Consider the following 115,343-nt stretch of genomic DNA (forward strand, 5'->3'; position numbering starts at 1 on the left):
GTCGCCGACCTTGACCAGCAGTTCGATGACTTCCCCTTCGCCGCTGCCGATGTCGGGTACGCGAATCAACTCACTCATCGTGCCTCTCCTCAGCAGTCCAGCGGGTTGCGTTTTTCAGGATCGATGCCGAGCTTGACGATGGCCTCGGCCACCACCTTCGGCTCGATCTCGCCACGGTCGGCCAGCGCTTCCAGCGCGGCCAGCACCACCCAGTTGCGGTCCACCTCGAAGAAGTGACGCAGCTTGCGGCGGGTGTCGCTGCGGCCGAAGCCGTCGGTGCCGAGGACCTTGTACTCCTTGCCCGGGACCCACTGGCGGATCTGCTCGGCGTACAGCTTCATGTAGTCGGTGGAGGCGATCACCGGGCCCTTGCGGCCGCTGAGGCACTGCTCGACGTAGCTCTGCTTCGGCTTCTGCTCCGGATGCAGGCGGTTCCAGCGCTCGATGGCCAGGCCGTCGCGGCGCAGTTCGTTGAAGCTCGGCACGCTCCACACGTCGGCGCCGATGCCGAACTGCTCGCGGAGGATCTTCGCGGCTTCCTCGACTTCGCGCAGGATGGTGCCGGAGCCCAGCAGCTGCACGTGGTGTGCGGCTTCCTTGCCGTTTTCCCTGAGCAGGTACATGCCCTTGATGATGCCTTCCTCGACGCCCTGCGGCAGGGCCGGCTGCGGGTAGGCTTCATTCATCACGGTGAGGTAGTAGAAGACGTCCTTCTGCTCCTCGATCATCTCGCGGATGCCCTCGCGGACGATCACGGCCAGCTCGTAGCCATAGGTCGGATCGTAGGTGCGGCAGTTCGGGATGGTGCTGGCCAGCAGGTGGCTGTGTCCGTCCTCGTGTTGCAGGCCTTCGCCGTTCAGCGTGGTGCGGCCGGAGGTGCCGCCGACCAGGAAGCCGTGCGCGCGGCTGTCGCCGGCCGCCCAGGCGAGGTCGCCGATACGCTGGAAGCCGAACATCGAATAGAAGATGTAGAACGGCAGCATCGGCTGGTTGTGCGTGGAGTACGAAGTACCCGCGGCGATCCAGCTGGACATGGCGCCGGCTTCGTTGATGCCTTCCTCGAGGATCTGGCCCTTCTTGTCCTCGCGGTAGAACATCACCTGGTCCTTGTCGACGGGCTCGTAGAGCTGGCCGACCGAGGAATAGATGCCGAGCTGGCGGAACATGCCTTCCATGCCGAAGGTACGCGCCTCGTCGGGCACGATCGGCACGATGCGCGGGCCGAGCTCCTTGTCCTTGACCAGCTGCGAGAGGATGCGCACGAAGGCCATGGTGGTGGAAATCTCGCGGTCGCCGGTGCCGTCGAGGATCGCCTTGAGGGTTTCCAGCGGCGGAGTCGGCACGCTGAAGCTCTTGGCGCGGCGAACCGGCATCACGCCACCGAGGGCGGCGCGGCGCTCGGCCAGGTACTTGGCCTCGGCGCTGCCTTCTTCCGGACGGTAGAACGGCAGTTTCTCGAGGTCGGCGTCCTTGACCGGGATGTCGAAGTTGTCGCGGAACTTGCGCAGGCTGTCGACATCGACCTTCTTCACGTTGTGCGCGATGTTCTTCGCTTCGCCGGAACCCGTGCCATAACCCTTGATGGTCTTGGCCAGGATGACGGTCGGCTGGCCCTTGTGGTTGACCGCCTGGTGGTAGGCCGCATAGACCTTGTACGGGTCGTGGCCGCCACGGTTGAGCTTCCAGATTTCCTCGTCGGAGAGGTCCTTGACCATCTCCAGCAGTTCCGGACGCGAGCCGAAGAAGTGCTCACGCACGTAGGCACCGTCCTTCGCCTTGTAGTTCTGGTATTCGCCGTCGATGACCTCGTCCATGCGCTGCTGCAGCAGGCCGGCGTGGTCCTTGGCGAACAGCGGGTCCCAGAAGCGGCCCCAGATGACCTTGTTGACGTTCCACTCGGCGCCGCGGAACACGCCTTCCAGTTCCTGGATGATCTTGCCGTTGCCGCGTACCGGGCCGTCCAGGCGCTGCAGGTTGCAGTTGATCACGAAGATCAGGTTGTCCAGCTTCTCGCGGCCGGCCAGGGAAATGGCGCCGAGGGATTCCGGCTCGTCGCACTCGCCGTCGCCCATGAAGCACCAGACCTTCTGCTTGCCGGCGGGGATGAAGCCGCGGCTTTCCAGGTACTTCATAAAGCGCGCCTGGTAGATGGCCTGGATCGGGCCGAGGCCCATGGACACGGTGGGGAACTGCCAGAAGTCCGGCATCAGCCAGGGGTGCGGGTAGGAGGACAGGCCGTTGCCATCGACTTCCTGGCGGAAGTTCAGCATCTGTTCTTCAGTGATGCGGCCTTCGAGGAAGGCGCGGGCATAGACGCCGGGGGAGGCGTGGCCCTGGAAGAACACCAGGTCGCCGCCGTGTTCGTCGGTCGGGGCCTGGAAGAAGTAGTTGAAGCCGATGTCGTAGAGGGTCGCCGAGGAAGCGAAGGTGGAGATGTGACCGCCAAGGTCCGGGTCCTGCTGGTTGGCGCGCATCACCATGGCCAGTGCGTTCCAGCGCACCAGCGAGCGGATGCGCCGCTCCATGAACAGGTCGCCCGGCATGCGAGCCTCGTGGGTCACCGGAATGGTGTTGCGGTAGGGCGTGGTGATCGCATAGGGCAGCTGGGTACCGGTACGGGTGGCCAGCTCGCCCATGCGGGTCATCAGATAGTGGGCGCGCTCCTCACCTTCGCGGTCGAGGACGGACTCGAGGGCGTCCAGCCATTCCTGGGTTTCGACGGGATCGAGGTCTTGCATGGCTTGCTCCATGGCGGAAAGGCTTCCAGAATCGAAAGCCAGTAGATCGTTGCCGATAGCAGCACCGGCCTCGTGGGCGGCGCCGCGAATTCTTGGAATTGCTCCGGGGGTGGCTCCCGGCGGGTTGTAGTTTTACTACAAATCGCGTTTTTAAACAGCCCTCGACTACAAAAAAATAGTAGTAAAACTACATCGGGCGACGAACGCGGTTTCCGAGGCCGACGACGACCCTTCAGGATAGACCATGACCCTGCCGTCCCTGGCCGCGCTGCCGGCCACTCTCAAGCCTCTCGCCGAGCGCGCCGGGCAGAATTTCCAGGCCGCCGTCGCCGATCTTCCGGAGGATCTCCGGGCCGGATTCGAAAGCTGGCCCGACGAACGGCATGCCCACTTCGCTCGCGTCGCCGCCGGCAGCGACTTCGTCGCCGAGCAGGTCGCGCGCGATCCGCAGATGCTTCTCGAACTGGCCGCCAGCGGTGAACTGGAGCGCGACCTGCGGCGCGGCGAATTGCGCGCCCAGCTGGAAGGGCTGCTGGCCGACTGCGCCGACGAGGACGAATTGGGCCGCCGCCTGCGGCGCTTCCGCCGGCGCCAGCAGGTGCGCATCATCTGGCGCGACCTGACCCGCCAGACCGACCTGGCCGGCACCTGCCGCGACCTGTCCGACCTCGCCGACACCTGCATCGACCTTGCCTATCAATGGCTGTACCTGCGCCATTGCCAGCAGTTCGGCACGCCGATGGGGCGCCGTTCGAACCTGCCGCAGCATCTTGTAGTCCTCGGCATGGGCAAGCTCGGCGCCGGCGAACTGAACCTGTCCTCGGACATCGACCTGATCTTCAGCTACCCCGAGGGCGGCGAAACCGAGGGCGCCAAGCGCTCGCTGGACAACCAGGAGTTCTTCACCCGCCTGGGGCAGAAGCTGATCAAGGCGCTCGACGCCATCACCGTCGACGGCTTCGTCTTCCGCGTCGACATGCGCCTGCGCCCCTATGGTTCCAGCGGCCCGCTGGTGCACAGCTTCGCCGCGCTGGAGCAGTACTACCAGGACCAGGGCCGCGACTGGGAACGCTACGCGATGATCAAGGCGCGGGTGGTCGGCGGCGACCAGGACGCCGGCCAGCGCCTGCTGGAGATGCTGCGGCCCTTCGTCTACCGGCGCTACCTGGACTTCTCCGCCATCGAGGCGCTGCGCAACATGAAGCAGCTGATCCAGCAGGAAGTCCGGCGCAAGGGCATGGCCGAGAACATCAAGCTGGGCGCCGGCGGCATCCGCGAGGTGGAGTTCATCGCCCAGGCCTTCCAGCTGATCCACGGCGGGCGCGACCTCAGCCTGCAGCAGCGGCCGCTGCTGCGCGTGCTGGCGATCCTCGAAGGGCAGGGCTACCTGCCGCCGGCGGTGGTCGCCGAGCTGGGCCAGGGCTATGCCTTCCTTCGTTATGTGGAGCATGCGCTGCAGGCCATCGCCGACCGGCAGACGCAGATGCTGCCGCTGGACGAGGTGGAGCGGGTGCGCGTCGCCTTCATCATGGGCTTCCCCAACTGGTCGGCCTGCCACGAGCGGATCAATCACTGGCGCGAGCGCGTCGACTGGCACTTCCGCCAGGTCATCGCCGACCCGGACGAAGAGGAAGGGGCCGAGGACGAGGGCTGCGTCGGTGGCGAATGGCTGCCGCTGTGGGAGGAGGCGGTGGACGAGGAGTCCGCCTGCCGCCAGCTCGCCGAAGCCGGTTTCGCCGATGCCGCGCTGGCGCGCAAGCGCCTGACCGACCTGCGCAACGGCAGCCAGGTGCGCGCCATGCAGCGCATCGGCCGCGAACGCCTGGACGCCTTCGTGCCGCGGCTGCTGGCGATGATGGTCGAGCGTGGCCAGCCGGACCTGTTGCTGGAGCGCGTGCTGCCGCTGGTCGGGGCGGTAGCGCGGCGCTCCGCCTACCTGGTGCTGCTGACCGAGAATCCCGGTGCGCTGGAGCGCCTGCTGACCCTCTGCGCGGCCAGCCCGATGGTGGCCGAGCAGATCGCCCGCTTCCCCATCCTGCTCGACGAACTATTGAATGAGGGACGGCTGTTCCGCCCGCCGCAGGCCGCCGAACTGGCCGCCGAGCTGCGCGAGCGGCTGATGCGGATTCCCGAGGACGACCTCGAGCAGCAGATGGAGACGCTACGCCACTTCAAGCTGGCCCACGGCCTGCGCGTGGCCGCCTCGGAAATCGCCGGGACCCTGCCGCTGATGAAGGTCAGCGACTACCTGACCTGGCTGGCCGAGGCGATCCTCAGCGAGGTCCTCGAACTGGCCTGGCACCAATTGGTGCAGCGCCACGGCCGTCCGTTGCGCGCCGATGGCACGCCGTGCGACCCGGACTTCATCGTGGTCGGCTACGGCAAGGTCGGCGGGCTGGAGTTCGGCCACGGCTCGGACCTCGACCTGGTGTTCGTCCACGATGGCGATCCGCAGAGCGAGACCGACGGCGCCAAGTCCATCGACGGCGCGCAGTTCTTCACCCGCCTGGGGCAGAAGATCATCCATTTCCTTACCGCGCAGACGCCCTCCGGCACTCTTTATGAGGTGGACATGCGCCTGCGCCCGAGCGGCGCTTCCGGGCTGCTGGTGAGTTCCCTGGGCGCCTTCCTCGCCTACCAGCAGAACGAGGCCTGGACCTGGGAACACCAGGCCCTGGTGCGCGCCCGCGTGCTCGCCGGCTGCCCGCGGGTGGCGAAGGCGTTCGAGGAAATTCGCGCCCAGGTGCTGGGCAGGCAGCGCGATCTCGACGAACTGCGCCGCGAAGTCAGCGAGATGCGCGCGAAGATGCGCGACAACCTCGGCACCGCGATCACCGCCGCCGGAACCGCGCCGAACGCCTTCGAAGCCGCGTCGCCCTTCGATCTCAAGCAGGACGCCGGTGGTATCGTCGATATCGAATTTATGGTGCAATATGCGGCCCTGGCGTGGTCATGGCAGTACCCCGAGTTGCTGCATTTCACCGACAACATCCGCATTCTGGAAGGACTGGAGCGGGCGGGTCTGCTCTCTGGCGAGGACGTCAGTTTCCTGCAGGAAGCCTACAAGGCTTATCGCGCGGCCGCGCACCGCCTGGCGCTGCAAAAGCAGCCGGGTGTGGTGGGGGGTGACCATTTCCACGACGAGCGACGCGGAGTGATGCGGATCTGGCGTGAGCTCAAGCTCGCCTGATCCTGTTTCGAACTAGTTTGAGGAGCTGGCAAGTATGTCGATGGCCGATCGTGATGGCGTGATCTGGTATGACGGCGAACTGGTGCAGTGGCGCGAAGCTACCACCCACGTGCTGACCCACACCCTGCACTACGGCATGGGTGTATTCGAGGGCGTGCGCGCCTACAACACTCCCCAGGGCACGGCGATCTTCCGTCTGCAGGCGCACACCGACCGCCTGTTCGATTCCGCACACATCATGAACATGAAGATCCCGTACACCAAGGGCGAGATCAACGAAGCGACCCGCGCCGCGGTCCGCGAGAACAACCTGGAAAGCGCCTACATCCGCCCGATGGTGTTCTACGGAAGCGAAGGCATGGGCCTGCGCGCCACCGGCCTGAAGGTCCACGTGATCGTCGCCGCCTGGAACTGGGGCGCATACATGGGCGAGGAAGCGCTGCAGCAGGGCATCAAGGTGCGCACCAGCTCCTTCACCCGCCACCACGTGAACATCTCGATGACCCGCGCCAAGTCCAACGGCGCCTACATCAACTCGATGCTGGCCCTGCAGGAAGCCATTTCCGGCGGCGCCGACGAGGCCATGATGCTCGACCCGGAAGGCTACGTGGCCGAAGGTTCCGGCGAGAACATCTTCATCATCAAGGACGGCGTGATCTACACCCCGGAAGTCACCGCCTGCCTCAACGGCATCACCCGCGCCAGCGTGCTGGTGCTGGCCAACGAGCTGGGCATCAAGGTGGTCGAGAAGCGCATCACCCGTGACGAGGTGTACATCGCCGACGAAGCCTTCTTCACCGGCACCGCCGCCGAAGTCACTCCGATCCGCGAAGTCGACGGCCGCCTGATCGGCGCCGGCCGCCGCGGCCCGGTGACCGAGAAGCTGCAGAAAGCCTACTTCGATCTGGTCAGCGGCAAGACCAGCACCCATCCGGAATGGCGCACGCTGGTCAAATAAGCGGCCCAGGGCGGCAGGCTTCAGGCTGCAGGCGTTCTGCCTTGTACCTGCAGCCCGCTGCCTATAGCCTGCAGCCCATATGAACATTCTGATCGTAGGTCCCTCCTGGGTCGGCGACATGGTGATGGCGCAGACGCTCTTCGAGTGCCTGAAGCGCCAGCATCCCGACTGCCAGATCGACGTGCTGGCGCCCGAATGGAGCCGGCCGATCCTCGAACGCATGCCTGAAGTCCGCCAGGCGCTGAGCTTCCCGCTCGGCCATGGCGTGCTCGACCTCGCCAGCCGCCGGCGCATCGGCAGGTCGCTGGCCGGGCAGTACGACCAGGCGATCCTCCTGCCCAACTCGCTGAAGTCGGCGCTGGTGCCGTATTTCGCGCGGATTCCCCGGCGCACCGGCTGGAAGGGCGAGATGCGCTACGGCCTGCTCAACGACATCCGCACGCTGGACAAGCAGCGCTATCCGCTGATGATCGAGCGTTTCATGGCGCTGGCCTATGCCCCGGGCAGCGAACTGCCGAAACCCTATCCGCAGCCGCGCCTGCGCATCGACCCGCACAGCCGCGACGCCGCGCTGGCCAAGTTCGGCCTGGCTCTGGACCGCCCGGTGCTGGCGCTGTGCCCCGGCGCCGAGTTCGGCGAGGCCAAGCGCTGGCCGGCGGAGCACTACGCCCAGGTCGCCGACGCGAAGATCCGCGCCGGCTGGCAGGTGTGGATCTTCGGTTCGAAGAACGACCACCCGGGCGGCGAGGAAATCCGCCAGTGGCTGATCCCGGGCCTGCGCGAGGAATCGGTGAACCTCGCCGGGGAAACCGCCCTGGCCGAGGCCATCGACCTGATGTCCTGCGCGGAGGCGGTGGTCAGCAACGATTCCGGCCTGATGCACGTGGCGGCGTCGCTGAACCGCCCGCTGGTGGCGGTGTACGGCTCCACCTCGCCGCAGTTCACCCCGCCGCTGGCCGACCAGGTGGAGATCGTCCGCCTCGGCCTGGAATGCAGCCCCTGTTTCGATCGCGTCTGCCGCTTCGGCCACTACAACTGCCTGCGCGAACTGAAGCCGCTGGCGGTCCTCGAGGCGCTCGACCGTCTGGTCGCCGATACGGTCGACGTGGAAGAGCTCTGAATGCGGGTGCTGCTGATCAAGACGTCGTCCCTCGGCGACGTCATCCATACCCTGCCGGCGCTGACCGACGCCGCCCGCGCCATTCCCGGCATCCAGTTCGACTGGGTGGTGGAGGAGGGCTTCGCCGAGATTCCCGCCTGGCATCCGGCGGTGGCGCAGGTCATCCCGGTGGCGATCCGCCGCTGGCGCAAGAATCTCTGGCAGACCATCACGAGCGGCGAGTGGAGCCGCTTCAGGACGCGCCTGCGCGACGTGAAATACGACCTGGTGATCGACGCCCAGGGACTGTTCAAGAGCGCCTGGCTGACCCGCTACGCCAAAGCCCCGGTCGCCGGCCTGGATCGCGAGTCGGCGCGCGAGCCGATCGCCAGCCGCTTCTACGACCGCCGCTACAGCGTGCCCTGGGGGCAGCATGCGGTGGAGCGCGTGCGCCAGCTGTTCGCCCAGGCGCTGGATTATCCGCTGCCAAAAGGCGTCGGCGACTACGGCCTGGATCGCGGCCGCCTGCTCGACGAAGGCTCGGCGGCGCCGTACCTGGTGTTCCTGCATGGCACCACCTGGGTCACCAAGCACTGGCCGGAAGCCTACTGGCGCGAACTGGCCGAGCGCATGGGCGAGCGCGGCTGGTCGGTGCGCCTGCCGTGGGGCAGCCCGGCCGAGCGCGAGCGTGCCGAGCGGCTGGCCGAAGGACTGGAAAACGTCGCGGTGCTCCCCCGGTTGTCCCTGGCCGGCATGGCCAAGGTGCTGGCCGGCGCTTCCGCCTGCGTGGCGGTGGATACCGGGCTCGGCCATCTGGCCGCCGCGCTGGACGTGCCGACGCTGTCGCTGTTCGGCCCGACCAACCCCGGCCTGACCGGCGCCTATGGCCGTTCCCAGGTGCACCTGGGCAGCGACTGGCCCTGCGCGCCGTGCCTGCAGAAAACCTGCACCTACCAGCCGACCGCTGAAGACCGCCGCCAGTTCGACCTGCGCCGGGAACAGCCTCTATGCTTCACCCGCCTGCACCCGCAACGCGTGGCGACCCAGCTGGAGGCTCTGCTGCTGGCCCCGGAGACGCTTCGATGACCCTGGCTTTCATCCTCTACAAGTACTTCCCGTTCGGTGGGCTGCAGCGCGACTTCATGCGCATCGCCCTGGAGTGCCAGCGCCGCGGCCACGCGATCCGCGTCTACACGCTGATCTGGGAAGGCGAGGTGCCGCCCGGCTTCGAGGTGCTGGTGGCGCCGGTGAAGGCGCTGTTCAACCACCGGCGCAACGAGAAATTCACTGCCTGGGTCGCTGCCGACCTGAAGAAGCGTCCGGTGGACCGGGTGATCGGCTTCAACAAGATGCCCGGGCTGGACACCTACTACGCCGCCGACCCCTGCTTCGAGGACAAGGCGCAGACCCTGCGCAACCCGCTGTACCGCCAGTTCGGCCGCTACCGCCACTTCGCCGACTACGAGCGCGCGGTGTTCGACCCGCAGTCGAAGACCGAGATCCTGATGATCTCCGAGGTGCAGCAGCCGCTGTTCGTCAAGCACTACGCCACGCCGGCGAAGCGCTTCCACCTGCTGCCGCCGGGCATCGCCCAGGACCGCCGCGCGCCGCCGAACGCCGCGGAAATCCGCGCCGAGTTCCGCCGCGAATTCAAGCTCGCCGACGATGACCTGCTGCTGGTGCAGATCGGCTCCGGCTTCAAGACCAAGGGCCTGGACCGCAGCCTGAAGGCCGTCGCCGCGCTGCCGCGCAAGTTGCGCAAGCGCACCCGGCTGATCGTCATCGGCCAGGACGATCCCAAGCCGTTTCTCCTGCAGATCAAGACGCTGGGCATCTCCGACAACGTGCAGATCCTCAAGGGACGCAGCGACATCCCGCGCTTCCTGCTCGGCGCCGACCTGCTGATCCACCCGGCCTACAACGAGAACACCGGCACCGTGCTGCTGGAGGCGCTGGTCGCCGGGCTGCCGGTGCTGGTCACCGACGTCTGCGGCTACGCCCACTACATCGCCGAGGCCGACGCCGGGCGCGTGGTGCCGACGCCGTTCGAACAGGACAGCCTCAACGCCATGCTGGTGCGGATGCTCGAGGACGACGCCGCGCGCGCCGCCTGGTCGCGCAACGGCCTGGCCTTCGCCGACACGGCGGACCTGTATTCCATGCCGCAGCACGCGGCGGACGTGATCCTGCAGGAGCGCAAATGAGCTGCACGTCTTCTGTAGGAGCGAGCTTGCTCGCGAAGCTCTTGTGCTGCCCCGTTCGCGAGCGAGCTCGCTCCTACGAAGGGCTCCCGCGATGAAGCTCGAGCTGCACGAACCCTTCAAATCCCTCTGGGCCGGCAAGGACCCCTTCGTCGAGGTCGAGCGCCTGCAGGGCAAGGTCTACCGCGAACTGGAAGGCCGCCGCACCCTGCGTACCGAGGTCGACGGGCGCGGCTACTTCGTCAAGATCCACCGTGGCATCGGCTGGGGCGAGATCATCAAGAACCTCAGCACCGCCAAGCTGCCGGTGCTCGGCGCCGGCCAGGAGCAGAAGGCCCTGGAGCGTCTGCACCAGGCCGCGGTGCCGACCATGACCGCGGTGGCCTATGGCGAGCGCGGCAGCGATCCGGCGCGCCAGCATTCCTTCATCATCACCGAGGAACTGGCGCCGACCACCGACCTGGAAATCTTCACCCAGAACTGGCCCCAGCAACCGCCGCCGCCGCGCCTGAAGTGGGCGCTGATCGCCGAGGTGGCGACCATGGCCGGCAACATGCACCGCGCCGGGGTCAACCATCGCGACTGCTACATCTGCCACTTCCTGCTGCACACCGATCGCCCGGTGAGCGCCGACGACTTCCGTCTGTCGCTGATCGACCTGCACCGTGCGCAGACCCGCGAGCATACGCCCACGCGCTGGCGCAACAAGGACCTCGCCGGGCTGTACTTCTCCGCCCTCGACATCGGCCTGACCCGGCGCGACAAGCTGCGCTTCCTCAAGGCCTATTTCACCGCCGCCGAGGGCAAGTGGTCGCTGCGCCAGATCCTCCGCGACGAGGCGCCGCTGCTGCGCTGGCTGGAGCGCAAGGCGGCGAAGCTCTATGACCGCAAGCAGCGCTACGGGGACCTGCTCTGATGTCGGGTTGGACCCTGGAGCCGGGGTACCGGGATCTTGCCGCCGAGTTCGGCAGCCTCGACGCGGTGTTCGCCCTCGAAGGCGAGCGGCTGACCCACGATCCGCTGTCCGAGGTGATCCGCATCGAGCGCGATGGCGTGCGCTACTACGTCAAGCGCTACCGCAGCGCCGGCAAGGGCTACCACCGCTACCTGCCGCGTCCGCGGATCAAGGCCGAGTGGCAGAACCTCAAGCAGTTCGCCAAGTGGGGCATTCCCACCGCCGAGGTGGTGGCCTGGGGGCTGGAGCGCCGGCGCGGGGCGTTCTCCCGCGGGGCGATGATCACCCGCGAGCTGGAGGGCACCGAGGACCTGGCGCTGCTGGCCAAGCGCGGAGACACGCGCCTGCGCGACCACGCCTGGGTCGACCACGTCAGCCGCCAGCTCGCCGCGCATACGCGCACGCTGCATGACCACCACTTCACCCACAACGACCTGAAGTGGCGCAACCTGCTGGTGGACTCGCAGGGCACGGTGTATTTCATCGACTGCCCGAACGGCAACTACTGGGTCGGCTTCATGCTGCGCTACCGCATCACCAAGGACCTGGCCTGCCTGGACAAGCTCGCCAAGCTCCATCTTTCCAATACCCAGCGGCTGCGTTTCTACCTGCAGTACCGCCGGCGCGAACGGCTGAACGCTTCGGACAAGAAGCGCGTCCGCCATATCGCCCATTTCTTCGAGGGGCGCGAGTGAAGGATTTCATCGCCAGTACCGATCAGGAACTGCTCGAACGGCACGACCTGGCCGACTTCGACGCATTGTGGCAGCTGGACGTGCCAGCCGTGGACGCGCCGAACAGGGAGCGCGGCGGCTGGAGCAGCGTCCACCGCCTGGAGCTGGACGACAACGTCTACTACCTCAAGCGGCAGAGCAACTACCTCACCCGCAGCCTGCTGCATCCGCTCGGCGAGCCGACCTTCGCCCGCGAGTTCCGCAACATCCAGCGCTACCGGCAGCTGGAGATTCCCAGCATGGACGTGGTGTTCTTCGGCGAGCGGGAAGTCGGCGGCGAGCGCCGCGCCATCCTCGTCACCCGCGCGCTGGAAGGCTGGCGCGATCTCGGCGGCTGGCTGAAGGAATGGTCCGGCCTCGCGCCCGAACGGCGCATGGCGCTGCTGCGCGCCTGCGGCATGCTCGCCCGGCGCCTGCACGAGGCGGGGCAGATGCATGGCTGCTTCTACCCCAAGCACATCTTCCTGCGCGAAGAGGGCGAGGAGTTCGAGTCCTGCCTGATCGACCTGGAGAAGACCCGTCCGCTGCTGCTCGGCACCCGCGACCGGGTCAAGGATCTGGAGCCGCTGCTGCGCCGCGCGCCGGACTGGAGCGAGGCGGACGTGCGCCAGTTGCTTGCCGCCTATCTCGGCAGCGGCGCCGGCAGTGCTGACGTCGATGGCTGGTGCCGGCGCCTGACTGCCCGGCGGCGGAAGAAGGAGGAGCGGGCGTGAGGCTTTCCGAGCTGCGTGGCGCCGGACGCCAGCCGGCGCTGCCGTTGCGGGTTGAGCTGGCCGACGGCGCCGGCCCCGCCGAGTTGCGCCTGGACAGCCTGCTGCGCGTGCTGCCCGGACAGCGCTATGTCGGCGCCGGCGACTGGCGCGGCACGCGCGTGCTGGCCAAGCTGCTGGTCGGCGGCAAGGCAGCGCGGCATTTCCAGCGCGAGCTGGAAGGTGCGCGCCTGCTGGCGGAGCAGGGGCTGGTCACGCCGCAACTGCTGGTCGACGGCCTGCGGGAAGGCGAGGGCGGCTGGCTGCTGTTCGAATACCTCGACGGCGCGCAGAGCCTGTGGGACGCCTGGCGCGAGGTCGAGAACGACCACCTGCTGTCGGATGCCCAGCAGGCGGTGGTCGGCGAGGCGCTGGCGGCCATTGCCGGGCTGCACGCCAAGGGGCTCTGGCAGGAAGACCTGCACCTGGACAACCTGCTGCGCCACGGCGGCCGCCTGCATCTGATCGACGGCGCCGGCATCCGCGCGGAAACGCCCGGCCAGCCGCTGTCGCGCAAGCACGTGCTGGAGAACCTCGGCGTGTTCTTCGCCCAGTTGCCGCACAGCCTCGATCCGTATCTCGAAGAACTGCTGGTGCACTACCTGCTGGTCAACGGCGAGCATGCCCTGCCGCTGGAGGCCCTGCAGAAGGAGATCGCGCGGGTGCGCCGCTGGCGCGTTGGCGACCTGCTGAAGAAGATCGTCCGCGATTGCAGCCTGTTCAGCGTGAAGAAGGGCGCCTTCGGCCTGCGCGCGGTGCGTCGTGAGGAGGAGCCCCGGCTGCAGCCGCTGCTGGACGCTCCGGATGCCTTCATCGCCGGCGGCCATGTGTTCAAGACCGGCGGCGCCGCCACCGTGGCGCGGGTCGAGCTGGAAGGCCGGCCGCTGCTGGTCAAGCGCTACAACATCAAGAACTTCCCGCACTGGCTGAAGCGCTTCTGGCGCCCGAGCCGCGCCTGGACCGCCTGGCGCGAGGGCAACCGCCTGGATTTCCTCGGCATCGCCACGGCGAAACCCCTGGCAGTGCTGGAACGCCGCTGGCTGTGGCTGCGCGGGCCGGCGTTCCTGGTTACCGAATACCTTCCCGGTCAGGATATAATCACCCGTTTTAAACCCCATCTGGATAATCCGGATGGCAACGGCTTGCCGCCGGAGATGGAGCTCGAGGCCCTGGACCGCCTGTTCGCGGCGCTGCTGCGCGAACGCATCAGCCATGGCGACATGAAGGGCTACAACCTGTTCTGGCAGGCGCAGGGCGAGGGTGGGAGCTGGGCGCTGATCGATCTCGATGCCATGCACCGCCATCACAGCCAGGCGAGTTTCGCCCGCGCCTATGCCCGCGACCGCGAGCGCTTCCTGCGCAACTGGCCGGCGGACAGCGCACTCCACCGGCTGCTCGACGAACGTTTACCGCGGGTACCCGACACCCGCCCAGATGAAAGAGGCTAGACCCTGTGGCATTGACCATCCTCGGCCTGTCCGGCGCCGTAAGCCATGACCCTTCCGCCGCCCTGTACATCGACGGCAAGCTGGTCGCGGCCGTCGAAGAAGAGCGCTTCGTCCGCGACAAGCACGCGAAGAACCGCATGCCCTACGAGTCGGCCAAGTTCTGCCTGGAACAGGCCGGGATCAAGCCGTCGGACGTCGACGTGGTGGCCATTCCCTTCGCCCCCATCAGCATCTTCGACAAGGCCCGCTGGCACTACGCCAAGCGCTACGCCTACGCCCCGGACCGCGCGCTGGACGCCATCCTGCTCGGCAACCGCCGCTACCACCGCTACTACAAGCGCATCCAGTGGTGCCTGCAGCAGCTCGGCTTCGACCTGAAGAAGACCAGGATCCAGCCGGTCGAGCACCACCTGGCCCACGCTTCCAGCGCCTACCACTGCTCCGGCTTCAAGGAGAAGACCGCGATCCTCGGGATCGACGGCAAGGGCGAGTACGCCACCACCTTCTTCGGCTACGGCGAGAACGGCAAGATCCACAAGATCAAGGAATTCTACGATCCGGACTCCCTGGGCGGCCTGTACGGCGCGCTGACCGAATACCTCGGCTTCGACATGCTCGACGGCGAGTTCAAGGTCATGGGCATGGCGCCCTACGGCGACGCCAGCAAGTACGATTTCTCGCGCCTGGCCAAGTTCGAGAACGGCGAGCTGATCATCAATACCGAGTACGCCAACGTCATCGGTTTCCGCCGTTATAAAGAGAAGGGCAAGGGCTACTACTTCTCGCCCAAGCTGATCGAGTGGCTCGGCCCGAAGCGTGAAGGCGACATCGCCGACGATCCGTACATCCACTACGCCGCCAGCATCCAGGCGCTGTTCGAGAAGCTGGCGCTGGAGATGATGGACTACTACCTCGGCGACATCATCCGCGAGACCGGCAAGATCGCCTTCGCCGGCGGCTGCGCGCTGAACGTCAAGCTGAACCAGAAGATCATCGCCCGTCCGGAAGTGAAGGAGCTGTACGTGCAGCCCGCGGCCAGCGACGCCGGCACCGCGGTGGGCGCCGCCGCCTACGTCTCGTACCAGCGCGGCGTGCCGGTGGAGAAGATGGAGCACGTCTACCTCGGCCCGGAATACAGCAACGAGGACGTGATCGCCGCCTGCGCCCGCCACGAGGCGAAGCCCGAGTGGCGCAAGATCGACAACGTGCCGGAGCTGATCGGCAAGGTGCTCGCCGATGGAAATCCCGTAGCCTGGTTCCAGGGCCGCATGGAATTCGGCCCGCGCGCCCTCGGCGGCCGTTCCATCCTCGGCTGCCCGAGCGTTCCCGGTGTCGCCGACCGCATCAACGCGCAGATCAAGTTCCGCGAGCGCTGGCGTCCCTTCTGCCCGTCGATGCTGGATACCGTCGGTCCGCAGATGTTCAAGATCGACCACCCGGCGCCGTTCATGACCTTCACCTTCGAGGTCAACGAAGAGTGGAAGACCCGCGTGCCGGAAGTCGTCCACGAGGACGGCACCTCCCGCGCCCAGGTGCTTCGGCGCGAATTCAACCCGCGCTACTACGACCTGATGAAGGAGCTGGAAAAGCTCACCGGCAACGGCGTGGCGCTCAACACCTCGCTGAACCGCCGCGGCGAGCCGATGATCTGCTCGCCGACCGACGCGCTGAACATGTTCTACGGCTCGGACCTGCAGTACCTGATCATGCAGGACATCCTGGTGGTGAAAGAGGGAGCCCAGCTGTATGGCTGAGCCGCTGATCAGCGTCATCATCCCCGCCTACAACTACGCGGCCACGCTGCCGCGGGCGGTGCGCTCGGTATTGCCCGAGCTGGCGGGGAAGCATGAACTGATCGTCATCGATGACGGCTCCACCGACAGCACGCCACAGGTCCTGGAACAGCTCCACGGCGAGTTTCCGGGGCAGTTCCGCAGCCTGAGGAAGCCCAACGGCGGCCTCGCCTCGGTGCGCAACCGGGGCGTGGAGGAGGGGCGCGGCGATTTCCTGGTGTTCCTCGACGCCGACGACGAGATGGCTCCCGGGGCCCTGCGCGCGCTGGAGGAGCACATCCGCCGGACGCCGCAGACGCGGATGGTGATCGGCGGCTACTGGTCGGTGTGGCCGGACGGCAAGAAGCGCAGGCAACTGCCGGACCCGTTGCCGGATTCTCCCCGGGCGCGGCTGCGCGGCTATCTGCTGGACAAGACCATCGGCATCGCCAACGGCGCCTCGGCGATGCATCGCGAGCTGTTCAGCCGCGGCCTGTATCCGGTGCACTTCCGCAATGCCGAGGACCTGCCGGTGTTCAGCCAGGCGCTGGCGAACTTCCCGTGCAGCGTGCTGGCCGAGCCGCTGGCCCTCATCCACAAGCACGACGACAGCCTGCGCCACAACGTGAAGTACGACCGCGAGGTCGGTGTGGCGCTGGTGGACGAGGTGTTTTCCTCCGCGCGCTTGCCGCGCGAATTCGCCGACCTGCGCCGGCCCTTCATGGCCCAGCGCTGCCTCTCGCTGTTCCGCGGCTACCTGCAGGCCGGCGACCGGACTTCCGCCAAGGAAATGTACTGCCAGGCGCTGCGCACCGACTGGCGCGCCATGCTGCGCCTGTCCTACACCCGCAAGGCCCTGCGCCTGTGGCTGGGGCTCTGACAATTGGCCGCTGAGCCTCGCTCCGAATGAGCCAGCGACTCGCCGCACTGCAGCGGTACGTCCTGGAGCAGCCCCGGAGCAGGGGCAAGGGTGCTTCCGCGGTGGTCCGCCTGGCGCTGCGCATGGGCTTCAAGGCCCTGCTCGGCCGGCTGTTCAGCCGCGCGCAGGATGCGGCAGCGCTCACCTGCGACGTGCTGCTGGTGCATCCGTCGCGCAAATCCTTCCTGCAGGGGCGCAAGAAACCATTCATCGAGGCGTTGCGCCAGCGCGGGCTGCGCGTCGAGGAGTTCGTCGAGGAGAGCGACGGCGAGCAGTTGCGCCAGCGCCAACTGGCCCGGCCGCCGCAGCCGGTTCCCTTCCTGCTCGGCTGGCCCGCGGCGCATGCCGCCTTCCTGCTGCGCAGATACCAGCCGAAGGTAGTGCTCACCGAGCGCAATGGCTGGATCGTGCCGTCGTTCATCAAGGCGTTCAGCCAGCAGCGGACCCGGGTGATGCACCTGGCCCATTCGGTGCCCACGGCGCAGTCCTCGCGCTATGACTATTTCGATTACGACTACTATCTGATGTTCGGCCGCAGCTCGTTCGAATACCTTTCCGGGCTCCGCTCGGGCTTCGGCGAGTGCACGGCGTTGTACGCCGGGCCCTATTTCCTGGCCGATGCCGCGCCGCCGGTCGAGGCCGGGGCGGGCGAGCGATGGCGCTGCCTGTTCCTCGGCTCGGGCCCCGAGTACGAGGCGACGGCGGACTACCAGGCGATGTGCGGCTGGGTGCGCCAGTGGGCCGTCGACAACGGGGTGGCGCTTGCGGTCAAGCCGCATCCGCGGGCGGCCGGCCTGCCCTGGCGGGACGATCCGCTGGTGGAGTCGATCGAGCCGGGAGTCCGGCTCGACGATGTTCTGGCGCGCTTCGACCTGGTGCTCTGCGGCTATACCAACGCCGTCCTGGATGTCGCGCGGGCCGGCGTGCCCTTCATCCTGCTGGGAGAAGGAGAGGACTTTTTCCAGACCGGACGTTTCGCGCTGGCGCGGGCCCGTTCGGCGGTGGAGCTGGACGAGGCGAGCAGGGCGATCCGTGCCGACCTGTCCGGCTACCGGGAACGCCTGGTCCGGTTCCTGCGTTTCCATATCGAAAACCCTTACCAGCCCTGCGCCTCCCTGGTCGAATACGTTCACCGGGCGGTCGCCGGGGAAGAGCTGTCCGGCGTCGGACTGGCGGCGAAAAAGCAACGCTGATTGCTTCGTTCCATTCCTTGCGAGTGAGTTATGAATGTGCTGTTTCTGGCCCTGGCCAAGCACCAGAGCCTGTATTTCCAACGTCTCCTGGAGGAGACCTCGCTGGCAGGGCGCGTCGTCGCTCCGAATCGCCTTCCGCTGCCGTCGCTGCGCGGCCTGAGGGCGGTGCTGTCGCGGACCGACTGGTCCCGCCTGGTGGAGGACAAGTGCCACGAGCGCCGGGTCAAGGGCAAATATGCGGGGCTCGTCTACCGGCTGCTGCTGCGCCTGGAAATCCTGGTGATGGGCCTGCGCTTCCGGGCGCTGCTCGAACGTGAGCGCCCCGACGCGGTGGCGGTGTGGAATGGCGCCAATCGCTACTGCCAGTTGCTGCTGAGCCTGCTTCCGGCCGGCACCCGCTCGTTCTTCTTCGAGAACGGCCTGCTGCCCGACACCACGACGCTGGACCCGCAGGGGGTCAACTTCCTCAACTCGGTGCCGCGCGATGCCGCCTTCTACCGCGACTACGCCCAACGCCAGGAGATCGGCGAGCAGAGCAGGGTCAGCCTGATACCGCGCAAGCCGCGCGTCACCGGGCAGGCCGCGATCCGCCTGCCCGAGCGCTTCGTGTTCATCCCGTTCCAGGACGATCGCGACACCCAGGTGCGGCTGTTCTCGCCCTGGGTGCGCGACATGCGCGAGCTGTTCGCCGTGGGCGAGCGGCTTGCCAGCGAGGCCGGGCTGACGGTGGTGTTCAAGGAGCACCCGTCCAGCCGGGAGAGCTATCCGGAGCTGCACGAGCGCACCAGCGACAGGCTGATGTTCGCCAACGGCAATGCCACCCAGGAACTGATCGAGGCCGCGGATTTCGTGGTCACCCTGAATTCGACGGTCGGCCTGGAAAGCCTGCTGCTGGGCAAGCCGCTGCTCACCCTCGGCCAGGCGTTCTACAACGTCGAGGGCGTGGTGATGCACGCCGGGAGTGCGGAAGAGGCGCTCAGGATTGTCAGGACATTCCCGAACTGGCCGGTGGATGATGTGCTGCGCAAGAGCTTCCTGCATTATCTGCACCACGAATATTGCGTACCCGGGCGCTGGCAGGACTCCTCCGCGGAGCACCTGCAGGAAGTCGCGCGGCGCATGCAGGCATGAAGACGGAAGGTAGAAATTGAATCGCACGGACAGGCTTGGTCGTTTTTTCCGCTACTGGATGGCTCTCGGACTCTTTCTGCAACTCGCCGGCCTCTGCTTCGTGCCGGACGGCAGCCGCTACACCACCATCGCCAACCTCTCGCTGTTCCTGCCGGCGCTGTTGTCGTTGCCGCTGTTCCGTCCCTGGACGCAGTGGTCGCGTTCCTCGATCCTGTGGTTGCTGGCGCTGCTGTTCTGGGTGCTGGGCGTGGCGTTGCTCAACGAGGGCAGCGAGGGAGGGGCGGTGCGCTGGCTGAGGGTCACGCTCTACGCCTGGCTGTACGTATCCGCCATCAGCGTGGTGATGCAGGACCGCGTGCTGTGGAACCGGCTGCTGGGAGCGGTGGTGCTGGTCTGCGGGCTGTTCGCTGCGCTCAGCCTGGTCCAGGCTCTGTTCATCGAGGAGCGCGGCTGGACCTTCAGGGCCTTCCGCCTGGCCTCCTGGGGCGGGCACGAGATGGCCGACTTCCGCAACCCGATCGTCTCGGCGCTGTACTTCGGCATGCTGCTGCTGGTGGCCCTGCACCTGGCGAGCAGGTCCGCCGGCGTATTGCGCTGGCTATACTCCCTCGCCGCGGCGCTGATGCTGGCGTACCTGTACTTCACCTACAGCCGTGGCGTCTGGGCGGCGGGCGTGGTTGGCGCCTTCGTGCTGTTCTGGTCGCCCGCCGACCGGCGGACGGCGGTCAGGTGGCTGCTGGCCACCGCATCCCTGGTTCTGATCATCCTGCTCTGGCTGGGTTGGAACAAGGCGGTGGACATGAGCTTCCGCGACGTCATCTTCTACGGCTGGTGGCATCAGATACAGGCGTTCTGGCTGTGGGGCTTCGGCGCCGGAGCCGATGCCAACATCTGCATCAGCGAGCTGAACCGCTGCTTCAACCAGGCCCACAGCCTGTACCTGCAGTTCACCTTCGAGTACGGACTGCCGGGACTTCTGCTGTTGCTGGCGTTCGTCTGGGTCCTGACACGCAACGGCCTGCGCCTGCGCGGACACGACGACATGGCGACACTGGCACTGGCGCTGGTCGCGTTCATGCTGGTATCGGCAGTCGCCAACTACTATGTGATCTTCCTGCGCCCAGGCGTATTCTGGATGGTGTTCTGGGTTCCGGCCGGGATGCTGGTGGCAATGTCTTCCCGATTGTGTGTCGAGAGAGTGTGAAAGATGAGTCTGCTGGCTGCGTTACGCCAACTGAAGCGTTACTGGTGCATCGAAATCCTCGGTAGTGAAAGCAAGTCGTTTTCCTGGCGACGGGTGCGGCAGAAATGCAAGCGCAGCAACAGGTACGCCTACCTGTTCTGGTTCCGCATCGCCTATGTGATGAACCAGAGTCGCAGCAGCTTCTGGCGGCGCCGGGCCAAGCTGCTGAACGAGCGGCTCAGCAGGCGTTTCAACGTGGAGATCATGCTCGGCGCCGAGGTTGGCGAGGGGCTGTGGATCGCCCATCCCACGGGGATCGTGATCAGCGCCTACGCGCGCATCGGCAGCAACTTCCGCATCTGGCAGAACTGTACCGTGGGCATCAAGGGCGGTGAGGGTCAGAAGATCATCAGGATCGGCAACAACGTTCGCCTGTCAGCGCATTCCTGCATCATCGGCGATGTCATCCGGATCGGCGACAACGTCACCATCGGCGCCATGTCGTTCGTCAACCGCGATATTCCGGACGATTGCCTGTACTACACCCGCAAGACCGGGGAGAGCCTTTCCCGGAACGCCGAGCCGTCAGTGGCGGCCTAGTCCCTTTCAGCCATTCCTCGATATCTGCCACAGCGCCCCACAGTCGAAACCCAGGCGGCTCTTCCTCACGTAGTGCTCGAAATGGGCGCGGTTCCTGCGGACCAGGGCGGAGCGCAGCGGGCCGCGCAGGAAGCGCATGTCGGAGATGTCGATCAGGGCGAAGCGGCCGTCGGGCTGGCGGATGATGTTGCCCAGGTGCAGGGAGCGGAAGTACACCCCGCGATCGTGGAGATGGTCGATGAAGGATGCCAGCGCCGGGCGCAGGCGGGCTTCGGCGGCGGGGTCCTGGTCGATCAGCTGGCGCAGGCTGTCGCCCGGCACCGGCTGGTAGAGCACCGCGAGGACGCCGCCGTCCAGGCGCCAGGCCTGCTTCACCGTGACCGTCGGGATGCCCAGGCGGTGCAGGCGGCGGGCGTTGCGGATGAACTTCATGGCGGCGGGGAACAGCCGGGACAGGCTGAGCCCCTTGCGCGGGTAGAACAGCTTGAGGATGTCCTGATCCGCCAGGCGCAGCACCTTCGGGCCGTTGGCGTCGCGTTCCAGGCATTGGCTTGCGTGGCTGAGCGCCCGCAGTTCTTGCGGGGACAGATAGGGCAGGCTGAATTGCGCGAACACGCCGGAACCTCTGGGAAATGGGGATGGCTATGATGCCCGATGGCCCGGCGCCGACCAATAGGCGGTGGTCGTGGTGGTCTGCATAGCTGATACAATCAGGCATTTGGCCCAGAGCATCAGATCTCGATGACCGATGTAAGCGCAAAGAAACCCTCCGCCTCCAGCCTGCGGATCTACCTCCGCCTGCTGGGCTATGTGCGGCCCTACTGGGGCATGTTCGGCCTCAGCATCGTCGGCTTCCTGATCTTCGCCGCCACCCAGCCGATGCTGGCGGGCATCCTCAAGTACTTCGTCGACGGCCTGGCCAATCCCGATGCGGTGCTCTTTCCCCAGGCGCCATGGGCCTGGGCGCGCGAGCTCAAGCTGCTGCTCGCCGTTCCGCTGCTGGTGGTGCTGATCGCGGTGTGGCAGGGCATCGGTTCCTTCCTCGGCAACTACTACATCGCCCGGGTTTCCCTGGGGCTGGTGCAGGACCTGCGGATCGCCCTGTTCAACAACCTGCTGACCCTGCCCAACCGCTATTTCGACAGCCACAACTCCGGGCATCTGGTCTCGCGCATCACCTTCAACGTGACCATGGTCACCGGCGCCGCCACCGATGCGATCAAGGTGGTGATCCGCGAGGGCATGACCGTGGTCTTCCTGTTCCTCTCGCTGCTCTACATGAACTGGAAGCTGACCCTGGTGATGGTGGCGATCCTGCCGGTCATCGCCCTGATGGTGACCCAGGCCAGCCGCAAGTTCCGCAAGCAGAGCAAGAAGATCCAGGTGGCCATGGGCGACGTCACCCACGTCTCCTCCGAGACCATCCAGGGCTACCGGGTGGTGCGCAGCTTCGGCGGCGAGCCCTACGAGCGCAAGCGCTTCCTCGCGGTGACCAGTGAGAACACCGAGAAGAACCTGCGCATGAACAAGACCTCGGCGGTCTACACGCCCATGCTGCAGCTGGTGATCTACAGCGCGATGGCCGTGGTCCTCTACCTGGTGCTGCTGCTGCGCGGCGATGCCTCGGTGGGCGACCTGGTGGCCTATATCTCCATGGCCGGCCTGCTGCCAAAGCCGATCCGCCAGCTCTCCGAGGTCAGCTCGACCATCCAGAAGGGCGTGGCCGGCGCGGAGAGCATCTTCGAGCAGCTCGACGAGGCGCCCGAGGTGGACAACGGCACCGTCGAGCGCGAGCGGGTCAGCGGCCGCCTGGAAGTGAAGAACCTCAGCTTCACCTATCCGGGCAGCGAGAAGCGCGTGCTCAACGACCTCAGCTTCAGCGTCCAGCCGGGACAGATGGTCGCCCTGGTCGGCCGCTCCGGCAGCGGCAAGTCGACCCTGGCCAACCTGATCCCGCGTTTCTATTCCCACAGCGAAGGGCAGATCCTCCTCGACGGAGTGGACGTCGAGGACTACCGGCTGACCAACCTGCGCCGGCACATCGCGCTGGTGACCCAGCAGGTCAACCTGTTCAACGACAGCGTGCTGAACAACATCGCCTACGGCGACCTCGCCGGCAAGCCGCGCAGCGAGGTGGAGAAGGCCGCCGAGGACGCCTTCGCCCGGGAGTTCATCGACCGCCTGCCGCGGGGCTTCGACACCGAGGTCGGCGAGAACGGCGTGATGCTCTCCGGCGGCCAGCGCCAGCGCCTGGCGATCGCCCGTGCGCTGCTCAAGGATGCGCCGCTGCTGATCCTCGACGAGGCCACCTCGGCGCTGGATACCGAGTCCGAGCGGCACATCCAGGCAGCCCTGGAGAAGGTCATGGAAGGGCGTACCACGCTGGTGATCGCGCACCGCCTGAGCACCATCGAAAGCGCCGACCTGATCCTGGTGATGGACCAGGGGCATATCGTCGAGCGCGGCACCCATGATCAATTGATCGCCCAGAACGGCTACTACGCGCGCCTGCACGCCCGCCAGTTCGCCGACGAGCCCGCCGAAGACGGCATCAGCGAGTCGGTCTGAACATGTCGCTACTGAATCGACTGCGCTTCGTCCGCGAGCGCGACTGGACGCCGATCGACGCACAATCCTACGCCAGCGCCTGGCAGCGCTTCGGCGGCAGCGTCGTTACCCACCCGCAGGTCGTCGAGCGCCTGGCCGGCCTGGCCGGCATCCCGGTGCGCTACCTCGGCTGGTTCGAGGGCGACGAGCTGCGCGCCGCGATCCCCACCTGGGGGCGGCACCTGGCGCTGTCCAAGGATGTGCTCAAGCGCGAAGGCAAGAAGGCGCTGTTCGACCTGGGCAACGCCGAAGTGATACTGCCGATCGCCGCGGAAGCGCGGGTCGCCCTGCGGCACCGGGTGCGCTACCTGTCCGAACTGAACCGCGAGCAGGTCCTCGACGCCCGTTCGCAGGCCGAGGAACTGGCGATGAACCGTGCGCCGGCGGATTTCTCGAAGAAATTCCGCTACAACCAGCGCCGCGAACAGCGCCTGCTGGAGGAGGCGGGCGGCGTGCTGCGGCCGATGAGCGAGCTGGGCGCCGACGAGCAGGCGCGCATCTATGCCGAGCTGTTCCAGCGCCGCTGGGGCTTCGAGGCGCCGGGCAAGGCACGGCTGGCCGAGGTGTTCGGCCTGTTGCGCGAATTCATGCGCGGCTCGCTGGCCTATCTCGACGGCGAGCCGGTGGCGATCCAGATCCTCTACCGGGTCGAGGCGCCGAAGTGGATCAGCATGGAATACATCAACGGTGGGGTCGCGCCGGAGAATCGCGAGTTCAGTCCCGGCAGCGTGCTCAGCTACGTCAACACCCAGGAGGCCTGGGCCGATGCCGAGGCGCTGGGCAAGCCGCTACGCTATTCCTTCGGCCGCGCCGACCGCGAGTACAAGGACCGCTGGTGCCATCGCGTGCCGGTATTCCAGGTCTGATTTCAGGCTCTTCGCAGGAGCGAGCCTGCCCGCGAACTGCCTCGTCGCGAGGAATGGGTTCGCGAGCAAGGGCTAGGCGCCCCCCCTCGTTCCTACAGTTCGTGCACGGCGTATCGGCCTGTGCGCAGGAGCGGACTCCGTCCGCGATTGGCTCTAACGGAGATCGACCATGAGCGCCCGCAAGCAGCACCTGCTCAAACAGCACCGCCGCAAGAAGCGCGTGGTACTGCTCATCGCTTTGTTGGCGCTGGTCCTGCTGGGAATCCTCGCGCCCTGGTGGAGCGTGCCGCTGGCCGTGGCGCTCGGCTGGATCGCCCATGAAGCCTGGTTCGCCGACCACCTGTTCTACTCGCCGCGCGACGACTACCGCTACGACTTCCCGCCCGGGCATGCCAGCCTGCCCGCCGCCATCGGCCCGCATGGCCTGCACATCGTCGCCGATGCGCTGCCCGCCGATGCCGAGACACTGATCCTCGAAGTCACCCTGCGCGCCACCTGGCTCGGCCGCTGGCTCGACCCGCAGGTGCTGATCGAAGGCGCGGAGTCGGACCGGCAGGATTTCGAGCGCGGCGTGAACGGTCGCCGCTACATCAACCTCTCCGGCCTTGGCGACGCCATCCGCGGCGGCCACCTGCGCCTGCGCGGCCGCCACTGCCGCCTGGCTGCCCAGGGCACGCTGCACGCCTTCGCCAATCCCGAGCATGGGGCGCGCCGGGTGCTGATCGTCGCGCCGCACGCCGACGATGCCGAACTGGCCGCCTTTGGCCTGTACAGCCGCGCGCAGGAAGTCGCCATCGTCACCCTGACCCAGGGCGAGATCGAGGCCGAGCATTACCGGAAGCTTGGCCTGGACAAGGCCGCCGCCGCCCGCCTGAAGGGCCGCCTGCGCACCTGGGACAGCCTGGCGGTGCCGCTGTGGGGTGGCGTCCCGGCTGGCCGTTGCGTGCAACTCGGGTACTACTGCCTGCAACTGCCGGCGATGTTCGCCGAACAGGACAAGCCCTTCGGTTCGCGGGAGTCCGCCGAGGACGACATCCGCAGCGCCCGCCGCCACAACCCGCTGGCCCTGCCGGCGGATACCGATGGCGTGCCGAATTGGGGTAACCTGGTCGCCGACCTCGCCGCCCTGCTCGAACACTTCCGCCCCGAGGTGCTGGTCACGCCCCATCCGCAGCTCGACCCGCACGCCGACCATGTCCACGCCACCCTCGCCGTGGAGCAGGCGATCCAGCGCAGCGTTTGGCAGCCGGATACCCTGCTGTTCTACGCCAACCACCTGCACGACAACGACCGCTGGCCGATGGGCCCCGCCGATGGCGGCATCGCCCTGCCGCCGTGCATCGAGCCGCTGCCGGCGGACGGCCTGTGGAGCCCGACCCTGGACGCCGCGACACGCATCGACAAGGCCCAGGCTCTGGCCATGCAGCACGACCTGCAGCTGCCGCTGGCGGCGAAGAAACGCCTGCGCCGGCTGATCCAGCGCGTGCTGGCCGGGCGGCGCTGGCCTGCCTCCGGGGAGGACGAATTCTTCCGCAAGGCGGTGCGCCGCCACGAGCTGTTCTGGGTGCGCAACCTCCGGTAACGCTGGCCGCGCGCGCAAGTCCGAGGCGGCGGCTATGGTATTATCCGCGGCGATTTCGACCTGCGGAGTTCTCATGAAACTGACCATGCCCCGATTCGATCAGGCCCCCGTGCTGGTGGTTGGCGACGTAATGCTCGACCGCTACTGGCACGGCGCGACCTCGCGCATCTCGCCGGAGGCGCCGGTGCCCGTGGTGCGGGTCGAGCAGCATGAGGACCGTCCCGGCGGCGCGGCCAACGTCGCGCTTAACCTGGCCGCGCTGGGCGCGCCGGCCTTCCTGGTCGGCGTCACCGGCGCCGACGAGGCCGCCGACAGCCTGAGCGACAGCCTCCAGGCCGTGGGCGTGACCACCCGCTTCCAGCGCATCGACGGGCAGCCGACCATCGTCAAGCTGCGCGTGATGAGCCGCCACCAGCAACTGCTGCGGGTGGACTTCGAGGAACCGTTCCGCACCGACCCCGTGTCGCTGACCGGCGATGTCGAGGCGCTGCTGGACCAGGTCCGCGTACTGGTGCTGTCCGACTACGGCAAGGGCGCGCTGCAGAACCACCAGGCGCTGATCCAGGCCGCCCGCAAGCGCGGCATCCCGGTGCTGGCCGATCCCAAGGGCAGGGATTTCTCCATCTATCGCGGTGCCAGCCTGATCACCCCGAACCTTTCCGAATTCGAAACCATAGTCGGCGGCTGCAAGGACGAGGCCGAGCTGATCGCCAAGGGCCAGCGGCTGATGACCGAACTGGAGCTGGGCGCGCTGCTGGTCACCCGCGGCGAGCACGGCATGACCCTACTGCGCCCCGGCCATGCCGAACTGCATCTGCCGGCCCGGGCGCGCGAAGTGTTCGACGTCACCGGCGCCGGCGACACCGTGATCTCCACCCTGGCCGCGGCCCTGGCGGCGGGCGAGGACCTGCCGCAGGCGGTGGCGCTGGCCAACCTGGCCGCCGGCATCGTGGTCGGCAAGCTCGGCACCGCGGCGATCAGTGCGCCGGAACTGCGCCGCGCCGTGCAGCGCTCGGAAGGCTCCGAACGCGGAGTGCTCGGCCTGGAACAGCTGCTGCTGGCGATCGAGGACGCCCGCGCCCACGGCGAGAAGATCGTCTTCACCAACGGCTGCTTCGACATCCTCCACGCCGGCCACGTCGCCTACCTGGAGCAGGCGCGGCAGGAGGGCGACCGGCTGATCGTGGCGGTCAACGACGACGCCTCGGTGACCCGCCTGAAGGGCGCCGGCCGGCCGATCAACAGCGTCGACCGGCGCATGGCGGTGCTCGCCGGCCTGGGCGCGGTGGACTGGGTGGTGAGCTTCAGCGAGGACACCCCGGAACGCCTGCTGCGCCAGGTGCGACCGGACGTGCTGGTCAAGGGCGGCGACTACGGCGTCGACCAGGTGGTCGGCGCGGACATCGTCAAGGCCTACGGCGGCGAAGTGCGCGTGCTGGACCTGGTGGCCAACAGCTCGACCACCATGATCGTCGAGAAGATCCGCCAGCGATAACCAAGAATTCCGGTCGACCATTTCGGCCCGTTGCCAGGAGGCCTGGCGGTCGGGTCGTGCCTTGTTGTACCTCGGGGGAGGGATTGGGCATGGGGCAGGCTACAGCCAGGGGGTTTCGCGCCGACATCAACGGTCTGCGCGCCTGGGCAGTCGTCGCGGTAGTGCTGTATCACTTCGAAGTGGCGGGGCTGCAGGGCGGCTTCGTCGGCGTCGACGTGTTCTTCGTGATTTCCGGCTTCCTGATGACCGGAATCGTTCTGAGCGCCCTGCAATCGGGGCACTTCTCGCTCTGGCAGTTCTACTGGGCGCGGGTGCGGCGCATCGTGCCGGCGCTGCTGGTGGTCTGCGCGGCGTTGCTGGCGATCGGCTGGTTCACCCTGCTGCCGGAGGAATATCGGCACCTCGCCCGCTACGTCCGCGACAGTCTGTCGTTCACCTCGAACCTGCGCTATCTGGACGAAGCGGGCTACTTCGACGCTGGTGCCCATGAGAAGTGGCTGCTGCACACCTGGTCGCTGTCGGTCGAATGGCAGTTCTACCTGCTCCTGCCGGTGGTGCTGTGGGCGCTCTGGAAGGTGTCGTCGGACCACCGCGCGATAGTCGTCGGGCTGTGCCTGATGTTCGCCGCCTCGCTGGGCTGGTGCGTCCATCTCACCGATCTGTCCGACGGGCAGGCGTCGCGGGCCTTCTTCACCTGGCAGGCGCGCTCGTGGGAATTGCTCGCCGGGGCGCTGGTGTTCCTTCTGGCCGGTGTCGTGCGGTTGCCCGGGCTGCTGGCGAAGAGGCTGTCCTGGCTGGGGCTGGCGATGATCCTGGCGGCGATCCTGTGCCTCACCCCGCAGATGGCCTGGCCGGGCTGGCGGGCGCTGCTCCCGGTCGCGGGGACGGCGCTGGTGCTGCTGGCGCATCGCAGCGATTCGCGCTGGACTTCCAGCCGGCTCGCGCAGTGGCTCGGCGACCGCTCCTATTCCATCTACCTGTGGCACTGGCCGGTGGTCGTCGGCCTGGCCTATCTCGACCATCTCGACGAGGTGCCCTGGGTCGCCGGCGGCATCGCCCTGGCGCTGCTGCTCGGCCATTGTTCCTTCGTCTGGGTGGAAGGGCCGTCGCGGCGCGCGCTGGGCGGCCGGGGCGCGGTTCCGCTCATGGCCGGTCTGGCGGCACTGCTGCTGGTGGTGGGCGCAGCGCAGGTGGTGCGCAAGATGGAGTTTCCCGAGCGCCTGCCGGCCGCTGTCAGCCATCTGGAGCTGGCGGCCGAAGACCATAACCCGCGGCGGGAGGAATGCCTCAGCGGAGACGCCAACTGCGTCTATGGCGGCAAGCAGGTACGGGCGATCCTGCTCGGCGACAGCCATGCCGACGCGGTGGTGACTGCCGCCGCCGCGAGCCTCGCGGACCCCCGGCAGGGGGTGCTGTTCAAGGGCGAGCACGGTTGCCTGATACTGCCCGGGGCCAGCCCTGTCGAGCCTGACAAGCGGCATTGCCGGGAGCTCAACGAGTGGGTGGAGAAGACCCTGCCGCAGAGCTATCCGGGGGTGCCGGTGGTTCTGCTGAACCGCTGGGCGATGTATCTCTTCGGCGGCCTCCCCGACGAAACGGACCTGACGCCCGGTAAACCCAGGGTCTACATCGACAGGCCGTATGCGACGCCCACCAGGGAGTTTCTCGATGAGTTCCGCCAGCGCTACCTGGCGAGCCTGTGCAGCATCGCCGAACACCATCCGCTGTACCTGCTGCGGCCGATTCCGGAAATGGGCCGCGATGTGCCCCGGGTCCTCGCTCGCGGGCTGATCCTCGGCCGGCCGGAGGCGGTCAGCCTGCCGAGAGACGGCTACATGCGGCGGCAGGCCTTCGTCTGGGCGCTGCAGGACGAGGCCGTGGCGCGTTGCGGCGCCAGAATCCTCGATCCGCTGCCATATCTGTGCGACGCGCAGTCATGCCGGGGCAGCGATAGCGGCGTTCCGCTGTACGTCGACGACGACCATCTCAGCGAGACCGGCAACCGCCGGCTGATTCCGCTGTTCAGCCAGCTGTTCGGCGCAACGGCCGCCAGCGCTGCGCAATTGCCCCTGCGCTAGGCGGGTTGCCGGCAGGCGCGCGCATTCAGGCCGGCGCGCACTGCCGGTTGTCGCTGGGGGCTCCCGAAGGGCGGGTGGGGGACGGTTTCTGCCGCTCCAGCCAGTCCTTCCAGCTGATCCGCTCATCGCGCACCACCCAGCCCTCCTGCGGGGCGAAGCTTTCCGCCAGCCAGACGCCGCGGGTCGGCGCCTTGAGCAGTTCGCCCTGCGCCAGGGTGTACAGGGCGCCGCTGGGGCGGCCGTGTTCCAGTGGCAGCAGGTAGAGATCCGGACGGCGGCGGTCCAGGCGGGCGACCAGCGGGCCGCGCTCCACGCGCTCGTCGACGTGGTAGAGGCTGACGTCGCGGGCGTCGCGCGGCAGTTCCAGGCACAGGTCGTAGACCAGCTGCAGCGACGCGGTGGGCAGGTGCACGTAGGCGCGCGGGCGTTCCAGCAGGCGCAGGCTGCCGGCCTGCACCGGGAGTGCGGCGCCGGACAACGGGGTCAGGGCGAAATGGCTGGCCTCGCGGTAGCGCAGGGTTTCCTCGTAGGGCGTCGGCAGCCAGGTGGCGCCGAAGCGGCCGCCCAGCCAGCCGTCGCTGGTTTCCACCAGGCATTCCTCGGCGACTTCCTGGATGGCGGTGAGCAGCGGCAGGTTCAGCTCATGGGCCGGCACGTAGCCGGAGATCAGCTTGAGCACGGTATCGCCACGGTCCAGGCGCTTCTGCCGTACCAGCACCCAGTATTCGCGGCCCTGCCAGTTCAGCGTCAGGCGCACCGAGACGCCGAGGTTCGCCAGCTCCGCGGTGAAGTGCTCGCTGTCCGCCACCTCTATCTGTCGCCGCCGCTCCAGCACCTGGCGGAAGTTCAATGGCAGGCCGAACGGCTGGTAGGTCAGGCCGTCCCTGCTGGCTTCCACCACCAGCGGCAGGGTCTTGAACGCGGTCGGGTTCTTGCGGGCGAGCGTACGAGGCATGACGGTTCCTTTTCGTACGGGGCTGGGCCCCACCTGGCGTTGGCGGTGCCGAAGGCGCGCAGGACGCGGGAGCGGCTTCGAAAATGCGGAATTATTTCGAATATGCTCGGGAAAACAGCGCTGTTTTCGGCAGATTTACCTGTGGCAAACGCGTCGGCGACATTTTTGCCTGCGCGGATTTTCCATCCGCGGAGACTGAGCATGGCACAGGAAAACGCCGGCGACTGTTAAAGGATGGCGAACGGCGATCAATGGTCGTCCAGCAGCTCCGCGGCGACGGTGACGTTGTGCGACAGGTGCAGCGGGCTGATGGTGCCGACGATGGCGCTGGTCACGCCGGGGTGGCCGAACACCAGCTCGAAGCTGGCGCGCACCGGGTCGACGCCCGGGGCGAGGCAGGCGTGGCCGCTGGCCAGGGCCTTCTTGACCAGGATGCCGCGGCCGTGGGCGTGGGCGTAGTCGAGCACCGGTTTCTCGGCCTGTTCGGCGAGGTTGTAGGTGACCATCGCGCAGTCGCCACGCTGCAGGGCGAGCAGGCCGCCTTCCACGGTCTTGCCGGAGAAGCCGAAGGCGCGGATCAGGCCCTCCTCCTTCAGGCGCGCCAGGGTTTCGTAGGCGGCGGTGTTTTCCAGGATTTCCAGGTCGTTGCCGTCGGAATGCACCATGACCAGATCGATATGGTCGGTTTCCAGGCGTTTCAGGCTGCGTTCGACGGAGAAGCGCGTATGTTCGCCGCTGAAGTCGAAGCGCGACAGGCCGCCGTCGAACTCCTCGCCAACCTTGCTGACGATCACCCAGGCGTCGCGCTGGCCGCGCAGCAGCGGGCCGAGGCGTTCCTCACTGCGGCCATAGGCCGGCGCGGTGTCGATCAGGTTGATGCCGAGTTCGCGGGCCAGCGCGAGCAGGTCGGCGGCCTCGCGGTCGTCCGGAATCCGGAAGCCGGACGGATATTTCACGCCCTGGTCGCGGCCCAGCTTGACCGTGCCCAGGCCCAGCGGCGAGACCTTCAGCCCGGTGCTGCCGAGCGGGCGGTGCAGGTGGTGCAGGGTCTTCATCCGAGCAGTTCCTCCCATACCGGGCGGGCCATCGGCGGGCGCGGCAGTTCCGGCAGCAGGGTGGCGGATGCCGGACGGATGCCGGCGAGATCGAGGTTTTTCACCACGCGATCGGCAAGATCGGGCGCCAGCGCCAGCTTGGTCGGCCAGCCCACCAGCAGGCGGCCCTGTTCGGCGAGGAAGGCGCTGTCCGGGCGCAGCAGGTTGGATTGCGCCGGCTCGGCGCGATCCACCCGCAGGGTCGCCCAGCGCGCGGCGGAGAGGTCGACCCAGGGAATCAGCTTGTGCAGTTCGTGCTGCGCCTCGGCGATCTGCTCGGCTTCGCTGCGTGCCACGCCGGCGGCTTCGGCGATGTCGCCGCCGAGATACCAGACCCACTGGCCGTCGGCGGCCGGATGGGTGGTGACGGTGATCCGCGGCTTCGGCCCGCCGCCCAGGCAGTGGGCGTACAGCGGCTTCAGCGTCGGCGCCTTGACCAGCACCATGTGCAGCGGCCGGCGCTGCATGGCCGGCTGCTCCAGGCCGAGGCTGCGCAGCAGCGCCTCGTTGCCCGCGCCGGCCACCAGGACGATGCGCCGGGCGCGGATTTCGCGGCCGTCGACGCGCAGGCCGATCAGTTCGTTGCCGTCCTGCAGCGGTTCGATGTCCTGCCCGGCGAGCAGGCTGTCGCCGCTCAGTTCGGCGAGGCGGGCGATCAGGCTGGGAACGTCCAGCACCAGTTCGGTGAGGCGGTAGGCCTTGCCCTTGAAGGCCTTGTCCTGCAGCGCCGGCGGCAGCTCGGCGCCCTTCACCTGGGCGACCCGGCTGCGCACCGCCTTGCTGGCGAAGAAGCTGGTCAGGTTGCCGGCCAGGCTGCCGGGCGACCACAGGTAATGGGCGTCGGAGAGCATGCGCACGCCGCGCAGGTCGATTTCGCCTTCGCCCTTCAGGCATTTGCGCCAGAGTCCCGGCATGTCGGCGATGGCCTCGGAGGCGCCGGTCAGCGCGCCGTGCAGCGCGTATTTGGTGCCGCCATGGATGATCCCCTGCGAGCGCATGCTCTGCACGCCGCCGAGGGCGGCGCTTTCCACCAGCACGGTGGCGTAGCCGGCGCCGCGCAGGCGGGCGTTCAGCCAGAGTCCGGCGATGCCGCCGCCGACGATGAGGACGTCGGTGCTCAGGGATTGGGTCATGGGGGCGCCTCGTGGGAAAAACGGAGGCGCAGTATAACCCGTCGCCGGCGGCCTTCAGTGGCCGGAGGAAGTGGAGAACAGCTGGATCACCACCACGCCGCTGACGATCAGCCCCATGCCCAGCAGCGCCGGAGTGTCCAGCTTCTGCTGGTAGAGCACCAGGGCGGCGACGCTGACCAGCACGATGCCGAGCCCGGCCCAGATGGCGTAGGCGATGCCCACCGGGATGCTGCGCACCACCAGGGTCAGCATCCAGAACGAGATGGCGTAGCCGACGATCACCAGAATCAGCGGCAGGGGCGTGCTCAGGCCCTTCACCGACTTCAGCGAGGCGGTGGCGATGACTTCGGCGAAGATGGCGATGGCGAGATAGAGATAGCCGGGCATGTTCGATTCCTCCCCCTGGGCTGCTGGCGGTCGCCAGCTGTGGTGCATGGCCGTCATTCTAGTGATTCGGGCGATGGGCTAAAGTCATTACCTATCTTTAATGGAGATAGGTCATGCAGTGGAACCTTGAACAGCTGCGGCTCTTCGTCAGCGTCGCCGACCAGTCGTCCTTCTCCGCCGCCGCGCGCCAGCTCAAGCGCGTGCAGTCGGCGGTGAGTTCGTCCATCGCCATGCTGGAAGCTGATCTCGGCGTCGTCCTCTTCGAGCGCAGCAGTGGACGCCAGCCGGTGCTCACCGCCGAAGGCCGCGCCCTGCTCGACGAGGCGCGGGAAGTGCTGCGCCAGTGCGAACGCCTGGAAAGCCGCGCCAGCTCGCTGGTGCGCGGCGAGGAGGCACTGTTGCGCCTGGCCCAGGACGAGGCGATGCCCTACCAGCCGGTGCTTTCCAGCCTGCAGGCGCTGGCCCACCAGTTCCCCCTGCTGGAAGTGCAACTGGCCAGCGGCGCCCAGGGCGACGTGGCGCGCAAGCTGCTGGAGAATCGCGCCGACCTCGGCCTGCTGTTCCACCACGAAGGCATGCCGCAGGCGCTGGAACGGCAGCGCCTCGGCACCATCGAGATGGTCACGGTGTGCGGCGCCGGGCATGAGCTCGCCGGCAAGGACTATGCGGATCGCCGCGAACTGGCGCGGCACCGGCAACTGCTGATGGCGCCGCAGGACAGCCGCTATCCCGGCGGCGAGCAGATCAGCCCGCTGGTCTGGCGTGCCGACAGCTTCTACGCCATGGCCGAACTGCTGATGCGCGACCTCGGCTGGGCCTGGCTGCCGCGCCACGTGGCGCAGTATCCGGCGTACCAGCCGCACCTGCTGGAACTGCCCAGCGACTGGACGCCGCCGCCGCTGGTGGTGGAGCTGGTGTGGCGGCGCGACGAGCCGCTGGGGCCGGCGGCGCGGTGGCTGGGGGAGTGCTTTGCGGAGCATTTGAAAGGCTAGGGCGGGCTGTGGTTGCAGGAGCGCGCCATGCGCGCGACATCGGCAGCGCCGGCGTGTCGCGGGCATGGCCCGCTCCTGCGGATGCAGTCTCTCCGTTATTCCGCATTTCTGCATTTGCAGTTCCTATTTGCTACTCTCCGCCGCCATGAATCGAACCCTTTATTCCCTGCTGCTGCACCTGGGCCTGCCGCTGATCGCGCTGCGCCTGTTCCTGCGTTCGCGCAAGGCGCCGGCCTATGCCCGGCGGATCGGCGAGCGGTTTTCCTTCGGGCTGCCGGAGCTGCGTCCCGGCGGTATCTGGGTGCATGCGGTGTCGGTGGGCGAGAGCATCGCCGCGGCGCCGATGATCAAGGCGCTGCAGGCGCGTTATCCACAGTTGCCGATCACCGTTACCTGCATGACCCCGACCGGCTCCGAGCGTATCCGCGCGCTGTTCGGCGACAGCGTGCAGCACTGCTACCTGCCCTACGACCTGCCCTGGGCGGCGGCGCGCTTCCTCGATCGGGTGCGGCCGAAGCTGGCGGTGATCATGGAAACCGAGCTGTGGCCGAACCACATCCACCAGTGCGCGAAACGCGGCATCCCGGTGGCGCTGGCCAATGCGCGGCTGTCCGAGCGTTCGGCGCGGGGGTATGCGCGACTCGGCGGGGTGACCCGGCTGATGCTGCAGGAGATGAGCTGGATCGCCGTGCAGACCGAGGCCGAAGCCCAGCGCTTCCGCCAGCTCGGCGCGCGCCCGGAGTGCGTGACGGTGACCGGTTCGATCAAGTTCGACCTGAGCATCGATCCGCAGCTGCCGGTGCGTGCCGCGGTATTGCGCGAGGAATGGCAGGCGACCCTGCGCCCGCTGTGGATCGCCGCCAGCACCCACGCCGGCGAGGACGAGATCATCCTCGCCGCCCACCGCCAGCTGCTCGCTGATTACCCCAAGGCCTTGCTGATCCTGGTGCCGCGCCATCCGGAGCGCTTCAACGGCGTGTACGAGCTGTGCCGCCGCGAAGGCTTCGCCAGCGTGCGGCGTTCCAGCGGCGAGGCGGTGACCATGGACACCAGCGTGCTGCTCGGCGACACCATGGGCGAACTGCTGTTCCTCTATGCCCTGGCCGACATCGCCTTCGTCGGCGGCAGCCTGGTGGAGAACGGCGGGCACAACCTGCTGGAGCCGGCGGCGCTGGGCAAGCCGGTGCTGTCCGGGCCGCACCTGTTCAACTTCCTCGAGATCGCCGCGCAATTGCGCGAGGTCGGCGCGTTGCGCGAGGTGGCCGATGCCGCGGCGCTGGCGGCGGCGGTGGAGCAGCTGTGGGATCACCCGGAGAGCGCGAAACGCATGGCCGAGGCGGGGCTGGGCGTGATGCGCGCCAACCAGGGGGCGTTGCAGCAGTTGCTGGACGGGTTGGGATCGCTGGTTCGGGTGTAGGAACAACGGCCGCTGTATCGCCGGGGGGATTCGTTCGCGAGCAAGCTCGCTCCTACAAGTTCGAGGCTCGGCGTTGTGGTGCAGGAGCGGGCCATGCCCGCGACCTTTTATAGGGGGAAACCCGCCATATGGATCAGAACGTCGGCGGCGTGATCATCCACAGCACCACGGTATCCGTATCCCCGGGATTGCCGTAACGGTGCGGCTCCTGGCTGGAGTAGCTGAAGCTGTCGCCTTCCTTCAGTTCGAAATGGCGGTCGCCGACCCAGAGTTCGAACACGCCGGTGAGGATATAGCCGGCCTCTTCCCCTTCATGGCTGTAGCTCTGCTGGCTGTAGGTGCCGGGCGGGAAGCGCGAGTGGAGGATTTCCAGCTGGCGGCTGGGCTGCGGGGTGAGCAGCTCGTCGACGATGCCGTCTTCGTAATGCACGCTCAGGCGGCTGTTGCGCCGCACCACGTAGCCGGCGTCGGCCGGGTCCACCGCCACTTCGCTGGCGAAGAACCACTGGATGGTCACGCCGAGCGCGCGGGCGATGTTGAACAGCGCGGGGATCGACGGGTAGGCGAGGTTGCGTTCCAGCTGGCTGATGTAGCCGGCGGTGAGCTTGCTCTGCTCGGCCAGCTCGCTCAGGGTCATGCCGCGACGCTTGCGCAGGCCACGGATGCGGCCGCCGAGGAAGTGCGTCTCGGCGCCGTTGGGGTTGGCCTGTTCGATGGCTTCCTGCGGGGCTTTGCGGCTCATGCGGCGATGTCCAGAAGGGGGAGCGAGGATTCTAAACAAAAGCGCCGTGTGAGGTGGAAGAGCATCGCGGGCATGGCCCGCTCCTACAAGGGTGGGCCGTGCCGTTGCAGGAGAGGGCCATGCCCGCGACCGTCAGATCGCCCACGCCGCCTTCAGGCCTTCGAAGATCGCTTCCTCGGCGGTGCGCGGCGCCAGGCAGTCGCCGATGCGCTTGTATTCCACCAGTCCGTGCAGCTCGGCGGCGAGGGTGTCCACCGGTTCGTGGCCCTGGCAGAGCACCAGCGTATCGATGTCCTCGAACAGCATCGGCTCGCCGCTGGCGGTGTGCTGCAGGTACACCGTGCTGTCGTCGCAGCCGTAGAGGCGGGCGTAGGGAGTGATCGGCACGCCGAGGCGGTGCAGTTCGCCGGCCAGGTGGTCGCGCACGTAGAGCGGCAGGCTCTCGCCGCAGTGGGTGCCGTTCACCGCCAGCTGCACCTGATGGCCGTCGCGCACCAGGCGTTCGGCGATGCCCGGGCCGATCCAGTCGCAGCGCCAGTCGGCGACCAGCACCGAGCGGCCGATCTTCGCTTCGCCGCGCAGCACCTGCCAGGCATCCACCACCTGCAGCTCGCCGCCCTGTTCGAAATGCGGCCAGTAGGGTTTGGCGCCGGTGGCGATGATCACCAGGTCCGGGCGTTCCTGTTCCACCAGTGCGCGGTCGACGCGGGTGTTGCGCAGCACGCGCACGCCAGCCAGTTCCATTTCCCGCTGCAGGTTGGTGGAAGCGCCGCCGAATTCCGCGCGACGTGGCAGCAGCTGCGCCAGGTTCACCTGTCCGCCGAGTTGCGACGTCGCTTCGCATAGGGTCACGTCATGTCCACGCTGCGCCGCCACGGCAGCGGCCTTCATGCCGGCCGGGCCGCCGCCGGCGACCAGTACCTTCTTGCGTTGGCGCGCCTGTTCGACGCGGCCATAGATCAGCTCGCGGCCGGTTTCCGGATGCTGGATGCAGGAAATCGGCAGGCCGCGGTGGAAGTGGCCGATGCACGCCTGGTTGCAGGCGATGCAGGCGCGCACGTCATCGTGGCGGCCGGAACCGGCCTTGTTCGGCATCTGCGGGTCGGCGATCAGCGCGCGGGTCATGCCGCACATGTCGGCCTGGCCGCGGGCGAGGATCTGCTCGGCTTCCTGCGGCTGGTTGATGCGACCGGTGACGAACAGCGGGATATCCAGCCGCGCTTTGAACGTGCCGGCGGTGGGCGCGAGATAGGCGGCTTCCACGGCCATCGGCGGCACGATATGGATGGCGCCGCCCAGCGATGCGGAGGTGCCGGCGACGATATGCACGTAATCCAGTTCGCCCTGCAGCGCCAGCACCGCCTGCAGCGATTCGTCCTCGGTCAGGCCCTCGGGATCGCGCTCGTCGGCGGAGATGCGCAGGCCGACGATGAAGTCATCGGCAGTGGCTTCGCGCACCGCAGCCAGCACTTCGCGGAGGAAGCGCAGGCGCGCGTCGAGATCGCCGTTGTAGCCGTCGCTGCGGCGGTTCACCCGCGGGTTGAGGAACTGCGCCGGCAGGTAGCCGTGGCTGGCGACCACTTCCACGCCGTCCAGGCCGGCCGTGTGCAGGCGGCGGGCGGCAGCGGCGTAGCCGGCGACGATCTCGTCGATCATCGCCTGGTCCAGCTCGCGCGGCATGACATGGAAACGCTCGTTCGGCGTGGCCGAGGCGGAGTAGGCCACGGCCAGCAGGCCGTCGGCGGACTCCATGATCTCGCGGCCCGGGTGGAACACCTGCGACAGCAGCACGGTGCCTTCCGCGTGACAGGCCTCGGCGACGCGCCGGTAGCCCTCGATGCAGGAATCGTCGGTGGCCATCAGCACATGCGAGGTGTAGCGCGCGCTGTCGTGCACCCCGGCGACCTGCATGACGATCAGGCCGACGCCGCCTTCCGCCCGCGCCTTGTGGTAGGCCACCAACTGGTCGTTGACCAGGTTGTCGGTGGGCATGGACGTATCGTGGCCGGTGGACATGATCCGGTTCTTCAGGCGTTTGCCACGGATTTCCAGCGGGCTGAACAGGTGCGGGAAGGCGGTCATCAGGGAGCTCTCCGATTCTTGTTATGGGCGGGACCGGCTCAGGCGTTGCGCGCCTGCCAATCCACTGGGTAGAGCGCGTAGAACACGGTGGCCTTCTCGCCCTCGTAGGCCAGCGGCGTGCGCTCCGGGACCCAGATCACGTCGCCGGGACGCGCATCGATCACGCGGTCGGCCAGGCGCAGGCGGAAGTTGCCCTCGATCACCACGATCAGCTCGTCGTAGAGCACCGTCCATTCGATGGAGCAGCCGTCGAAGCGGGCCATGCCGGCGCCCATGGTCTGGCTGTCCGCCGGGCCGATCAGGCGGCAGATGGCGGCGCGTTCGGCGGGCTGGCCGCCATAGGGCTGGAACTGCAGTTCGGGCCTGGAGAAATGGATCACGTCGGACACGGCGAGGACTCCTGCTAGGGTTATCTAACGTAATCCATAAAAATTTACCTTCAGTAAAAAATCAACTTGTTTTTTTAAAATCGACTGGGTAGTTTTTAGCCAGGCCCGCCGCCAAGGCGGGCGCTATCAGCGACGTGCTCCACAACAACAACAACGGAGATGCGCATGAATCCCTTGCAACGGTCCGGCCCTGCCGGCCGCCGTGTCCCGCTGTCTGTTCGCCCGGTGCACCCGCCACTTCACCGTCTGTCCTGCTGCCTGCAGGGCGCGCGGCATCTGTCCTGAGGAGGTAATGCCCGATGATTTCGCGGAAAAACGCTTTGCAACCCCTGCTGCTCGCCCTCGGGCTCTGCGCCGGCGTCGCCCAGGCGGCGGAAAGCATGGTGGTGGTCGGTTACGGCGGCGCCGGCCAGAAGGCCCAGGAAGTCGCCTTCTTCAAGCCGTTCTCGGCCAGCACCGGGGTCAAGCTGGTGCAGAGCGAGTACAACGGCGAAATGGCCAAGATCAAGGTGATGGCCGACACCGGCCATGCCGACTGGGATCTGGTGCAGATCGAAGGTCCCGACCTGGCCCGCGGCTGCGATGAAGGCCTGTTCGAACGCCTGGACTGGAACGCCATCGGTGGCCAGGACCAGCTCATCCCCAACGCGGCCAAGGACTGCGGTTCGGCGGCGCTGGTGTGGGGCGTGGCGATCGCCTACGACGCCGACAAGCTGAAGGCCGCGCCGACTTCCTGGGCGGATTTCTGGGACCTGGAGAAATTCCCCGGCAAGCGCGGCCTGCGCAAGCGCGCGGTGTACAACCTGGAATTCGCCCTGATGGCCGACGGCGTCAAGGCCGAGGACGTGTACAAGACCCTGGCGACCAAGGCCGGCCAGGATCGCGCCTTCGCCAAGCTCGACCAGATCAAGCCCCATGTGCAGTGGTGGGAAGCCGGCGCGCAACCCGCGCAGTGGCTGGCTGCCGGCGACGTGGTGATGACCTCCACCTACACCGGGCGCATCGCCGACGCGCACAAGGGCGGCCGCAACCTGGCGCTGGTCTGGCCGGGCAGCCTGTACGGCATGGACTACTGGGCGATCATCAAGGGCTCGCAGCACGTCGACACGGCCAAGCGCTTCATCGCCTTCGCCAACCAGCCGGATGCGCAGGTGAAGTACGTCGACAACATCCCCTACGGCCCGACCAACAGGGAAGCGGCCGGCAAGCTGGAGCCGAAGCTGGCGAGCTGGGTGCCGACTTCGCCGGCCAACCTGGCAGTGGGGCTGGCGATGGACGACGAGTTCTGGGTCGACCATGGCGAGGAGCTGGAGGAGCGGTTCAACGCCTGGGCTTCGCAGTAAGGCCAGCATCGATTGGTGGATGACTTCGGTCATCCACCAACGAAACAACCTGCAGGAGCACGCCATGCGTGCGACGCTTCTGTCGCGGGCATGGCCCGCTCCTACAGTTTCCTACGCCCATGGTCCGGGCGTGTGTAGGGTGAATAACCCCGCAGGGTTATCCACCAGATCATCAATCGCGAAAATCCGGCGCAATGCGGTCGAGCATGCGCAGCAGCGCCTGCCAGGCCAGGTCGTTGGCGTCCGTGTCGGTCAGGTCGCCTTCCGCCTGCGGCTGTGCCGGTTCGTTGAACTGGCGCTCGGTGCGCTGGCAGATTTCCTCTGGCGGGATCACCAGTTCGCCGCCGGCCTGCGCGGCCAGCTGGATGTCGCAGGCCTTCTCCAGGTAGTACATGCGCAGGAACGCCTGCTGCACGGTTTCGCCGACCGTCAGCAGGCCGTGGTTGCGCAGCATCAGCACGGAATGCTCGCCGAGGTCGCGCACCAGGCGCTTCTGCTCGTCGAACGACAGCGCGATGCCCTCGTAGTCGTGGTAGCCGATGCGGCCATGGAACTCCATGGACATCTGGTTCAGCGGCAGCAGCCCGCAGGCTTGCGCGGCCACCGCGCAGCCGGCGCGGGTGTGGGTGTGCAGCACGCACTGGGCGTCCTCGCGCGCGGCGTGGATGGCGCTGTGGATCACGAAGCCGGCCGGGTTGACCTTGTACGGCGTCGGCTCCACCGGCTGGCCGTCGAGGTCGATCTTCACCAGGCTGGAGGCGGTGATCTCGTCGAACATCAGCCCGTAGGGGTTGATCAGGAAGTGATGCTCCGGCCCCGGCAGACGCACGGAGATGTGGGTGAAGATCAGGTCGCTCATGCGGAAGTGCGCCACCAGCCGGTAGCAGGCGGCGAGCTGTTCGCGCAGCGTCCATTCTTCCGGCGGGCAGGTGGCTTTGCTGATCGGGGAGGCGGGCAGGCTGCTCACGCGGATTTCCTCTGGGTAATGGATGAAGCGTCGGCCAGGCAGGCGTTCAGGCCCTGTTCCAGCTTCGCACGCAGATCGCTGTCGCGCCCGGCGATGAACACCAGGCAGTTGTCGGTTTCCTCGCCGCCGGCGGGAAGGAACTGGCTGCGCCCGCCGACGTACTGCAGCCACAGCGGCGCGTCGCGGTCGTCCAGATATACGCGGCCCTTGAGGCGGAACAATCCTTGCGGAAGCTCATCCAGCCAGGCGCGCAGGCGCTGGCGGTCGAAGCGTCCGGAAGCGCGCCACAGCCAGCTGTCGAACATTCCGGCGTGGTCGCTGTTCAGTACAGGCTGCAGGCGCTCCTGGCGGTCGGCTGGGCGTTCGCCGAACAGCAGTTCGGCGGGCACCTGCGCCTGCACCGTCTCGACCATCCGCTTCGGCTCGCCGAATCGGCGGCGCAGGGCGTCCAGTTGTTCGGTGCTGGCGAGGTCGCACTTGTTCAGCAATAGCAGGTCGGCAGCGGCCGCCTGACGGCGTTCCAGTCGCGCGTATTCGTCTTCCAGCGGAGTGCTGCGCGCGGCATCCACCACGGTGACCAGCGCATCCAGATGCATGCGCCGGCGCAGCTGTGGATAACCCAGCGCCTGCACGATCGGCTGCGGGTCGGCCACGCCGCTGCACTCGATGACGATGCGCTCCACCGGCGGCTGCACCGCAGCCAGCCGGCCGAGCTGGGCGAGCAGGTCGTCCTGCATGGTGCAGCACAGGCAGCCGTTCTGCAGGCTGTACACCGCGTCGCTGTGCTCGGCGATCATCGCCGCGTCGATGTTCAGCTCGCCGAAGTCGTTGACGATCAGCGCCAGCCGCTGGCCCCCGCTGTGCTCCAGCAAGTGGCGGAGCAGGGTGGTCTTGCCGGCGCCGAGAAAGCCGGCGACCACGGTTACCGGGATGCTCATTGCGCGCCTCCTTCCAGTACCGGCGGCTCGCCCTGCCAGGTCGCCTGCAGCGGCGTGCCGGCGAAGACACCCTGCTGGTCGTAGGATGGGCGGCCCTCGACGAAGGTCAGGCGCACCTGGGTCCTGTGGATGTAGTTGCGCGCCGGCTGGGCGAACAGGTCGCGGTCGAGGACGATGAAATCCGCCGACTTGCCGGCCTCGATGCTGCCGGTCAGGTGCTCCAGGTTCATCGCATGGGCGCCGTTCAGGGTGACCACGCGCAGCGCCTGCTCCAGGCTGATCGGCTCGCCGAAGCAGGCCGGATCGTCGTTCCACGGGTTCTGCCGGGTGACCATGGTTTCCAGCGCCAGCCACGGGTCGATGGACGCCACCGGCCAGTCGGTGCCCATCACCGCGATGCCACCGGCGGCCAGCACGCCCTTGTAGTCGTAGATGCGCTTCAGGCGCTCGGCGCCGTAGCCGGAGCGCGCGCCGCTGGCGAAGGGCGTCGGGTACCAGGCCGCCGGGGAGAATTCGGCGATCACCTCCAGTTCGCGGAAGCGCCTGAGGTTGCCCGGATGCAGGATGGTGCTGTGCGCGCACTGGTGGCGGATGCCGCTGAAGCCGTTGCGCCGGCGCGCCTCGGCCACCGCGTCGAGGAACACGTCGGAGGCGCCGTCGCCGGTGCAGTGGGCGATCACGCGGATGCCGCGGCGGTCCATGTCCACCACCATGTCGGTGATGTGCTCCGGGGTCAGGTTGAGCTTGCCGCGCCAGGCGTCCTCGCCCGGCCAGGGGTTGATGAGGAAGGACGAGCGCGGCTCGACGGTGCCGTCGAAGTGGAATTTCACCGCGTTGGCCGACAGCCGCGCGCTGCGGTAGTAGTGGCGTTCGCCGGCCAGCAGTTCCCAGCGGCGGCGCACCGGGAAGATGTCGTCCTGCCAGCTGATCGCCGCTTCCACCCGCAGGCTCAGTTCGCCGGCATCGTCCAGCTCCTTCAGCGCCTGCAGGCGGTGTTCGCAGACGTGCACGTACTTGCTCGCGGTGACGCCGCGGGCGCTCTGGAAATGCACGCCGTCGCGGTAGGCGCGGCGCAGCACGGTCACCGGCGTCGGCGGCATGGCGGCGTGGATCAGCGCGTAGGCGCCATCGATCAGCAGGCCGTTGGGTTCGCCGCTGAGTTCGTCGCGTTCCAGGTAGCCATTGCGCGGGTCCGGCGTATTGGCGTCGATGCCGGCCAGTTCCAGGGCGCGGGAGTTGACCATCATGGTCCCCCACATGCGGTCGAGCAGCGCTACCGGGCGGTCCGGCATGACGCTGTCGAGCCACTCGCGGCCCGGCTTCAGCCCGGCCTCGCGGAAGGTGTAGCGCACCCAGTACTGGCCGTAGATCCAGCCGTCGCCGGGATGGCTGTCGGCGTAGGCGTGGATCGCCGCGGCCAGCTGCTCCGGCGTCGGGTCCTCGATACCGACATCGAGGTCGTCGGCGTAGCGCGGCGCCAGGGCGAGGTCCGGGTGGGTATGCATGTCGTGCAGGCCGGGCATGCAGAAGGCGCCGTCGAGATCGTGCACGCGGGTCTGCGGACCGACCAGCTGTTCCAGCTCTTCCGCGCGGCCGACGGCGAGGAAGAGGCCATCGCGGATCGCCACCGCGTCCGCCCAGGGCTGCGCCGGGTCGAGGGTGTAGAAGCGGCCGTTCCTGAGCAGCAGGTCGGCGTGGCGGCTGGCGGGGGAGTGGCTGGAGCGGAAGGTATCCGGTGCGGTCATGGCGGCGGTTCCCTGTTGTTTTTCGCCGCAGTATAGGGAGCGCCTTTTCGTCGCCGACTAGCATAAGATGACAATCGACTAGCTCTACACGACAACTTCGCCATGCCCGACCAGCAGTCCGATATCGACTACGCCGCCCGCCAGCAGTACCAGCGTTTCCTCGAGGAATGGCAGGCGCGGCCGGCAATGCCGCCCCTCGATCCGCTACTGGCGGGACTCGGTTTGCCGGCTGGGGCGACGGCCGCCAGCGCGATGACCTTCGACCGCTACTACCGCCTGCTGCGCCTGGCCGCCGGGATGCTCTGGCCGGGGGATTTCTTCCTGCGCCTGGGGCAGCGCTACAACCTGTTCGACATGGGGGTGATCGGCTATGCGCTGATCAGCGCGGCTAACCTGCGGCGGTCGTGGGATATCTCCCTCGGGCAGCGCTCGAACCTGCTGCCGCACCCGATCCATGTCTCCCGCGAGGAGGGTGCGCGGCACATGCATCTGGTGCTGGACCTGCCGCCGTTCAGCCGCGTGGAATGCCAGGCGCTGTGCGACGAGTGGCTGAGCAGCACCTGGCGCTGGCTGTGCCAGCGGTTGCCGGAGCTGGCGGATTGCCGGGAGATCGAGGTGCACCTGCCGTTCGCGCCGCCGCCCCATGCGGCGGTGTATGCCGAGCTGTTCCCGGGGCGCGTGGTGTTTTCGGCGGAGCGGGCGGAGATGCGGATTCCCAGGGAATTCCATGACCGGCCGTTCTCCACGTCCAGCCCGTCGGTGCTGCGCCTGTGCCTGGCGCAGGGCGCGGCCACGCTGGCCGGTTTCGAGGGCGGGCAGGGCTTGCCGGACGACGTGCGCTTCTTCCTGCTGCAGAACGGACGCATTCCGCTGCCGGACCTGGAGGAGACCGCCGCGCACTTCCGCCTGCCGCCGCATACCCTGCAGCGCCGCTTGCGGGGCCATGGGTTGACCTTCAAAGGGATCGTCTACGAGGTGCGCATGGCGCTGGCGCAGCGCTATCTGCTGGCGAGCCGGATGACGGTGCAGGAGATCGGGTTTCTGCTCGGGTACGAGCATGTGACGAGTTTTCACCGGGCGTTTTTGCGGCATGTGGGAACCACTCCCGAACGCTTCCGGGAGCGCCGTGCTGAATTGTAGGAGCGAGGGGGGCGCCTAGCCCTTGCTGGCGATCCCTGCATCCCCCTAAACCACGGCACGGCCGGCTGGCACGGCTGATCGCCAGCAAGCTGGCTCCTACAGGTAAGGCGTTCCGGGACGGTCCTACACGGTAGGATGGGTATCGCTCCGCTCCATCCAACCTACAAGAACTGGAGTCATCCCCATGCGTTTCCCCTCGATGACCGCCCTGCGCGTGCTCGATGCCGTCGCCCGGCTGGGCAGCCTGTCCGAGGCCGCCAGCGAGCTGAGCCTGACCCGCAGCGCGGTCAGCCACCAGTTGCATGCGCTGGAGGACTGCCTCGGCATCGCCCTCACCGAGCGCGCCGGGCGTGGCATCGTGCTGACCTACCAGGGCGAGTGCTTCGCCCGCGAGACCCAGCGCGCGCTGGCGATCCTCAATGAGGCGCGGCGCTTCGCCAATGCCGAGGAAATCGCCGGCCGGCTGTGCATCAGCTGCACGCCGGGTTTCGCCACCTACTGGCTGTGCCACCAGATCGGCAAGTTCCAGCGCGCCCATCCGCGGGTGGAATTGAGCCTGGTGTCGCCGCGGGTGCCGGACGACGTGAGCAACCGCGACGTCGACCTGTTCATCGCCTATGGCGTCGGCGACTGGCCGGACCTGCACGTCGAGCTGATCGCCACCCTCGACACCTTCCCGGTGTGCAGCCCGTCGCTGATCAACTCCACCGGCGGCCTGGATTCCCCGGAAGACCTCGCCCACCTGCCGCTGCTGCACATGGTCGATCACTCCGACTGGCTGCTCTGGGCCGCCGCGGCCGGGGTGCGCGATCTCAATGTGCGCAACGGCATCGTCTTCTCCGATGCGCACCTGGTGCAGTCGGCGGCCATCGCCGGGCAGGGCGTGGCGATGGGCGATGCGCTGGTCAGCGGCGACGCCATGGCCAAGGGGCAGCTGGTGCGGCTGTTCAACGTCGCCATCGAGCCGCCGAACCGCTACTACTTCGTCAGCGACCCGGCCAGGACCGACCGCCCCGACGTGCGGGCCTTCAAGGCGTGGATGATGGCCGAGCTGCGCATGTCCGAGCAGTTCCGCAATGGCAGCCGGAATGCCTGGTTTGGTGAATAAAATTTGACAATGGCGACTAAAAAACGCGATTGAAGCGAAAGGCTATTTGACAATACTGCGGAAAACAGCCGGTTTCTCACCGCCGGCACGTCTTAGAACAAGAACAAAGACGAGGTAAGCGCAGTGGAGCGACAGCCCCAGCTTCGTGCCATCGGCATTGGCAAGAATTACGGAAGCTTCCGTGCCCTGGATTCCGTCTCCATCGATATCGAGCAAGGCGAATTCCTCACCCTGCTGGGGCCGTCCGGTTCCGGCAAGACCACCTTCCTGATGATCCTCGCCGGCTTCCAGAACCACTCCAGCGGCCGCCTGGAGGCCCACGGCCAGGACATCTCCCGTCTCCCCGCGGAGAAGCGCAACTTCGGCATGGTGTTCCAGGGCTATGCGCTGTTCCCGCACATGAGCATCGAGGACAACGTCGGCTTCCCGCTGAAGATCCGCGGTGTGAAGCCCGAGGAACGCAACCGCCGGGTGCGCCACATGCTCGACGTGGTCGGGCTCGGTGAGCATCGCGGCAAGCGTCCCGCCGAGCTTTCCGGCGGCCAGCAGCAGCGCGTCGCCATCGCCCGCGCGCTGGTGTTCGAGCCGGACCTGCTGCTGCTCGACGAACCGCTCTCGGCGCTGGACAAGAACCTGCGCGAGCAGCTGCAGGCCGAGCTGCAGCGCATCCACCAGCAGATCGGCACCACCTTCGTCTTCGTCACCCACGACCAGAACGAGGCGCTGGCGCTGTCCACCCGCATCGCCATCTTCAACCGCGGCGCGCTGGCCCAGGTGGATACGCCGGAACGCATCTACAACCAGCCCGGCAACCGCTTCGTCGCCGAGTTTCTCGGCAAGATGAACCTCTTCCCGCTGAGCCAGGTGGACCGATCCGGCGCCCTGGCCCGCGGCCGCTTCGGCGATGCCGAGCTGCACGCCGAACCTTCCGCTGCCTTGCAGGCGGACAAACCCCTGCTGGCCGTGCGCCCCGAGCACATGCAGCTGCACGCTGCGCCGCCGACCGTCGCCGGGCACAACGTGGTGCCGGCGGTGCTCACTTCGCGCACCTACCAGGGCGCCAGCACCGAGCTGGGCCTGGCCACCGCCACCGGCGAGGCGCTGCCGATGAGCCTCGCGGTGCATGCCGACCATCACGCCTCGCGCCTCGAACACGGTGCCCGCGTGTGGCTGAGCTGGCCGATCGAAAAAAGTCTGCTGCTGGCCTGAACGCCGGTACATCCCACTGCATTCCAAGGAGTCGCCATGTTCAATCCGCATCAGCAAGACTGCATCGAAACCCTCATCGAAAAGGCCCGCCGCGGGCAGATCGACCGCCGCAGCTTCCTCAAGGGCATGGGCCTGCTCGCCGCGCTGCCGCTGGCCATGCGCAGCGGCGTCAGCTTCGCCGCCGACAAGCCGCTGGTGGTGGTGAACTGGGGCGGCGACGCGGTCAAGGCGTTCGGCAAGGCCTGGACCGAGAGCTTCACCAGGGCCACCGGCATCCCGGTGAAGATCGACGGCAGCGGCCCGACCGAGGGCGCCATCCGCACCCAGCTCTCCAGCGGCCGGGTGAGCTGGGACGTGGTCGACGCGGAAAGCTCGATCCTGCAGAACCTCGGCAGGGAAGGGCTGGTGCAGCCGATCGACTACAGCATCGTCTCGCGCGACAAGGTACTGCCGGGCTTCGCCTACGACTACGGCATCGCCGACTACATGCTCAGCTACGTGATCGCCTACGACAGCGAGCGTTTCGGCGACAACGCGCCGAAGACCTGGAAGGACTTCTGGGATGTCAAGACCTTCCCCGGCAAGCGCACCCTCTACAAGTGGATGAACGGCATGCTGGAGGCCGCGCTGCTGGCCGACGGCGTCGAGCCGGCCAACCTGTATCCGCTGGACGTGCCGCGCGCGCTGGCCAAGATCGAGGAACTCAAGCCGCACGTGCTGGCCTTCTGGGGCTCGGGCGCGGAGACCCAGCAACTGCTGCTGGAGGGCGAGGTGTCCATGGGCGCGATCTGGAACACCCGCGCCCAGGTGATCACCGAGGACAGCGAAGACCGCATCAAGTGGACATTCGACAACGCGCTGCTCGGCTGCAGCAACTGGGGCGTGCTCAAGGGCAACCCGGGCGGCAGCGAGGCGGCGATGCGCTTCATCGCCCACGCGCAGGACCCGCAATCGCAGGTCGAGCTGTTCACCATGTTCGGCAACGGCCCGGCCAACCCGGCGGCCGCCGCGCTGATCCCGGCCGATCGCCGGCACCTGAACTGCACCGATCCGGACAACCTGCCGAAGCAGATCATGCTCAGCCACGAGTGGTACACCGACCACTACGCGGTGGCGCTGGAGCAATACCTGACGCATATCTCCAAGTGAGCGGAGGCGCATTCCATGGCCGATAACGCTCCCTCGCGGCTGAAGCTGGGCGCGCTGCTGCTGCCGCTGCCGATCGTCCTGCTGCTGTTCTACGTGCTGCCGTTCGCCGGCGTGGTGGGCTGGAGCTTCACCCTGCCGGAGCCGGGCATCGAGCAGTACCAGCGGATCGCCACCGACCCGGCGATCCACGACGTGCTGTGGCGGACCTTCCGCCTGTGCACCACGGTGACGCTGGTGTCCGTCGCCATCGCCTACCTGATGGCGTACTGCTGGGTGTTCAGCTCGCCGTTCTGGCAGCGCATGGTGGAAATCTGCGTGTTCATCCCGTTCTGGCTGTCGGTGCTGGTGCGCGCCTTCGGCTGGCTGATCGCCCTGCGCAGCAACGGCATGCTCAACGGCTGGCTGCAGTCGCTGGGGATCATCAGCGAGCCGCTGCAGCTGACGCGCAACGAGCTGGGCGTGGTGATCGGCATGGTGCACTTCATGGTGCCGTTCGCCATCTTCCCGCTGGTGTCGACCATGCGCCGCCTCGACCCGCGCGTACTGCTCGCCTCGCGCGGGCTGGGCGCCGGCCAGCTGCGCACGTTCTGGAGCATCTTCGTGCCGCAGACGATTCCGGGCGTGCTCGGCGCCTTCATCATCGTCTTCGTGTTCTGCCTGGGCTTCTTCATCACCCCGGCGATCCTCGGCGGCGGGCAGACGGCGATGGTCGCGGAGTACGTCTACCTGCAGATGTTCCAGACCAGCAACTGGGGCCTCGGCGCCGCGCTCAGCGTGGTCCTGCTGGCGCTGGTCAGCGGGCTGATCTGGGCGCTGCTGCGCATGACCCGTGTCGATCGACTGGTGGGCTGACCTATGAATGAGCATCAAAGCAAGGCTGCAAGCCGCCTGCTGGCGGTGATGGCGATGATCTTCATGCTGTTCCCGCTGCTGGCGGTGATCCCGGTGTCCTTCACCTCCAGGCGCTTCCTGTCGATGCCCAACGGCAACTGGTCGCTGCGCCACTACGAGGCGCTGGTCAGCAGTCCGGAATGGCTGTCCGCCATCGGCCAGAGCCTGGTGGTGGCGACCGCCACCTGCGTGATCGCCACGGCGCTGGCGGTGAGCTTCAGCCTCGGCATCTGGTACCTGCGCTCGCGCCTGGCGACCCTGCTGATCGGCCTGGTGCTGTTGCCGATGGCGATCCCGCCGATGATCTCGGCGATGGTCCTGTACTTCATGGAAACCACGGTCAGCAAGTTCGCCCCGGCGCTCGGCTACGACACCCTGTTCGGCCTGACCATCGCCCACATCGTGATGGTGGTGCCCTACGGCGTGGTGACCATGCTGGTGGCGCTGAGCCAACTGGACCGGCGCATCGAACTGGCGGCGCGCAACCTCGGCGCCAGCCTCGGCCAGACCACCTTCCTGGTGGTGCTGCCGAACCTCAAGCTGGGCATCGCCAGCACCGCGCTGCTGTGCTTCGCGCTGTCCTGGGAGGAGATCGCGGTGACGCTGTTCGTCACCAGTACCGAGGTGAATACCCTGCCGCGGCAGATCTGGTCGGGGCTGCGCGACAACATCGACCCGGCGGTGGCGGCGATTTCCGTGCTGCTGATCGGCTTGACGCTGGTGGCGCTGATCGGGCGGATGCTGGCGCAGAGGAGGGTGGCGGTGCAGTGAGGTTGGGTAGGGTGGATCACGCTCCACCGATCCACCATGGCCGCGCAATGGTGGATGAAAAGAGCCTCATCCACCCTACGGGATAGAGCGGACCATGCGCGCGATTCGCGGGCATGGCCCGCTCCTACATTGAGCAACGTAGGGTGAATGACGCGCCAGCGTCATCCACCGATGAGGACGTACCGTCTCCCTGGAAAGCAGAAGCCCGGCATCCGCCGGGCTTCTTCCATTCTTCCATCAGTACCGCGGATTCCCCTGCAACTGGGCTTCCGCCGCCTTCGCCAGGTCCGGCGGCAGGAAGTCCTTGTCCGGGTCGTAGTCCGGCTTCAGGTAGCTGCTCAGCGCCTGCAGGTCGGCCGGGCTGAGGGTGCCGGCGGTCTGCTTCAGGCGCAGGTTGTCGAGGATGTAGTCGTAGCGGCTGTTGTTGTAGTCGCGCACCGCGCTGTACAGCTGGCGCTGGGCGTCGAGCACGTCGACGATGTTGCGGGTGCCGACCTGGTAGCCGATCTCGGTGGCTTCCAGGGAGCTCTGGTTGGAGATGATCGCCTGGCGCCGCGCCTTCACCGTTTCCACGTCGGTGTTCACCGCGCGGTGCTGGTTGCGCGCGTCCTGCACCACCTGGCGGCGCTGGCTTTCGCGCAGCTGCTCGCTCTGGCTGAGGCGCTGGTAGGACTCGCGCACCTGCGAACTGGTCAGGCCGCCGCTGTAGATCGGCACATTGAGCTGCAGGCCGATGGCGCTCTGGCTGGCATCGCCACCGAAGCCGGACTGACCGGGAAGGTTGCCGGAGTTGGTATAGCCCAGGGCGTCGTTGTCGCCCTTCTGGTATTGCGCCACCGCATCGAGGGTCGGCAGGTGGCCGGCCTTGCGCTGGCGCAGCGTCTCTTCGGCGGAGTTGACCGCGTAGTTGCTGGCCTGCAGCAGCAGGTTCTGCTGCACGGCGGTGTCCACCCAGGCCTTGGCGTCGTTGGGCGCCGGCGGCACCACCGGCAGCGAGTGGAGGATGCCTTCGATGGAGGCGTACTCGCGGTTGGTCAGGGTGATCAGGGCCTGGAAGGCATCTTCCACCTGCTGCTCGGCGACGATCCGGTTGGCCCGCGCGGTGTCGTAGCCGGCCTGGGATTCGAGCACGTCGGTCTTGTCCGACAGGCCCACGTCGAAGCGTTCGTTGGACTGGTCGAGCTGGCGCTTGAACGCCGCTTCCTCGGCCTTGCTGGCGGCCAGGTTGTCCTGGGCGCGGAGCACGCCGAAGTAGGTGATCGCGGTCTGCAGGATGAGGTTCTGCTGGGTCGCGGAGAATTCCAGCTCGGCCTGCTGGCTGACGTCCTTCGCCGCCTGCAGCTGGAACCAGCGGTCGGCGCGGAACAGCGGCTGGCTGAGGCTGGCCTGGACCAGTTGGCTGCTGCGGTTCAGCGTGATGTCCGGCTGGTCCAGCGAGGTCCGGGTGTCGAAGATGCTGGCGCCGGCGTTGATCTGCGGCAGCAGTCCCGAGCGTGCCTGCGGCACGGCTTCCTTGCGCGCCAGGTAGTCGGCCTGGGCGGCGGCGAGGTCGGAGTTGTTGTCGACGGCATCCTTGTAGACGCTGATCAGGTCGGTCTTGGTCGGCAGCGGGGATGCGGCCGGGGCAGGCTGGGCCGCCCAGGCAAAGCCTGTCGTTGCGGCCACGGCGACAGCCAGAGAGAGTCTGCGCAGCATTCGTTCGTCCTGGATAAAAGTGCGAGTTGGGCAAGGCTACGGGTTGCCGCCAACGGCGGTCAAGGCGCCTCTGTGCGGGCGCTCCGCAGTGAGTGTAGTAGGCCGGGGCGAAGGCGGACCGAACTTTCGGTCGGCTTGTGTTGGCCAATCCGCGTGCGCTTGATTAGACTGCGGGCGTTCTTGTCGGGGTGCCCCAATGCGAGGGGCTGAGATCGGATAGTTCCGGATCCCGTTGAACCTGATCGGGTTAAGACCCGCGTAGGGAAACAAGAAGTCCGCGTCCTTCCGGAGTCATTCCGCCCGGCCCCAGCCCCTTCGGGACGCGTCCTTTCACCGCCATCCGGCGGTCCCGCGACAGCCAGGTTCTCCCGACAAATCACCCCAGGAGAGCCAGCGATGAAAGCCAGCCAGAACAACAATGTCACCCGCCTTGAACAGCTCGATCGTCAATCGACCCAGCCCTTCCCCAATTCGCGCAAGGTCTACCTGACCGGCTCGCGCCCGGACATCCGCGTGCCGGTACGGGAAATCTCCCTCGCCGACACCCCCACCGCCTTCGGCGGCGAGAAGAACGCCCCGGTGTTCGTCTATGACACCTCCGGCCCCTACACCGACCCCGAGGTCCGCATCGACCTGCGCAAGGGCCTGCCGGACATCCGTTCGCGCTGGATCGACGAGCGCGGCGACACCGAAATCCTCCCCGGCCTGACCTCCGAGTTCGGCCAGGCCCGCCTGGCCGACACCAGCCTCGACGCCCTGCGCTTCGCCCACGTGCGCACCCCGCGCCGCGCCAAGCCCGGCGCCAACGTCACGCAGATGCACTACGCGAAGAAGGGCATCATCACCCCCGAGATGGAATACATCGCCATCCGCGAGAACATGAAGCTGCAGGAAGCCCGCGCCGCCGGCCTGCTCAAGGACCAGCACCCCGGCCACAGCTTCGGCGCCAATATCCCGAACGAAATCACCCCGGAATTCGTCCGCGAGGAAATCGCCCGCGGCCGCGCGATCATCCCGGCGAACATCAACCACACCGAGCTGGAGCCGATGATCATCGGCCGCAACTTCCTGGTGAAGATCAACGGCAACATCGGCAACAGCGCGCTGGGCTCGTCCATCGAGGAAGAGGTCGAGAAGCTCACCTGGGGCATCCGCTGGGGCGCCGACACGGTGATGGACCTGTCCACCGGCAAGCACATCCACGAGACCCGCGAGTGGATTCTGCGCAACAGCCCGGTGCCGATCGGCACCGTGCCGATCTACCAGGCGCTGGAGAAGGTCAACGGCATCGCCGAGGACCTGACCTGGGAAATCTTCCGCGACACCCTGATCGAACAGGCCGAGCAGGGCGTCGACTACTTCACCATCCACGCCGGCGTGCTGCTGCGCTACGTGCCGCTGACCGCCAAGCGCGTCACCGGCATCGTCTCCCGCGGCGGCTCGATCATGGCCAAGTGGTGCCTGGCGCATCACCAGGAAAACTTCCTCTACACCCACTTCGAAGACATCTGCGAAATCATGAAGGCCTACGACGTCAGCTTCTCGCTGGGCGATGGCCTGCGTCCGGGCTCGGTGGCCGACGCCAACGACGCCGCGCAGTTCGGCGAGCTGGAGACCCTCGGCGAGCTGACCAAGATCGCCTGGAAGCACGACGTGCAGGTGATGATCGAAGGCCCCGGACACGTGCCGATGCAGCTGATCAAGGAGAACATGGACAAGCAGCTGGAGTGCTGCGACGAGGCGCCGTTCTACACCCTCGGCCCGCTGACCACCGACATCGCGCCGGGCTACGACCACATCACCTCGGGCATCGGTGCGGCGATGATCGGCTGGTACGGCTGCGCCATGCTCTGCTACGTGACGCCGAAGGAGCACCTCGGCCTGCCGAACAAGGATGACGTGAAGACCGGCATCATCACCTACAAGATCGCCGCCCATGCCGCCGATCTCGCCAAGGGCCACCCGGGCGCGCAGATCCGCGACAATGCGCTGTCCAAGGCGCGCTTCGAGTTCCGCTGGGAGGACCAGTTCAACCTCGGCCTCGACCCGGACACCGCCCGCGCCTTCCACGACGAGACGCTGCCGAAGGATTCGGCCAAGGTCGCGCACTTCTGCTCCATGTGCGGGCCGAAGTTCTGCTCGATGAAGATCACCCAGGAGGTCCGCGACTACGCCAAGGAGAACGGCCTGACCGATGAGCAGAAAGCCATCGAGGCCGGCTTCCAGCAGCAGTCCGCGCGCTTCAAGGACGAGGGATCGGTGATCTACAAGCAGGTGTGACCGCAGCACCATACCCGTAGGAGCGAGCTTGCTCGCGAACCGTGCTCGCCGGCGACTTCGCTGCTGGGCTGTTCGCGAGCAAGCTCGCTCCTACGAAAAACAACAAAACCTAATCCGACATTCGAGCCCTGCACGCATCGTGACCACCACCGCCACCAACTATTCCCCCACCGTCGCCGTGGGCGCCGCACAGCGCGTGCTCGGCCTGCGCGACCTGTTTTCCCTGTGGTTCTCCCTAGGTCTCGGCCTGATGGTGCTGCAGACCGGCGCGCTGCTGGCGCCCGGCCTCGGCCTGGCCGGCGCGCTGGGCGCGATCCTGCTCGGCACGCTGGTCGGCGTGCTGCTGCTGGCCTCCGCCGGGGTGATCGGCAGCGACACCGGGCTGGCCGCCATGGCTTCGCTCAAGCTCAGCCTGGGCAACCACGGCGCGGCATTGCCGGCGATCCTCAACCTGCTGCAGCTGGTCGGCTGGGGCGCCTTCGAGATCATCGTCATGCGCGACGCCGCCAGCCTGCTGGCCGGCCGCGCCTTCGGCGAGGGCAGCCCGTGGACCAGCCCGGCCATGTGGACCCTGGTGTTCGGCGCGCTGGCGACCCTGCTGGCGGTGGCCGGCCCGCTGGCGTTCGTGCGCCGCATCTTGCGCAAGTGGGGCATCTGGCTGCTGATCGCCGCGTGCGTCTGGCTGACCGCCGACTTCATCGCCCGCGCGGATTTCGTCGCGCTGTGGCAGAAGGCCGGCGACGGCTCCATGCCCTTCGCCGTGGGCTTCGACATCGCCATCGCCATGCCGCTGTCCTGGCTGCCGCTGATCGCTGACTACTCGCGCTTCGGCAAGCGCGGCCGGCAGGTGTTCGCCGGTTCGGCGCTGGGCTTCTTCATCGGCTGCCTGTGGCTGATGGGCCTGGGCGTGGCCTACACCCTGGCGTTCGCCGAGGGCAGCGACGCCAATGCGCTGCTGCTGGCGCTGGCCGGCGCGGGCATGGGCATCCCGCTGCTGCTGATCCTGCTCGACGAGTCGGAGAAGGCCTTCGCCGACATCCACTCGGCGGCGGTTTCCAGCGGCATCCTGCTGCCGCTGAAGGTCGAGCAGCTGGCGCTGGCCATCGGCGCGCTGTGCACCCTGATCGCCTGGTTCGCGCCGCTGGCCGAATACCAGAACTTCCTGCTGCTGATCGGCTCGGTGTTCGCCCCGCTGTTCGGCGTGGTGCTGGTGGATCACTTCCTCATCCGCCGGCGCATGACCGTCGCGAACATTCCGGCGCTGCGCTGGGGCTCGCTGCTGGCCTGGGCCGGCGGCGTGGCGACCTACCATGCGCTGGCGAACTACCTGCCGGATGTCGGCGCGACCCTGCCGGCGCTGCTGGTGGCCGGCGTGCTGCAGGCGCTGCTGGGACGCGGCGAGGCGCTGGCGCTGGATGCGGGCAAGACCGGCGCCTGACCCGGGGGTGGACGCCCTGTGCCAGCGTTCCCACGCTCCCGCGTCCCCAGGGGCTGGCGGATAACGCTGGCGCGTTATGCGCCCTACCCGAACGCTGCCGCCGACCCTGTAGGAACGGGCCATGCCCGCGACCTGGCTGGCGCCGGTGTGTCGCACGCATGGCGTGCTCCTACGTTCCCCGCCCCGGGAAATAATTCGGCTTGAGAATCCCGTTCAGCCGCGGATAGGGAATCTTCACTTCCGGATGCCCCACCGAGTGCGGCGCGATGCTGTCGATGTCGTATTTCAGCACCAGCGAGCCGAAGGTCAGGGCGAAGTGCGGGGTGCGCTGGAACGGCCAGTCCCTGAGGAAGTCCGGGTCCTGTTCCTCCAGCCTGTTCTGCGCCACCCAGGCGCGGTGCGCCATGCGCGCGACCTGCCAGAAGGCTTCCTCCTGGCCGGGCAGCAGCACGTCCTGCAGGCTCAGTTCCTTGTGCAGGCGGCGGTCGTAGTTGATGAAGGCGCGCCCCGGCTGGCCGTACTCGCCGCCGGTGAAGCGGTAGCTGGACAGCTCGACGATCACCAGGCCGTCATGCTGCTCGCGTACCTTCGCCTGCAGGTAGCTGCTCCAGCCGGGCTCGGCCGTATTGAGGAAATTCTTCTCGTAGCTGTCCAGCGCCGGCGGCGGCGAGGCGTTCGGGCCATTGCGGGCGAGGTCGCGCAGGTGCGCGTCGATGGCCGTGTTCAGCGCCGGCTCGTCGGCGAAGCTCAGGGTGTCGATGTTCACCAGCGGACACTGTTCCCCCTGGCAGCCGGGCTGCAGGTGTTCCCAGGCGTCGCGGCGGGGTTCCAGCGGGTCGTTCATGCCCGGTCCGAACAGGCTCTGGCAGCCGCCCAGGACGAGGCAGAGGCCGCCGGCGGCGGCGATTTTCGGAAGACGCATGCGATTCCTTGTGACGGAAACGGAGTGACTGAGACCATCCGGGCGCCGCTCGGTTCGGCGCGCAAACTGCGCAGTATGGACCATCAGCCCCGCTCGCGTCGGCCTGGATGACGGGCTGCGGACTGCCCGCCGGGCGGTTTCCGAAAGAGGCTGCACGGGGCGTGGTGGCGCGCTAGGATGACCCGAAGTTCACTGATCAGCGAGTTGCGCGGGATGTCGGAAATCTTCAAGCCAGGTCCGGACGACGTCGAAATCACCCAGCGGGAACATTGTTTCCGTGGCTTCTACCGGGTCGATCGGTTGCATCTGCGGCATCGCCAGTTCGCCGGCGGCATGGGCCCGGTGATCAGCCGCGAGCTGTTCGTGCGCCACGACGCCGTCTGCGTCCTGCCCTACGACCCGCAGCACGACACGGTGGTGCTGATCGAGCAGTTCCGCGTCGGCGCGCTGGAAGCCGGGGTGAGCCCCTGGCTGCTGGAACTGGTCGCCGGCCTGATCGACAAGGACGAGGAACCGGAAGAGGTCGCCCGCCGCGAGGCGATCGAGGAAGCCGGCCTGACCCTCGGCGCGCTGTGGCCGATCAGCGACTACCTGCCGTCCCCGGGCGGCAGCAACGAGCGCGTGCATCTCTACGTCGGCCGCTGCGACAGCAGCAACGCCGGCGGCATCCACGGGCTGGAGGAGGAGGGCGAGGACATCCGCGTCCACGTGGTGCCGTTCGAAGACGCCCTGGCGGCGGTGCGCGACGGACGGATCAACAATGCGGCGAGCATCATCGCCCTGCAGTGGCTGGCGCTGAACCGCGCCGAGGTCCGGGGGTTATGGGTGTGAACCTGCTGCGCGAGCGCTACCGCGTCGACCTGGCGGGCATGCAGAGCACCTGCGAGGCCAACTACCTGCGCCTGATGCGCCTGCTGCCGGACATGCGCGTGGCGCAGTCGTCGCGGCGCGTGGCGATGAGCCAGGGCGAGCGCCTGCTCGGCGTGTTGGCGCTGGAAGTGATCGAATCCTGCCCCTACACCACCACCCTGCAGGTGCGCCAGGAGCTCGGCCTGCCATGGTTGCCGGCACCTCGGCTGGAAGTGCGTGTCTACCATGATGCACGCATGGCCGAGGTGATAGGCGCCGAACAGGCGAGGCGGCTGCTGGCGATCTATCCCTATCCGAACCAGGCGATGCACCAGCCGGACGAGAAGAGCCAGCTCAATCTTTTCCTCGGCGAATGGCTCAGTCACTGCCTGGCCTGCGGTCATGAACTGGAGCCGGTCCTGCAGCGCTGAAGATGGGTGACGCGAATAATGGCTGTGTGCCATTATTCGACCGGCGGTGTGCGCCATTCCGCGATCTGTGATGCTTTCCCGGTTTGCGCTGTGTCCGGACTGCCACCATACATTCCCAACAATGTGCTGTGGACGCCTCGCCTCAAAGGAGTAAGGCGCCTTGTCTCCGAAACCGACCCCTACCGCTGATTCATCCGTACTGCTGGTGCAGATCACCGACAGTCACCTGTTCGCCCAGGCTGACGGCCGGCTGCTGGGAATGGACACCGCCGACAGCCTGCGGCAGGTGGTGCGGCTGGTGCTCGAGGAGCAGCCGGCCATCGACCTGATGCTGGCCACCGGCGACCTGTCGCAGGACGGTTCGGTGGAATCCTATCGCCGCTTCCGCGAGATCACCTCGGCGATCGCCGCCCCGGCGCGCTGGTTCCCCGGCAACCACGACGAACTGCCGGCGATGCGCGAGGCCACCGCGGGCAGCGAGCTGCTGCAGCCGGTGCTGGATATCGGCGCCTGGCGGGTGATCCTGCTCGATTCGAGCATCCCCGGCGCGGTGCCCGGGCATGTCGCCAGCGCGCAGCTGGATCTGTTGGAACAGGCGATCCAGGCCGCGCCGGACCGGCACCTGCTGATCAGCCTGCACCACCATCCGGTATCCATCGGCAGCGACTGGATGGACCGCATCGGCGTACGCAATGCCGACTCCCTGTTCGCCGTGCTGGATCGTTATCCCCAGGTCCGTTGCGTGCTCTGGGGGCATGTCCACCAGGAAATCGACCGCCTGCGCGGCAATGTCCGCCTGCTGGCCTCGCCCTCCACCTGCGTGCAGTTCACCCCCGGCAGCGAGGATTTCGCCGTCGATACCCGCTCGCCCGGCTATCGCTGGCTGCGCCTGCTGGCAGACGGCCGGGTGGAGACCGGCGTGTCGCGGGTCACCGGCATCGATTTCGAAGTGGACTACAGCGTCAAGGGGTACTGAGGCGCGCGGCAGGCGCTGTCCGGCCGCCCCTCGGGATATCCCGGCTTGCAGCTTGCCGCTTCGTCCTAGTAGCCTCCCGCCCCATGACCGCACTTCTCTATATCCACGGCTTCAACAGCTCCCCCGCCTCGCACAAGGCCCGCCAACTGGTCGCGGTCATGGAGCGGCTCGGGTTGGGCGCGCAATTGCGCGTGCCGGCGCTGGACAACCACCCGGCGCGCGCCATCGCGCAGCTGGAGGAGGCCATCGCCGAACTGGGCCGGCCGCTGCTGATCGGCAGTTCCCTCGGCGGCTACTATGCGACCTGGCTCGCCGAGCGCCACGGCCTGAAGGCGGTGCTGATCAATCCGGCGGTACTGCCGGCGCTGCCGTTCGAGGCCTACCTCGGCCCGCAGCGGAACCATTACAGCGGCGAGGCCTGGGAGCTGACCCGCGAACACATCGCCGCCCTGGCCGCGCTGGAAGTGCCGGCACCATGCGACCCCGGGCGCTACCAGGTATGGCTGCAGACCGGCGACGAAACCCTCGACTACCGCGTCGCCGAACGCTTCTACCGCGCCTGCGCGCTGCGCATCGAGGCCGGCGGCGACCACTCGTTCCAGCGCTTCGCCCGGCACATCCCGGCGCTGCTGGCCTTCGCCGGCGTGCCCGCCGAACTGTGGCGCGACATCGATTTCTCGACCTTTGACTGAATCCAGAGACCCCATGGCCCAGCAGAACGCCTATACCGCAGAAGCCATCGAAGTCCTTTCCGGCCTCGATCCGGTGCGCCGCCGCCCCGGCATGTACACCGACACCACGCGGCCGAACCACCTGGCCCAGGAAGTCATCGACAACAGCGTCGACGAAGCCCTGGCCGGCCACGCGAAGAGCATCCAGGTCATCCTCCACGCGGACAACTCGCTGGAAGTGATCGACGACGGCCGCGGCATGCCGGTGGACATCCACCCGGAAGAGGGCGTGCCGGGGGTCGAGCTGATCCTCACCAAGCTGCACGCCGGCGGCAAGTTCTCCAACAAGAACTACGAGTTCTCCGGCGGCCTGCACGGCGTCGGCATCTCGGTGGTCAACGCCCTGTCGACCCGCGTCGAAGTGCGCGTCAAGCGCGACGGCAACGAATACAGCATGGCCTTCGCCGACGGCTTCAAGGCCAGCGACCTGGAAATCATCGGCACCGTGGGCAAGCGCAACACCGGCACCACCGTGCAGTTCTGGCCGGACGCCAAGTACTTCGACTCGGCGAAATTCTCGGTGACCCGCCTCAAGCACGTGCTCAAGGCCAAGGCCGTGCTCTGCCCGGGGCTGGAAGTCAGCTTCGAGGACAAGAACACCGGCGAGCGTGTCGAGTGGCACTACGAGGACGGCCTGCGTTCCTACCTGACCGATGCCGTTTCCGAGTGGCCGCGCCTGCCGGATGAACCCTTCTGCGGCAGCTTCGCCGGCAGCAGGGAAGCGGTGGACTGGGCGCTGCTGTGGCTGCCGGAAGGCGGCGAGGCGCTGCAGGAAAGCTACGTCAACCTGATCCCCACCGCCCAGGGCGGCACCCACGTCAACGGCCTGCGCCAGGGCCTGCTGGACGCCATGCGCGAGTTCTGCGAATTCCGCAACCTGCTGCCGCGCGGCGTGAAGCTGGCGCCGGAAGACGTCTGGGAGCGCATCTCCTTCGTCCTCTCGATGAAGATGCAGGAGGCGCAGTTCTCCGGACAGACCAAGGAACGCCTGTCCTCCCGCGAGGCGGCGGCGTTCGTCTCCGGGGTGGTCAAGGACGCCTTCAGCCTGTGGCTCAACGCCCATCCCGAACTCGGCATGCAGCTCGCCGAGCTGGCGATCAGCAACGCCGGGCGCCGGCTCAAGGCGGGCAAGAAGGTCGAGCGCAAGAAGATCACCCAGGGCCCGGCGCTGCCCGGCAAGCTGGCCGACTGCGCCGGCCAGGACCCGATGCGCGCCGAACTGTTCCTGGTCGAGGGCGACTCCGCCGGCGGCTCGGCCAAGCAGGCGCGGGACAAGGAATTCCAGGCGATCATGCCGCTGCGCGGGAAGATCCTGAACACCTGGGAAGTGGACGGCGGCGAAGTGCTGGCCTCCCAGGAAGTGCATGACATCGCCGTGGCCATCGGCGTCGATCCGGGCGCGGCGGACCTTTCCCAACTGCGCTACGGCAAGATCTGCATCCTCGCCGACGCCGACTCCGACGGCCTGCACATCGCCACGCTGCTCTGCGCGCTGTTCGTCCGCCACTTCCGCCCGCTGGTGGAAGCCGGCCACGTCTACGTGGCGATGCCGCCGCTGTACCGCGTGGACCTCGGCAAGGAGGTCTACTACGCCCTCGACGAGGCCGAGCGCGACGGCATCCTCGAACGCCTGGCCGCCGAGAAGAAGCGCGGCAAGCCGCAGGTCACCCGCTTCAAGGGTCTCGGCGAGATGAACCCGCTGCAGCTGCGCGAGACCACCATGGACCCGAACACCCGCCGGCTGGTCCAGCTGACCCTGGAAGACGCCGAGGGCACGGTGGAAATCATGGACATGCTGCTGGCGAAGAAGCGCGCCGGCGACCGCAAGTCCTGGCTGGAAACCAAGGGCAACCTGGCCGAGGTACTGGCCTGATGCGCCGGCTGCTGGCTGCCGCTGCGCTGCTCGCCGGTGCGGCCATGGCCGACACCACCGCCGTGCCGGCGCCGTCCGTCCCGGCTCCGGCGCTGCAGCTGCTTTCCGAGCACGCGGTGGAGAACATGGACGAGGGCAACCTCTCCGGCCTCGCCTGGTGCGGCGATGCGCTGTGGGCGGTGTCCGACCGCGTCGACGACCGCATCTTCCGGCTGAATCCGGACGAAACCCCGGGCAGCGTCTGGCAGGCGGAAACCGACGTCTTCGTCATCCCGCCGGTGCCGGACACCGGGCTGTCCTGGGGCAGCAAGGCGCGCGTGCGGGTCAGCGGCCTGCTGCGTGGCGGCGACATGGATTTCGAAGGCGTCAGCTGCGACAAGGCCGGCAACCGTTACCTGGTCAGCGAGGCCTATGCCGGCGTGCTCAAGCTGCCGGTGGCCGGCGATCCGGTCTGGCTGGCGCTGCCCTCGGCGCTGCTGCGCCAGGCGCGCGCCAGCGGCGTGCTGATGAACATGAACGCGCTCTACGAGGGCATCGCCGTGGATGCCGACGGCAAGCGCCTGTGGCTGGCCGCCGAGCGCCAGCGCCGCGGCCTGCTCGCCGTGCACCAGGATGGCGGCAGCTGGAAGTGTGCCGACAACTGCGTGCTGCTCAGCGAAGGCGGCAGCATCGAGCCGCCGGCCGAGCTGGGCGAAGACCAGCCGCGCACCCCGGATTTCTCCGACCTCGCCTGGTACCGCGACAAGCTGTTCACCCTGGAGCGCCTGGCGCACCAGATCTGTCGCCGCGATGCGGCCAGCGGTACCGTGGAGCGCTGCTGGTCGTTCGCCGCTGTGCTGCTGGCGCCGGAACGGCGCTACGAGGGGCAGTACGGCGGGCTCGCCGAGGGCCTGGTGATCGACGAGAAGGGTGCCTGGATCGGCCTCGACAACGGCGACCACCCCCGTGCCGATGGCGACAAGCGGCCCTACGTGATGCGCTTCGCCGCGCCGGCGGGCGGCTGGCTGGGCGGCAAATGAGCACGCAACCACCGGGCAAGCGCCTCGGCCGGATCATGCTGATCCTCGCCTGGGGCGCCGGCATCGTCCTGGCGACGCGCTACTTCGGCCAGTGGGAGGCGCGCCAGCAGAATCCCAACATGCAGCCGCAATCCGTGCACGGCGAGGGCTACGTGGAGGTGCGCCTGCTCGGCAACCGCCAGGGCCACTACGTGCTCGCCGGGCAAATCGACGGCCAGCCGGTGACCTTCCTGCTGGATACCGGCGCCACCCAGGTGGCGGTGCCGGAAGACCTCGCCGCGCGCCTCGACCTGCCGAAGGGCGCGCCGGTCACCCTGAACACCGCCAACGGCCGCGCGCAGGGCTGGCGAACCCGCCTGCAGCGCCTAGACCTCGGCGACATCCGCCTGAACGACGTGCCCGCCCTGGTGGCGCCAGGCATGGAAGGCGACGAGGTGCTGCTCGGCATGAGCGCCCTCAAGCAACTCGAATTCTCCCAGCGCGACGGCACCCTGGTGCTGCGCCAGAACACTTCCCCGTGAGGCACGCATGAGCACCCTCGATCTCAGCCTGGAAGGCGTGGAGCGCCGCTCCCTGGCCGACTTCACCGAACAGGCCTACCTCAACTACTCCATGTACGTGATCATGGACCGCGCCCTGCCGCATATCGGCGACGGCCTGAAGCCGGTGCAGCGGCGCATCGTCTATGCCATGAGCGAACTCGGCCTGGACGCCGATTCCAAGCACAAGAAGTCGGCGCGCACCGTCGGCGACGTGCTCGGCAAGTACCACCCGCACGGCGACTCGGCCTGCTACGAGGCCATGGTGCTGATGGCCCAGCCGTTCTCCTACCGCTACCCGCTGGTGGACGGCCAGGGCAACTGGGGCGCGCCGGACGATCCGAAGTCCTTCGCCGCCATGCGCTACACCGAGGCGCGCCTGTCGCGCTATGCGGAAACCCTGCTCTCCGAACTGGGCCAGGGCACCGCCGACTGGGTGCCGAACTTCGACGGCACCCTGGAAGAGCCGGCCGTGCTGCCGGCGCGGCTGCCCAACCTGCTGCTCAACGGCACCACCGGCATCGCCGTGGGCATGGCCACCGACATTCCACCGCACAACCTGCGCGAAGTGGCCGCCGCCTGCGTGCGCCTGCTGGACCAGCCCGACGCCACGGTCGGCGACCTGATCGAGCACGTGCCGGGCCCGGATTTCCCCACCGAGGCGGAAATCATCACCCCGCGCGCCGACCTGCAGAAGATCTACGAGACCGGTCGCGGCTCGGTGCGCATGCGCGCCGTCTATCGCGTCGAGGACGGCGACATCGTGGTCACCGCGCTGCCGCACCAGGTTTCCGGGGCCAAGGTGCTGGAGCAGATCGCCGCGCAGATGCAGGCCAAGAAGCTGCCGATGGTGGCCGACCTGCGCGACGAGTCGGACCACGAGAACCCGACCCGCATCGTCATCATTCCGCGCTCCAACCGGGTCGACGTCGAAGAGCTGATGACCCACCTGTTCGCCACCACCGACCTGGAAAGCTCGTACCGGGTGAACATGAACGTCATCGGCCTGGACGGCAAACCCCAGGTCAAGGACCTGCGCCAGCTGCTCAGCGAGTGGCTGACCTACCGCACCGACACCGTTCGTCGCCGCCTGCAGTTCCGCCTGGACAAGGTGGAGAGGCGCCTGCACCTGTTGGAAGGCCTGTTGATCGCCTTCCTCAACCTCGACGAGGTGATCCACATCATCCGCACCGAGGACCAGCCCAGGCCGGTGCTGATGGAGCGCTTCGCCCTCACCGAGGTGCAGGCCGACTACATCCTCGACACCCGCCTGCGCCAACTGGCGCGGCTGGAAGAGATGAAGATCCGCGGCGAGCAGGACGAACTGGCCAAGGAACGCGCCAAGCTGCTGGCGATCCTCGGTTCCGCCGCCAAGCTGCGCAAGCTGGTGCGCGACGAACTGATCGCCGACGCGGAAACCTACGGCGACGCCCGCCGTTCGCCGATCGTCGCCCGCGCCGAAGCCCGCGCCCTGTCGGAAACCGAGCTGATGCCGACCGAACCGGTCACCGTGGTGCTCTCGGAGAAAGGCTGGGTGCGCTGCGCCAAGGGCCACGAGATCGATGCCGCCGGGCTCTCCTACAAGGCCGGCGACGCCTTCAAGGCCGCCGCGCCGGGGCGTTCCAACCAGTACGCGGTGTTCATCGACTCCACCGGGCGCAGCTATTCGCTGGCGGCGCACAGCCTGCCGTCGGCCCGCGGCCAGGGCGAGCCGCTGACCGGCCGTCTGACGCCGCCGCCGGGGGCCAGCTTCGAGCGGGTGCTGCTGCCGGAAGACAGCGCGCTCTACGTGCTGGCTTCGGATGCCGGCTACGGCTTCGTGGTCAAGGGCGAGGACATGCAGGCCAAGAACAAGGCCGGCAAGGCCCTGCTCAGCCTGCCGAACGGCGCCCAGGTGATGGCGCCGCGGTTGGTCAACGACGTCGAGCAGGACTGGCTGGCGGCGGTGACCACCGAGGGCCGCCTGCTGCTGTTCAAGGTTTCCGACCTGCCGCAGCTGGCCAAGGGCAAGGGCAACAAGATCATCGGCGTGCCCGGCGAGCGGGTTGCCAGCCGCGAGGAGTACCTCACCGACCTGGTGGTGCTGCCGGCCGGGGCCACCCTGGTGCTGCAGGCGGGCAAGCGCACCCTGTCGCTGAAGGGCGCCGACCTGGAGCACTACATGGGCGAGCGTGGCCGTCGTGGAAACAAATTGCCACGTGGATTCCAACGGGTCGACAGCTTGCTGGTAGACTGAGTGTCTCAACTCTGAAACGATTCAGGTCACACTTCCGCTGGAGCTATGGCGTCGGTTAAGGGATGATAGGTCCCTTTGCTGCCGGCGCCGTGGCGCGTTGCCAGCATTGTTCCGGAATTGATGTAGCTATTGCCGATTCCATCGGCGTATTACGGTGATGCACGATGAGCGCTTTGCGCGTCCTGGCATATCTCTCCCTCGCCAGCCTGCTCGGGCTGGCCGGTTGCACAGTGAATCGACCGACGCAGTTGTACCAGCTGGATGCCGGAGCCACTTCGGTCCCCAGCCGGGACAAGGGCGTCGCCGTGCTGCTCGGGCCGATCCAACTGGCCGATTACCTGCATCGCGAAGTCATGGTCCAGCGCCAGGCGGACGGTATCCTCAGCCTTGCCAGCGACGCACGCTGGGCCGGCAGCCTGGAGACCAACGTCAGCCAGCAGTTGCTGCGCCTGATGTCCAGCGAGCTGGACAGCTCGCGTCTGGCCCTGTACCCGGAAAAGCCGGGCTTCACTCCGCAGGTCCAGGTGATGCTGACCATCGGTCGCCTGGATTCGGGTCCGAAGGAGCCGGCGGTGCTGGAAGCGCGCTGGCGCCTGCTGGACCAGAAGGGCCAGCTGCGCGACAGCCGGGTCTTCCATGAGGAAGAACAGCACCAGGGCACTATCGAGGACCAGGTGCGGGCACAGGGCGACCTGCTGCGCAAACTGGCCCAGCAGCTGGCGCAGGATGTCCGCCCGGTGGTCGCGGCTCTCGAACAGCCGCCGGTCGCCGCACAGCCGCGCAAACCGGCGACGGCGAGCAACGACAAGGCAGCCAAGCCCAAGGAAGAAGGGCCGAAAATGCCGCTTGTGGTGCCGATCCGCACCGATGTCGAGGTGTTCCGCTTCTAAACAGCGACTATCGAAGATGAACGACGGGTGCCCTTGGGCGCCCGTTTTCGTTTGTGCTTGTCGCCACGCCCGCGTTCGGACGCGGGAGCGTCCATGGATGCATTCCCACGCGGGAGCGTGTTTCAGTTGTCCCGGATTCTCTGTAGGGCATAACGCGCCAGCGTTATCCACCGCTATGGGAGTCGCGGGCGTGGCCCGCTCCTACACCAGGTTCGCGGACAGTGCGGCCTCACCTTGCAGGAGCGAGCTTGCTCGCGAACAAGATGCGCGGAGATAGCAGGACAGTTGCTCCTGCGGAGGTCGCCAACGCCAGCCGCGGCCTCAGTGCGCGCGCAGCGCCCGCATGCGCGACAGCTGGCGTTCGAGCATGGCCGGGTAGGGCTCCTTCAGCCATTCGACGCAGGAGGCGTCAGCGGGCGAGGTGATGGCGCGGATGCGGGCGCGCTGGCGGACCAGTTCGTCGGCGGCGATGGCGCGCTCCACCAGCAGGAGGTTACGGCTGTGCTGGCTGAGGGCGAGGGCGCTCTGCACCACCGGGGCGAGCAGCAGTTCGGCCTGGCTGAGGCTGGCCAGGTCGTCGCCGCGGGTCAGGCCCAGCTGCAACTGCAGGGTGATGCCGCTGTCGGCGACCTCGATCTGCAGGGCATGGCCGAGGGCGCGCATCAGCTCGCCGCAGCAGAGGGCGTGGGTGAGGTAGTCCTCGCCGGCTTCCTGGTTGTGGAAGAGGATCAGGCTGCCGCCGTCCTTCAGCGTATGCAGGGTGCCCTTGTACAGGCGCGCGGCCTGCTCCAGGCAGTCGCGGTAGCGTTCCAGCAGGTCCACCAGGCGCGGGCGCGGCAGGCGGCGCAGCTGTTCCTGGTTGCCGAGCTGGATCGCCAGCACGGCGCTGGGGTTCGGTTCGGCCGGGGCCGGCGGCGCTTCGCTGTCGCTGTCCTCGACGGCATCGCTGCGGGGCGGCACGGGAGCCGGCGGCTCGGGCAGTTCGCCTTCGGAGAAGATGTTTTCGTCGAAGATCTCGTCCTGTTCGTCGATCGGCGCCAGCGGCGGCACCGCCGGGGTTTCCGCGGCGGCCGGCTGGGCGCTGGCCTCGACGGGCGCGGCGGTCGGTGCGGGGGCGGGCGGCGCCGGCGGCTTTTCCGGCACCAGGCGCAACTGCAGCTGGCGCGCCAGGTCGCCGATCTCGTTCTGCAGGGCGGCGCCCGGGGCGGGATCGTCCGGATCGCGCAGCCATACCCGCAGTTGCAGCAGCGGCGTGGAAATCTGCCGGCCGAGGCGCAGGCTGAGGGTCAGGGTGAGCAGCAGCAGGATCAGGCTCAGCAGCCCCATGCTCTGCAGGCTGATGGTCATCGGCTGCTCGAACTGGTGCATGTCTAGGCTGAGGCGCAGGTTGCCGGCGATGACTTCCTGGAAGGTGATCGGCGTCGAGTAGATGCCCTCGGTCTCGCCGATCAGGCTCTGCTTGGGCCGCGTGCCGGATTCGGCGAGCAGGCGGTTGTCCACGCTGTAGATGGCCGCGTGGGCCACCAGCGGGTTCTTCGTCAGGTTGTTGAGCAGCACGCTGAGGCTGAGGATGTCGTTGGACACCAGCAGTTCGGTGGCCGAGGACGCGGTCTGCGTCACCAGGCTCTGGCCGAGCGCGTCGGCCTGCTGCTGCATGGCCTGCTTGAACTGCATGCCCATGACCCAGGCGTAGATCACCAGCGCGGCAGCCACCAGCAGCAGGCTGTGGATGGCGATGCGCAGGGCGATCGGCACGCGGCGCTGACGCAGGGCGTGGAACAGCAGCAGGAAGAAATTATCGGGTTTGACGGAGGTGGGCCGGGTCACAGCGGGCTCGGTCTGCGCAGCAAGAGTTGGGGGGCAGTATAACGAGGCCCCCGGGAGGGGCAAAGCGCCGCGGGGCGTTGCGCATCGGCGGAGCCGTCCGGTCGTCGCCCTTCGCCCGCCGCTGGCGCCCTTCCGCGGGGCGGAGGATCAGCCGCGCGCCGCGAAAACGGGTAGAATGTGCGACTTTTTCCATGGCGGAGGCTGCGCCTTGCGTGAAATCGTCCTGATCAACATCACCGGGGAAGACCGCCCCGGTCTCACCGCGGCCATCACCGGCGTGCTGGCCCAGGGTGGCGTGAACATCCTCGACATCGGCCAGGCGGTGATCCACGACACCCTGTCGTTCGGCATCCTGATCGAAATCCCGGACACCGAGCTGGCGTCCTCGGTGCTCAAGGACGTGCTGTTCACGGGCTACAAGCTGGACCAGCAGGTGCGTTTCACCCCGGTTTCCGAGGACGATTACCAGCAGTGGGTCAACGGCCAGGGCAAGTCCCGGCACATCGTCACCCTGCTGACCCGGCGGGTGACCGCCGAGCAGTTGCAGCGGGTCAGCTCGATCACCGCCAAGTACGGCCTGAACATCGACCATATCGACCGCCTGTCCGGGCGCATGCCGCTGGACATGCCGGCCGACCGCGGCAAGGGCTGCATCGAGTTCTCCGTGCGCGGCGAACCGGCCGACCCCGCCGCGCTGCGGGCGGAATTCCTCAGCGTCGCCCAGGAGCTGAACGTCGACATCGCCTTCCAGCAGGACACCCTGTTCCGCCGCAACCGCCGGCTGGCGGTGTTCGACATGGATTCCACGCTGATCGAGGCGGAAGTCATCGACGAGCTGGCCAAGGCCGCCGGCGTCGGCGACCGGGTCAGCGAGATCACCGAGCGGGCGATGCGCGGCGAGCTGGATTTCCGCGCCAGCTTCAAGGAGCGCCTGGCGCTGCTCAAGGGCCTGTCGGAAGACGTGCTGGAGGAAATCGGCGCCTCGCTGCGCCTGACCGAGGGCGCCGAAACCCTGTTCGCCGAACTCAAACGCCTTGGCTACAAGACCGCGATCCTGTCCGGCGGCTTCACCTACTTCGCCCGCCAGCTGCAGGCGAAGCTGGGCATCGACTACGTGTTCGCCAACGAACTGGAGATCGTCGACGGCAAGGTGACCGGCGTCGCCATCGAGCCGATCGTCGACGCCCAGCGCAAGGCCGACCTGCTGCGCGAGCTGGCGGCGAAGGAAGGCCTGCAGCTGGAGCAGACCATCGCCGTCGGCGACGGCGCCAACGACCTGCCGATGCTCGGCCTGGCCGGGCTCGGCGTGGCCTTCCGCGCCAAGCCGCTGGTCAAGCAGTCGGCCAAGCAGGCGATTTCCACCCTCGGACTGGACGGCATCCTCTATCTGCTCGGCTTCCGCGAGCGCGACGGGGTCGACGGGTTGTCCTGATCGGCGCCGAAAGTCATGAAAAAACCCGCCAGTCCGGCGGGTTTTTCGTTTTTCACTCCTCGGACGAGAAGTCGTAGTCCATCGCCAGGCTCGGCCCCTGCAGGTACTGGCCCTGGATGTAGTTGGCGCCGGCCTGCCAGAGGGTCGCCAGGGCGCTGGCGCTTTCCACCATCGGCACTATGGTCAGCTTGGCCTGGGCGTGCAGGCTGGCCATCAGGGTCTTCAGGCTTTCCTGGTTTTCCGGGCGGCTGAGGTCGTGCACGTAGGAGCTGTCGACCTTCACGAAGTCGACCGTCATGTGCTTGAGCGTGTTGAACGGATTGAGCGCGCAGCCGAACTGGTTGAGGGCGACCTGGCAGTGCAGCTCGGCGAGACCCTGGCTGAGGGTCTTGGCCTGCTTGAGGTAGGTGACCGCGTCCGGTTCGCTGATCTGGATGATCAGCGAGTCGGCCGGCAGGCGTGCGGCCTTCAGCGCGGCGCTCAGCCAGGGCAGCAGGCCGGCGTCCTGCAGGCTGGCGCTGGAGACGTGGACGAACAGCTTGGTGTCGTGGCCCTTGGCGCGGTGCTCGGCGAGCAGGCGGATCGAGTTCAGCAGCACCCAGCGGTCGATCTTCTCGGCCAGTCCGGCGGCCTTGGCGGCGCTCAGCACCTCGTCGGTGGGCAGCTCCTGGCCCTGGGGGCTGAGCAGGCGCATCAGCACTTCGTAGTGCTCGTGGGTATCGCCGCGCAGGCTGATGATCGGCTGGAACAGCAGGCGGAAGCTGTTCTGCTCCAGCGCCTGCTGGATGATCGCGAGCATGTCGCCGCGGTTGGCCGCGGCGGCCAGTTCGTCGGCCGGGTCGTACAGCTTGACGTCGTTGCCGCCCTTCTGCACCACCGCGTCGGCGCAGCGGTGGGCGCGCTGGATCACCTGCTGGGCCTTGCTGGTCTTCTCGTCGAGACCGGCGGCGCCGATGGACAGGGTGACCTGCGCCGAACGGCCATTGATGTCGAACAGGTGGCTTTCCACCTTGCGCAGCAGGCTGGTGAGCAGGTTGCGCGCCTGTTCCGGGGTCTGGTCGCAGAGCAGCACGGCGAACACGTCGTCGCCGAAGCGGGCGAGTTGGGTGCCGCGCGGGAAGTGCGCGCGCAGCAGGCTGGCGAGGTCGGCGAGGAGCAGGTCGATGCTGGCGATGCCGAGGTTGAGCTGCAGGTTCTGCGCGCGGTCCAGCAGGATGTAGGCGAAGGTCGCCGGCTGGCTGGCGGTGATGGCGCGCTCGACGGCGATGTCCATCAGGTCGAGGAAATGCGTGCGGTTGAACAGGCCGGTGATCAGGTCCTGGCTGCTGACCTCGCGGAGCTTTTCCTCGAGCTGGCTGTTGTCGCTCTCGGAGCGGATCACCACCTGGATGCAGGGCTCGCCGTCATAGGTCGCCGGCGAGAAGCTCATGCGCGCGCTGAACGTCTGGCCGTCGCCCTTGATGCCGGTGCACAGCAGTTCCGCATCGCTCTCGCTGTTCTGGTAGCCGCGCAGGAAGTCCTTGAAGGTCGCCTGGTCGCCGGTGGCGATCAGGTCGATCATCGGCATGCCTTCCAGTTCCTCGGCGTCCTCGTAGCCGAACAGGCTGACGTAGGCGCGGTTGGCATAGATGTGCATGCCGTCGTGGACGTAGGTGATGGCGTCCACCGAGCTGTCGAGGAGCAGCTGGCAGCGCTTTTCCGCTTCGCGCAGGGCCACTTCGGCGGCGCGGCGGGCGCGGCGTTCCTCGAGGTTGTTCAGTTCGCGGTTGGCCACCAGCACCAGGCGCTCGTCCTCGCCTTGCGGCAGGGCGTCCTGGGCGCCGAGGGCGAGGGCGCCGGTGATGGCGTCCGGATCGTTGCCGTCGACCAGCTGGATGAAGGGGATGTCCCTGGACAGACGGCGGATGCAGTTGAGCGCATCGGTCGGCGCCATGGCGCGGCTGTCCGGCGCGGCGATCAGCAGGTCCCAGCCCTGCTGGATGATTTCGTCGAGATCCTCGCCGACGGTGATCCGGTGGACCCGGGTGGCGCGGCCGGCATTGCGGAACAGGCTGACCAGGCGCTCGGCTTCGTTCTGTGAGTCTTCCAGGATCAGCAGGCGGATGGTTTTCTTGATGGCCATGGGCAAGCTGCATGAGGCCTAGGGGAAGGCCGAGAAGTGGCAAGAACGGGGGATTGGCCGAATCTACAGCGACTTCCAGAGCGAGTCAAAATCTTCCTCCCCATGTCCGACCGCTTCTCCGGAAGCTGTGACCGGCTTGTCACCTGCCGTCCTGACTTCATGGGTGCGGTATTCGAACTGGCTGAAGCTGCCGGTGCTGGTCAGCTTGCGCAGCAGGGTGGCGCGGCGTTCGTCGCCGTGCAGGTTGATCTGCACCCTGTTGCCTTCCTGGAACGGCAGGCGCGGTGTGATCAGCGTAGCGGGGCGGGAGATCACGGCGATTTCCGGCAGCAGCAGGGCGCGCAGGTACTGGCTGCTCTGTTCCGCCTTGCGCAGCAGCTTGAGGCCGCACGGCTCGGCGATCGGCGCGATCAGTTCGATGCCGATCTGCGTGCCGCCGCTGCGGACCTGGCGGATCCAGCGCACTACCGCGATGCTCCAGCCCTGGTCGGGCGCATCCTGCACGCCGAGCAGCTCGCCGGCCTGCAGCTGGCTGGGAATCTCCTTCGCCCAGGTCAGGCAGTAGCCGCCCGGGCTGTGGTTGACGATCGGCAGGCTGAAGAGCGGGTAGTCCTCGCTGGAGCCTTCCGAGTGGGGCATTTTCCCCTCAGTCGGGGTAAGCGGGGTGTATTCGATCACTTCCATCGGCAGGCTGGAATTCCAGTCCTTGGTCTTTTCGCTGTCGAAGGCTTCGCCCCAGACGTCCTTGCTGCCGACTCTGAAGGTCGGGCCGTGGTCCTGCAGCTTGAGCAGGTCGGCGAACGACTGCCGGCCGGACAGGTAGTAGTGCAGGGCGCTCATGCCGATGCACAGGCTGAGCTGGCCGTGGCCCGGGATGCGCTGGAAGCTGCGTTCGGCGATGTCGCCCCAGGCGGCCGCCAGGTGCTGCAGGAGGTCCAGGGTCATGCCGCTGCCGACTTTCAGCGCGGTGCTGGCGCGCTGCTCCGGCGGCTGTTCGACATAGGTCTTGAGCGCGTCCACCAGTTGCTGCGGATTGATGCCGAGGCTGCTGCCCATCTGGCTGTCCTTGAGCAGGGTGCGGTAGCGCGGCGGGCCGTCCACCTGGGTGGCGACGACGAACAGCGAGGACGGCAGGTCGGCGCTCTGCAGGCGGGCCATCGGGCTCCAGGATTCGAGCGTCTCCGCCAGGTAGGCGATGCTGCTCTGGCGCATCTGGTTGCAGCGCGCGCTACCCAGCAGCAGGGCGATCAGGTAGGACTGCTCGACGCTCAGCTCGCGGACCTGGCGGGCCTGGGGGTCGCGTACCGGTGCATGCTGCAGGTCGTGTTCGCGGGCGATCAGGTAGAGCTGGTGCAGCTCCAGCCAGAGGCCTTCGGGCACCGGGCAGTACAGCTGGGCGGCACGCACCAGCGGCGCGGTGAGGCTGCGGATCGCCCGCTGCAGGGCCACCGCGAGGGTCTGCGCACGTTCGCGCTTGAAGCGCGAGGCGAGGCGCACGACGATCAGCTTGTAGCCGATCACCAGGTGGTTCTGCAGCGCCTGGCAGAGGCTGGCGACCTTGCGTGGGCGCTCGTCCAGGACGATGGACTGGTGCAGGAAATAGCGTTCCAGGTGATGGCAGACCGAGTCGACTTCCGGACGGAACAGCTCCAGCAGCTGCAGGCGCGTATCGGCCGGCAGCTTGATCCGGTTCAGCTCGATCAGCCCCTGGTAGAGCTGGCGCGCGGTTTCCCCGAGGTTCGCCTTCGGCAGGTGGTCCAGCCAGTACTTCAGCTCGCGCGGAGTGCCGTTGCAGAAGCTGAGGCTCTCGTGCGTGGGCGCGGGAACGCGCAGAAGTTGGTGGGGACTCGGGTTGTCCATGAATGCTCCACGATCTCGGTCGTCGGCCGGCGATTTTTGGGGGATTGCGCCCGGCTGGGGAAAACTCTAGCAAGAAGCGTGACAGGCCGCAGCTGCGATCCGGAACGGCGCTGACATGCCTCAAACCATCGGACTGCGCGGCTCCGGCAGGGATCGCGGCAGTCGATGGACGGTGGCGCCGGCCGGATGGCCGGCGCCGGTTTTCAGGCGTTGCGCGCGCTGGCCAGGCGTTCGCCCATGCGCACCGGGCTGGTCGCGCCGAGGTGATCCGCCCAGTCGACCTGGCCCGGCCCGAACAGCACGATCGCCGTGGAACCGAGCTTGAAGCGGCCGAGTTCCGCACCCTTCTTCAAGTGTACGCGGGCGCGGGCGGCCTCGTCGTAGCGGAAGGTCTTCAGCTCGCGCTTGGGCGGCGTGACCAGCCCGGCCCAGACCGTCTCGATGGAAGCGACGATCATCGCGCCGACCAGCACCACCGCCATCGGCCCGCGCTCGGTATCGAACAGGCAGACCACCCGCTCGTTGCGCGCGAACAGTTCCGGCACCTGCTCGGCGGTCAGCTGGTTCACCGAGAACAGCCGGCCCGGGACGTAGACCATCTCGCGCAGGGTGCCGGCCAGCGGCATGTGCACGCGGTGGTAGTCCTTCGGCGACAGGTAGACGGTGGCGAAGTCGCCGCCCATGAACGGCGCGGCGCGCTCGGCGTCGCCGCCCAGCAGTTCCATCAGGCTGTAGCTGTGGCCCTTGGCCTGGAAGATGCGGCCGTGCTCGATCGGGCCGAGCTGGCTGATTGCGCCGTCGGCCGGGCTGAGGATGCTGTCCGGGTCGCTGTCCAGCGGCCGCGCGCCGTCCTTCAGTTCGCGGGTGAAGAAGGCGTTGAAGTGCTCGTAGGCGCTCAGCTCCTCGACCCGGGCTTCGCTCATGTCGACCTGGTAGCGGCGGGCGAACCAGGGGATCAGGCGATCCTTGAACCAGGGCGCGCGGCATTCCGCGGCGCAGCCGATCAGGCGCGACAGCAGGTGATGCGGCAGCAGGTACTGGGAGAGGATGAACAGGCGGTCTTTGAACGGCATTCCTTAAACCTCTACGGGAGTGTCGGGGTGGTTGCCCCATTCCGACCAGGAACCGGCGTAGCCCTTGACGCGCGGATAGCCGAGGGCCTTGGCCACCAGGTAGGTGAAGCCGGAGCGGTGGTGGGTCTGGCAGTGGGTGATCACTTCCTTGTCCGGGGTGATGCCGAGCTGGCGGAGGATGTCCGCCATGTCGCCGCGGATGCGCAGGGCGCGCGCCGGGTCCATGCCGGCGGTCCATTCGAAGTTGGCCGCGCCGGGGATGTGCCCGCCCTTCGCCGCGAGCACCTTCTCGCCGCGGTATTCGGCCGGGCTGCGCGCGTCCCAGATCGCCAGGTCGGCGGCGCCCAGGCGGCTCTGCAGGTATTCGCGGGTGGCGGTGGGCTCGTCGTGCAGGGTCAGCGGCAGCGGGCCGCCGACCGGGGCGGGAACTTCCTGGCTGCGTTCGCGGCCCTCGGCGACCCAGGCATGCAGGCCGCCGTCGAGATAGTGGTAGTGCGGGTGGCCGATCACGTCGAGCAGCCAGATGAAGCGTCCGGCCCAGCCGCCGCCCTCGTCGTCGTAGACCACGTAGACCGCGTCGGGGTTGTGCCCGAGTTCGCCGAACAGCGCTTCCAGCTCGGCCTTGCCCGGCAGCAGTCCCGGCGCCGGCGGCTGGCCGAGCTGGGTGCGCTTGGGATCGACGAAGCGGGCGCCGGGAATGTGGCCCTCGGCATAGCGGGCCGCGCTGGTCAGGTCGACCAGGATCAGTTCGGCGGCGCCGAGGCGCGACGCCAGGTCGGCGGGCTCGATCACCAGGGGCAGTGCGGAGAAGGCGGACATGTCGGAGTCTCCAGTACGGCTGGAAAGCCAGCGGTTGCGACCCGCGGGCTTCGTGGCGAAAGCGGTTCAAAGCGCGCCAGTTTAACGGAAACCGCGGCCGGCGTAGCGGTTGCCGCGCGTTTTGTGGGAGATGGGGCTTTTTCGCAGGGGCGGCCTATAGTCCGGCGCAGCGCTGCCGATAACCCGCCGGAGAGGGGCGATCCCCCGTTTTCCTCAACTGCGCAGTGTCATCCATGGCAAAAATCATCGGCATCCTCGTCGTATTCGGCAGTATCCTCGGCGGCTACGTGCTTTCCGGGGGCAAGATCGCCGCCATCATCCAGCCGTTCGAGATCATGATCATCGGCGGCGCGGCGCTTGGCGCGTTCCTCCAGGCCAACCCCGGCAGCACCTTCAAGACGGTGCTGAAGAAGGCGCCGAAGATGTTCAGCAACCGTTTCACCCAGACCTTCTACCTGGAGGTGCTGGGCATGCTCTACGAGGTGCTCAACAAGAGCCGCCGCGAGGGCATGATGGCGATCGAGGCGGATGTCGAGGACCCGCAGGCCAGCCCGATCTTCAGCAAGTACCCGGCGATCCTCAAGGACGAGCGGATGACCGCCTACGTCTGCGACTACCTGCGCATCATGTCCTCCGGCAACATGGCGCCGCACGAGCTGGACGGCCTGTTCGACATGGAGCTGGTCAGCCTCAAGGAAGACCTCAACCACAGCGCCCACGCGGTCACCCGCGTGGCCGACGCGCTGCCCGGCTTCGGCATCGTCGCCGCGGTGCTCGGCATCGTCACCACCATGGCCCTGCTCGGCAGCGGCACCCAGGCGGAGATCGGCCACCACGTGGCGGCGGCGCTGGTCGGCACCTTCCTCGGCATCCTCGCCGCCTACGGCTTCATCGGCCCGCTGGCCGGTGCCCTGGAGCACGACGCCAAGGAAGAACTGAACCTCTACGAGGCGATCAAGGCCTGCCTGGTCGCCTCGGCGTCCGGCATGCCGCCGTCGCTGGCGGTGGAATTCGGGCGCAAGGTATTGCTGCCGGCGCACCGGCCCAGCTTCGCCGAGCTGGAGCAGGCGGTACGCGGTCGCTGAGCCATGGACAATAACCAGCCGATCATCATCAAGCGCGTCCGGCGCTACGAAGCCGGGCACCACGGCGGCTCCTGGAAGATCGCCTTCGCCGACTTCGCCACCGCGATGATGGCGTTCTTCCTGGTGCTCTGGCTGCTGTCCTCGGCGACGCCGGAGCAGCGCCGGGTCATTTCCGGCTACTTCCAGGACCCCATCGGCTTCACCGAAAGCGCCAGTCCCTACGTCATCGACCTCGGCGGCACGCCGACGCCGGCGCCGGACAAGACCCTCAACCCGCAGGTGCAGGCGCAGCCGGAAAACAACGAGATGCGCATCAGCCCCGAGCGCGACCTGCGCATCAATCCCGCCGAGGCGGAAGGGCTGGCCGAGGAAGTGGAGAAGGAGCGCCTCGAACTGCTGCTCCAGGAACTGCAGAACAAGGTGGACGAGAACCCCACCCTACGGCGCTTCAAGGACCAGATCCTGTTCGAGATCACCCGCGACGGCCTGCGCATCCAGATCGTCGACGCAGAGAACCGGCCGATGTTCGACCTCGGCAGCGCGCACCTGCAGCCGTACTTCGAGGACATCCTGCTGGCCCTGGCCGAGACCATCCGCCAGGTGCCGAACAAGATCAGCATCAGCGGCCACACCGACGCCAAGCCCTACGCCGGCAACGGCGACTTCGGCAACTGGGAACTCTCCGCCAGCCGCGCCAACGCCGCGCGCCGCGCGCTGGTGGCTGGCGGCTATCCGGAAGGGCAGGTGGCGCGGGTGGTCGGCTATGCCTCGTCGGTGCTGTTCGACGCGAAGGCGCCGCTCAACCCGGTGAACCGCCGCATCGACATCATCGTCCTGACCCGCAAGGCTCAGCGCGCCATCGAGGGGCAGGATGGCGGCGCTGCGCCTGCGCTCGTGCCGGAGAAATCCGCCGCGCCTGCCGCCCCGCCGGTCGCCAGTCCGACGCAGCCGCTATCCGACGAGCAGTTGAAGGAAAAGCTCAATCTGTTCGACGACGGCGGCACGCTGAAGCTGGACGAGGTGCGCTAGGGCGGAGTCGGCATGCCCACAATGTAGGGCGAATGACGCGGAACGCGTCATCCGCCGATGACGGTGCGTGCCGATATTGCGGCGGATAACGCTGTGGCGTTATTCGCCCTACGCGAAATGCTCCGCCGCTGGCCCGCGAACGATCAATACTCGTCTTGCGGCAGGCTGGCGATGATGTGCCGGTAGCTGGCCATCCGCTGCGGCTGCACGCGGCCTTCCTCCAGCGCCCTGAGCAGTGCGCAGCCTGGTTCGCGGTCGTGCTTGCAGTCGCGGAAGCGGCAATGCCCGAGCAGGTCGTGGAACTCGATGAAGCCGGCTTCCACGTCATCGCGGCTGACATGGCCAAGGCCGAATTCGCGGATGCCGGGGGAGTCGATCAGGTCGCCGCCGGCGGGGAAGTGGAACAGCCGCGCGGTAGTGGTGGTGTGGGTGCCCTTGCCGGTGACCTCCGACAGGTCGCCGACGCGGGTGTCGACTCCCGGCAGCAGCGCATTCACCAGCGACGACTTGCCCACGCCCGACTGCCCTACGAACACGCTGACGTGCTCGTTCAGCGCGGCGCGCAGGGCGTCCATCGCCAGGCCGTTGAAGGCCGAGACTTCCAGCAGCGGATAGCCCAGCTCGCGATAGACGCCGAGCAGCGAATCGATGCTTTCGGCGTTGTCCTCGTCGATCAGGTCGGCCTTGTTCAGCAGCAGCAGCGGCTTGATGCCGGCGTGCTCGGCGGCCACCAGGTAGCGGTCGATCAGGTTGGCGTGGGGCTCGGGGCGCGGCGCGAAGACTATGACGATGCGGTCGACGTTGGCCGCCACCGGCTTGAGCACGCCGCGCATGTCCGGCCGGCACAGCTCGGAGCTGCGCGGCAGCTGCGCGACGATCACGCCGATGCCCTGGTTGCCCGGGCGCCAGACCACGCGGTCGCCGGTCACCAGCGGCGGCAGGTTGGCGCGCAGGTGGCAGCGGAACACCTGGCCGGCGTCCTCGCCTTCCTGGGCCTCGACTTCCACCTGCACGCCGAAGTGGGCGATTACCAGGCCGTGCTGCTCGGGGCCGAGGTCGCCGCCTTCCAGCTCATCCAGCGCGCGGGATTCGCGCTTGGCGGCGCGGGCGGCGCGTTCTTCCTGGATTTTTTCGATGCGCCAGCTCTGCCGGCGGGTGAGGTGACGCTTGGCCATATGTTGTCCACAGGGAAAATCGCCGGCGAGTTTAGCATGCGCTTGCCTGCTTCCCGCTAAACTACTGGGCTGTAGCCCAGGAGTCGCAACATCATGCAGAACCCGCAGAACCTGATCTGGATCGACCTGGAGATGACCGGGCTGAACCCGGACCAGGACGTCATCATCGAAATGGCGACCATCGTCACCGACAGCAACCTCAACGTCCTTGCCGAAGGGCCGGTGATCGCCATCCACCAGCCGGAGGACATCCTCGCCGGCATGGACGAGTGGAACACCCGCCAGCACGGCCAGTCCGGCCTGACCCAGCGGGTCCGCGAGAGCCGGATTTCCACCGCCGAGGCCGAGGCGCAGACCCTGGCCTTCCTGGAGAAATGGGTGCCCAAGCGCGCCTCGCCGATCTGCGGCAACAGCATCTGCCAGGACCGCCGCTTCCTCTATCGGCAGATGCCGAAGCTGGAAGCCTACTTCCACTACCGCAACCTCGACGTCTCCACCCTCAAGGAACTGGCCGCGCGCTGGGCCCCGCAGGTGCGCGACAGCTTCAAGAAGGGCAACACCCACCTGGCGCTGGACGACATCCGCGAGTCCATCGCCGAGCTGAAGCATTACCGCGAGCATTTCATCAAGGTCTGACGGCCACGGCTTTTCGTAGGAGCGAGGGGGACGCCCAGTCCTTGCTCGCGAAGCTCTTCGTGCGTGTCGCGGGCATGGCCCGCTCCTACAGGTTTACCGGACCCCCGCGTTCGCAGACATAGCCCGTTTGACAGCGGACCTGTAGGAGCCAGGGGGACGCCTGGTCCTTGCTGGCGATCCGGTTTTCCTTCAGCGCCGGTGTGGCCGGATAGTGCGGCTTTCGCCAGCAAGCTGGCTCCTGCGAAGAGCGGTGCCGAGTCGCATCATTCGCCCTGCCGACTGTCGATGCTCCTTGTAGGAGCGAGCTTGCTCGCGAACGAAATGCGTTGAGATACCAAGACAGTTGCTCCTACAGGTGCAATCCGCGGTAGCCCCGTAGGATGGGTTGAGCGCAGCGATACCCATGCGGGCTAATCAGACGACGCCGTGGCGCTGCAGCGCCCACTCCACATGCTCGCGCACCAGCTCCGACGGGAACTCCCGCCGCGCCTTCAGCGCCTCGATCACCGGAATGCTCGACGGCGCATTGCCCAGCCCGACCGCCAGGTTGCGCAGCCAGCGCTCGTAGCCGGCGCGGCGCAGCGGCGAGCCTTCGGTGCGGGAGAGGAATTCCTCCTCGCTCCAGAGGAACAGTGCGGCCAGGTCGGCGTTGTCCAACTGGTGGCGCGGCTGGAAGTCGCCCTTGTCGGTGGCGCGGGCGAAGCGGTTCCACGGGCAGACCATCTGGCAGTCGTCGCAGCCGAACACGCGGTTGCCGATCAGTGGGCGCAGATCCTCGGGAATCGCCCCCTTCAGCTCGATCGTCAGGTAGGAAATGCAGCGCCGCGCATCCAGCACGTAGGGCGCGACGAAGGCGGCGGTGGGACAGATGTCCAGGCACGCCGAGCAGCGCCCGCAGTGCTCGCTGCCGTGGGGCGGATCGACCGGCAGCGGCAGGTCGGTGAACAGTTCGCCGAGGAAGAAGTAGCTGCCGGCCTTGCGGTTCAGCACCAGGGTGTTCTTGCCGATCCAGCCGAGCCCGGCCTGTTCGGCGATGGCCTTTTCCAGCACCGGCGCGCTGTCGACGAAGGCGCGGTAGCCGAACGGGCCGATCTCCTGCTGGATGCGCTCGGCCAGTTGCTGCAGGCGCTTGCGGATCAGCTTGTGGTAGTCGCGGCCGAGGGCGTAGCGCGACACGTAGGCTTTTTCCGGCGCGGCCAGCACTTCGGCCATCCGCGTATCGCCCGGCAGGTAGTCCATGCGCAGGGAGATCACCCGCAGCGTGCCGGGCACCAGCTCGTCCGGGCGCCAGCGCTTGCTGCCGTGGGCACCCATGTAGTCCATCTCGCCCTGGTAGCCGGCCTCCAGCCAGCGCTGCAGGTGCGCGCCATGTTCTTCGAGGTCGAGCCCGCTGATGCCGACCTGTTGGAAGCCGAGCTCGCGGCCCCAGGTCTTGATGGTCTCGGCGAGTTGCTGGAAATCGGGGATTGAATCGTGCATGCGGGGCGGGGAAAGCGCGGATGGGGTGCGTATAATTCTGCCAGACCTTGCCGCTGGCGCCGAATTTCCCCGCCGGAATCCCCATGACCGCACATCCCCACGACTCCCTGCCGACTGCCCTGTACAGCGCCGCCCAGGTGCGCGACCTCGACGCGCGCATCATCGCCGCCGGCACGCCGGGCTTCGAACTCATGCAACGCGCCGCCCATGCCACCTGGCGCGCCCTGCGCCGGCGCTGGCCGGATGCAGGGGCGATCAGCGTCCTCGCCGGGCACGGCAACAATGCCGGCGACGGCTACCTGATCGCCGCGCTGGCCCGCCGCGCCGGCTGGTCGGTGCGGGTGTTCGCGGTGGGCGATCCCGCGCGGCTCTCCGGTGATGCGGCGAGCGCCCATGCCGAAGCATTGGCCGCCGGCGTGGCGGTGCAGCCCTGGGCGGACGACTGCGAGCTGCAGGGCGTGCTGGTCGACGCGCTGCTCGGCACCGGTCTCGGCGGCGCGGTGCGCGAACCCTTCGCCGGGGCGATCCGGCGGATCAATGCCAGCGGCCTGCCGGTGCTGGCGGTGGACATTCCTTCCGGGCTCAGCGCCGATACCGGGGAAATCCTCGACGTGGCGATAAGGGCCGATCTCACGGTGACCTTCATCGGCCTGAAGATCGGCCTGTTCACCGCCCAGGGGCCGGATTGCTGCGGCGACCTGGCATTCGACGATCTGGCAGCCGATCCCGCGCTGCTACAGGTCGCGCCGCTGGCGACCCGCCTTGCGCCTGCCAGCCTCGCGCGCCTGGCGCCACGGCCGAAGGCGGCGCACAAGGGCATGTATGGTCATTTGCTGGTGATCGGCGGCGACCACGGCATGGGCGGCGCGGTGCTGCTGGCGACGGACAGCGCGCTGCGCAGCGGCGCAGGGCTGGTCTCGCTGGCCACCCGCGAGCCGCACGTGGCGAGCGCGCTGGCGCGGCGGCCGGAAATCATGGCCCATGGCGTGGTGTCTTCCGCCGACCTGCTGCGCCTGGCCCAGCGCGCCGACGTGCTGGTGGTCGGCCCGGGGATCGGTCGCGAGGCATGGGGGCGCTGCCTGGCCAGCGCCGCGGCGAGCCTGGTTGCCGTCCAGGTCTGGGATGCCGATGCGCTCAACCTGCTGGCCGAAGGCGCGCTGCAGCAGCCGTCCGGCGACTGGGTGATCACCCCGCATCCCGCCGAGGCCGCGCGCCTGCTCGGCCGGACCACCGCCGAGGTGCAGGCCGACCGACCCGCCGCCGTCCGCGAGCTGGCGGCGCGCTACGACGCTGTGGCGGTACTGAAGGGCGTGGGCAGCCTGGTAGCCGCGCCGGATGGGCGCCTGGCGCTGTGTTCCCACGGGCATCCGGCGATGGCCGGGGCCGGGCTGGGGGACGTGCTGTCCGGCATCATCGGCGCGCTGCTGGCGCAGAAGCTGGAGGCGTTCGACGCGGCCTGCCTGGCGGTCTGGCTGCACGCCCGTGCCGGTGAACAACTCGGCAGCGAGGGACGCGGGCTCGCCGCCAGCGACCTGATCCCTGCCGTTCGTCAGTTACTTGAGGAATCGAATCCATGTCTTTGAATCTGTTCGCCGATGGCGAGGAAGCCATGTACCAGTTGGGCGGGCGGATCGCGGCGGCAAGCGCAGGGAGGGGCGTCATCTACCTGCACGGCGACCTCGGCGCCGGCAAGACCACCCTCTCGCGCGGCATTCTGCGCGGCCTCGGGCATTCCGGGGCGGTGAAAAGTCCGACCTTCACCCTGGTCGAACCCTATGAAATCGACGGGAAGCGGGCATTCCACTTCGATCTTTACCGCCTCGCCGACCCCGAGGAGCTGGAATATCTCGGCATCCGCGACTACTTCGAGGGTGACGCGCTGTGCCTGATCGAGTGGGCCGAACGCGGTGCGGGCATTTTGCCAAAGGCCGACCTTGACATTACCATTGTCCCGCAAGCGGGTGGCCGCATGCTGCGCCTTGAACCGCACGGTGCGCGGGGGGAAGCCTGGTGTGCCACCCTGACCACAGGAGCATGAGATAAAAATGGGTTGGGGGTTGCGCCTGCGGGCGCTGTTGGCCGGGGTATTCGTTCTGCTGGCTATGACTGCCGGCGAGGTTCTTGCCGCCGCACAAATCAAGAGCGTGCGCATCTGGCGCGCACCGGACAACACCCGCCTGGTGTTCGACCTGTCCGGCCCCATACAGCACAGCCTGTTCACCCTCAGCGCGCCCAACCGCATCGTCATCGACATCAACGGCGCCCAGCTCACCACCGTGCTCGACAAGCTCAAGCTGAGCAATACGCCGATCACCGCCGTGCGTTCGGCGCAGCGCTCGCCCAGCGACCTGCGCCTGGTGCTCGACCTTTCCGCCCAGGTGACGCCGAAGAGTTTCGTCCTGCCGCCGAACCAGCAGTACGGCAACCGCCTGGTGGTCGACCTGTACGACCAGGGCGCCGACATCACCCCCGACGTGCCGGCCACTTCCGCGCCGAACGTGCCCGCCGTGCCGGTCACTCCGAGCCAGCCGGTGGCCAGGGTGCCGGCTCCGGCGGGCGGCAAGCGCGACGTGGTGATCGCCATCGACGCCGGCCACGGCGGCGAGGACCCGGGCGCGCTCGGCCCGGGCGGGCTGCACGAGAAGAACATCACCCTGTCGATCGCCCGCGAACTGCAGCGGCAGATCAACCAGATGAAGGGCTTCCGCGCCGAGCTGACGCGCACCGGCGACTACTTCATCCCGCTGCGCAAGCGCACCGAGATCGCCCGCAAGAAGGGCGCCGACCTGTTCGTCTCCATCCACGCCGACGCCGCGCCCAGCCGCAGCGCCTTCGGTGCCTCGGTGTTCGCCCTCTCCGATCGCGGCGCGACCTCCGAGACCGCGCGCTGGCTGGCCGATACGGAAAACCGTTCCGACCTGATCGGCGGCGACGGCGGCGTCAACCTCGACGACAAGGACCGCATGCTCGCCGGCGTGCTGCTCGACCTGTCGATGACCGCGACCATGTCCTCCAGCCTGGACGTCGGCCACAAGGTGCTGACCAACGTCGGGCGCATCACCTCGCTGCACAAGAGCCGCGTCGAGCAGGCCGGCTTCATGGTGCTGAAGTCGCCGGACATCCCGTCGATCCTGGTGGAGACCGGCTTCATCTCCAATCCGGGCGAATCGCGGAAGCTGGCCAGCACCTCGCACCAGCAGGCCCTGGCGCGTTCGATTTCCTCCGGCATCCGCCAGTACTTCCAGCAGACGCCGCCGCCGGGCACCTATCTCGCCTCGCTGCGCGACAGCGGGAAGATTTCCGCCGGCCCGCGCGAGCATGTGGTGCGTGCCGGCGAGAGCCTGTCGATGATCGCCGCGCGCTACGACGTCAGCATGGCGGCGCTGCGCAACGCCAACAGCCTGAAGAGCGACAGCGTGCGGATCGGCCAGGTACTGAAGATTCCCGGCACCGCACTGGCGTCCCAGCAATGAGCGAATCGAAGCGTATCCAGCTGCTCAGCCCGCGGCTGGCCAACCAGATCGCCGCCGGCGAAGTGGTCGAGCGGCCGGCCTCGGTGATCAAGGAACTGCTGGAAAACAGCCTGGATGCCGGTGCCCGCCGCGTCGACATCGAAGTGGAGCAGGGCGGCGTGAAGCTGCTGCGGGTGCGCGACGATGGCGGCGGCATTCCCGCCGACGACCTGCCGCTGGCCCTGGCGCGCCATGCCACCAGCAAGATCCGCGAACTGGAAGACCTGGAGCGGGTGCTGAGCCTGGGCTTCCGCGGCGAGGCGCTGGCCTCGATCAGCTCGGTGTCGCGCCTGACCATGACCTCGCGCACCGCCGACGCGGAGCAGGCCTGGCAGGTGGAAACCGAGGGCCGCGACATGCAGCCGCGGGTGCAGCCGGCGGCGCATCCGGTCGGTACTTCCGTCGAAGTCCGCGACCTGTTCTTCAATACGCCGGCGCGGCGCAAGTTCCTGCGCGCCGAGAAGACCGAATTCGATCATCTGCAGGAAGTCATCAAGCGCCTTGCCCTGGCGCGCTTCGACGTCGCCTTCCACCTGCGCCACAACGGCAAGACGATCTTCGCCCTGCACGAGGCGGCCGACGAAATGGCCCGCGCACGGCGCGTCGGCGCGGTGTGCGGCTCGGGCTTCCTCGAGCAGGCGCTGCCCATCGAGGTGGAGCGCAACGGCCTGCACCTGTGGGGCTGGGTCGGCCTGCCGACCTTCTCGCGCAGCCAGCCGGACCTGCAGTACTTCTACGTGAACGGCCGCATGGTGCGCGACAAGCTGGTCGCCCACGCGGTGCGCCAGGCCTACCGCGACGTGCTGTACAACGGCCGGCACCCGACCTTCGTGCTGTTCTTCGAGGTCGACCCGGCGGTGGTCGACGTCAACGTGCACCCGACCAAGCACGAGGTGCGTTTCCGTGACAGCCGCATGGTCCACGACTTCCTCTACGGCACCCTGCACCGGGCGTTGGCCGAGGTACGTCCGGACGACCAGCTGGCACCGCCCGGCGCCACCACGCTGACCGTGATGCGGCCGACCGGGCTGGACGCGGGCGAGTTCGGCCCGCAGGGCGAGATGCGCCTGTCCGAGAACGTCATCGAGGCGCCGGCTGCCGCGCCGGCCTGGGAGCCGCGGGCTGCGGGCTCCACCGGCGGTTCCGGCTCCGGATACGGCTATCAGCCGCCGCGCCAGGAAGTCCCGCCGCTGGCCGAAGCCCAGGGCGCCTACAAGGCCTACTTCGCGCCGCTGCCGGAAAACGCCGCGCCGCAGCCGCTGCCGGAAAGCGCGCAGGACGTTCCGCCGCTGGGCTACGCGCTGGCGCAGCTCAAGGGCATCTACATCCTCGCCGAGAACGCCCATGGCCTGGTGCTGGTGGACATGCACGCCGCCCACGAACGGATCACCTACGAGCGCCTGAAGACCGCCATGGCCAGCGAGGGCCTGCGCGGCCAGCCGCTGCTGGTGCCGGAGTCCATCGCCGTCAGCGAGCGCGAGGCCGATTGCGCCGAGGAGCATGCGGGCTGGTTCCAGATGCTCGGTTTCGAGCTGCAGCGGTTCGGCCCGGAGACCCTGGCGATCCGCCAGATTCCTGCGCTGCTCAAGCAGGCCGAGGCCAACCAGTTGGTGCGCGACGTGCTTGCCGACCTGCTGGAATACGGCACCAGCGACCGCATCCAGGCGCATCTCAACGAGCTGCTCGGCACCATGGCCTGCCACGGCGCGGTGCGCGCCAATCGCCGCCTGACCCTGCCGGAAATGAACGCCCTGCTGCGCGACATGGAAATCACCGAGCGCAGCGGCCAGTGCAACCACGGCCGGCCGACCTGGACCCAGCTCGGCCTGGACGAGCTGGACAAGCTCTTCCTCCGCGGCCGCTGAATTCCAATATCGTAGGATGGGTTGAGCGCAGCGATACCCATCTCTCTCTTCTGTAATCGAGCCTGCCGATGTCCACGCTTCCTCCCGCCATCTTCCTCATGGGCCCGACCGCCGCCGGCAAGACCGACCTGGCGCTGGAGCTGGCGCGCGTGCTGCCCTGCGAGCTGATCAGCGTCGACTCGGCGCTGATTTACCGGGGCATGGACATCGGCACCGCCAAGCCGTCGCCGGAAGTGCTGGCCGAGTTTCCGCACCGGCTGATCGACATCCGCGACCCGGCGGAAAGCTATTCCGCCGCCGAATTCCGCGCCGACGCGCTGGCGGCCATGGCCGAGATCACCGCGGCCGGGCGCATTCCGCTGCTGGTGGGCGGCACCATGTTGTATTTCAAGGCATTGCTGGAAGGCCTGGCGGACATGCCCGGCGCCGATCCGGCGGTGCGCGCGGAGATCGAGGCGCAGGCCGCCGCCGAGGGTTGGGCGGAACTCCACCGCCAGCTGGCGGAGGTCGATCCGGAGTCCGCCGAACGCATCCATCCCAACGATCCGCAGCGGCTGGTCCGCGCGCTGGAGGTCTATCGCGTCAGCGGGATGTCGATGAGCGAACACCGCCGGCGCCAGGCACAGGAAAGCGCGCCCGTGGACGGGCAATTACCGTATACTGTCGCGCATCTGGCGATCGCCCCGCAGCAGCGGCAGATACTGCACGAGCGTATCGCGCAACGTTTTCGCCAGATGCTGGAACAGGGCTTCGTTTCCGAGGTCGAAGGCCTTCGCGCAAGAGGCGACTTGCATTCGGGTCTGCCATCCATTCGTGCCGTGGGTTACCGTCAGGTGTGGGACTACCTCGACGGCAAACTGTCCTACGCTGAAATGGAAGAACGCGGAATCATCGCCACGCGGCAACTAGCCAAGCGCCAGTTCACCTGGCTGCGCAGCTGGAGCGATCTACACTGGTTGGACAGTCTGGCAGGCGACAATCTGCCGCGGACCTTGAAATACCTTGGGGCGGTCTCCATATAAGGATGAGACCTTTGTTCGGCCGTCTATCCTTGGGGCATAAAGGACGGCGCTTTTAGCCAATTCGACTACTACATCTATTTATTATCCCTTGAAGGAGTGCGGCATATGTCAAAAGGGCATTCGCTACAAGACCCTTATCTCAATACTCTGCGGAAAGAACGCGTTCCGGTTTCCATTTACCTGGTCAACGGCATCAAGCTGCAAGGCCAGATCGAATCCTTCGACCAGTTCGTCATCCTGCTGAAAAACACCGTGAGCCAGATGGTCTACAAGCACGCCATCTCCACCGTGGTTCCCAGCCGTCCGGTGCGTCTGCCCAGCGGCGATCAACCGGCCGAGCCGGGCAACGCTTGACGGGAGTCCGCCTTGTTCTTTGAGCGCCCGGGCGGTGGGGAACGGGCCATCCTTGTCCATCTGGAAGGTTCGGACCCCGAGGCGCGCGAAGATCCGCAGGAGTTTCAGGAGCTGGCTCGCTCGGCGGGCGCGGAAACTGTGGCTTTCATCAGCATTTCGCGCCACCAGCCTTCAGCCAAGTACCTGATCGGCAGCGGCAAGGTCGAGGAACTCCACGACCTGGTCGGCGCCGAGCAGGTCGAGCTGATCATCTTCAATCACACCCTCACGCCCAGCCAGGAGCGTAACCTGGAGCGCGCGCTCGAATGCCGTGTTCTGGACCGCACCGGGCTGATCCTGGACATCTTCGCCCAGCGCGCCCGTACCCACGAGGGCAAGCTGCAGGTGGAGCTGGCCCAGCTCGAACACATGAGCACGCGCCTGGTGCGCGGCTGGACCCACCTGGAGCGGCAGAAGGGCGGTATCGGCCTGCGCGGCCCGGGTGAAACCCAGCTGGAAACCGACCGCCGTCTGTTGCGGGTGCGCATCCGCCAGATCAAGCAGCGCCTGGAGAAGGTGCGCAGCCAGCGCGAGCAGGCCCGCCGTGGCCGCCGTCGTGCGGACATTCCCTCGGTATCCCTGGTCGGCTACACCAACGCCGGCAAGTCCACGCTGTTCAACGCCCTGACCACCTCCGAGGTGTACGCGGCGGACCAGCTGTTCGCCACCCTCGACCCGACCCTGCGCCGCCTGCAACTGGACGACGTCGGGCCGATCGTGCTGGCCGACACCGTGGGCTTCATCCGCCACCTGCCGCACAAGCTGGTCGAGGCCTTCCGTGCCACGCTGGAGGAATCCAGCAACTCCGACCTGCTGCTGCACGTGATCGACGCCCACGAGCCGGAACGCACGGCGCAGATGGAGCAGGTGCATGCGGTGCTCGAGGAGATCGGCGCCAACGAGCTGCCGATGCTCGAAGTGTTCAACAAGATCGACCTGCTTCCGGACTTCGAACCGCAGATCCAGCGCAACGAAGATGGCAGGCCGGTACGGGTCTGGCTCTCGGCGCGTGAAGCGCGGGGGCTGGATCTGCTCAGGCAGGCCGTGGCCGAACTGCTCGGCGACGATCTGTTCATTGGCACCCTGTGCCTGCCGCAGCGCCTCGGACGCCTGCGCGCGCAGTTCTTCGAGCTGGGCGCGGTGCAGTCCGAAGGACATGACGAACAGGGACATACGTTGTTGCAGGTTCGCCTGCCGCGGGTTGAGCTGAATCGCCTGGTCAGCCGTGAAGGCTGGCAGCCGGCGGAGTTCATTGCCCAACACACTTTGCAATAAAGGCCGGGGTGCTGCTTTTGGCAGAGGCCCGGGCATTCTGTAGCATTGGTGGGCGCGCCGTAGGCGCGTTTTCGCGTTATTCAGATGGAGAGCGCTATGGCCTGGAATGAGCCGGGTGACAACAAGAACGACCAGGACCCATGGGGCGGTCGCCGTGGCGGCGGTCGCCAGGGTCCGCCTGACCTGGACGAGGCGTTCCGCAAGCTGCAGGACAGCCTGAACGGTATCTTCGGCAAGAAGCGCAGTGGCGGGGGCTTCGGCTCCGGTGGCGGCAAGGGTGGCAGCCTGGGCATCTTCGGCATCGGCCTGGCCGTGCTCGCCGTGCTCTGGCTGTACAACGCCGTCTACGTGGTCGACGAACAGGAGCAGGCAGTCATCCTGCGCTTCGGCAAGTACCACGAGACGGTCGGTCCCGGCCTGAACATCTACTTCCCGCCGATCGACAAGAAGTTCCAGGAGAACGTCACCCGCGAGCGCGCCTACAGCAAGCAGGGGCAGATGCTCACCGAGGACGAGAACATCGTCGAAGTGCCGCTCACCGTGCAGTACAAGATCAGCAACCTGCAGGACTTCGTGCTCAACGTCGACCAGCCGGAAGTCAGTCTGCAGCACTCCACCGAGAGCGCCCTGCGCCACGTGGCCGGCTCCACCACCATGGACCGCATCCTCACCGAGGGCCGCGAGCAGATGGCTACCGAGGTTCACGAGCGTCTGCAGCGCTTCCTCGATACCTACCGGACCGGCATCACCGTGACCCAGGTGAACATCCAGAGCGCCGCGGCGCCGCGCGAGGTGCAGGAAGCGTTCGACGACGTGATCCGCGCCCGCGAGGACGAGCAGCGCGAGAAGAACCAGGCCGAGGCCTACGCCAACGGCGTGGTTCCGGAAGCGCGCGGTCAGGCGCAGCGCATCATCGAGGAAGCCAACGGCTACCGCGACGAGGTGGTTGCCCGGGCCCAGGGTGAGGCGGACCGCTTCACCAAGCTGGCCACGGAATACCGCAAGGCTCCGGACGTCACCCGCGAGCGTCTGTACATCGACACCATGCAGGAAGTCCTGAGCCAGACCAGCAAGGTCCTGGTCACCGGCCAGCAGGGGCAGAACAATCTGCTCTACCTGCCGCTGGACAAGATGATGACCGGTGGCCGCAGCTCCTCCAGCGCGAGCGCTGCGCCCAGCAGTACCAGCAGCACGCCGGATCTCGGCTCGCGGGTGGCTAACGACCTGCAGCAGCGCGATCCGCGTTCCAGGGAGAGTCGCTGATGAGTAACAAGTCTCTGATCACCCTGATCGCGGGCGTGGTCGTTGCCGTGGTCCTGTGGAGCTCGGTGTACGTGGTCCAGCAGACCGAGCGCGCCGTATTGCTGCGCTTCGGCCGCGTGGTCGATTCCGATGTGAAGCCGGGCCTGCACTTCAAGATTCCGTACGTCAACCAGGTGCGGAAGTTCGACGGACGCCTGCTGACCCTGGACTCGCCGACCCAGCGCTTCCTCACGCTGGAGAAGAAGGCGGTGATGGTGGATGCCTTCGCCAAGTGGCGGGTGGCCGATGCCGAGCGCTTCTACACCGCGACGTCCGGCCTCAAGCAGGTCGCCGACGAGCGCCTGTCGCGGCGTCTCGAAGCCGGCCTGCGCGACCAGTTCGGCAAGCGCACCCTGCACGAGGTGGTGTCCGGCGAGCGCGATGCGCTGATGGCCGACATCACCGCCTCGCTCAACCGCATGGCGCAGAAGGAACTGGGCATCGAGGTGCTCGACGTCCGGGTGAAGGCCATCGACCTGCCGAAGGAAGTCAACCGCAGCGTGTTCGACCGCATGAGCACCGAGCGTGAGCGCGAGGCCCGCGAGCATCGTGCGAAAGGCCGCGAACTGGCCGAAGGCATTCGCGCCGACGCCGACCGTCAGCGCCGCGTGCTGCTGGCCGAGGCCTATCGCGAGGCGGAAGAAACCCGCGGTGACGGCGATGCCAAGGCGGCGGGGATCTACGCCCGCGCCTACAGCCAGGACCCCGAGTTCTATGCCTTCACCCGTAGCCTGAAGGCCTACCGCGAAAGCTTCGCGGACAAGAAGGACATGCTGGTGCTCGATCCCGACAGCGAGTTCTTCCGTTATCTGGAGAAGTCTAGGCAGTGAGTGCGTTCTCCGGCGGGCGGTGCCGCCCGCCGGAGAAAACGTGTTATCATGGGTCAGCCGGGAAATCCCGGCTTTTTTGCGTCCGCGAGATTCATGTACGAGAGCCATGTGGCAGGAATTCGGCAAAGCGCTCTGTCTGTTGCTGGTGCTGGAAGGCATCCTTCCATTCCTGTATCCGCGTGGCTGGCGCGACGCCGTGAGCGGGCTCGGTCGCCTGAGCGACCGCAGTCTGAGACTCATCGGGCTGGGCAGCATGCTGCTCGGCACCATCCTTCTTTACTGCATTCATTGAATTGCCGCCCGGCTGAAAGGGGAGAGGCGACATGGCAACGGTAGACCGCTGGCTGCTGCCAGATGGAATCGAAGAAGTGCTGCCACCGGAGGCGGCGCGCGTCGAAGCAGCCCGCCGTCAGGTGCTGGACCTGTTCCAGCGCTGGGGCTACGAATTCGTCGTCACCCCGCATATCGAATACCTGGAGTCCCTGCTGACCGGCGCTTCCGACGACCTGGACCTGCGCACCTTCAAGGTGACCGATCCGGCGTCCGGGCGCCTGATGGGTTTCCGTGCCGACATCACGCCGCAGGTCGCGCGGATGGATGCGCACAGCCTGCACCGCGAGGGCCCGAGCCGCCTGTGCTACGCCGGCAGCGTGCTGCATGCCCGCCCGCGCGCGCTGGCGACTTCGCGCAGCCCGATCCAGCTGGGTGCGGAGCTTTACGGCGATGCCAGCCTGAACAGCGACGTCGAGGTGATCAGCCTGATGCTCGAGATGCTCGAGCTGGCCCAGGTGCCGGCTGTGCACATGGACCTCGGCCACGTCGGCATCTATCGCGGCCTGGCCCGCGCCGCCGGCCTGTCCGGCGAAACCGAGCAACTGCTGTTCGACGCCCTGCAGCGCAAGGCGGTGGACGAAGTCGCCGCGCTGACCGAGGGCCATCCGGCCGACCTCGCCGGCATGCTCCGCGCGCTGGCCGAGCTGTGCGGCGGCCGTGAAGTCTTCGCTCAGGCCCGCGAATGCCTGGGCGGCGCGCCGCAGCCGGTGCTGGACGCGCTGGCCGAGCTGGAAAGCATCGCCGATGCGCTGACCGCGCGCTTCCCGGAGTTGCCGCTGTACTTCGATCTCGGCGAGCTGCGCGGCTATCACTATCACACCGGCGTGGTCTTCGCCGCGTTCGTGCCGGGCGTGGGCGAATCCATCGCCCAGGGCGGACGCTACGACGATATCGGCGCCGATTTCGGCCGCGCGCGTCCGGCCACCGGCTTCTCCACCGATCTGAAGACGCTGGTGACGCTGGGCCAGGCGCAGCTCGACCAGCCGCGTAGCGGCATCTGGGCGCCCGCCGATGGCGCCGGATTGTGGCAGGCGGTGCAACGGCTGCGCCGCGACGGCCAGCGCGTGGTGCAGGCGCTGCACGGGCAGGATGCCGCTTCTGCGCGCGAGGCGGGCTGCGACCGGCAGCTGCTGCAGCGCGATGGCAATTGGCAGGTGCTGCCGCTCTGAACGAGCGCGGCATCCAGAGTTTCCGCCGGCTGCGGCCGGCATCGAACATCCACGATGGGGACGAGAGTTATGGGTAAGAATGTCGTAGTCCTGGGCACCCAGTGGGGTGATGAGGGCAAGGGCAAGATCGTCGACTTGCTCACCGACCAGGCTGCTGCCGTTGTGCGCTACCAGGGTGGCCACAATGCCGGCCACACGTTGGTGATCGACGGTGAGAAGACCGTTCTGCACCTGATTCCGTCGGGCATCCTGCGCGAAGGTGTGCAGTGCCTGATCGGCAACGGCGTGGTGCTGGCGCCGGACGCGCTGCTGAAGGAAATCGCCAAGCTGGAAGAGAAGGGCGTACCGGTGCGCGAGCGCCTGCGCATCAGCCCGTCCTGCCCGCTGATCCTGTCCTTCCACGTCGCCCTCGACCAAGCGCGCGAGAAGGCCCGCGGCGACGCCAAGATCGGCACCACCGGCCGCGGCATCGGCCCGGCCTACGAGGACAAGGTGGCCCGTCGCGGCCTGCGCGTCGCCGACCTGTTCCATCGCGAACGCTTCGCCGCCAAGCTCGGCGAGCTGCTGGACTACCACAACTTCGTCCTGCAGAACTACTACAAGGAGCCGGCCATCGACTTCCAGAAGACCCTGGAAGAGTGCATGGGCTATGCCGAGCAGCTGGAGCCGATGCTGGCCGACGTCACCGCGACCCTGCACAACCTGCGCCGCGCCGAAGAGAACATCATGTTCGAAGGCGCCCAGGGGTCGCTGCTGGACATCGACCACGGCACCTATCCGTTCGTGACCAGCTCCAACACCACCGCCGGCGGCACCGCCACCGGTTCGGGCTTCGGTCCGCTGTACCTCGACTACATCCTCGGCATCACCAAGGCCTACACCACCCGCGTGGGTTCCGGCCCGTTCCCGACCGAGCTGTTCGATGACGTCGGCGCGCACCTGGCCAAGAAGGGTCACGAGTTCGGCGCCACCACCGGCCGTGCCCGCCGTTGCGGCTGGTTCGACGCGGTGATCCTGCGTCGCGCCATCGAGATCAACAGCCTCTCCGGCCTGTGCCTGACCAAGCTGGACGTGCTCGACGGCCTGGAAACCATCCGCCTGTGCACCGGCTACAAGAACGCCGCCGGCGAGTTGCTGGTGGATGCGCCGACCGACGCCGACAGCTACATCGGCCTGCAGCCGGTGTACGAGGACATGCCGGGCTGGAGCGAATCCACCGTCGGCGCCCAGTCGCTGGACGAGCTGCCGGTCAACGCCCGCAACTACATCAAGCGCGTGGAAGAGCTGGTCGGCGCGCCGGTCGACATCATCTCCACCGGCCCGGATCGCAACGAGACCATCATCCTGCGTCATCCGTTCGGCTGATTCCTCTCGCCGTACCTGCAACGGGCCGCTCATGCGGCCCGTTGTCGTTTCGGGATGGCGAATTCCGGTGACGGCACGGCCCTTGCTGGCGAATCGGATCGGCGCATTTCGCGTCATGAATCCGTTACCGTTGGAGGCACCGTGTCCGCCGTCCTTTCCCTGTTGCGCAGCCGTCTGCTGCGCCCCGTGTTCATCGCCCTCGGCATCGCGCTGCTGGTGCAACTGCTGATCGCGCTGTGGCTTACCCGCAGCACCGTCGACCATCTGGTGGAGGATCTTGGTGCGCGCCTGGGTGGCGAGTCGCAGAACCTCGCTGGCGAGCTGGAGCGGGCCGGCAAGGAATTGTCGTCCGGCCTGGGCGAGCTTTCCGCGAACACCCGCGAGCGCCTGGGCGCGGCACTGACCGCGCGCCTGGAAGCGGAGCGCGGCGAATTGCGCCAGAGCCTGGAGCAGGGGCTGCGGCAGTCGGCGGACCAGCTCGCCCAGCTGCTCGCCGCGGTGGCGCCCAAGGCGATGTGGGACAACGACGTGCCCACGCTTTCGGAATACGCCAGGCGCTCGCAGGCCAATCCGAGCGTGCTCTTCGTGGTCTACGACGACCCGCAGGGGCAGCATCTGACCCGCTACCTGAACCGCCAGGACCCGCGCATCCAGGCCCTGCTCGCCAAGGGCAAGGGCGAGCGCGCGCTGGACAAGGTGCTGGAGGCGGCGGCGCACGACGACTCGGTGATCCTGGTCAACGCGCCGATCAGTCCGAACGGGGTGCTGATCGGCACCGTGCGCCTGGGCATGTCGACCGAGGATATCGACCGGCAGATACAGGCCCTGGACATTCGCTTCTCCGCGCTGATCGCCAGCGGCGACCAACTGGTGGCGGAAAGCCTCGCCAGCGCCGCCGCCGACAGCAGTGCGGCGCTGGGCGCGCGGCTGCAGTCGGCCCGCCAGGTGGCCGCCGGCATGAGCGAGAGTGCCCGTGGTGCGGTGGAGGATTCCGCCAGCAGCCTGCGCTGGCGCATCGGCGCGGGACTGGTGCTGGTCGGGCTGGGCGTGCTGCTGGTGCTGGCGCTGGTCCTCGGCCGTCGCGTGGTCAGCCGGTTGCGCCTGCTGATCGATGCGCTGAACGACCTGGCGGCCGGGGAGGGCGACCTGACCCGCAGGGTGCGTCTGGACAGCCGTGACGAAGTGGGCGAGATGGCGGCGGCGGTCAACCGCTTCGTCGACAAACTGCAGCCCATCGTCCGCGAGGCCGGCCAGGTGGCGCAGCGCACCGGCACGGAAATCGCCGCCCTGGCGTCGCGCAGCGCCAGCGCCGAGGCGGCTGCGGATCGCCAGCGCAACGAGGTGGCCGGCAGTCTGGAGGCGTTGTCGGGAATGGCCGCCGAGGCGGCAGTGGAAAGCCGGGCCATGCAGGACGCGCTGAACCGGGTGGCGGCCATCCGCAAGGCGGCGAACGACAACGCGGCCATTGCGCGGAATGTCGGCGGGCTGATCGAAACCCTGGAGGCGCGGGTGCAGAACGGCGCCGGCGTGATCGAGCGGCTGGCGCAGCAGAGCGAGCAGATCGAGGTGGTGCTGTCGGTGATCCACGGTATCGCCGAACAGACCAATCTGCTGGCGCTCAACGCCGCCATCGAGGCGGCCCGCGCCGGCGAGAGCGGGCGCGGTTTCGCCGTGGTCGCCGACGAGGTGCGCGCGCTGGCGAGCAAGACCCAGCAGTCCACCGGCGATATCCAGGCGCATATCGGCGCCCTGCAGGCCGGCGCGCGCGAGGCGGTGGAAGCCATCGGCCAGGCGCGCGAACAGGCTGCCCAGGGGCTGGCCGCGCTGCTCGACAGCGAGCGTCTGCAGCGCGAGGTGCAGCAGGCGGTGGAGGAAGTGCATGGCGCCATCGAGTCGGCGGCACGAGCGGCCGAGCAGCAGGCGGAAGGCGCGGTGGCGGTGCGCGGCCGGGTGGAGGTGATCCACGCCGAAGCCAGTCGCGCGGCCGAAGCGGTGGCGGAGACGGCGGGTAGCGGGCGGGTGCTGGACGACCTGGCGGCCCAGTTGCGCGCCAGTCTCGGTCAGTTCAAGGCCTGAAATAGGGGAGGGCGCAGCCTTGCGGTTGCGCCCTCGCCGGAGTTTCCGGATCGCAGAAAGCACAAAGCCGAGCAGTGCTCGGCTTTGTGCTTGAAGATGGTGCCCAGGAGAAGACTCGAACTTCCACGGTGTTGCCACCGCTAGGACCTGAACCTAGTGCGTCTACCAATTCCGCCACCTGGGCACTGGAGTCGATGATTGCTCATCGTTTCCGTGTTACAACGTCTCAGCGACGCTGTGGGCGCGAACTATAAAGAGCCCCTTTCCGCTTGTAAACCCCTGATGCGATAAAAAATTTATTCAGGGGCAAAGCTGACCGACGAGCGGATTTCGCGCTTCAATAGGTATATGACGACCTTACTAATGAACGAAAAGGTGATTTCACCCTGATGGCCGATTGGCAAAACCTCGACCCCGAGGCCGCCCGCGAGGCGGAAAAATACGAAAACCCCATTCCCAGCCGCGAACTGATCCTGGCGCATCTCGCCGAACGCGGCGCGCCCGCCACCCGGGCGCAACTGATAGAAGAGTTCGGCCTGCACGGCGAGGAGCCTGAAGAGGCACTGCGCCGCCGCCTGCGCGCCATGGAGCGCGACGGCCAGCTTATCTATACCCGCCGCGGCGCCTACGCGCCGGTGGACAAGCTCGACCTGATCCGCGGCCGCATCTCCGGCCATCGCGACGGCTTCGGCTTCCTCATCCCGGACGACGGCAGCGATGACCTGTTCCTCAGCCCGGCGCAGATGCGCCTGGTGTTCGACGGCGACCGCGCGCTGGCACGGGTATCCGGCTTCGACCGCCGCGGCCGCCGCGAAGGCGCGCTGGTGGAAGTGATCGAGCGCGCCCACGAGATCATCGTCGGCCGCTACTTCGAGGAGAGCGGCATCGGCACGGTGGTCGCCGACAATCCGAAGATCCAGCAGGAAGTGCTGATCCCGCCGGGCAAGAGCGGCAAGGCCAAGCACAACCAGTTCGTCCAGGTGCGCATCGACGTCTGGCCGAGCGTGCACCGCCAGGCCCAGGGCGAGGTGGTCGAGGTGCTCGGCGACTACATGGCGCCGGGCATGGAGATCGAAGTCGCGCTGCGCAGCTACGACATTCCGCACGTCTGGCCGCAGGGCGTGGAGAAGGAGGCGGCCAGGCTCAAGCCGGAAGTGGCGGAGAAGGACAAGGAGAAGCGCGTCGACCTGCGCGCCCTGCCGTTCGTCACCATCGATGGCGAGGACGCCCGCGACTTCGACGACGCGGTATTCGCCGAGAAACGCAAGGGTGGCGGCTGGAGGCTGTATGTCGCCATCGCCGACGTCTCGCACTATGTGAAGGTCGGCTCGGCGCTGGACGAGGAAGCGGCCAGGCGCGGCAACTCGGTGTATTTCCCCGAGCGGGTCATCCCGATGCTGCCGGAAATTCTCTCCAACGGCCTCTGTTCGCTGAACCCACTGGTCGACCGGCTCGCCATGGTCTGCGAGATGAGCCTGTCCAGGGCCGGCAAGCTGACCGGCTACCAGTTCTACGAGGCGGTGATCCACTCCCACGCGCGGCTCACCTACACCAAGGTCAGCCAGTACCTGGAGACGCCTGACAGCCCCGGTGCCGAGCATCTGAAGAAACAGTTGCCGAACGTGGTGCCGCATCTGGACACGCTCTATGCGCTGTACAAGGTGCTGCTGGCGGCGCGGCATAGCCGCGGGGCAATCGATTTCGAGACCCAGGAGACGCGCATCGTCTTCGGCGCCGACCGCAAGATCTCGGAAATCCGCCCGACCCAGCGCAACGACGCGCACAAGCTGATCGAGGAATGCATGCTGGCGGCCAACGTCGCCACCGCCAAGTTCCTCGAGAAGCACGAGATTCCCGCGCTGTACCGGGTCCACGACGGCCCGCCGCAGGAAAAGCTGAACAACCTGCGCCAGTTCCTCGGCGAACTCGGTCTGACCCTGTACCGCGGCAAGGGCGAACCGACCCCGGCGGACTACCAGGCGCTGCTGGAGAAGGTCCAGGGCCGTCCGGACTTCCAGCTGATCCAGACGGTGATGCTGCGTTCCCTCAGCCAGGCGGTGTACGCCCCGGAGAACCATGGCCACTTCGGCTTGAACTACGAGGCCTACACCCACTTCACCTCGCCAATCCGCCGCTATCCGGACCTGCTGGTGCACCGCGCGATCCGCAGCCTGGTCCGCTCCAAGCGGCAGTCCGAGCATGTCCAGCGCGTCGGCGCGGCGAGCATGCCGAAGGCGCGCATCTATCCCTACGACGAGCCGCGCCTGGAGCAGCTTGGCGAGCAGTGCTCGATGACCGAGCGGCGCGCCGACGAGGCGACCCGCGACGTGGTCAACTGGCTGAAGTGCGAATACATGCGCGAGCGGGTAGGCGAGACCTTCCCCGGCGTGATCACCGCGGTGACCGGCTTCGGCATCTTCGTCGAGCTGACCGACATCTATGTGGAGGGTCTGGTGCACGTCACCGCGCTGCCGGGCGACTACTACCACTTCGACCCGGTGCACCACCGCCTGGCCGGCGAGCGCACCGGTCGCAGCTTCCGCCTCGGCGATACCACCGAAGTGGTGGTGGCGCGGGTCGACCTGGACGAGCGCAAGATCGATTTCGAACTGGCCGACAACGTGCTCAGCGCACCGATCGGCCGGCGCAAGCGCGACGACAGGGCGCCGGAGAAGAAGGCTGCCAAGGGGCGCAAGGGCAAGGTCCGCGAGGAACCCGCCCCGGCCGCCCGGACGCCGGACCCGGCTCCCGCCGTCCAGCCGCGCAAGCGCAAGGTCGGCACGGTGCAGGCACTGCCGGCGGTGGCGCCGGAAATGCTCGCCCAGGCCGAGGAAATGCTCGGCAATACCGATGTGCAGCGCAGCCGCGCGCTGAAGCAGTCGCTGCTGGCGGAGGCGCGGACGGGCAGCAAGCCGGCCGGAAAAGGCAAGGGCAAGGCCGCCAATGCCAAGCCGAAGGGCGCGGACCAGCCCAAGGCGAAGGCTCCGGCCGCCGGCAAGCCGGCCAAGTCCGGCAAGCATCGCAAGGGGCCTTCCAGGCCGAAAGCCGAATCCGGCGCCGCCAAGGGCGGTGCAGTCCGCAAGCGTAAGGTCAAGTCATGAGTCAGTGGGAAAGGGTCTACGGCGTGCACGCCGTGGAGGCGTTGCTGCGCCATCATCCGAAGCGGGTCAAGCAGCTGTGGCTGGCCGAAGGCCGCCATGATCCGCGGGTACAGGCGCTGGTCGAGCTGGCCGGCAAGGTTCGCGTGCCGGTCGGCACCCGCGAGCGCAAGGAACTCGACGAGTGGGCCGAAGGCGTGCACCAGGGCGTGGTCGCCGAGGTCAGCCCGAGCCAGGTGTGGGGCGAGAACATGCTCGACGAGCTGCTCGAACGCACGCCGGGTCCCGCCTTGCTGCTGGCGCTGGACGGTGTGACCGACCCGCACAACCTCGGCGCCTGCCTGCGCACCGCCGATGCCGCCGGCGCCCTGGCGGTGATAGTGCCGAAGGACAAGTCGGCCACGCTCAACGCCACGGTGCGCAAGGTCGCCTGCGGCGCTGCCGAGGTGATCCCGCTGGTGGCGGTGACCAACCTCGCGCGCACCCTGGAAAAACTCCAGCAGCGCGGCCTGTGGGTGGTCGGTACCGCCGGCGAGGCGACCCAGACCCTCTACGAGCTCGATCTCACCGGGCCGACCGTGCTGGTGATGGGCGCCGAGGGCAAGGGCATGCGCCGGCTGACCCGCGAGCACTGCGACTACCTCGCCAGGCTGCCGATGGGCGGCAGCGTCAGCAGCCTGAACGTGTCGGTGGCGACGGGCGTGTGCCTGTTCGAGATCGTCCGGCAGCGCCAGCTCAAGACCGGCGCTTAGCTTTGTTCTGGTAGGAGCGAGCTTGCTCGCGAACGGCGCCGGCCCCGTGCTCGCCCGGTTCGCGAGCAAGCTCGCTCCTACGAAGAACCCCCGCTCCATCTGTACAAATAATCGTCAATTGCCTTGCGCCACCTTCCCCCCTTCTCTAGAATGTCGCCCCTTGCCGTCCGGGCAGGTATTCGCACGCCGGCAAGTCAATTAGACATTCACTCCTTGCCTGACCGCATCGTCGGCAGGCTGCAACCCGTAAGGAGCATTTATGCGTCATTACGAAATCGTGTTCCTGGTTCACCCGGACCAGAGCGAACAAGTCGGTGGCATGGTCGAGCGTTACACCAAGGCCATCGAAGAAGACGGTGGCAAGGTTCACCGCCTGGAAGACTGGGGCCGTCGTCAGCTGGCTTACGCCATCAACAACGTGCACAAGGCTCACTACGTTCTGATGAACGTCGAGTGCACCGCCAAGGCCCTGGCCGAGATGGAAGACAACTTCCGCTACAACGACGCCGTGATCCGTAACCTGGTGATCCGTCGCGACGAGGCCGTCACCGGCCAGTCCGAAATGCTGAAGGCCGAGGAAAGCCGCAACGAGCGCCGCGAGCGCCGTGAACGCCCCGAATCCAACGAGTCCGCTGACGGCGAAGACAGCCGCGACAGCGCTGACGAGTAATCACGGACCAGTATTGAGGAGCCAATTCCATGGCACGTTTCTTCCGTCGTCGTAAGTTCTGCCGTTTCACCGCTGAAGGCGTGAAAGAGATCGATTACAAAGATCTGAACACCCTGAAGGCCTACGTTTCCGAAACCGGCAAGATCGTTCCGAGCCGCATCACCGGCACCAAGGCCAAGTACCAGCGTCAGCTGGCCACCGCTATCAAGCGCGCCCGCTACCTGGCCCTGCTTCCCTACACCGACAGCCACGGCCGTTGAGATCGGGCAGTCGACACGAGGTAATGGATAGATCGCATGCGCGCATTGGCTGAATTCGTCATGCGAGGCCGCATGCAGGCGACCCTTGTGGTCGTCGCAGCCGCGGTGCTGCAGCCGTTGTTCTGGCTGGGCGCCGCAGCAGGCAGTCTGGTGCTGTTGCGCCGCGGGGCGAGCGATGCCATCGGCATCATCGCCTGGGCGATGCTCCCGGCACTGGCCTGGTGGTACCTGGGTGATCCCAGCGTTTCGCTGGTTCTGGTGGGTAGTGCGGTGCTGGCGCAGGTTCTGCGCAACGGCGCGCCCTGGAACCGGGTGATGCTGGCGAGCGTCGGGCTCGGCGTGGTGTTCGCACTGCTGCTGAGCACGGTATCGGCGGGGTTGATCGAAAGCCTTGCGGAAGCTTTCCGCAAGATGCTGCCGCAAGTCCTGTCGGAGGCGCAGCTTCCGGCGGAACAGCAGGCAAGCCTGCAGGCGGAGATGGTCCCGGCCATCACCGGCCTGATGGCGGCATCGCTGCAATCGATCAGCCTGTTGTGCCTGATGCTGGCGCGCTACTGGCAGGCCGCGCTGTACAACCCGCAAGGGTTCGGCCGCGAGTTCCGCGCCCTGCGCCTGTCGCCGGCTACGGCTATCGGGCTGCTGCTGGGCGTGCTGGTACTGCCGTTGCTCGGTCCGCAGGCCACGGTGCTGGCGCCGATCTGCGCCGTGCCGCTGCTGTTCGCCGGGCTGGCGCTCGGTCATGGGCTGGTGGCGCTGAAGCGTCTGCCGGGACCCTGGCTGGTGCTGCTGTACCTGCTGGTGCTGCTGCTGGGAAATGTGATCTGTCTTGTCGCCGTGGTCGACAGTCTGTTTGATTTTCGTGGTCGCCTGGCCCGTCGCCAGGGGCCCACGAACGGTGAAGGTTAAAAGTTAAGAGGTAAGACTCAAATGGAAGTCATCCTGCTGGAAAAGATCGCCAAACTGGGCAACCTGGGCGACAAGCTGAACGTAAAGGGCGGTTACGCCCGTAACTACCTGCTGCCGCAGGGCAAGGCCACCGCTGCTACCGCTGCCAACGTCGCTGCGTTCGAAGAGCGCCGCGCCGAGCTGGAAAAGGCCGCTGCCGAGAAGAAGGCTGATGCCGAAGCTCGCGCTGCCCAACTGGCCGAGCTGATCGTCACCATCGGCGCTCACGCCGGTGACGAAGGCAAGCTGTTCGGCTCGATCGGCACCCGCGACATCGCCGAAGCGGTATCCGCTGCCGGCTACCCGCTGGAAAAGGCCGAAGTGCGCCTGCCCAACGGCCCGCTGCGTACCGTTGGCGAGTACAACGTCGAAGTGCAACTGCACACCGACGTCGAAAGCACTCTGCACGTGGTCGTGGTCGCCGAGTAAGCGATCCGTCGCTGGGCTGATGCATTCCACTGCAGCAGTCCGCTAACATCGGGCGCGGCCCCTCCGGGTGCCGCGCCCTTTGTTTTTCTGCCTTCCTCATTTATCCAGCGAGCCCATGACCGACATCACCCTCCCCGAGCAGTACGACCTGGAAACGGCCGCCCTCAAGGTTCCGCCGCATTCGATCGAAGCCGAGCAATCGGTGCTGGGCGGTTTGATGCTGGACAACAACGCCTGGGAGCGGGTGCTGGATGCGGTATCCGACGGCGACTTCTACCGTCACGACCACCGCCTGATCTTCCGGGCGATCTACAAGCTCGCCGAGCGCAACCAGCCGTTCGACGTGGTCACCCTGTCCGAGCAGTTGGACAAGGAAGGCCAGCTGTCGCAGGTCGGCGGCCTGGCCTATCTCGCCGAGCTGGCGAAGAACACGCCGTCGGTGGCGAACATCAAGGCTTATGCGAACATCATCCGCGAGCGCGCCACGTTGCGGCAACTGATCGGCATCAGCAGCGACATCGCCGACAGCGCCTTCAACCCGCAGGGGCGCAACGCCGAGGAAATCCTCGACGAGGCCGAGCGCAAGATCTTCGAGATCGCCGAGGCGCGGCCGAAGACCGGCGGCCCGGTGGGTATCGGCGACATCCTGGTGAAGACCATCGACCGGATCGACCACCTGTTCAACACCGCCGAGGCGCTGACCGGGATTTCCACCGGCTTCACCGACCTCGACGAGAAGACCAGCGGCCTGCAACCGGCGGACCTGGTGATCGTCGCCGGCCGTCCGTCCATGGGCAAGACCACCTTCGCCATGAACCTGGTGGAGAACGCCCTGATGCGCAGCGACAAGGCCATCCTGGTGTACTCCCTGGAAATGCCCTCCGACTCCATCGTGATGCGTATGCTCGCGTCGCTCGGCCGCATCGACCAGACCAAGGTGCGTTCGGGCAAGCTGGACGACGACGACTGGCCGCGCCTGACCTCGGCGGTGAACCTGCTCAGCGACCGCAAGCTGTTCATCGACGACACCGCCGGCATCTCGCCTTCGGAAATGCGCGCGCGTACCCGCCGCCTGGCCCGCGAGCACGGCGAAATCGGACTGATCATGGTCGACTACCTGCAGCTGATGCAGATTCCCGGTTCCGCCGGCGATAACCGCACCAACGAGATTTCCGAGATTTCCCGCTCGCTCAAGGCCCTGGCGAAGGAATTCAACTGTCCGGTGGTGGCGCTCTCGCAGCTCAACCGCTCGCTGGAACAGCGCCCCAACAAGCGCCCTGTGAACTCCGACCTGCGCGAATCCGGAGCGATCGAGCAGGACGCCGACGTGATCATGTTCGTCTACCGCGACGAGGTGTATCACCCGGAGACCGAGTTCAAGGGCGTGGCCGAAATCATCATCGGCAAGCAGCGTAACGGTCCCATCGGCACCGTGCGCGTGGCCTTCCTCGGTCGCTACAGCCGCTTCGAGAACCTCGCTCCGGGGATGTACAACTTCGAAGACGAATGAAGACGAACAAGGCTGGAGGCTGTGCGTAAGAGCTTGATGCGGAGTGGGAGGGGGGTATGCTGTTTGCCTTCAGCCTTCAGCCTTCAGCCTTCAGCCTTCAGCCTTCAGCCTTCAGCCTTCAGCCTTCAGCCTTCAGCCTTCAGCCTTCAGCCTTCAGCCCGGAACCCCATGCGCCCCCTCGTCGCCACCATCGATCTTTCCGCAATCCGTCACAACTACGCCCTGGCCAAACGCTGCGCGCCGGGCCGCGCGGCGTTCGCGGTGGTCAAGGCGAATGCCTACGGGCATGGCGCGCGGGAAGTGGTCGGCGCGCTGCATGACGACGCCGACGGCTTCGCCGTGGCCTGCCTGGAAGAGGCGCTGGAAGTCCGCGCCGCGCATGCCACGGCGCGCATCCTGCTGCTGGAAGGCTGCTTCGAGTCGGCGGAATACCTGGCCGCCGCGCAGCTGAAACTGGATGTGGCGGTGCAGGGCGTGGAGCAGGCGCAGGCGCTGCTCGCCGCCAGCCTGCCGGCGCCGCTGAACGTCTGGCTGAAACTGGATTCCGGCATGCACCGCCTCGGCTTTTCCCCGGCCGAGCTGCGCCAGTGGCACGCACGCCTGCGCCAGGCGCCACAGGTGGCCGAGCTCAACCTGATGAGCCATTTCGCCTGCGCCGACCTGCGCGGCGATGCGCATACCGAGGACCAAGTGGAAGCCTTCCTCGGCCTGCTCGACCTGGATTTCGACCAGCGCTCCCTGGCCAATTCCGCGGCGGTGCTGACCATCCCCGCCGCGCACATGGACTGGCTGCGCCCGGGAATCATGCTCTACGGCGCCTCGCCCTTCGCCGATCTGTCCGCCGCCGAACTGGGCCTGCGCCCGGCGATGAGCCTGCAGGGCGCGCTCATCGCGGTGCGCGAGGTGGCGCCGGGAGAGAGCGTCGGCTACGGCGCGGCCTGGGTCGCCCAGCGTCCGGCGCGGATCGGCACGCTCAGCTGCGGCTATGCCGACGGCTATCCGCGTCACGCGCCGAGCGGCACGCCGGTGCTGATCGGCGGCAGGCGCGCGCCGCTGGCGGGGCGGGTGTCGATGGACATGCTGGCGGTGGACCTCAGCGATCTGCCCGACACCAGGGTCGGCGACCCGGTGGAACTATGGGGCGCCAACCTGTCCGTGGACGAGGTCGCCAGTCACGCCGGGACCATCGGCTACGAATTGCTGACCAAGGTCACGGCGCGCGTACCCAGGCGCTACCTGCCCGTTTGAGTGGCTCCGGGCGAAGATCGGCACCTGCGCCGACGTCCCGCGGCAGGCGCTCGCGATAGTGGTTCCGACTGAGCGTTCCGGTCGGAATTGCTCAATTTTTGTGCTATATTCCGCGCCCGCGTTTTTGCGCTCCCTATTCCTAGAGATACCCCCGGTGCCCGTGATGCAAGCCGCCAAGCCACTGTTCGACTATCCCAAGTTCTGGGCCGAGTGTTTCGGCCCGGCGCCCTTCCTGCCGATGAGCCGGGAGGAGATGGATCAGCTCGGCTGGGATTCCTGCGACATCATCATCGTCACCGGCGATGCCTACGTGGACCATCCGTCGTTCGGCATGGCCATCATCGGCCGCCTGCTGGAAGCCCAGGGCTTCCGCGTCGGGATCATCGCCCAGCCGGACTGGCAGTCGAAGGACGACTTCATGAAGCTGGGCAAGCCGAACCTGTTCTTCGGCGTCGCCGCGGGCAACATGGACTCGATGATCAACCGCTACACCGCCGACCGGAAGATCCGCTCCGACGACGCCTACACCGCCGGCGGCCAGGCCGGCAAGCGCCCGGACCGCGCCAGCATGGTCTACAGCCAGCGCTGCCGCGAGGCGTACAAGGGCGTGCCGATCGTGCTCGGCGGCATCGAGGCCTCGCTACGCCGTATCGCCCACTACGACTACTGGCAGGACAAGGTCCGCCATTCGATCCTGATGGACGCCAAGGCCGACCTCCTGCTGTTCGGCAACGCCGAGCGCGCCGTGGTGGAAGTGGCCCAGCGCCTGTCCGCCGGCGAGTCGATCGAGAGCATCACCGACGTGCGCGGCACCGCGTTCATCCGCCGCGACACCCCGGAAGGCTGGTTCGAGCTGGATTCCACCCGCATCGACCGCCCGGGCAAGATCGACAAGATCATCAACCCCTACGTGAACACCCAGGACACCGCCGCCTGCGCCATCGAGCAGGACAAGGGCGAGCAGGACGACCCGAACGAGGCCAGGGTCGTGCAACTGCTGCCGCACCCGCGCCTGGAGCGCGAGCGCACGGTGATCCGCCTGCCGTCCTACGAGAAGGTCAAGAGCGACCCGGTGCTCTACGCCCACGCCAACCGCGTGCTGCACCTGGAGACCAACCCCGGCAACGCGCGCGCCATGGTGCAGCGCCACGGCGAGCAGGACGTGTGGTTCAACCCGCCGCCCATCCCGCTGACCACCGAGGAAATGGACTACGTGTTCGGCCTGCAGTACGCCCGCGTGCCGCACCCGGCCTATGGCAAGGAGAAGATCCCGGCCTACGAGATGATCCGCTTCTCGGTGAACATCATGCGCGGCTGCTTCGGCGGCTGCACCTTCTGCTCCATCACCGAGCACGAGGGCCGCATCATCCAGAGCCGTTCGGAAGACTCGATCATCCGCGAGATCGAGGAAATCCGCGACAAGGTGCCGGGCTTCACCGGGGTGATTTCCGACCTCGGCGGGCCGACCGCGAACATGTACTGCATCGCCTGCAAGGACCCGGAGATCGAGCGCCACTGCCGCAAGCCATCCTGCGTCTGGCCGGGTATCTGCGACAACCTCAACACCGATCATTCCGCGCTGATCCAGCTGTATCGCCGCGCCCGCGACCTGAAGGGGGTGAAGAAGATTCTCATCGCCTCGGGCCTGCGCTACGACCTCGCCGTGGAGTCGCCGGAGTACGTCAAGGAGCTGGTGACCCACCACGTCGGCGGCTACCTGAAGATCGCGCCGGAACACACCGAGGAAGGCCCGCTGTCGAAGATGATGAAGCCGGGCATCGGCACCTACGACCGCTTCAAGCAGATGTTCGAGAAGTACTCGAAGGAGGCGGGCAAGGAGCAGTACCTGATCCCGTACTTCATCGCCGCGCACCCCGGCACCACCGACGAGGACATGATGAACCTCGCCCTGTGGCTGAAGCGCAACGGCTTCCGTGCCGACCAGGTGCAGGCGTTCTACCCGTCGCCCATGGCCACCGCCACGGCCATGTACCACTCGGGCCGGAACCCGCTGCGCAAGGTGACCTACAAGAGCGAGGGCGTGGACATCGTCAAGGGCGAGCGCCGCCGCCGCCTGCACAAGGCCTTCCTGCGCTATCACGACCCGAACAACTGGCCGATGCTGCGCGAGGCGCTGAAGGACATGGGCCGCGCCGACCTGATCGGCAACGGCAAGCACCAGCTGATCCCGACGCACCAGCCGGCCGGGGATGGCGGCTACCAGAGCGCGCGCCGCAAGAACTCCACGCCGCTCGGCAGCAAGAAGACCGGCAAGCCGTTGCTGACCCAGCACACCGGCCTGCCGCCGCGCGCCAGCGATGGCTCCAAGCCGTGGAGCAGGGCCGAGGAAGGCAAGGCCACCGGCTACGCCAAGGGCAAGAAGCGCGCGACCCGCAAGCCGAACATTCCGCGCTGATTCCCTCGCTGTGACCGGCTGCATCCCGCGTGCAATGCGCGGGATGCTCCAGCCCGGCTGCCGCTCCGTTTTCCTGGCGAAGCGGCAGGCGCGCAATCCCGTGCTAGCTTTTCTGGTTACTCCCCAACCTCCACGAGTAACCGGCCATGGATGAAACGACCATAGTCAACGTCGGCACGGAAAAGATCTCTGCCCTGTGGGCAACCGTATCGCAGTACGCCATCGCCTTCGGCATGAAGATTCTCGCCGCCATCGCCTTCTGGGTGATCGGCCGCTGGCTGATCGGCCTGGCGGTGGGCATGGTGGAGAAGGCCCTGGCCCGACAGAGCGTCGATCCCACCGTGCTGCGCTATGTGGGCTCCTTCATCAGCGTCACCCTGAACATCATCCTGGTGATCGGCATCCTCGGCTATTTCGGCGTGCAGACCACCAGCCTGGCCGCGCTCATCGCCGCAGCCGGCGTGGCCATCGGCATGGCCTGGTCCGGCCTGCTGGCGAACCTCGCCGCCGGCGCCTTCATCATCGTCCTGCGGCCGTTCAAGGTCGGCGATTTCATCACCGCCGGCGGCGTGACCGGCACGGTGAAGGAAATCGGCCTGTTCGTCACCGCGATCAATACGCCGGACAACGTGCTGAGCCTGGTCGGCAACAACAAGATCTTCGGCGACACCATCCAGAACTACAGCCAGAACCCGTTCCGCCGGGTGGAGCTGAAGGCGCAGCTGTCCGGCGCGGCGGACTACCAGGCTGCCGTCGCCCTGCTCAAGCAGCGCATCGCGGCGATTCCCAACGTGCTGGAAGACCCGCCGGTGGATGTGGAAATCCTCGAATTCAACCTGGTCGGTCCGGTGCTGGCGGTGCGTCCGTACTGCCACAACGACAATTACTGGCAGGTGTATTTCGACACCAACCGGACCATCAAGGACGCGCTGGGCACCGACTTCCCGGCGCCGATGCCGGCGCAGACCATCATCGTGCAGCAGACCGGACAGTAGCGGCGCTCGCGTTTTCCAGCATGAAAAAGCCACTTCCGGGAGTGGCTTTTTCATGTCCGCGTTGGGGATGAGCGGTAGTAAATGAAGGGTGAGCGGTCCTTCAGAGCATTTCCTACAGCGCCGCGTATTTCGCTGTACAAGCCTGCAGGACATTTCCTTCCGCGCTGTCGGATCGGTCTGGCCGACCTGACCCATGCATGCCTTGCACCCTAGGCGGAGCCGCAGACAGCCCCGGCTCTGCACCTGTTCCCTGCAAGGCGATGCTCATGAACAACTGCCCAAGCCTCGATGGTTTCACCCTGGTCGAGCTGATGGTCACGGTCGCGATCCTGGCGATCCTGCTGGCCATCGCCGCGCCCAGCTTCACCGGCACCATCCGCGACACCGGCGCACGGGCGGTTGCGCAGCAGCTGGTCAGCGCCCTGAACCTGGCGCGCAGCGAGGCGGTGATGCGCCGGGCCAGCGTCCAGGTCTGCCCGCGCAATGCGGATGCCACGGCCTGCGAGCCGGGCGCCGGGTGGAAATCGGGCTGGCTGGTCATCAGTGGCGATACGGTGATCAGGGCCTGGGACCCGCTGCAGGGCGAGGGAGGCGTCGAGGCCGACAGCCAGGCGATCACCTATGACGCGCAGGGGCGGGTCGCCCGGAGGACCACGCTGCAGGTCGGAGTGCCGTGTCCGGATTCCCAACCCTTCAACGTCACCATCAATCCCGTGGGCCGGGTGTTCCTGAGCCGGGAGGCCTGCTCATGAGCGGTTCGGGCAGGCAGCAGGGCATGACCCTGATCGAACTCCTGGTTTCCATCGTCATCCTGTCGATCGGCCTGCTCGGGCTCGCCGGGCTGCAGAACACCGGCCTCGCCTCCAGCCACAGCGCCTACTACCGAACCCAGGCGTCCTGGCTGGCCTACGAGATGGCGGACCTGATGCGCGCCAACCTGAAGGCCGCACAGGACAACGCCTACGACGTCGAATTCGCCGACGTTGCCAAGGGCTGCCCGGAGGTCGTCGGCGGCACTCGCGCCCAGGCGGACCTGAGCCAATGGCTCAACAGGGTCTGTACCGCCCTGGGCGGGACCGGCAGCGGGGCGATCCAGGTGAGCCGGGACGGCAGCCTGTACGGCGCCACCATCTCCGTCCGCTGGGACGACGGGCATGGGCGGATTCGGCAGGCCGACGATGCCGGTTCCGATGGCGACCGGCAGACCTTCACCTATCACACGAGTCTCTGACATGCGGCCGATCCACCAGCACGGACTCTCGCTCGTCGAACTGCTGATCGCCATGGCCCTCAGCCTGCTGCTGATGGCCGGCGTGCTGCAGGTCTTTCTCGCCAGCAAGAACACCTACCTGACCAACATGGCGCTCGCGGAACTGCAGGAAAACGGCCGCTTCGCCCTGGACACCATCACGCTCGACCTGCGCAACGCGGGATTCCGGGGCGCCTGTCTTGCCGGGATGGGCAATGGCAGTGGCTCGGGCAGCGACCTGTATTCGCTGGATCGGTCCGGTATCAATGGCGTCGGCGGAAAGGTGACCGCCACCTGGGTACCGACGGGGCGGCTGGCGGGAACCGATGCGCTGCTGGTCAAGTACGCGACGGACGCGGGGCTCGAGGCCCGCTCGATCGCGGGCGACACCGTCACCCTGGCCGAGGGCAACGCGGCGCCGGGAGCGTTCTACGTCCTCTCCGACCAACGCTCCTGCCGGATCGTGAAGAACACCGGTGAAGGCGGAAAGAGCATCACGGCGGATAGCTCCCTGGAGCATTTCCTGGAGAGCGCGACCCGGGCCTATCCCTATCGCTACGCCATCTACTGGATCGGCACGGGCTCGGATGGCGACCCGGCGCTCTTCGTCACCGACAGCAGCGGCGGCAACGAGCTGGTTTCCGGGGTCGCCGGCCTGAGCCTGCGCTATGGCGTGCAGGCCGAGGGCGCCGATGGCATCGGGCAGTACAAGGCGGCCGCCGAGATGTCGGCCGGCGACTGGCCGAAGGTGCTGGCGGTGCGCATCGGCCTGCTGCTGCAGAGCCGTTCGGCGAACGTCATGGATACGCCGATGGGCGTGGAGTTCGACGGCAGGACCGTGCCCGACAAGCCGGACCACCGTATGCGCCTGGTGGTGGGCAGCACCACCGCCATTCGCAACTACCTGCCATGAGGAGGCTGTCCATGCACGGACCATCGCAGCGCGGGGCGGTACTTCTGGTCGCCCTGGTCATGTTGCTGCTGCTGACCATCATCGGGCTGGCCGGCATGCGCGGGGCCAATCTCGAGGAACGCATGGCCGGCAATCTGCGCGAGCAGATGATTTCGTTCCAGGCGGCCGAAGCGGCGCTGCGCGCAGGGGAGCAGGAGAGCCGCGAGATCTTCAGGAGCATGCCGATCGGGCACGCGGCTTACGACGCCAGGGCCGGGGTGGAGCTGAGCGGTTTCTCCTACCGGGGCGAACTGGAGAAGGGCGCGCCGGACGTTTCGAGCAAGCCCACCTACAGCCTGAAGTACCTCCGGGACATCAACAACGAGGGGCTGGAAGTCGGCAAGGGCAGGTCCGCCTACGGCGCCGTCGTCCAGATCCGGGCCACCGGGTACGGCATGGGGGAAAGCGCTGGAGGCGATTCCGTCGCCAGCGCCTCGTTGACCAGCATCTATTTCCTCCGGTGATGCCGGGGCGTATTTCAGGAGACCAATGTGAAGCGTCGGACTGTATGGAGAGGGTTGGGCGGCCTCGGCACCGGGGTGATCATCGGCTTGAGCGGTTCGTTGCAGGCCGGGCCCGTCAGCCAGGCACCGCTGCAGGTCGGCGGCGGCAGCGTTCCGGGAAGCCTGGTGCTGACGCCGTCCGTGGAATACCCCACGGTCGTCAGCGCGGCCAATATCGATGGCACCTACTCGGCGAGCAAGACATTCGCCGGGTACTTCGACCCGGACAAGTGCTACAGCTACCAGTACGGTTCCGCGGATGCCGATCGGTATTTCAGACCGGTCGGCCTTGCGGCCGGCCATGCCTGTTCCGGTAACTGGAGCGGCAACTACCTGAACTGGGCCGCGACCCAGACCATCGATACCTTCCGTTCCGCCCTGACCGGCGGAGACCGCTTCATCGACACCGTGGGGCTGACGGTTCTGCAGAAGGCCCGAAGCTTCCAGTGGGGGTTTCCCGATCGTTCCATCGCCAGCAGTGAAGCAGGGGGAGCCACGCCCTTTTCCGGGAGCGGGTTCCATACCCGTATCCGCCTTCAGGAGCGAAGCATGCTGTTCAGCCAGAGCGCTGAATTCCCCGGCGCTCCAGTCGATTACCAGCCCGGCGTAGCTGTCGATCCCGCGAAAACCTACAAGGTCTATGTTCGGGTGCAGGTCTGCGCCTCGGCCAATCTGCTGGAGGAAAACTGTCGCCAATATGGCAGCAACTACAAGCCGGAAGGGTTGTTGCAGCAGTACTCGAAGAAAATGCGGTTCAGCGTCTTCAGTTATCTCAATAACAGATATGGGTGGGAGAATCGGGAAAATATCAAACGCGATGGCGGCGTTCTGCGGGCGCGGCAGAAATTCGTGGGGCCGGTTCTGGATACGGGTGAAGACAACCCGGACAAGGAGTGGTCGCCGGTCACCGGGATATTCCTGGAAAATCCCTCTCCGGCCGATGCGGTGGACACCCTGCTCGTCGCTCCGGGCGTTCCGGTGAGCAGAAGCGGTGTCGCCAACTACATCAACAAGTTCGGCGAGCTGGGAGCGAAGTCGTATGACAATGTCAGCGAGCTCTACTACGCGGCCACTCGCTATCTGAAGAATCAGGGCAACGTCCCCGAGTGGTCAGCCAGCCCGACCAGTAACGAAATCGACAATTTCCCGGTCATCACCAGCTGGGACGACCCGATCAGGTACTCCTGCCAGAAGAACGCCATCCTCGGTATCGGTGACGTCAACACGCACGGGGACAAGAACCTGCCCGGGGGCAAAGGTACAACTGCGGAGCCGGACTTGCCGCAGCTGGTCGCAGACGACAAGACCGTGGACGCGGAAGAATCAACCAGGCGGGTGGGACTTATCGAGGGTGTAACTACCCTCTTCGATCACAACGACGGCGGCTCCCTCTACATCGCCGGGCTGGCTTACGACGCGCACGTGAAGGACATCCGTCCGGATCTCCCAGGCAAGCAGACGGTTTCCACCTATTGGGTGGACGTGCAGGAAGGTGGCGTTCTGACCAACCGTTCGCGCAACCAGTACTGGCTCGCCGCCAAGTACGGTGGTTTCACTGTGCCGAAGAACTATGTCTACGACCGCAGTTCGCCCCTGCCGATTGACTGGTGGCATACCAATTCGGACATCCTGAGCACCGGAGACCCGCGCCCGGACAACTTCTTCACGGGAGGCGACCCCGTCACCATGCGCGAGAGCCTGAAGAAGGCGTTCGCCCTGATCGCGGCGGACGAGGCGAAAAGTACCGGAAACCTTTCGTTCAGCAGCTCTCGTGTTGCGGTTGGATCCGGAGTCTTCACCGCAACACTCAATCCCCGCTACTGGAGTGGGGACCTGCTGATGTGGAAGGCGAGCGTAGGCACCGATGGAGCGGTGAGCTATTCGCAGGCCTGGGCCGCGGGCAGCAAGCTCGATGCGCTGACAGACGCCCAACTTGGGGGGCGAAATATCCTCACCGTCCGACCGGCCACTGGAGCGCCGGGCAATTCGCCCAGCATCGCCACGCAAGGGGCGACCTTTACCTGGAGCGACCTCTCGGCCGAGCAGCGTTCCGCGCTGGCTGCCGATCCGAACCAGGCACAGGCTTTGTTGAAATATCTTCGTGGCTCGCGTGTGCAGGAGAAAACCTCTCCAGATGATGACTCCGCGGCCAGGCCCTACCGGCAGCGCGGCAGTCGACTGGGCGATATCGTCAACTCCCTGCCGGCTTACTCCTGGCACGATCCGCAGCCCTATGACTCCCTGGCATCCTCCGTGGGCAACGGGAAAACGCTGGGAAGTACCTATCTGGAATTCCTGCAGTCCGATACCTATCAACAGCGCGTGCCTCTGGTCGTGGTCGGAGCCAATGACGGCATGCTCCATGGCTTCGACGCCAGCACCGTCGCGAGTGGTTCGGGTGGCGAGGAGTTGTTCGCCTACGTACCGGCTTCGGTCTTTCCCAACCTGCATGAACTGGCCGATCCGGCCTACACCCATCGCTACTTCGTCGACGGGACGCCGGTGATCGGCAATGCATGGACCGGCAGCGCATGGAAGACCTTGCTGGTGGGTACCGCTGGCGCGGGTGGCAACAGCGTGTTCGCCCTGGACGTGACCGATCCGGCGCATATGGGCAGGAGCAGCGTGCTCTGGGAGTTCAGCCATCCGGACATGGGCTACACACTTGGCAAGCCGGCTCTGGCCGCCCTGCGTTCGGGCAAGTTCGTCGTGATCGTGACCTCCGGTGCCCACGATCCGACTGCCAACCATGGCTATATCTGGATACTCGATGCCGCCAATGGCTCGGTGTTATCGCGCGTGACGCTTGCCGGTGCTGGCGACCTGGGGACCGTCACCGCCATCAACACCGCTGGCGGCGTCACCGCCAACCGGCTCTACGTCGGCGACAGCAAGGGCAATCTCTGGCGCGTGGATCTTGCCGGCGATGACGGTGGCGCGTCGGCCATTCCGCCGTCGCTCAATGGTGGGCCGATGTTCCGGGCGGAGCTGGCGGACGGGACCATGCAGCCGATCACGGCAGCGGTTTCCGCCGCCCTCAATCGCAAGGGCGAGGTGATGGTTCTGTTCGGCACGGGACGTTTCTACCGGGTGGGCGACAACGAGTTGCCTGCCTTGTCGCAGAAGCCGGAGGTCGAAAGCCTGTACGCGGTCTTCGACACCGGAACGGCAGTTTCGGGGCGTTCCATGTTGCTGGAGCAGACGCTCGAGCTGAACCCGCCCGGTCTCTCTTCCAACCAGCTGGAGTCCACCAGTCTGGGCTGGTATGTGGATCTACCGGCGGATGGCACGAGGGTGATCGAGAAGCCGCAAATACTCGACATGCAGTTCGCCCTGTTCAATGTGATCACGCCTGGCGGTGATCCCTGTGATGGCGGGATCAGCCACGGTTCCATCGCTGCCGACTTGTACAGCGGGGGCCAGCTGAACTATGCGCTATTCGATTCGGATGGCGACGGAGTGCCGGATACCAACGTGATCATGGATAGGTCCAGCGGCACGGGAATCCAGTCGGGAGATGGCGGAGATATCTACACGAACGAGCTCGGTCCTGATGGCCTGCCAATCGCGAAGAAGGTCAAGCTTCCCTACGACGCCGGCCGGAAGGGCTGGCAGGAGCCCCGCTGACATGGACAGTTCACTGCGCCGCGCAGCCGGCTTCACCCTCATCGAAGTGATGATCGTGGTCGCCATCGTCGGCATCCTCGCCGCCATCGCCTATCCCTCCTACCTGGAACACATCCGCCAGGCCCGCCGTGCGGATGCGCAGAAGTCGCTGGTGGAGCTCTCGCAGTTCATGGAGCGCTACTACACCAGCCGGGGCACCTACGTGGGAGCGGAGCTGCCATTCAGCGTCTCGCCCAGGGAAGGCGGGCAGGCGTTCTACGAACTGGATTTCATCGAGGACCCCACGGCTTCGGGCTACGGCCTGAAGGCCGAGCCGGTGGGCGCGATGGCACAGGACGAGTGCGGAACCCTGACGCTCAGCAGCACCGGACTCAAGGGGCAGGCGGACGGACAGTCGCTGGCCCGCTGCTGGAAGCGCTGACGCTGCAAAGACGAAGGCCACCCCGCGGTGGCCTTCGTTCTTCCGCGCATCAGGTCGGCGTACGATCCACCCATTTCGGCGCCGCCAGCGGCTTCCAGGCTTGCAGTGCGTCGATCAGCTCGGCCGGCGTGGAGCCGCGCTGGAGCATCTCGCGGTGCTGCGGGCGGACGAAGCGCTCGGTCACCAGGTGGTCGAGGAAGGTCAGCAGCGGGTCGTAGAAACCATTCACTTCCAGCACGCCCAGCGGCTTGGCGTGATAGCCGAGCTGGCCCCAGGTCCAGACCTCGAACAGCTCTTCCAGCGTGCCGAGACCGCCGGGCAGGGCGATGAAGGCATCGCTCAGCTCGGCCATGCGCGCCTTGCGCGCGTGCATGCCATCGACGACTTCGAGGCGGGTCAGGCCCTTGTGGCCGATCTCCGCGCGTTCCAGGCTCTGCGGGATGATGCCGATGACTTCGCCGCCGGCCGCCAGCGCGGCGTCGGCCACCACGCCCATCAGCCCGACAGCACCGCCGCCGTAGACCAGGCGCAGGCCGCGTTCGGCCAGGTGGCGGCCGAGGGCCACGGCCGCGTCGTGATAGATCGGGTCGGCGCCGGGGCTGGCGCCGCAGAACACACAGATGGAACGCAGGGTCATCGCAATCTTCCGGAACATGAACGAGCGGTCAGGTTACCCACTCCGGGCTGGATGACCAAGCCGCCAGCGGTCGCCGCGGGGGAGGCGATCCGGGGGGAGGGTCTATGCTTCGCGGGGTGCGCT

At 67.2% G+C, this 115,343-nt stretch carries 96 protein-coding genes, 1 tRNA gene, 1 pseudogene and 1 riboswitch; of the genes and pseudogenes, 74 read left to right on the top strand and 24 right to left on the bottom strand.

The genetic code is table 11. The features are described from left to right. The coding region (locus BLR75_RS27395) for a hypothetical protein (RefSeq protein ID WP_425439031.1) at nucleotides 1-78 on the bottom strand (78 nt) is incomplete at its 3' end. Nucleotides 79-89: 11 nt separating this feature from the next. Continuing rightward, nucleotides 90-2,738, bottom strand: a complete 2,649-nt coding sequence (gene aceE, locus BLR75_RS21155) for a pyruvate dehydrogenase (acetyl-transferring), homodimeric type (RefSeq protein ID WP_090416139.1) — start codon at nucleotides 2,736-2,738, stop codon at nucleotides 90-92. A gap of 244 nt (nucleotides 2,739-2,982) precedes the next feature. Here aceE and glnE point away from each other — a divergent pair, with 244 nt between their 5' ends. From glnE to BLR75_RS21230, 15 genes are all read left to right on the top strand, one after another. After that, complete coding sequence (gene glnE, locus BLR75_RS21160; RefSeq protein WP_084313936.1) at nucleotides 2,983-5,928, top strand: bifunctional [glutamate--ammonia ligase]-adenylyl-L-tyrosine phosphorylase/[glutamate--ammonia-ligase] adenylyltransferase; 2,946 nt, start codon at nucleotides 2,983-2,985, stop codon at nucleotides 5,926-5,928. A 34-nt stretch (nucleotides 5,929-5,962) separates the two neighbouring features. After that, nucleotides 5,963-6,886, top strand: a complete 924-nt coding sequence (gene ilvE, locus BLR75_RS21165) for a branched-chain-amino-acid transaminase (protein ID WP_084313937.1) — start codon at nucleotides 5,963-5,965, stop codon at nucleotides 6,884-6,886. A gap of 79 nt (nucleotides 6,887-6,965) precedes the next feature. After that, nucleotides 6,966-8,006: a lipopolysaccharide heptosyltransferase II gene (gene waaF, locus BLR75_RS21170; protein ID WP_084313938.1), complete on the top strand. Its 1,041-nt coding sequence runs from the start codon at nucleotides 6,966-6,968 to the stop codon at nucleotides 8,004-8,006. Further along, on the top strand, nucleotides 8,007-9,071 hold the full coding sequence (waaC, locus tag BLR75_RS21175) for a lipopolysaccharide heptosyltransferase I (RefSeq protein ID WP_084313939.1): 1,065 nt from the start codon (nucleotides 8,007-8,009) through the stop codon (nucleotides 9,069-9,071). Continuing rightward, entirely contained in the window at nucleotides 9,068-10,189 is a 1,122-nt protein-coding gene (locus BLR75_RS21180) for a glycosyltransferase family 4 protein (RefSeq protein ID WP_084313940.1), read from the top strand. Before waaC ends, BLR75_RS21180 begins: the two co-directional genes overlap by 4 nt. A gap of 91 nt (nucleotides 10,190-10,280) precedes the next feature. Further along, nucleotides 10,281-11,102, top strand: a complete 822-nt coding sequence (gene rfaP / locus BLR75_RS21185; protein WP_084313941.1) for a lipopolysaccharide core heptose(I) kinase RfaP — start codon at nucleotides 10,281-10,283, stop codon at nucleotides 11,100-11,102. Further along, entirely contained in the window at nucleotides 11,102-11,836 is a 735-nt protein-coding gene (locus tag BLR75_RS21190; protein ID WP_084313942.1) for a lipopolysaccharide kinase InaA family protein, read from the top strand. Before rfaP ends, BLR75_RS21190 begins: the two co-directional genes overlap by 1 nt. Then, entirely contained in the window at nucleotides 11,833-12,588 is a 756-nt protein-coding gene (locus tag BLR75_RS21195) for a lipopolysaccharide kinase InaA family protein (RefSeq protein ID WP_084313943.1), read from the top strand. The genes BLR75_RS21190 and BLR75_RS21195 overlap by 4 nt, the downstream gene beginning before the upstream one ends. Then, nucleotides 12,585-14,072 (top strand): lipopolysaccharide kinase InaA family protein, encoded by a 1,488-nt coding sequence (locus tag BLR75_RS21200; protein ID WP_084313944.1) that lies wholly within the window; start codon nucleotides 12,585-12,587, stop codon nucleotides 14,070-14,072. Before BLR75_RS21195 ends, BLR75_RS21200 begins: the two co-directional genes overlap by 4 nt. Before the next feature lie 5 nt (nucleotides 14,073-14,077). Beyond that, nucleotides 14,078-15,826, top strand: coding sequence for a carbamoyltransferase family protein (locus BLR75_RS21205; RefSeq protein WP_084313945.1), 1,749 nt, complete (start codon nucleotides 14,078-14,080; stop codon nucleotides 15,824-15,826). Continuing rightward, entirely contained in the window at nucleotides 15,819-16,724 is a 906-nt protein-coding gene (locus BLR75_RS21210; protein WP_084313946.1) for a glycosyltransferase family 2 protein, read from the top strand. The genes BLR75_RS21205 and BLR75_RS21210 overlap by 8 nt, the downstream gene beginning before the upstream one ends. A gap of 122 nt (nucleotides 16,725-16,846) precedes the next feature. Next, a complete protein-coding gene (locus BLR75_RS21215; RefSeq protein WP_245726179.1) occupies nucleotides 16,847-17,956 on the top strand; it encodes a hypothetical protein in 1,110 nt (369 codons plus the stop codon). Between the two features lie 30 nt (nucleotides 17,957-17,986). After that, nucleotides 17,987-19,087 carry a capsular polysaccharide export protein, LipB/KpsS family gene (locus BLR75_RS21220; RefSeq protein WP_084313947.1) on the top strand — a complete coding sequence of 367 codons (1,101 nt, stop codon included), beginning with the start codon at nucleotides 17,987-17,989 and terminating at the stop codon, nucleotides 19,085-19,087. A 58-nt stretch (nucleotides 19,088-19,145) separates the two neighbouring features. Beyond that, nucleotides 19,146-20,291, top strand: coding sequence for an O-antigen ligase family protein (locus BLR75_RS21225; protein ID WP_084313948.1), 1,146 nt, complete (start codon nucleotides 19,146-19,148; stop codon nucleotides 20,289-20,291). Nucleotides 20,292-20,294: 3 nt separating this feature from the next. Beyond that, on the top strand, nucleotides 20,295-20,870 hold the full coding sequence (locus BLR75_RS21230) for a serine acetyltransferase (protein WP_139207050.1): 576 nt from the start codon (nucleotides 20,295-20,297) through the stop codon (nucleotides 20,868-20,870). Between the two features lie 6 nt (nucleotides 20,871-20,876). Here the strand turns inward: BLR75_RS21230 and BLR75_RS21235 are convergent, their stop codons facing one another. Beyond that, nucleotides 20,877-21,485, bottom strand: a complete 609-nt coding sequence (locus tag BLR75_RS21235; protein ID WP_245726180.1) for a toluene tolerance protein — start codon at nucleotides 21,483-21,485, stop codon at nucleotides 20,877-20,879. Between the two features lie 126 nt (nucleotides 21,486-21,611). Between BLR75_RS21235 and msbA the strand changes: the two genes are divergently transcribed. From msbA to BLR75_RS21260, 5 genes are all read left to right on the top strand, one after another. Continuing rightward, nucleotides 21,612-23,438: a lipid A export permease/ATP-binding protein MsbA gene (gene msbA / locus BLR75_RS21240; protein WP_084313949.1), complete on the top strand. Its 1,827-nt coding sequence runs from the start codon at nucleotides 21,612-21,614 to the stop codon at nucleotides 23,436-23,438. A gap of 2 nt (nucleotides 23,439-23,440) precedes the next feature. Beyond that, complete coding sequence (locus tag BLR75_RS21245) at nucleotides 23,441-24,343, top strand: GNAT family N-acetyltransferase (protein ID WP_084313950.1); 903 nt, start codon at nucleotides 23,441-23,443, stop codon at nucleotides 24,341-24,343. Between the two features lie 169 nt (nucleotides 24,344-24,512). Further along, nucleotides 24,513-25,925 (top strand): PIG-L deacetylase family protein, encoded by a 1,413-nt coding sequence (locus BLR75_RS21250; RefSeq protein ID WP_084313951.1) that lies wholly within the window; start codon nucleotides 24,513-24,515, stop codon nucleotides 25,923-25,925. Between the two features lie 73 nt (nucleotides 25,926-25,998). Then, nucleotides 25,999-27,420, top strand: coding sequence for a bifunctional D-glycero-beta-D-manno-heptose-7-phosphate kinase/D-glycero-beta-D-manno-heptose 1-phosphate adenylyltransferase HldE (gene hldE / locus BLR75_RS21255; RefSeq protein ID WP_084313952.1), 1,422 nt, complete (start codon nucleotides 25,999-26,001; stop codon nucleotides 27,418-27,420). A gap of 89 nt (nucleotides 27,421-27,509) precedes the next feature. Then, nucleotides 27,510-29,498 (top strand): acyltransferase family protein, encoded by a 1,989-nt coding sequence (locus BLR75_RS21260; protein WP_084313953.1) that lies wholly within the window; start codon nucleotides 27,510-27,512, stop codon nucleotides 29,496-29,498. Between the two features lie 25 nt (nucleotides 29,499-29,523). Here the strand turns inward: BLR75_RS21260 and BLR75_RS21265 are convergent, their stop codons facing one another. From BLR75_RS21265 to BLR75_RS21280, 4 genes are all read right to left on the bottom strand, one after another. Beyond that, nucleotides 29,524-30,453 (bottom strand): metal ABC transporter ATPase, encoded by a 930-nt coding sequence (locus tag BLR75_RS21265; protein ID WP_084313954.1) that lies wholly within the window; start codon nucleotides 30,451-30,453, stop codon nucleotides 29,524-29,526. Between the two features lie 248 nt (nucleotides 30,454-30,701). Next, nucleotides 30,702-31,508: an aldo/keto reductase gene (locus BLR75_RS21270; protein ID WP_084313955.1), complete on the bottom strand. Its 807-nt coding sequence runs from the start codon at nucleotides 31,506-31,508 to the stop codon at nucleotides 30,702-30,704. Further along, a complete protein-coding gene (locus BLR75_RS21275; RefSeq protein ID WP_084313956.1) occupies nucleotides 31,505-32,680 on the bottom strand; it encodes an FAD-dependent oxidoreductase in 1,176 nt (391 codons plus the stop codon). The genes BLR75_RS21270 and BLR75_RS21275 overlap by 4 nt, the downstream gene beginning before the upstream one ends. Before the next feature lie 54 nt (nucleotides 32,681-32,734). Further along, nucleotides 32,735-33,067, bottom strand: a complete 333-nt coding sequence (locus BLR75_RS21280) for a DMT family transporter (protein WP_084313957.1) — start codon at nucleotides 33,065-33,067, stop codon at nucleotides 32,735-32,737. Nucleotides 33,068-33,180: 113 nt separating this feature from the next. On the opposite strand from BLR75_RS21280, the gene BLR75_RS21285 reads away from it, so the two are divergent. Both BLR75_RS21285 and waaA read left to right on the top strand, forming a co-directional pair. Further along, complete coding sequence (locus BLR75_RS21285) at nucleotides 33,181-34,059, top strand: LysR family transcriptional regulator (protein ID WP_084313958.1); 879 nt, start codon at nucleotides 33,181-33,183, stop codon at nucleotides 34,057-34,059. A 145-nt stretch (nucleotides 34,060-34,204) separates the two neighbouring features. After that, on the top strand, nucleotides 34,205-35,476 hold the full coding sequence (waaA, locus tag BLR75_RS21290; RefSeq protein WP_084313959.1) for a lipid IV(A) 3-deoxy-D-manno-octulosonic acid transferase: 1,272 nt from the start codon (nucleotides 34,205-34,207) through the stop codon (nucleotides 35,474-35,476). 133 nt (nucleotides 35,477-35,609) lie between these two features. Here the strand turns inward: waaA and BLR75_RS21295 are convergent, their stop codons facing one another. From BLR75_RS21295 to BLR75_RS21305, 3 genes are all read right to left on the bottom strand, one after another. Further along, nucleotides 35,610-36,218, bottom strand: coding sequence for a helix-turn-helix domain-containing protein (locus BLR75_RS21295; RefSeq protein ID WP_084313960.1), 609 nt, complete (start codon nucleotides 36,216-36,218; stop codon nucleotides 35,610-35,612). 132 nt (nucleotides 36,219-36,350) lie between these two features. Further along, complete coding sequence (locus BLR75_RS21300) at nucleotides 36,351-38,300, bottom strand: oxidoreductase (RefSeq protein WP_084313961.1); 1,950 nt, start codon at nucleotides 38,298-38,300, stop codon at nucleotides 36,351-36,353. A 38-nt stretch (nucleotides 38,301-38,338) separates the two neighbouring features. Continuing rightward, complete coding sequence (locus BLR75_RS21305) at nucleotides 38,339-38,689, bottom strand: AraC family ligand binding domain-containing protein (protein WP_084313962.1); 351 nt, start codon at nucleotides 38,687-38,689, stop codon at nucleotides 38,339-38,341. A gap of 299 nt (nucleotides 38,690-38,988) precedes the next feature. Here BLR75_RS21305 and BLR75_RS21310 point away from each other — a divergent pair, with 299 nt between their 5' ends. Beyond that, nucleotides 38,989-40,032 (top strand): ABC transporter substrate-binding protein, encoded by a 1,044-nt coding sequence (locus BLR75_RS21310; protein ID WP_084313963.1) that lies wholly within the window; start codon nucleotides 38,989-38,991, stop codon nucleotides 40,030-40,032. 172 nt (nucleotides 40,033-40,204) lie between these two features. Here the strand turns inward: BLR75_RS21310 and BLR75_RS21315 are convergent, their stop codons facing one another. From BLR75_RS21315 to BLR75_RS21325, 3 genes are read right to left on the bottom strand one after another with little or no spacing between them, the layout of a single operon-like run. Beyond that, entirely contained in the window at nucleotides 40,205-40,999 is a 795-nt protein-coding gene (locus tag BLR75_RS21315) for a class II aldolase/adducin family protein (RefSeq protein ID WP_084313964.1), read from the bottom strand. Continuing rightward, nucleotides 40,996-41,937, bottom strand: coding sequence for a CobW family GTP-binding protein (locus tag BLR75_RS21320; protein WP_084313965.1), 942 nt, complete (start codon nucleotides 41,935-41,937; stop codon nucleotides 40,996-40,998). Before BLR75_RS21320 ends, BLR75_RS21315 begins: the two co-directional genes overlap by 4 nt. Then, complete coding sequence (locus tag BLR75_RS21325; protein ID WP_084313966.1) at nucleotides 41,934-43,682, bottom strand: amidohydrolase; 1,749 nt, start codon at nucleotides 43,680-43,682, stop codon at nucleotides 41,934-41,936. The genes BLR75_RS21320 and BLR75_RS21325 overlap by 4 nt, the downstream gene beginning before the upstream one ends. 102 nt (nucleotides 43,683-43,784) lie before the next feature. On the opposite strand from BLR75_RS21325, the gene BLR75_RS21330 reads away from it, so the two are divergent. The 6 genes from BLR75_RS21330 (at nucleotide 43,785) to BLR75_RS21355 (ending at nucleotide 49,950) form a co-directional block, all read left to right on the top strand. Then, a complete protein-coding gene (locus BLR75_RS21330) occupies nucleotides 43,785-44,822 on the top strand; it encodes a helix-turn-helix transcriptional regulator (RefSeq protein ID WP_084313967.1) in 1,038 nt (345 codons plus the stop codon). A gap of 184 nt (nucleotides 44,823-45,006) precedes the next feature. After that, nucleotides 45,007-45,930, top strand: coding sequence for a LysR substrate-binding domain-containing protein (locus BLR75_RS21335; RefSeq protein ID WP_084313968.1), 924 nt, complete (start codon nucleotides 45,007-45,009; stop codon nucleotides 45,928-45,930). Between the two features lie 123 nt (nucleotides 45,931-46,053). Further along, a complete protein-coding gene (locus tag BLR75_RS21340; protein ID WP_084313969.1) occupies nucleotides 46,054-47,139 on the top strand; it encodes an ABC transporter ATP-binding protein in 1,086 nt (361 codons plus the stop codon). Nucleotides 47,140-47,175: 36 nt separating this feature from the next. Continuing rightward, nucleotides 47,176-48,288, top strand: a complete 1,113-nt coding sequence (locus tag BLR75_RS21345) for an ABC transporter substrate-binding protein (protein WP_084313970.1) — start codon at nucleotides 47,176-47,178, stop codon at nucleotides 48,286-48,288. 15 nt (nucleotides 48,289-48,303) lie between these two features. Then, the gene (locus BLR75_RS21350) at nucleotides 48,304-49,140 is read left to right on the top strand and encodes an ABC transporter permease (protein WP_084313971.1); all 837 of its coding nucleotides are present in this window, start codon (nucleotides 48,304-48,306) and stop codon (nucleotides 49,138-49,140) included. A 3-nt stretch (nucleotides 49,141-49,143) separates the two neighbouring features. After that, a complete protein-coding gene (locus BLR75_RS21355; RefSeq protein WP_084313972.1) occupies nucleotides 49,144-49,950 on the top strand; it encodes an ABC transporter permease in 807 nt (268 codons plus the stop codon). A 237-nt stretch (nucleotides 49,951-50,187) separates the two neighbouring features. Here the strand turns inward: BLR75_RS21355 and BLR75_RS21360 are convergent, their stop codons facing one another. Then, the gene (locus BLR75_RS21360) at nucleotides 50,188-51,645 is read right to left on the bottom strand and encodes a TolC family outer membrane protein (RefSeq protein ID WP_084313973.1); all 1,458 of its coding nucleotides are present in this window, start codon (nucleotides 51,643-51,645) and stop codon (nucleotides 50,188-50,190) included. A gap of 174 nt (nucleotides 51,646-51,819) precedes the next feature. Then, nucleotides 51,820-51,928, top strand: a riboswitch (TPP riboswitch). A 113-nt stretch (nucleotides 51,929-52,041) separates the two neighbouring features. On the opposite strand from BLR75_RS21360, the gene thiC reads away from it, so the two are divergent. Continuing rightward, on the top strand, nucleotides 52,042-53,925 hold the full coding sequence (gene thiC, locus BLR75_RS21365; RefSeq protein ID WP_084313974.1) for a phosphomethylpyrimidine synthase ThiC: 1,884 nt from the start codon (nucleotides 52,042-52,044) through the stop codon (nucleotides 53,923-53,925). Between the two features lie 139 nt (nucleotides 53,926-54,064). Then, a complete protein-coding gene (gene cytX, locus BLR75_RS21370; protein ID WP_084313975.1) occupies nucleotides 54,065-55,363 on the top strand; it encodes a putative hydroxymethylpyrimidine transporter CytX in 1,299 nt (432 codons plus the stop codon). A gap of 169 nt (nucleotides 55,364-55,532) precedes the next feature. Here cytX and BLR75_RS21375 read toward each other — a convergent pair whose 3' ends face one another. Continuing rightward, complete coding sequence (locus BLR75_RS21375; RefSeq protein WP_084313976.1) at nucleotides 55,533-56,285, bottom strand: RsiV family protein; 753 nt, start codon at nucleotides 56,283-56,285, stop codon at nucleotides 55,533-55,535. A gap of 213 nt (nucleotides 56,286-56,498) precedes the next feature. On the opposite strand from BLR75_RS21375, the gene BLR75_RS21380 reads away from it, so the two are divergent. The 9 genes from BLR75_RS21380 (at nucleotide 56,499) to BLR75_RS21420 (ending at nucleotide 65,829) form a co-directional block, all read left to right on the top strand. Further along, nucleotides 56,499-57,116, top strand: a complete 618-nt coding sequence (locus BLR75_RS21380; protein WP_084313977.1) for an NUDIX domain-containing protein — start codon at nucleotides 56,499-56,501, stop codon at nucleotides 57,114-57,116. Further along, nucleotides 57,107-57,565 (top strand): DUF1249 domain-containing protein, encoded by a 459-nt coding sequence (locus BLR75_RS21385; RefSeq protein ID WP_084313978.1) that lies wholly within the window; start codon nucleotides 57,107-57,109, stop codon nucleotides 57,563-57,565. Before BLR75_RS21380 ends, BLR75_RS21385 begins: the two co-directional genes overlap by 10 nt. Nucleotides 57,566-57,725: 160 nt before the next feature. Continuing rightward, nucleotides 57,726-58,541, top strand: a complete 816-nt coding sequence (cpdA, locus tag BLR75_RS21390; RefSeq protein WP_084313979.1) for a 3',5'-cyclic-AMP phosphodiesterase — start codon at nucleotides 57,726-57,728, stop codon at nucleotides 58,539-58,541. A gap of 83 nt (nucleotides 58,542-58,624) precedes the next feature. Continuing rightward, nucleotides 58,625-59,233 (top strand): YqiA/YcfP family alpha/beta fold hydrolase, encoded by a 609-nt coding sequence (locus BLR75_RS21395; protein WP_084313980.1) that lies wholly within the window; start codon nucleotides 58,625-58,627, stop codon nucleotides 59,231-59,233. Nucleotides 59,234-59,246: 13 nt separating this feature from the next. After that, nucleotides 59,247-61,145, top strand: a complete 1,899-nt coding sequence (gene parE / locus BLR75_RS21400; protein ID WP_084313981.1) for a DNA topoisomerase IV subunit B — start codon at nucleotides 59,247-59,249, stop codon at nucleotides 61,143-61,145. Next, nucleotides 61,145-62,164, top strand: a complete 1,020-nt coding sequence (locus BLR75_RS21405; RefSeq protein WP_084313982.1) for an esterase-like activity of phytase family protein — start codon at nucleotides 61,145-61,147, stop codon at nucleotides 62,162-62,164. The genes parE and BLR75_RS21405 overlap by 1 nt, the downstream gene beginning before the upstream one ends. Beyond that, nucleotides 62,161-62,685 (top strand): retropepsin-like aspartic protease family protein, encoded by a 525-nt coding sequence (locus BLR75_RS21410; protein WP_084313983.1) that lies wholly within the window; start codon nucleotides 62,161-62,163, stop codon nucleotides 62,683-62,685. The genes BLR75_RS21405 and BLR75_RS21410 overlap by 4 nt, the downstream gene beginning before the upstream one ends. Nucleotides 62,686-62,692: 7 nt before the next feature. Further along, nucleotides 62,693-64,939 (top strand): DNA topoisomerase IV subunit A, encoded by a 2,247-nt coding sequence (gene parC / locus BLR75_RS21415; RefSeq protein WP_084313984.1) that lies wholly within the window; start codon nucleotides 62,693-62,695, stop codon nucleotides 64,937-64,939. Between the two features lie 164 nt (nucleotides 64,940-65,103). Then, complete coding sequence (locus BLR75_RS21420) at nucleotides 65,104-65,829, top strand: PqiC family protein (protein ID WP_084313985.1); 726 nt, start codon at nucleotides 65,104-65,106, stop codon at nucleotides 65,827-65,829. Between the two features lie 321 nt (nucleotides 65,830-66,150). On the opposite strand, the gene BLR75_RS21425 is transcribed toward BLR75_RS21420, so the two are convergent. Next, complete coding sequence (locus tag BLR75_RS21425) at nucleotides 66,151-67,656, bottom strand: AhpA/YtjB family protein (protein ID WP_084313986.1); 1,506 nt, start codon at nucleotides 67,654-67,656, stop codon at nucleotides 66,151-66,153. 208 nt (nucleotides 67,657-67,864) lie between these two features. On the opposite strand from BLR75_RS21425, the gene serB reads away from it, so the two are divergent. Beyond that, entirely contained in the window at nucleotides 67,865-69,088 is a 1,224-nt protein-coding gene (gene serB, locus BLR75_RS21430; protein ID WP_084313987.1) for a phosphoserine phosphatase SerB, read from the top strand. Nucleotides 69,089-69,140: 52 nt separating this feature from the next. On the opposite strand, the gene BLR75_RS21435 is transcribed toward serB, so the two are convergent. The 4 genes from BLR75_RS21435 to rhdA form a co-directional block, all read right to left on the bottom strand. Next, entirely contained in the window at nucleotides 69,141-71,210 is a 2,070-nt protein-coding gene (locus BLR75_RS21435) for an EAL domain-containing response regulator (protein ID WP_084313988.1), read from the bottom strand. Nucleotides 71,211-71,273: 63 nt separating this feature from the next. After that, nucleotides 71,274-73,070: a molecular chaperone gene (locus BLR75_RS21440; RefSeq protein ID WP_084313989.1), complete on the bottom strand. Its 1,797-nt coding sequence runs from the start codon at nucleotides 73,068-73,070 to the stop codon at nucleotides 71,274-71,276. Nucleotides 73,071-73,273: 203 nt separating this feature from the next. Beyond that, nucleotides 73,274-74,143, bottom strand: coding sequence for an archaetidylserine decarboxylase (asd, locus tag BLR75_RS21445; protein WP_084313990.1), 870 nt, complete (start codon nucleotides 74,141-74,143; stop codon nucleotides 73,274-73,276). Nucleotides 74,144-74,146: 3 nt separating this feature from the next. Beyond that, the gene (gene rhdA / locus BLR75_RS21450) at nucleotides 74,147-74,962 is read right to left on the bottom strand and encodes a thiosulfate sulfurtransferase (RefSeq protein WP_084313991.1); all 816 of its coding nucleotides are present in this window, start codon (nucleotides 74,960-74,962) and stop codon (nucleotides 74,147-74,149) included. 233 nt (nucleotides 74,963-75,195) lie between these two features. On the opposite strand from rhdA, the gene motA reads away from it, so the two are divergent. Together motA and motB are read left to right on the top strand one after the other, a co-directional pair. Next, nucleotides 75,196-76,047 carry a flagellar motor stator protein MotA gene (gene motA, locus BLR75_RS21455; RefSeq protein WP_084313992.1) on the top strand — a complete coding sequence of 284 codons (852 nt, stop codon included), beginning with the start codon at nucleotides 75,196-75,198 and terminating at the stop codon, nucleotides 76,045-76,047. A gap of 3 nt (nucleotides 76,048-76,050) precedes the next feature. Next, entirely contained in the window at nucleotides 76,051-77,076 is a 1,026-nt protein-coding gene (motB, locus tag BLR75_RS21460) for a flagellar motor protein MotB (protein ID WP_084313993.1), read from the top strand. Nucleotides 77,077-77,219: 143 nt separating this feature from the next. Here the strand turns inward: motB and rsgA are convergent, their stop codons facing one another. Next, nucleotides 77,220-78,251, bottom strand: a complete 1,032-nt coding sequence (gene rsgA / locus BLR75_RS21465; protein WP_084313994.1) for a small ribosomal subunit biogenesis GTPase RsgA — start codon at nucleotides 78,249-78,251, stop codon at nucleotides 77,220-77,222. 93 nt (nucleotides 78,252-78,344) lie between these two features. Between rsgA and orn the strand changes: the two genes are divergently transcribed. Next, nucleotides 78,345-78,887 (top strand): oligoribonuclease, encoded by a 543-nt coding sequence (orn, locus tag BLR75_RS21470; RefSeq protein ID WP_084313995.1) that lies wholly within the window; start codon nucleotides 78,345-78,347, stop codon nucleotides 78,885-78,887. Nucleotides 78,888-79,301: 414 nt separating this feature from the next. Here orn and queG read toward each other — a convergent pair whose 3' ends face one another. Next, a complete protein-coding gene (gene queG, locus BLR75_RS21475; protein ID WP_084313996.1) occupies nucleotides 79,302-80,366 on the bottom strand; it encodes a tRNA epoxyqueuosine(34) reductase QueG in 1,065 nt (354 codons plus the stop codon). Nucleotides 80,367-80,449: 83 nt separating this feature from the next. Between queG and BLR75_RS21480 the strand changes: the two genes are divergently transcribed. The 14 genes and pseudogenes from BLR75_RS21480 to BLR75_RS27405 all read left to right on the top strand — a co-directional run bounded on the left by BLR75_RS21480 (nucleotide 80,450) and on the right by BLR75_RS27405 (nucleotide 95,508). After that, entirely contained in the window at nucleotides 80,450-81,949 is a 1,500-nt protein-coding gene (locus tag BLR75_RS21480; protein WP_084313997.1) for an NAD(P)H-hydrate dehydratase, read from the top strand. Continuing rightward, complete coding sequence (tsaE, locus tag BLR75_RS21485; protein ID WP_084313998.1) at nucleotides 81,940-82,404, top strand: tRNA (adenosine(37)-N6)-threonylcarbamoyltransferase complex ATPase subunit type 1 TsaE; 465 nt, start codon at nucleotides 81,940-81,942, stop codon at nucleotides 82,402-82,404. The genes BLR75_RS21480 and tsaE overlap by 10 nt, the downstream gene beginning before the upstream one ends. Nucleotides 82,405-82,411: 7 nt before the next feature. Beyond that, a complete protein-coding gene (gene amiB / locus BLR75_RS21490) occupies nucleotides 82,412-83,839 on the top strand; it encodes an N-acetylmuramoyl-L-alanine amidase AmiB (protein WP_084313999.1) in 1,428 nt (475 codons plus the stop codon). Further along, nucleotides 83,836-85,743, top strand: coding sequence for a DNA mismatch repair endonuclease MutL (mutL, locus tag BLR75_RS21495; RefSeq protein WP_084314000.1), 1,908 nt, complete (start codon nucleotides 83,836-83,838; stop codon nucleotides 85,741-85,743). The genes amiB and mutL overlap by 4 nt, the downstream gene beginning before the upstream one ends. A 68-nt stretch (nucleotides 85,744-85,811) precedes the next feature. Beyond that, nucleotides 85,812-86,765, top strand: a complete 954-nt coding sequence (gene miaA, locus BLR75_RS21500) for a tRNA (adenosine(37)-N6)-dimethylallyltransferase MiaA (protein WP_084314001.1) — start codon at nucleotides 85,812-85,814, stop codon at nucleotides 86,763-86,765. A 105-nt stretch (nucleotides 86,766-86,870) separates the two neighbouring features. Next, the gene (gene hfq, locus BLR75_RS21505) at nucleotides 86,871-87,119 is read left to right on the top strand and encodes an RNA chaperone Hfq (protein ID WP_003095657.1); all 249 of its coding nucleotides are present in this window, start codon (nucleotides 86,871-86,873) and stop codon (nucleotides 87,117-87,119) included. Nucleotides 87,120-87,131: 12 nt separating this feature from the next. Then, a complete protein-coding gene (gene hflX, locus BLR75_RS21510; protein WP_084314002.1) occupies nucleotides 87,132-88,433 on the top strand; it encodes a ribosome rescue GTPase HflX in 1,302 nt (433 codons plus the stop codon). Nucleotides 88,434-88,529: 96 nt separating this feature from the next. Then, nucleotides 88,530-89,696, top strand: a complete 1,167-nt coding sequence (hflK, locus tag BLR75_RS21515; RefSeq protein ID WP_084314003.1) for an FtsH protease activity modulator HflK — start codon at nucleotides 88,530-88,532, stop codon at nucleotides 89,694-89,696. Continuing rightward, nucleotides 89,696-90,565 (top strand): protease modulator HflC, encoded by an 870-nt coding sequence (gene hflC, locus BLR75_RS21520; RefSeq protein WP_084314004.1) that lies wholly within the window; start codon nucleotides 89,696-89,698, stop codon nucleotides 90,563-90,565. The genes hflK and hflC overlap by 1 nt, the downstream gene beginning before the upstream one ends. A gap of 106 nt (nucleotides 90,566-90,671) precedes the next feature. Beyond that, nucleotides 90,672-90,857 (top strand): DUF2065 domain-containing protein, encoded by a 186-nt coding sequence (locus BLR75_RS21525; RefSeq protein ID WP_084314005.1) that lies wholly within the window; start codon nucleotides 90,672-90,674, stop codon nucleotides 90,855-90,857. Nucleotides 90,858-90,888: 31 nt separating this feature from the next. Further along, a complete protein-coding gene (locus tag BLR75_RS21530; protein WP_084314006.1) occupies nucleotides 90,889-92,067 on the top strand; it encodes an ATP phosphoribosyltransferase regulatory subunit in 1,179 nt (392 codons plus the stop codon). 69 nt (nucleotides 92,068-92,136) lie between these two features. Continuing rightward, nucleotides 92,137-93,432, top strand: coding sequence for an adenylosuccinate synthase (locus BLR75_RS21535; protein ID WP_084314007.1), 1,296 nt, complete (start codon nucleotides 92,137-92,139; stop codon nucleotides 93,430-93,432). A gap of 957 nt (nucleotides 93,433-94,389) precedes the next feature. Next, nucleotides 94,390-94,650 (top strand): annotated as a pseudogene (locus tag BLR75_RS27400) (HAMP domain-containing protein); the annotation flags it as partial. Further along, complete coding sequence (locus BLR75_RS27405) at nucleotides 94,624-95,508, top strand: methyl-accepting chemotaxis protein (RefSeq protein ID WP_371858144.1); 885 nt, start codon at nucleotides 94,624-94,626, stop codon at nucleotides 95,506-95,508. The pseudogene BLR75_RS27400 and the gene BLR75_RS27405, both read left to right, overlap by 27 nt. A gap of 97 nt (nucleotides 95,509-95,605) precedes the next feature. On the opposite strand, the gene BLR75_RS21545 is transcribed toward BLR75_RS27405, so the two are convergent. Beyond that, nucleotides 95,606-95,692 (bottom strand) — tRNA-Leu (locus tag BLR75_RS21545). Between the two features lie 205 nt (nucleotides 95,693-95,897). Between BLR75_RS21545 and rnr the strand changes: the two genes are divergently transcribed. The 16 genes from rnr to BLR75_RS21625 all read left to right on the top strand — a co-directional run bounded on the left by rnr (nucleotide 95,898) and on the right by BLR75_RS21625 (nucleotide 114,583). Then, entirely contained in the window at nucleotides 95,898-98,609 is a 2,712-nt protein-coding gene (rnr, locus tag BLR75_RS21550; RefSeq protein ID WP_084314009.1) for a ribonuclease R, read from the top strand. Beyond that, on the top strand, nucleotides 98,606-99,358 hold the full coding sequence (gene rlmB / locus BLR75_RS21555) for a 23S rRNA (guanosine(2251)-2'-O)-methyltransferase RlmB (RefSeq protein ID WP_084314010.1): 753 nt from the start codon (nucleotides 98,606-98,608) through the stop codon (nucleotides 99,356-99,358). Before rnr ends, rlmB begins: the two co-directional genes overlap by 4 nt. A gap of 259 nt (nucleotides 99,359-99,617) precedes the next feature. Next, nucleotides 99,618-100,028: a 30S ribosomal protein S6 gene (gene rpsF, locus BLR75_RS21560; protein ID WP_084314011.1), complete on the top strand. Its 411-nt coding sequence runs from the start codon at nucleotides 99,618-99,620 to the stop codon at nucleotides 100,026-100,028. 29 nt (nucleotides 100,029-100,057) lie between these two features. Then, nucleotides 100,058-100,288, top strand: a complete 231-nt coding sequence (gene rpsR / locus BLR75_RS21565; RefSeq protein WP_003095634.1) for a 30S ribosomal protein S18 — start codon at nucleotides 100,058-100,060, stop codon at nucleotides 100,286-100,288. 36 nt (nucleotides 100,289-100,324) lie between these two features. Beyond that, complete coding sequence (locus BLR75_RS21570) at nucleotides 100,325-101,194, top strand: hypothetical protein (RefSeq protein WP_084314012.1); 870 nt, start codon at nucleotides 100,325-100,327, stop codon at nucleotides 101,192-101,194. A gap of 21 nt (nucleotides 101,195-101,215) precedes the next feature. Beyond that, complete coding sequence (gene rplI / locus BLR75_RS21575) at nucleotides 101,216-101,662, top strand: 50S ribosomal protein L9 (RefSeq protein ID WP_084314013.1); 447 nt, start codon at nucleotides 101,216-101,218, stop codon at nucleotides 101,660-101,662. A gap of 115 nt (nucleotides 101,663-101,777) precedes the next feature. After that, nucleotides 101,778-103,172, top strand: coding sequence for a replicative DNA helicase (gene dnaB, locus BLR75_RS21580; protein ID WP_084314014.1), 1,395 nt, complete (start codon nucleotides 101,778-101,780; stop codon nucleotides 103,170-103,172). Between the two features lie 168 nt (nucleotides 103,173-103,340). Next, nucleotides 103,341-104,420, top strand: coding sequence for an alanine racemase (alr, locus tag BLR75_RS21585; RefSeq protein WP_084314015.1), 1,080 nt, complete (start codon nucleotides 103,341-103,343; stop codon nucleotides 104,418-104,420). A gap of 163 nt (nucleotides 104,421-104,583) precedes the next feature. Beyond that, complete coding sequence (locus BLR75_RS21590) at nucleotides 104,584-106,836, top strand: YgiQ family radical SAM protein (protein ID WP_084314016.1); 2,253 nt, start codon at nucleotides 104,584-104,586, stop codon at nucleotides 106,834-106,836. Nucleotides 106,837-106,982: 146 nt separating this feature from the next. Continuing rightward, nucleotides 106,983-107,831 carry a mechanosensitive ion channel family protein gene (locus BLR75_RS21595; RefSeq protein WP_084314017.1) on the top strand — a complete coding sequence of 283 codons (849 nt, stop codon included), beginning with the start codon at nucleotides 106,983-106,985 and terminating at the stop codon, nucleotides 107,829-107,831. Nucleotides 107,832-108,097: 266 nt separating this feature from the next. After that, entirely contained in the window at nucleotides 108,098-108,583 is a 486-nt protein-coding gene (locus tag BLR75_RS21600; RefSeq protein WP_169720279.1) for a GspH/FimT family pseudopilin, read from the top strand. Further along, nucleotides 108,580-109,062, top strand: a complete 483-nt coding sequence (gene pilV, locus BLR75_RS21605) for a type IV pilus modification protein PilV (RefSeq protein ID WP_084314019.1) — start codon at nucleotides 108,580-108,582, stop codon at nucleotides 109,060-109,062. The genes BLR75_RS21600 and pilV overlap by 4 nt, the downstream gene beginning before the upstream one ends. A 1-nt stretch (nucleotide 109,063) precedes the next feature. Then, complete coding sequence (locus BLR75_RS21610) at nucleotides 109,064-109,993, top strand: PilW family protein (protein WP_169720280.1); 930 nt, start codon at nucleotides 109,064-109,066, stop codon at nucleotides 109,991-109,993. Between the two features lie 11 nt (nucleotides 109,994-110,004). After that, nucleotides 110,005-110,496, top strand: coding sequence for a pilus assembly PilX family protein (locus tag BLR75_RS21615; RefSeq protein ID WP_245726181.1), 492 nt, complete (start codon nucleotides 110,005-110,007; stop codon nucleotides 110,494-110,496). A 27-nt stretch (nucleotides 110,497-110,523) separates the two neighbouring features. Further along, nucleotides 110,524-114,162, top strand: coding sequence for a pilus assembly protein (locus BLR75_RS21620; protein WP_139207051.1), 3,639 nt, complete (start codon nucleotides 110,524-110,526; stop codon nucleotides 114,160-114,162). A gap of 1 nt (nucleotide 114,163) precedes the next feature. Continuing rightward, entirely contained in the window at nucleotides 114,164-114,583 is a 420-nt protein-coding gene (locus tag BLR75_RS21625; RefSeq protein WP_084314023.1) for a type IV pilin protein, read from the top strand. Nucleotides 114,584-114,632: 49 nt separating this feature from the next. On the opposite strand, the gene BLR75_RS21630 is transcribed toward BLR75_RS21625, so the two are convergent. Beyond that, the gene (locus BLR75_RS21630) at nucleotides 114,633-115,220 is read right to left on the bottom strand and encodes a cytokinin riboside 5'-monophosphate phosphoribohydrolase (protein ID WP_084314024.1); all 588 of its coding nucleotides are present in this window, start codon (nucleotides 115,218-115,220) and stop codon (nucleotides 114,633-114,635) included. Nucleotides 115,221-115,343 lie beyond the last annotated feature (123 nt).

This window comes from Pseudomonas jinjuensis (assembly GCF_900103845.1).
Lineage (GTDB): Bacteria > Pseudomonadota > Gammaproteobacteria > Pseudomonadales > Pseudomonadaceae > Pseudomonas > Pseudomonas jinjuensis.

Coding starts and splice junctions, on each gene's coding strand:
- aceE (WP_090416139.1), bottom strand. CDS start 2,738: ATGCAAGACCTCGATCCCGTCGAAACCCAGGAATGGCTGGACGCCCTC.
- glnE (WP_084313936.1), top strand. CDS start 2,983: ATGACCCTGCCGTCCCTGGCCGCGCTGCCGGCCACTCTCAAGCCTCTC.
- ilvE (WP_084313937.1), top strand. CDS start 5,963: ATGTCGATGGCCGATCGTGATGGCGTGATCTGGTATGACGGCGAACTG.
- waaF (WP_084313938.1), top strand. CDS start 6,966: ATGAACATTCTGATCGTAGGTCCCTCCTGGGTCGGCGACATGGTGATG.
- waaC (WP_084313939.1), top strand. CDS start 8,007: ATGCGGGTGCTGCTGATCAAGACGTCGTCCCTCGGCGACGTCATCCAT.
- BLR75_RS21180 (WP_084313940.1), top strand. CDS start 9,068: ATGACCCTGGCTTTCATCCTCTACAAGTACTTCCCGTTCGGTGGGCTG.
- rfaP (WP_084313941.1), top strand. CDS start 10,281: ATGAAGCTCGAGCTGCACGAACCCTTCAAATCCCTCTGGGCCGGCAAG.
- BLR75_RS21190 (WP_084313942.1), top strand. CDS start 11,102: ATGTCGGGTTGGACCCTGGAGCCGGGGTACCGGGATCTTGCCGCCGAG.
- BLR75_RS21210 (WP_084313946.1), top strand. CDS start 15,819: ATGGCTGAGCCGCTGATCAGCGTCATCATCCCCGCCTACAACTACGCG.
- BLR75_RS21215 (WP_245726179.1), top strand. CDS start 16,847: ATGGGCTTCAAGGCCCTGCTCGGCCGGCTGTTCAGCCGCGCGCAGGAT.
- BLR75_RS21220 (WP_084313947.1), top strand. CDS start 17,987: ATGAATGTGCTGTTTCTGGCCCTGGCCAAGCACCAGAGCCTGTATTTC.
- BLR75_RS21225 (WP_084313948.1), top strand. CDS start 19,146: ATGGCTCTCGGACTCTTTCTGCAACTCGCCGGCCTCTGCTTCGTGCCG.
- BLR75_RS21230 (WP_139207050.1), top strand. CDS start 20,295: ATGAGTCTGCTGGCTGCGTTACGCCAACTGAAGCGTTACTGGTGCATC.
- msbA (WP_084313949.1), top strand. CDS start 21,612: ATGACCGATGTAAGCGCAAAGAAACCCTCCGCCTCCAGCCTGCGGATC.
- BLR75_RS21245 (WP_084313950.1), top strand. CDS start 23,441: ATGTCGCTACTGAATCGACTGCGCTTCGTCCGCGAGCGCGACTGGACG.
- BLR75_RS21250 (WP_084313951.1), top strand. CDS start 24,513: ATGAGCGCCCGCAAGCAGCACCTGCTCAAACAGCACCGCCGCAAGAAG.
- hldE (WP_084313952.1), top strand. CDS start 25,999: ATGAAACTGACCATGCCCCGATTCGATCAGGCCCCCGTGCTGGTGGTT.
- BLR75_RS21260 (WP_084313953.1), top strand. CDS start 27,510: ATGGGGCAGGCTACAGCCAGGGGGTTTCGCGCCGACATCAACGGTCTG.
- BLR75_RS21265 (WP_084313954.1), bottom strand. CDS start 30,453: ATGCCTCGTACGCTCGCCCGCAAGAACCCGACCGCGTTCAAGACCCTG.
- BLR75_RS21270 (WP_084313955.1), bottom strand. CDS start 31,508: ATGAAGACCCTGCACCACCTGCACCGCCCGCTCGGCAGCACCGGGCTG.
- BLR75_RS21275 (WP_084313956.1), bottom strand. CDS start 32,680: ATGACCCAATCCCTGAGCACCGACGTCCTCATCGTCGGCGGCGGCATC.
- BLR75_RS21280 (WP_084313957.1), bottom strand. CDS start 33,067: ATGCCCGGCTATCTCTATCTCGCCATCGCCATCTTCGCCGAAGTCATC.
- BLR75_RS21285 (WP_084313958.1), top strand. CDS start 33,181: ATGCAGTGGAACCTTGAACAGCTGCGGCTCTTCGTCAGCGTCGCCGAC.
- waaA (WP_084313959.1), top strand. CDS start 34,205: ATGAATCGAACCCTTTATTCCCTGCTGCTGCACCTGGGCCTGCCGCTG.
- BLR75_RS21295 (WP_084313960.1), bottom strand. CDS start 36,218: ATGAGCCGCAAAGCCCCGCAGGAAGCCATCGAACAGGCCAACCCCAAC.
- BLR75_RS21300 (WP_084313961.1), bottom strand. CDS start 38,300: ATGACCGCCTTCCCGCACCTGTTCAGCCCGCTGGAAATCCGTGGCAAA.
- BLR75_RS21310 (WP_084313963.1), top strand. CDS start 38,989: ATGATTTCGCGGAAAAACGCTTTGCAACCCCTGCTGCTCGCCCTCGGG.
- BLR75_RS21320 (WP_084313965.1), bottom strand. CDS start 41,937: ATGAGCATCCCGGTAACCGTGGTCGCCGGCTTTCTCGGCGCCGGCAAG.
- BLR75_RS21325 (WP_084313966.1), bottom strand. CDS start 43,682: ATGACCGCACCGGATACCTTCCGCTCCAGCCACTCCCCCGCCAGCCGC.
- BLR75_RS21330 (WP_084313967.1), top strand. CDS start 43,785: ATGCCCGACCAGCAGTCCGATATCGACTACGCCGCCCGCCAGCAGTAC.
- BLR75_RS21335 (WP_084313968.1), top strand. CDS start 45,007: ATGCGTTTCCCCTCGATGACCGCCCTGCGCGTGCTCGATGCCGTCGCC.
- BLR75_RS21345 (WP_084313970.1), top strand. CDS start 47,176: ATGTTCAATCCGCATCAGCAAGACTGCATCGAAACCCTCATCGAAAAG.
- BLR75_RS21350 (WP_084313971.1), top strand. CDS start 48,304: ATGGCCGATAACGCTCCCTCGCGGCTGAAGCTGGGCGCGCTGCTGCTG.
- BLR75_RS21355 (WP_084313972.1), top strand. CDS start 49,144: ATGAATGAGCATCAAAGCAAGGCTGCAAGCCGCCTGCTGGCGGTGATG.
- BLR75_RS21360 (WP_084313973.1), bottom strand. CDS start 51,645: ATGCTGCGCAGACTCTCTCTGGCTGTCGCCGTGGCCGCAACGACAGGC.
- thiC (WP_084313974.1), top strand. CDS start 52,042: ATGAAAGCCAGCCAGAACAACAATGTCACCCGCCTTGAACAGCTCGAT.
- BLR75_RS21375 (WP_084313976.1), bottom strand. CDS start 56,285: ATGCGTCTTCCGAAAATCGCCGCCGCCGGCGGCCTCTGCCTCGTCCTG.
- BLR75_RS21380 (WP_084313977.1), top strand. CDS start 56,499: ATGTCGGAAATCTTCAAGCCAGGTCCGGACGACGTCGAAATCACCCAG.
- BLR75_RS21385 (WP_084313978.1), top strand. CDS start 57,107: ATGGGTGTGAACCTGCTGCGCGAGCGCTACCGCGTCGACCTGGCGGGC.
- BLR75_RS21395 (WP_084313980.1), top strand. CDS start 58,625: ATGACCGCACTTCTCTATATCCACGGCTTCAACAGCTCCCCCGCCTCG.
- parE (WP_084313981.1), top strand. CDS start 59,247: ATGGCCCAGCAGAACGCCTATACCGCAGAAGCCATCGAAGTCCTTTCC.
- BLR75_RS21405 (WP_084313982.1), top strand. CDS start 61,145: ATGCGCCGGCTGCTGGCTGCCGCTGCGCTGCTCGCCGGTGCGGCCATG.
- BLR75_RS21410 (WP_084313983.1), top strand. CDS start 62,161: ATGAGCACGCAACCACCGGGCAAGCGCCTCGGCCGGATCATGCTGATC.
- parC (WP_084313984.1), top strand. CDS start 62,693: ATGAGCACCCTCGATCTCAGCCTGGAAGGCGTGGAGCGCCGCTCCCTG.
- BLR75_RS21420 (WP_084313985.1), top strand. CDS start 65,104: ATGAGCGCTTTGCGCGTCCTGGCATATCTCTCCCTCGCCAGCCTGCTC.
- BLR75_RS21435 (WP_084313988.1), bottom strand. CDS start 71,210: ATGGCCATCAAGAAAACCATCCGCCTGCTGATCCTGGAAGACTCACAG.
- BLR75_RS21440 (WP_084313989.1), bottom strand. CDS start 73,070: ATGGACAACCCGAGTCCCCACCAACTTCTGCGCGTTCCCGCGCCCACG.
- asd (WP_084313990.1), bottom strand. CDS start 74,143: ATGCCGTTCAAAGACCGCCTGTTCATCCTCTCCCAGTACCTGCTGCCG.
- rhdA (WP_084313991.1), bottom strand. CDS start 74,962: ATGTCCGCCTTCTCCGCACTGCCCCTGGTGATCGAGCCCGCCGACCTG.
- motA (WP_084313992.1), top strand. CDS start 75,196: ATGGCAAAAATCATCGGCATCCTCGTCGTATTCGGCAGTATCCTCGGC.
- motB (WP_084313993.1), top strand. CDS start 76,051: ATGGACAATAACCAGCCGATCATCATCAAGCGCGTCCGGCGCTACGAA.
- rsgA (WP_084313994.1), bottom strand. CDS start 78,251: ATGGCCAAGCGTCACCTCACCCGCCGGCAGAGCTGGCGCATCGAAAAA.
- orn (WP_084313995.1), top strand. CDS start 78,345: ATGCAGAACCCGCAGAACCTGATCTGGATCGACCTGGAGATGACCGGG.
- queG (WP_084313996.1), bottom strand. CDS start 80,366: ATGCACGATTCAATCCCCGATTTCCAGCAACTCGCCGAGACCATCAAG.
- BLR75_RS21480 (WP_084313997.1), top strand. CDS start 80,450: ATGACCGCACATCCCCACGACTCCCTGCCGACTGCCCTGTACAGCGCC.
- tsaE (WP_084313998.1), top strand. CDS start 81,940: ATGTCTTTGAATCTGTTCGCCGATGGCGAGGAAGCCATGTACCAGTTG.
- amiB (WP_084313999.1), top strand. CDS start 82,412: ATGGGTTGGGGGTTGCGCCTGCGGGCGCTGTTGGCCGGGGTATTCGTT.
- mutL (WP_084314000.1), top strand. CDS start 83,836: ATGAGCGAATCGAAGCGTATCCAGCTGCTCAGCCCGCGGCTGGCCAAC.
- miaA (WP_084314001.1), top strand. CDS start 85,812: ATGTCCACGCTTCCTCCCGCCATCTTCCTCATGGGCCCGACCGCCGCC.
- hfq (WP_003095657.1), top strand. CDS start 86,871: ATGTCAAAAGGGCATTCGCTACAAGACCCTTATCTCAATACTCTGCGG.
- hflK (WP_084314003.1), top strand. CDS start 88,530: ATGGCCTGGAATGAGCCGGGTGACAACAAGAACGACCAGGACCCATGG.
- hflC (WP_084314004.1), top strand. CDS start 89,696: ATGAGTAACAAGTCTCTGATCACCCTGATCGCGGGCGTGGTCGTTGCC.
- BLR75_RS21525 (WP_084314005.1), top strand. CDS start 90,672: ATGTGGCAGGAATTCGGCAAAGCGCTCTGTCTGTTGCTGGTGCTGGAA.
- BLR75_RS21530 (WP_084314006.1), top strand. CDS start 90,889: ATGGCAACGGTAGACCGCTGGCTGCTGCCAGATGGAATCGAAGAAGTG.
- BLR75_RS21535 (WP_084314007.1), top strand. CDS start 92,137: ATGGGTAAGAATGTCGTAGTCCTGGGCACCCAGTGGGGTGATGAGGGC.
- BLR75_RS27405 (WP_371858144.1), top strand. CDS start 94,624: ATGGCGGCGGCGGTCAACCGCTTCGTCGACAAACTGCAGCCCATCGTC.
- rnr (WP_084314009.1), top strand. CDS start 95,898: ATGGCCGATTGGCAAAACCTCGACCCCGAGGCCGCCCGCGAGGCGGAA.
- rlmB (WP_084314010.1), top strand. CDS start 98,606: ATGAGTCAGTGGGAAAGGGTCTACGGCGTGCACGCCGTGGAGGCGTTG.
- rpsF (WP_084314011.1), top strand. CDS start 99,618: ATGCGTCATTACGAAATCGTGTTCCTGGTTCACCCGGACCAGAGCGAA.
- rpsR (WP_003095634.1), top strand. CDS start 100,058: ATGGCACGTTTCTTCCGTCGTCGTAAGTTCTGCCGTTTCACCGCTGAA.
- BLR75_RS21570 (WP_084314012.1), top strand. CDS start 100,325: ATGCGCGCATTGGCTGAATTCGTCATGCGAGGCCGCATGCAGGCGACC.
- rplI (WP_084314013.1), top strand. CDS start 101,216: ATGGAAGTCATCCTGCTGGAAAAGATCGCCAAACTGGGCAACCTGGGC.
- dnaB (WP_084314014.1), top strand. CDS start 101,778: ATGACCGACATCACCCTCCCCGAGCAGTACGACCTGGAAACGGCCGCC.
- alr (WP_084314015.1), top strand. CDS start 103,341: ATGCGCCCCCTCGTCGCCACCATCGATCTTTCCGCAATCCGTCACAAC.
- BLR75_RS21590 (WP_084314016.1), top strand. CDS start 104,584: ATGCAAGCCGCCAAGCCACTGTTCGACTATCCCAAGTTCTGGGCCGAG.
- BLR75_RS21595 (WP_084314017.1), top strand. CDS start 106,983: ATGGATGAAACGACCATAGTCAACGTCGGCACGGAAAAGATCTCTGCC.
- BLR75_RS21600 (WP_169720279.1), top strand. CDS start 108,098: ATGAACAACTGCCCAAGCCTCGATGGTTTCACCCTGGTCGAGCTGATG.
- pilV (WP_084314019.1), top strand. CDS start 108,580: ATGAGCGGTTCGGGCAGGCAGCAGGGCATGACCCTGATCGAACTCCTG.
- BLR75_RS21610 (WP_169720280.1), top strand. CDS start 109,064: ATGCGGCCGATCCACCAGCACGGACTCTCGCTCGTCGAACTGCTGATC.
- BLR75_RS21615 (WP_245726181.1), top strand. CDS start 110,005: ATGCACGGACCATCGCAGCGCGGGGCGGTACTTCTGGTCGCCCTGGTC.
- BLR75_RS21625 (WP_084314023.1), top strand. CDS start 114,164: ATGGACAGTTCACTGCGCCGCGCAGCCGGCTTCACCCTCATCGAAGTG.
- BLR75_RS21630 (WP_084314024.1), bottom strand. CDS start 115,220: ATGACCCTGCGTTCCATCTGTGTGTTCTGCGGCGCCAGCCCCGGCGCC.